This is a genomic window from Rickettsiella endosymbiont of Xylota segnis (assembly GCF_964019545.1).
In the GTDB taxonomy this organism is placed as follows: Bacteria; Pseudomonadota; Gammaproteobacteria; order Diplorickettsiales; family Diplorickettsiaceae; genus Aquirickettsiella.
The window spans coordinates 403,700-519,042 of sequence record NZ_OZ026451.1 but is presented as its reverse complement, the minus strand read 5'-3'; the positions used below and the strand labels follow the sequence as shown (position 1 = coordinate 519,042).

101 protein-coding genes, 4 tRNA genes and 2 other RNA genes are annotated in these 115,343 nt (G+C 35.4%); 49 read left to right on the top strand and 58 right to left on the bottom strand.

The features are described from left to right. Nucleotides 1–212: 212 nt before the first annotated feature. Genes gatC through AACL18_RS02350 form a run of 8 tightly spaced genes read left to right on the top strand, consistent with a single transcriptional unit; the run spans nt 213 to nt 8,531 of the window. Complete coding sequence (gatC, locus tag AACL18_RS02385; protein ID WP_339051156.1) at nt 213–500, top strand: Asp-tRNA(Asn)/Glu-tRNA(Gln) amidotransferase subunit GatC; 288 nt, start codon at nt 213–215, stop codon at nt 498–500. An 18-nt stretch (nt 501–518) separates the two neighbouring features. After that, nucleotides 519–1,976, top strand: a complete 1,458-nt coding sequence (gene gatA / locus AACL18_RS02380) for an Asp-tRNA(Asn)/Glu-tRNA(Gln) amidotransferase subunit GatA (protein ID WP_339051154.1) — start codon at nt 519–521, stop codon at nt 1,974–1,976. Between the two features lie 23 nt (nt 1,977–1,999). Then, nucleotides 2,000–3,472 carry an Asp-tRNA(Asn)/Glu-tRNA(Gln) amidotransferase subunit GatB gene (gene gatB, locus AACL18_RS02375; RefSeq protein ID WP_339051584.1) on the top strand — a complete coding sequence of 491 codons (1,473 nt, stop codon included), beginning with the start codon at nt 2,000–2,002 and terminating at the stop codon, nt 3,470–3,472. Nucleotides 3,473–3,482: 10 nt separating this feature from the next. Then, a complete protein-coding gene (gene miaB / locus AACL18_RS02370) occupies nt 3,483–4,811 on the top strand; it encodes a tRNA (N6-isopentenyl adenosine(37)-C2)-methylthiotransferase MiaB (protein WP_339051152.1) in 1,329 nt (442 codons plus the stop codon). Next, nucleotides 4,808–5,788 (top strand): PhoH family protein, encoded by a 981-nt coding sequence (locus AACL18_RS02365; protein ID WP_339051151.1) that lies wholly within the window; start codon nt 4,808–4,810, stop codon nt 5,786–5,788. The genes miaB and AACL18_RS02365 overlap by 4 nt, the downstream gene beginning before the upstream one ends. Further along, on the top strand, nt 5,754–6,227 hold the full coding sequence (gene ybeY / locus AACL18_RS02360) for an rRNA maturation RNase YbeY (RefSeq protein WP_339051150.1): 474 nt from the start codon (nt 5,754–5,756) through the stop codon (nt 6,225–6,227). The genes AACL18_RS02365 and ybeY overlap by 35 nt, the downstream gene beginning before the upstream one ends. Next, complete coding sequence (locus AACL18_RS02355; protein WP_339051148.1) at nt 6,208–7,068, top strand: HlyC/CorC family transporter; 861 nt, start codon at nt 6,208–6,210, stop codon at nt 7,066–7,068. The genes ybeY and AACL18_RS02355 overlap by 20 nt, the downstream gene beginning before the upstream one ends. A gap of 17 nt (nt 7,069–7,085) precedes the next feature. Next, nucleotides 7,086–8,531, top strand: a complete 1,446-nt coding sequence (locus tag AACL18_RS02350) for an NAD-dependent succinate-semialdehyde dehydrogenase (RefSeq protein ID WP_339051147.1) — start codon at nt 7,086–7,088, stop codon at nt 8,529–8,531. On the opposite strand, the gene AACL18_RS02345 is transcribed toward AACL18_RS02350, so the two are convergent. Next, a complete protein-coding gene (locus tag AACL18_RS02345) occupies nt 8,517–9,128 on the bottom strand; it encodes a hypothetical protein (protein ID WP_339051146.1) in 612 nt (203 codons plus the stop codon). The genes AACL18_RS02350 and AACL18_RS02345 overlap by 15 nt on opposite strands. Nucleotides 9,129–9,342: 214 nt before the next feature. On the opposite strand from AACL18_RS02345, the gene AACL18_RS02340 reads away from it, so the two are divergent. Then, nucleotides 9,343–9,909, top strand: a complete 567-nt coding sequence (locus AACL18_RS02340) for a DJ-1/PfpI/YhbO family deglycase/protease (RefSeq protein ID WP_339051144.1) — start codon at nt 9,343–9,345, stop codon at nt 9,907–9,909. A gap of 168 nt (nt 9,910–10,077) precedes the next feature. Here the strand turns inward: AACL18_RS02340 and AACL18_RS02335 are convergent, their stop codons facing one another. Next, complete coding sequence (locus tag AACL18_RS02335) at nt 10,078–11,430, bottom strand: hypothetical protein (protein ID WP_339051143.1); 1,353 nt, start codon at nt 11,428–11,430, stop codon at nt 10,078–10,080. 400 nt (nt 11,431–11,830) lie between these two features. Here AACL18_RS02335 and AACL18_RS02330 point away from each other — a divergent pair, with 400 nt between their 5' ends. Together AACL18_RS02330 and AACL18_RS02325 are read left to right on the top strand one after the other, a co-directional pair. Then, nucleotides 11,831–15,460 carry a hypothetical protein gene (locus tag AACL18_RS02330; RefSeq protein WP_339051141.1) on the top strand — a complete coding sequence of 1,210 codons (3,630 nt, stop codon included), beginning with the start codon at nt 11,831–11,833 and terminating at the stop codon, nt 15,458–15,460. A gap of 91 nt (nt 15,461–15,551) precedes the next feature. Continuing rightward, a complete protein-coding gene (locus AACL18_RS02325) occupies nt 15,552–17,495 on the top strand; it encodes a hypothetical protein (protein ID WP_339051139.1) in 1,944 nt (647 codons plus the stop codon). A 79-nt stretch (nt 17,496–17,574) separates the two neighbouring features. On the opposite strand, the gene AACL18_RS02320 is transcribed toward AACL18_RS02325, so the two are convergent. Together AACL18_RS02320 and dut are read right to left on the bottom strand one after the other, a co-directional pair. Next, the gene (locus tag AACL18_RS02320) at nt 17,575–18,636 is read right to left on the bottom strand and encodes a hypothetical protein (protein ID WP_339051137.1); all 1,062 of its coding nucleotides are present in this window, start codon (nt 18,634–18,636) and stop codon (nt 17,575–17,577) included. A 455-nt stretch (nt 18,637–19,091) separates the two neighbouring features. After that, on the bottom strand, nt 19,092–19,547 hold the full coding sequence (gene dut, locus AACL18_RS02315) for a dUTP diphosphatase (RefSeq protein WP_339051136.1): 456 nt from the start codon (nt 19,545–19,547) through the stop codon (nt 19,092–19,094). Between the two features lie 167 nt (nt 19,548–19,714). On the opposite strand from dut, the gene AACL18_RS02310 reads away from it, so the two are divergent. The 6 genes from AACL18_RS02310 to AACL18_RS02285 all read left to right on the top strand — a co-directional run bounded on the left by AACL18_RS02310 (nt 19,715) and on the right by AACL18_RS02285 (nt 28,771). After that, nucleotides 19,715–19,954, top strand: a complete 240-nt coding sequence (locus tag AACL18_RS02310; RefSeq protein ID WP_339051135.1) for a glycine zipper 2TM domain-containing protein — start codon at nt 19,715–19,717, stop codon at nt 19,952–19,954. Nucleotides 19,955–20,142: 188 nt separating this feature from the next. Continuing rightward, entirely contained in the window at nt 20,143–23,682 is a 3,540-nt protein-coding gene (gene smc, locus AACL18_RS02305; RefSeq protein ID WP_339051133.1) for a chromosome segregation protein SMC, read from the top strand. Further along, on the top strand, nt 23,682–24,332 hold the full coding sequence (locus AACL18_RS02300; RefSeq protein ID WP_339051132.1) for a cell division protein ZipA C-terminal FtsZ-binding domain-containing protein: 651 nt from the start codon (nt 23,682–23,684) through the stop codon (nt 24,330–24,332). The genes smc and AACL18_RS02300 overlap by 1 nt, the downstream gene beginning before the upstream one ends. Next, the gene (gene ligA, locus AACL18_RS02295; RefSeq protein WP_339051131.1) at nt 24,325–26,358 is read left to right on the top strand and encodes an NAD-dependent DNA ligase LigA; all 2,034 of its coding nucleotides are present in this window, start codon (nt 24,325–24,327) and stop codon (nt 26,356–26,358) included. The genes AACL18_RS02300 and ligA overlap by 8 nt, the downstream gene beginning before the upstream one ends. Before the next feature lie 329 nt (nt 26,359–26,687). Next, on the top strand, nt 26,688–27,359 hold the full coding sequence (locus AACL18_RS02290) for a response regulator transcription factor (protein WP_339051129.1): 672 nt from the start codon (nt 26,688–26,690) through the stop codon (nt 27,357–27,359). After that, nucleotides 27,359–28,771 (top strand): ATP-binding protein, encoded by a 1,413-nt coding sequence (locus tag AACL18_RS02285; protein ID WP_339051128.1) that lies wholly within the window; start codon nt 27,359–27,361, stop codon nt 28,769–28,771. Before AACL18_RS02290 ends, AACL18_RS02285 begins: the two co-directional genes overlap by 1 nt. A gap of 60 nt (nt 28,772–28,831) precedes the next feature. Here the strand turns inward: AACL18_RS02285 and AACL18_RS02280 are convergent, their stop codons facing one another. Next, nucleotides 28,832–30,451, bottom strand: coding sequence for a hypothetical protein (locus AACL18_RS02280; RefSeq protein WP_339051126.1), 1,620 nt, complete (start codon nt 30,449–30,451; stop codon nt 28,832–28,834). A gap of 138 nt (nt 30,452–30,589) precedes the next feature. Next, nucleotides 30,590–32,251: an AMP-binding protein gene (locus AACL18_RS02275; protein ID WP_339051124.1), complete on the bottom strand. Its 1,662-nt coding sequence runs from the start codon at nt 32,249–32,251 to the stop codon at nt 30,590–30,592. 98 nt (nt 32,252–32,349) lie between these two features. Here AACL18_RS02275 and minC point away from each other — a divergent pair, with 98 nt between their 5' ends. Next, nucleotides 32,350–33,066, top strand: coding sequence for a septum site-determining protein MinC (minC, locus tag AACL18_RS02270; RefSeq protein ID WP_339051123.1), 717 nt, complete (start codon nt 32,350–32,352; stop codon nt 33,064–33,066). Here the strand turns inward: minC and AACL18_RS02265 are convergent. Both AACL18_RS02265 and AACL18_RS02260 read right to left on the bottom strand, forming a co-directional pair. Further along, nucleotides 33,063–34,295, bottom strand: coding sequence for a response regulator (locus tag AACL18_RS02265; protein WP_339051121.1), 1,233 nt, complete (start codon nt 34,293–34,295; stop codon nt 33,063–33,065). The two genes, minC and AACL18_RS02265, sit on opposite strands and share 4 nt — an antisense overlap. 173 nt (nt 34,296–34,468) lie before the next feature. Then, nucleotides 34,469–36,055 (bottom strand): peptide chain release factor 3, encoded by a 1,587-nt coding sequence (locus tag AACL18_RS02260; protein WP_339051119.1) that lies wholly within the window; start codon nt 36,053–36,055, stop codon nt 34,469–34,471. Nucleotides 36,056–36,208: 153 nt separating this feature from the next. On the opposite strand from AACL18_RS02260, the gene AACL18_RS02255 reads away from it, so the two are divergent. The 5 genes from AACL18_RS02255 to recR all read left to right on the top strand — a co-directional run bounded on the left by AACL18_RS02255 (nt 36,209) and on the right by recR (nt 39,182). Beyond that, nucleotides 36,209–36,298, top strand: a tRNA-Ser gene (locus AACL18_RS02255). A 10-nt stretch (nt 36,299–36,308) separates the two neighbouring features. Continuing rightward, nucleotides 36,309–36,405, top strand: an RNA gene (gene ffs, locus AACL18_RS02250) — signal recognition particle sRNA small type. A gap of 189 nt (nt 36,406–36,594) precedes the next feature. Further along, nucleotides 36,595–38,160, top strand: a complete 1,566-nt coding sequence (gene dnaX, locus AACL18_RS02245; protein WP_339051118.1) for a DNA polymerase III subunit gamma/tau — start codon at nt 36,595–36,597, stop codon at nt 38,158–38,160. 50 nt (nt 38,161–38,210) lie between these two features. Beyond that, entirely contained in the window at nt 38,211–38,552 is a 342-nt protein-coding gene (locus tag AACL18_RS02240; protein WP_339051117.1) for a YbaB/EbfC family nucleoid-associated protein, read from the top strand. A 33-nt stretch (nt 38,553–38,585) separates the two neighbouring features. Next, a complete protein-coding gene (gene recR, locus AACL18_RS02235) occupies nt 38,586–39,182 on the top strand; it encodes a recombination mediator RecR (RefSeq protein ID WP_339051116.1) in 597 nt (198 codons plus the stop codon). Between the two features lie 12 nt (nt 39,183–39,194). Here recR and AACL18_RS02230 read toward each other — a convergent pair whose 3' ends face one another. From AACL18_RS02230 to uvrB, 9 genes are all read right to left on the bottom strand, one after another. Continuing rightward, entirely contained in the window at nt 39,195–39,881 is a 687-nt protein-coding gene (locus AACL18_RS02230) for a hypothetical protein (RefSeq protein ID WP_339051115.1), read from the bottom strand. Nucleotides 39,882–40,138: 257 nt separating this feature from the next. Then, nucleotides 40,139–40,741 (bottom strand): hypothetical protein, encoded by a 603-nt coding sequence (locus AACL18_RS02225; protein WP_339051113.1) that lies wholly within the window; start codon nt 40,739–40,741, stop codon nt 40,139–40,141. 50 nt (nt 40,742–40,791) lie between these two features. Continuing rightward, the gene (locus tag AACL18_RS02220) at nt 40,792–41,001 is read right to left on the bottom strand and encodes a hypothetical protein (protein WP_339051112.1); all 210 of its coding nucleotides are present in this window, start codon (nt 40,999–41,001) and stop codon (nt 40,792–40,794) included. Nucleotides 41,002–41,182: 181 nt separating this feature from the next. Continuing rightward, nucleotides 41,183–41,539 (bottom strand): 50S ribosomal protein L20, encoded by a 357-nt coding sequence (gene rplT, locus AACL18_RS02215; protein ID WP_339051110.1) that lies wholly within the window; start codon nt 41,537–41,539, stop codon nt 41,183–41,185. A 35-nt stretch (nt 41,540–41,574) separates the two neighbouring features. Continuing rightward, nucleotides 41,575–41,769, bottom strand: coding sequence for a 50S ribosomal protein L35 (gene rpmI / locus AACL18_RS02210; RefSeq protein WP_339051108.1), 195 nt, complete (start codon nt 41,767–41,769; stop codon nt 41,575–41,577). A gap of 165 nt (nt 41,770–41,934) precedes the next feature. After that, the gene (gene infC / locus AACL18_RS02205; protein ID WP_339051583.1) at nt 41,935–42,498 is read right to left on the bottom strand and encodes a translation initiation factor IF-3; all 564 of its coding nucleotides are present in this window, start codon (nt 42,496–42,498) and stop codon (nt 41,935–41,937) included. 20 nt (nt 42,499–42,518) lie between these two features. After that, nucleotides 42,519–44,447, bottom strand: coding sequence for a threonine--tRNA ligase (thrS, locus tag AACL18_RS02200; RefSeq protein WP_339051106.1), 1,929 nt, complete (start codon nt 44,445–44,447; stop codon nt 42,519–42,521). A 21-nt stretch (nt 44,448–44,468) separates the two neighbouring features. Further along, nucleotides 44,469–44,543 (bottom strand) — tRNA-Val (locus AACL18_RS02195). Nucleotides 44,544–44,614: 71 nt separating this feature from the next. Further along, entirely contained in the window at nt 44,615–46,624 is a 2,010-nt protein-coding gene (gene uvrB / locus AACL18_RS02190) for an excinuclease ABC subunit UvrB (RefSeq protein WP_339051105.1), read from the bottom strand. Nucleotides 46,625–46,790: 166 nt separating this feature from the next. On the opposite strand from uvrB, the gene AACL18_RS02185 reads away from it, so the two are divergent. After that, on the top strand, nt 46,791–47,984 hold the full coding sequence (locus AACL18_RS02185) for a pyridoxal phosphate-dependent aminotransferase (protein WP_339051104.1): 1,194 nt from the start codon (nt 46,791–46,793) through the stop codon (nt 47,982–47,984). On the opposite strand, the gene AACL18_RS02180 is transcribed toward AACL18_RS02185, so the two are convergent. Next, nucleotides 47,967–49,280: an MFS transporter gene (locus AACL18_RS02180; RefSeq protein ID WP_339051103.1), complete on the bottom strand. Its 1,314-nt coding sequence runs from the start codon at nt 49,278–49,280 to the stop codon at nt 47,967–47,969. The two genes, AACL18_RS02185 and AACL18_RS02180, sit on opposite strands and share 18 nt — an antisense overlap. Before the next feature lie 95 nt (nt 49,281–49,375). Next, complete coding sequence (rpmE, locus tag AACL18_RS02175; protein ID WP_339051582.1) at nt 49,376–49,621, bottom strand: 50S ribosomal protein L31; 246 nt, start codon at nt 49,619–49,621, stop codon at nt 49,376–49,378. Nucleotides 49,622–49,853: 232 nt separating this feature from the next. On the opposite strand from rpmE, the gene AACL18_RS02170 reads away from it, so the two are divergent. The 5 genes from AACL18_RS02170 to AACL18_RS02150 all read left to right on the top strand — a co-directional run bounded on the left by AACL18_RS02170 (nt 49,854) and on the right by AACL18_RS02150 (nt 56,327). Further along, the gene (locus AACL18_RS02170) at nt 49,854–50,447 is read left to right on the top strand and encodes an acyloxyacyl hydrolase (RefSeq protein ID WP_339051102.1); all 594 of its coding nucleotides are present in this window, start codon (nt 49,854–49,856) and stop codon (nt 50,445–50,447) included. Between the two features lie 163 nt (nt 50,448–50,610). Next, nucleotides 50,611–52,872, top strand: a complete 2,262-nt coding sequence (gene parC / locus AACL18_RS02165; RefSeq protein WP_339051100.1) for a DNA topoisomerase IV subunit A — start codon at nt 50,611–50,613, stop codon at nt 52,870–52,872. 20 nt (nt 52,873–52,892) lie between these two features. Continuing rightward, complete coding sequence (locus tag AACL18_RS02160) at nt 52,893–53,831, top strand: DMT family transporter (RefSeq protein ID WP_339051098.1); 939 nt, start codon at nt 52,893–52,895, stop codon at nt 53,829–53,831. 28 nt (nt 53,832–53,859) lie between these two features. Beyond that, entirely contained in the window at nt 53,860–55,608 is a 1,749-nt protein-coding gene (locus AACL18_RS02155) for a hypothetical protein (protein ID WP_339051096.1), read from the top strand. After that, on the top strand, nt 55,572–56,327 hold the full coding sequence (locus AACL18_RS02150; protein ID WP_339051095.1) for a hypothetical protein: 756 nt from the start codon (nt 55,572–55,574) through the stop codon (nt 56,325–56,327). Before AACL18_RS02155 ends, AACL18_RS02150 begins: the two co-directional genes overlap by 37 nt. A 123-nt stretch (nt 56,328–56,450) precedes the next feature. Here the strand turns inward: AACL18_RS02150 and AACL18_RS02145 are convergent, their stop codons facing one another. Next, the gene (locus AACL18_RS02145) at nt 56,451–56,870 is read right to left on the bottom strand and encodes an ankyrin repeat domain-containing protein (protein WP_339051094.1); all 420 of its coding nucleotides are present in this window, start codon (nt 56,868–56,870) and stop codon (nt 56,451–56,453) included. Between the two features lie 784 nt (nt 56,871–57,654). Here AACL18_RS02145 and AACL18_RS02140 point away from each other — a divergent pair. After that, nucleotides 57,655–57,978 (top strand): hypothetical protein, encoded by a 324-nt coding sequence (locus AACL18_RS02140; protein ID WP_339051093.1) that lies wholly within the window; start codon nt 57,655–57,657, stop codon nt 57,976–57,978. A gap of 49 nt (nt 57,979–58,027) precedes the next feature. On the opposite strand, the gene dsbD is transcribed toward AACL18_RS02140, so the two are convergent. Continuing rightward, entirely contained in the window at nt 58,028–59,719 is a 1,692-nt protein-coding gene (gene dsbD / locus AACL18_RS02135; protein WP_339051092.1) for a protein-disulfide reductase DsbD, read from the bottom strand. Between the two features lie 250 nt (nt 59,720–59,969). Here dsbD and fis point away from each other — a divergent pair, with 250 nt between their 5' ends. The 5 genes from fis to AACL18_RS02110 all read left to right on the top strand — a co-directional run bounded on the left by fis (nt 59,970) and on the right by AACL18_RS02110 (nt 65,273). Further along, nucleotides 59,970–60,257 carry a DNA-binding transcriptional regulator Fis gene (gene fis / locus AACL18_RS02130; RefSeq protein WP_084028721.1) on the top strand — a complete coding sequence of 96 codons (288 nt, stop codon included), beginning with the start codon at nt 59,970–59,972 and terminating at the stop codon, nt 60,255–60,257. Between the two features lie 63 nt (nt 60,258–60,320). Beyond that, nucleotides 60,321–62,192, top strand: coding sequence for a DUF3413 domain-containing protein (locus AACL18_RS02125; RefSeq protein WP_339051090.1), 1,872 nt, complete (start codon nt 60,321–60,323; stop codon nt 62,190–62,192). A 219-nt stretch (nt 62,193–62,411) separates the two neighbouring features. Next, nucleotides 62,412–62,488 (top strand) — tRNA-Met (locus AACL18_RS02120). 80 nt (nt 62,489–62,568) lie between these two features. Next, nucleotides 62,569–64,029, top strand: coding sequence for a glycosyltransferase (locus AACL18_RS02115; RefSeq protein WP_339051089.1), 1,461 nt, complete (start codon nt 62,569–62,571; stop codon nt 64,027–64,029). Nucleotides 64,030–64,049: 20 nt separating this feature from the next. After that, on the top strand, nt 64,050–65,273 hold the full coding sequence (locus AACL18_RS02110; protein WP_339051087.1) for a glycosyltransferase family 4 protein: 1,224 nt from the start codon (nt 64,050–64,052) through the stop codon (nt 65,271–65,273). A 7-nt stretch (nt 65,274–65,280) separates the two neighbouring features. Here AACL18_RS02110 and radA read toward each other — a convergent pair whose 3' ends face one another. Both radA and gmhB read right to left on the bottom strand, forming a co-directional pair. Next, nucleotides 65,281–66,672: a DNA repair protein RadA gene (gene radA, locus AACL18_RS02105; protein ID WP_339051086.1), complete on the bottom strand. Its 1,392-nt coding sequence runs from the start codon at nt 66,670–66,672 to the stop codon at nt 65,281–65,283. Further along, nucleotides 66,665–67,237, bottom strand: a complete 573-nt coding sequence (gmhB, locus tag AACL18_RS02100; RefSeq protein WP_339051084.1) for a D-glycero-beta-D-manno-heptose 1,7-bisphosphate 7-phosphatase — start codon at nt 67,235–67,237, stop codon at nt 66,665–66,667. The genes radA and gmhB overlap by 8 nt, the downstream gene beginning before the upstream one ends. A gap of 82 nt (nt 67,238–67,319) precedes the next feature. Between gmhB and AACL18_RS02095 the strand changes: the two genes are divergently transcribed. Next, entirely contained in the window at nt 67,320–67,724 is a 405-nt protein-coding gene (locus tag AACL18_RS02095) for a hypothetical protein (RefSeq protein WP_339051083.1), read from the top strand. Here AACL18_RS02095 and AACL18_RS02090 read toward each other — a convergent pair. The 5 genes from AACL18_RS02090 to AACL18_RS02070 are packed head-to-tail and all read right to left on the bottom strand — an operon-like array spanning nt 67,721 to nt 73,783. After that, a complete protein-coding gene (locus tag AACL18_RS02090; protein ID WP_339051081.1) occupies nt 67,721–68,926 on the bottom strand; it encodes a UbiH/UbiF/VisC/COQ6 family ubiquinone biosynthesis hydroxylase in 1,206 nt (401 codons plus the stop codon). The two genes, AACL18_RS02095 and AACL18_RS02090, sit on opposite strands and share 4 nt — an antisense overlap. Next, a complete protein-coding gene (locus AACL18_RS02085) occupies nt 68,923–70,626 on the bottom strand; it encodes an NAD-dependent malic enzyme (RefSeq protein WP_339051080.1) in 1,704 nt (567 codons plus the stop codon). The genes AACL18_RS02090 and AACL18_RS02085 overlap by 4 nt, the downstream gene beginning before the upstream one ends. Before the next feature lies 1 nt (nt 70,627). Beyond that, nucleotides 70,628–71,887: an FAD-dependent monooxygenase gene (locus AACL18_RS02080; RefSeq protein ID WP_339051078.1), complete on the bottom strand. Its 1,260-nt coding sequence runs from the start codon at nt 71,885–71,887 to the stop codon at nt 70,628–70,630. After that, the gene (gene pepP, locus AACL18_RS02075) at nt 71,884–73,185 is read right to left on the bottom strand and encodes a Xaa-Pro aminopeptidase (RefSeq protein ID WP_339051076.1); all 1,302 of its coding nucleotides are present in this window, start codon (nt 73,183–73,185) and stop codon (nt 71,884–71,886) included. The genes AACL18_RS02080 and pepP overlap by 4 nt, the downstream gene beginning before the upstream one ends. 19 nt (nt 73,186–73,204) lie before the next feature. After that, nucleotides 73,205–73,783 (bottom strand): UPF0149 family protein, encoded by a 579-nt coding sequence (locus AACL18_RS02070; protein WP_339051074.1) that lies wholly within the window; start codon nt 73,781–73,783, stop codon nt 73,205–73,207. A 201-nt stretch (nt 73,784–73,984) separates the two neighbouring features. On the opposite strand from AACL18_RS02070, the gene ssrS reads away from it, so the two are divergent. Together ssrS and AACL18_RS02060 are read left to right on the top strand one after the other, a co-directional pair. Beyond that, nucleotides 73,985–74,151: non-coding RNA, 6S RNA (gene ssrS / locus AACL18_RS02065), on the top strand. Between the two features lie 19 nt (nt 74,152–74,170). Beyond that, complete coding sequence (locus AACL18_RS02060) at nt 74,171–74,752, top strand: 5-formyltetrahydrofolate cyclo-ligase (protein ID WP_339051073.1); 582 nt, start codon at nt 74,171–74,173, stop codon at nt 74,750–74,752. A gap of 101 nt (nt 74,753–74,853) precedes the next feature. Here AACL18_RS02060 and dacB read toward each other — a convergent pair whose 3' ends face one another. The 8 genes from dacB to rpsF all read right to left on the bottom strand — a co-directional run bounded on the left by dacB (nt 74,854) and on the right by rpsF (nt 81,693). Beyond that, nucleotides 74,854–76,326, bottom strand: coding sequence for a D-alanyl-D-alanine carboxypeptidase/D-alanyl-D-alanine endopeptidase (gene dacB, locus AACL18_RS02055; RefSeq protein WP_339051072.1), 1,473 nt, complete (start codon nt 76,324–76,326; stop codon nt 74,854–74,856). 194 nt (nt 76,327–76,520) lie between these two features. Beyond that, a complete protein-coding gene (locus AACL18_RS02050) occupies nt 76,521–76,931 on the bottom strand; it encodes a hypothetical protein (protein WP_339051071.1) in 411 nt (136 codons plus the stop codon). Continuing rightward, nucleotides 76,918–78,015, bottom strand: a complete 1,098-nt coding sequence (gene alr / locus AACL18_RS02045) for an alanine racemase (RefSeq protein ID WP_339051070.1) — start codon at nt 78,013–78,015, stop codon at nt 76,918–76,920. Before alr ends, AACL18_RS02050 begins: the two co-directional genes overlap by 14 nt. Continuing rightward, nucleotides 78,012–79,376 carry a replicative DNA helicase gene (dnaB, locus tag AACL18_RS02040; protein ID WP_339051068.1) on the bottom strand — a complete coding sequence of 455 codons (1,365 nt, stop codon included), beginning with the start codon at nt 79,374–79,376 and terminating at the stop codon, nt 78,012–78,014. Before dnaB ends, alr begins: the two co-directional genes overlap by 4 nt. Nucleotides 79,377–79,556: 180 nt before the next feature. After that, nucleotides 79,557–80,009 carry a 50S ribosomal protein L9 gene (gene rplI / locus AACL18_RS02035; protein WP_339051066.1) on the bottom strand — a complete coding sequence of 151 codons (453 nt, stop codon included), beginning with the start codon at nt 80,007–80,009 and terminating at the stop codon, nt 79,557–79,559. A gap of 109 nt (nt 80,010–80,118) precedes the next feature. Beyond that, nucleotides 80,119–80,991, bottom strand: coding sequence for a DUF2232 domain-containing protein (locus AACL18_RS02030; RefSeq protein WP_339051064.1), 873 nt, complete (start codon nt 80,989–80,991; stop codon nt 80,119–80,121). A 28-nt stretch (nt 80,992–81,019) separates the two neighbouring features. Beyond that, nucleotides 81,020–81,256, bottom strand: a complete 237-nt coding sequence (gene rpsR, locus AACL18_RS02025) for a 30S ribosomal protein S18 (RefSeq protein ID WP_339051063.1) — start codon at nt 81,254–81,256, stop codon at nt 81,020–81,022. Between the two features lie 50 nt (nt 81,257–81,306). Further along, on the bottom strand, nt 81,307–81,693 hold the full coding sequence (gene rpsF, locus AACL18_RS02020; RefSeq protein ID WP_339051062.1) for a 30S ribosomal protein S6: 387 nt from the start codon (nt 81,691–81,693) through the stop codon (nt 81,307–81,309). A 195-nt stretch (nt 81,694–81,888) separates the two neighbouring features. On the opposite strand from rpsF, the gene AACL18_RS02015 reads away from it, so the two are divergent. After that, nucleotides 81,889–82,857 (top strand): polyprenyl synthetase family protein, encoded by a 969-nt coding sequence (locus tag AACL18_RS02015; RefSeq protein ID WP_339051060.1) that lies wholly within the window; start codon nt 81,889–81,891, stop codon nt 82,855–82,857. A gap of 1,163 nt (nt 82,858–84,020) precedes the next feature. After that, on the top strand, nt 84,021–84,845 hold the full coding sequence (locus AACL18_RS02010) for a PhzF family phenazine biosynthesis protein (RefSeq protein ID WP_339051059.1): 825 nt from the start codon (nt 84,021–84,023) through the stop codon (nt 84,843–84,845). Here the strand turns inward: AACL18_RS02010 and AACL18_RS02005 are convergent. From AACL18_RS02005 to AACL18_RS01995, 3 genes are all read right to left on the bottom strand, one after another. Then, nucleotides 84,817–86,094: a hypothetical protein gene (locus AACL18_RS02005; protein WP_339051058.1), complete on the bottom strand. Its 1,278-nt coding sequence runs from the start codon at nt 86,092–86,094 to the stop codon at nt 84,817–84,819. The two genes, AACL18_RS02010 and AACL18_RS02005, sit on opposite strands and share 29 nt — an antisense overlap. A 39-nt stretch (nt 86,095–86,133) precedes the next feature. Continuing rightward, nucleotides 86,134–87,264, bottom strand: coding sequence for a hypothetical protein (locus AACL18_RS02000; protein WP_339051057.1), 1,131 nt, complete (start codon nt 87,262–87,264; stop codon nt 86,134–86,136). Nucleotides 87,265–87,423: 159 nt separating this feature from the next. Beyond that, entirely contained in the window at nt 87,424–88,569 is a 1,146-nt protein-coding gene (locus AACL18_RS01995) for a hypothetical protein (protein WP_339051056.1), read from the bottom strand. Nucleotides 88,570–89,100: 531 nt separating this feature from the next. Between AACL18_RS01995 and AACL18_RS01990 the strand changes: the two genes are divergently transcribed. Next, nucleotides 89,101–89,177 (top strand) — tRNA-Pro (locus tag AACL18_RS01990). A gap of 554 nt (nt 89,178–89,731) precedes the next feature. On the opposite strand, the gene AACL18_RS01985 is transcribed toward AACL18_RS01990, so the two are convergent. After that, nucleotides 89,732–90,058 (bottom strand): hypothetical protein, encoded by a 327-nt coding sequence (locus tag AACL18_RS01985; RefSeq protein ID WP_339051054.1) that lies wholly within the window; start codon nt 90,056–90,058, stop codon nt 89,732–89,734. 717 nt (nt 90,059–90,775) lie between these two features. Further along, nucleotides 90,776–90,994, bottom strand: coding sequence for a hypothetical protein (locus tag AACL18_RS01980; RefSeq protein WP_339051053.1), 219 nt, complete (start codon nt 90,992–90,994; stop codon nt 90,776–90,778). A gap of 271 nt (nt 90,995–91,265) precedes the next feature. On the opposite strand from AACL18_RS01980, the gene AACL18_RS01975 reads away from it, so the two are divergent. Beyond that, nucleotides 91,266–92,189 (top strand): omptin family outer membrane protease, encoded by a 924-nt coding sequence (locus tag AACL18_RS01975; protein WP_339051052.1) that lies wholly within the window; start codon nt 91,266–91,268, stop codon nt 92,187–92,189. 399 nt (nt 92,190–92,588) lie between these two features. On the opposite strand, the gene AACL18_RS01970 is transcribed toward AACL18_RS01975, so the two are convergent. From AACL18_RS01970 to AACL18_RS01960, 3 genes are all read right to left on the bottom strand, one after another. Next, nucleotides 92,589–93,683 (bottom strand): MFS transporter, encoded by a 1,095-nt coding sequence (locus AACL18_RS01970; RefSeq protein WP_339051051.1) that lies wholly within the window; start codon nt 93,681–93,683, stop codon nt 92,589–92,591. Nucleotides 93,684–93,751: 68 nt separating this feature from the next. Beyond that, nucleotides 93,752–94,198: a hypothetical protein gene (locus AACL18_RS01965; RefSeq protein WP_339051050.1), complete on the bottom strand. Its 447-nt coding sequence runs from the start codon at nt 94,196–94,198 to the stop codon at nt 93,752–93,754. After that, nucleotides 94,195–94,866 carry a LuxR C-terminal-related transcriptional regulator gene (locus AACL18_RS01960; RefSeq protein ID WP_339051049.1) on the bottom strand — a complete coding sequence of 224 codons (672 nt, stop codon included), beginning with the start codon at nt 94,864–94,866 and terminating at the stop codon, nt 94,195–94,197. The genes AACL18_RS01965 and AACL18_RS01960 overlap by 4 nt, the downstream gene beginning before the upstream one ends. 761 nt (nt 94,867–95,627) lie before the next feature. On the opposite strand from AACL18_RS01960, the gene AACL18_RS01955 reads away from it, so the two are divergent. The 5 genes from AACL18_RS01955 (at nt 95,628) to AACL18_RS01940 (ending at nt 100,712) form a co-directional block, all read left to right on the top strand. After that, nucleotides 95,628–97,982 (top strand): hypothetical protein, encoded by a 2,355-nt coding sequence (locus AACL18_RS01955; RefSeq protein ID WP_339051047.1) that lies wholly within the window; start codon nt 95,628–95,630, stop codon nt 97,980–97,982. A gap of 199 nt (nt 97,983–98,181) precedes the next feature. Then, nucleotides 98,182–98,883 (top strand): S24 family peptidase, encoded by a 702-nt coding sequence (locus AACL18_RS01950; protein ID WP_339051045.1) that lies wholly within the window; start codon nt 98,182–98,184, stop codon nt 98,881–98,883. 88 nt (nt 98,884–98,971) lie between these two features. Further along, nucleotides 98,972–99,202: a hypothetical protein gene (locus AACL18_RS01945; protein WP_339051043.1), complete on the top strand. Its 231-nt coding sequence runs from the start codon at nt 98,972–98,974 to the stop codon at nt 99,200–99,202. Nucleotides 99,203–99,260: 58 nt separating this feature from the next. Then, the gene (locus AACL18_RS08115) at nt 99,261–99,917 is read left to right on the top strand and encodes a VUT family protein (protein ID WP_422395900.1); all 657 of its coding nucleotides are present in this window, start codon (nt 99,261–99,263) and stop codon (nt 99,915–99,917) included. A 51-nt stretch (nt 99,918–99,968) separates the two neighbouring features. After that, nucleotides 99,969–100,712, top strand: coding sequence for a queuosine precursor transporter (locus tag AACL18_RS01940; RefSeq protein WP_339051041.1), 744 nt, complete (start codon nt 99,969–99,971; stop codon nt 100,710–100,712). On the opposite strand, the gene AACL18_RS01935 is transcribed toward AACL18_RS01940, so the two are convergent. The 9 genes from AACL18_RS01935 to AACL18_RS01895 all read right to left on the bottom strand — a co-directional run bounded on the left by AACL18_RS01935 (nt 100,709) and on the right by AACL18_RS01895 (nt 109,887). After that, nucleotides 100,709–101,074: an FAD-dependent oxidoreductase gene (locus AACL18_RS01935; RefSeq protein WP_339051039.1), complete on the bottom strand. Its 366-nt coding sequence runs from the start codon at nt 101,072–101,074 to the stop codon at nt 100,709–100,711. The genes AACL18_RS01940 and AACL18_RS01935 overlap by 4 nt on opposite strands. 94 nt (nt 101,075–101,168) lie before the next feature. Continuing rightward, entirely contained in the window at nt 101,169–101,546 is a 378-nt protein-coding gene (locus AACL18_RS01930; RefSeq protein WP_339051037.1) for a hypothetical protein, read from the bottom strand. 246 nt (nt 101,547–101,792) lie between these two features. Continuing rightward, nucleotides 101,793–103,394 (bottom strand): PAS domain-containing hybrid sensor histidine kinase/response regulator, encoded by a 1,602-nt coding sequence (locus AACL18_RS01925; RefSeq protein ID WP_339051035.1) that lies wholly within the window; start codon nt 103,392–103,394, stop codon nt 101,793–101,795. 15 nt (nt 103,395–103,409) lie between these two features. Continuing rightward, nucleotides 103,410–104,822, bottom strand: coding sequence for a hypothetical protein (locus AACL18_RS01920; protein WP_339051033.1), 1,413 nt, complete (start codon nt 104,820–104,822; stop codon nt 103,410–103,412). A gap of 280 nt (nt 104,823–105,102) precedes the next feature. Next, a complete protein-coding gene (locus AACL18_RS01915; RefSeq protein WP_339051031.1) occupies nt 105,103–105,882 on the bottom strand; it encodes a helix-turn-helix transcriptional regulator in 780 nt (259 codons plus the stop codon). Between the two features lie 64 nt (nt 105,883–105,946). Continuing rightward, entirely contained in the window at nt 105,947–107,530 is a 1,584-nt protein-coding gene (locus AACL18_RS01910; protein ID WP_339051029.1) for an ATP-binding protein, read from the bottom strand. A gap of 19 nt (nt 107,531–107,549) precedes the next feature. Beyond that, entirely contained in the window at nt 107,550–108,623 is a 1,074-nt protein-coding gene (locus AACL18_RS01905; protein WP_339051027.1) for an NAD-binding protein, read from the bottom strand. Nucleotides 108,624–108,733: 110 nt separating this feature from the next. Further along, nucleotides 108,734–109,462 carry a hypothetical protein gene (locus AACL18_RS01900; protein ID WP_339051025.1) on the bottom strand — a complete coding sequence of 243 codons (729 nt, stop codon included), beginning with the start codon at nt 109,460–109,462 and terminating at the stop codon, nt 108,734–108,736. Between the two features lie 242 nt (nt 109,463–109,704). After that, nucleotides 109,705–109,887 (bottom strand): hypothetical protein, encoded by a 183-nt coding sequence (locus AACL18_RS01895; protein WP_339051023.1) that lies wholly within the window; start codon nt 109,885–109,887, stop codon nt 109,705–109,707. A gap of 51 nt (nt 109,888–109,938) precedes the next feature. Here AACL18_RS01895 and AACL18_RS01890 point away from each other — a divergent pair, with 51 nt between their 5' ends. After that, entirely contained in the window at nt 109,939–110,130 is a 192-nt protein-coding gene (locus tag AACL18_RS01890) for a hypothetical protein (RefSeq protein WP_339051021.1), read from the top strand. 169 nt (nt 110,131–110,299) lie between these two features. Here the strand turns inward: AACL18_RS01890 and AACL18_RS01885 are convergent, their stop codons facing one another. From AACL18_RS01885 to AACL18_RS01870, 4 genes are all read right to left on the bottom strand, one after another. Then, nucleotides 110,300–110,851, bottom strand: a complete 552-nt coding sequence (locus AACL18_RS01885) for a response regulator (protein WP_339051019.1) — start codon at nt 110,849–110,851, stop codon at nt 110,300–110,302. Nucleotides 110,852–110,963: 112 nt separating this feature from the next. Continuing rightward, nucleotides 110,964–111,401 (bottom strand): cytochrome c-type biogenesis protein, encoded by a 438-nt coding sequence (locus tag AACL18_RS01880; protein WP_339051017.1) that lies wholly within the window; start codon nt 111,399–111,401, stop codon nt 110,964–110,966. A 15-nt stretch (nt 111,402–111,416) separates the two neighbouring features. Then, nucleotides 111,417–111,947 carry a DsbE family thiol:disulfide interchange protein gene (locus AACL18_RS01875; RefSeq protein WP_339051015.1) on the bottom strand — a complete coding sequence of 177 codons (531 nt, stop codon included), beginning with the start codon at nt 111,945–111,947 and terminating at the stop codon, nt 111,417–111,419. Between the two features lie 12 nt (nt 111,948–111,959). Beyond that, complete coding sequence (locus tag AACL18_RS01870) at nt 111,960–113,864, bottom strand: heme lyase CcmF/NrfE family subunit (protein ID WP_339051013.1); 1,905 nt, start codon at nt 113,862–113,864, stop codon at nt 111,960–111,962. Between the two features lie 201 nt (nt 113,865–114,065). Here AACL18_RS01870 and AACL18_RS01865 point away from each other — a divergent pair, with 201 nt between their 5' ends. Then, a complete protein-coding gene (locus AACL18_RS01865; protein WP_339051012.1) occupies nt 114,066–114,260 on the top strand; it encodes a hypothetical protein in 195 nt (64 codons plus the stop codon). 635 nt (nt 114,261–114,895) lie between these two features. Here the strand turns inward: AACL18_RS01865 and AACL18_RS01860 are convergent. Further along, nucleotides 114,896–115,258 carry a hypothetical protein gene (locus AACL18_RS01860; protein WP_339051011.1) on the bottom strand — a complete coding sequence of 121 codons (363 nt, stop codon included), beginning with the start codon at nt 115,256–115,258 and terminating at the stop codon, nt 114,896–114,898. Nucleotides 115,259–115,343 lie beyond the last annotated feature (85 nt).

Here is a 115,343-nt window from a genome sequence, read left to right as displayed (position 1 = left end):
CTACGTATGAACGTTTACCTACATAATATAGTGTGTGCCTACGCACTTTAGCAAATCTAGAAGATTTTATGCAAGCAACCTCATAAGATAGCAAAAATTAAAGCTGCAGGAATACACATCGATACGCGTAATATTTACCGATTCGCAAATCTAAGCGTAATAGGTATAATACCGAGCTTTTTACTGTACTAGATTTGGAGTTTCACTTAATTATGGTAATCACGCTTGAAGACGTTAATAAAATTGCTGATTTAGCTAGAATACAAATCAATCCTGAAGAAGCCGCTCAGTATTTAAAAAGCCTACAAGGCATTTTTAAGCTAGCAACGCAAATGGATGCTGTAGATACCACCTCAGTACAACCTGTCGCTCACCCTTTTGGCATCACACAACGCTTACGTGCTGACAAAATCACAGAAATTGTTCATAGGAAAGATTTTCAGCAGCTCACTGAGTATACTGAGGCAGGCCTTTATTGTGTCCCCCTTGTTTTAGAATAACTTTAGAGATGACTAAATATGCATAACTATACGATCACTGAGTTATCTAACGCGCTTCGAGCAAAAAAAGTATCGAGTACAGAATTAACACAACTTTTTTTAGCGCGTATCGATAAATATGATAAAACCTTAAATAGCTTTATTACTGTCACATCATCCCTAGCGCTAGAACAAGCCAAACGGGCTGATTTACAATACCAAAATGGCAGCGCTGGGTCCTTGACAGGTATTCCTTTCGCACATAAAGATATTTTTTGTACTACGGGTATTAAAACGAGTTGTGCTTCAAAAATGTTAGCTAATTTTGTTGCTCCTTATGATGCAACCTTAGTTAGTCGGCTTAATCAAGCTGGAACTGTGTTATTAGGTAAAACCAACATGGATGAATTTGCCATGGGCTCATCCAATGAAAACAGTTTTTATGGTGCAGTAAAAAACCCTTGGGATATTTCACGTGTACCCGGGGGATCTTCCGGTGGCTCCAGTGCTGCGGTTGCTGCCCGATTAACGCCTGCCGCAACGGGTACAGACACTGGGGGCTCTATAAGACAACCCGCCGCATTGTGTAATCTTACCGGGCTTAAACCCACTTATGGGCGTGTCTCACGCTATGGACTTATTGCTTTTGCCTCTAGTTTAGATCAAGCCGGTCCAATGACACAGACAGCAGAAGATGCTGCCCTTTTAATGAATGTCATGGCAGGTTTTGATGAGAAAGATTCGACAAGTATTGAACGAGCGGTTCCCAACTATATGTTGACATTGAATGATTCAATCGAAGGCCTAAAAATTGGATTACCCAAAGAATATTTTTCTAAAGATCTTGACCCTAAAATAGCAACAACTATCCAAGCAGCTATTAAACTTTATGAAAAGTTAGGTGCAAAAGTTAGCAGTGTTAGTTTACCCAATTGTCATTTAGTTATTCCTCTTTATTATATTATTGCATCGGCCGAATGTTCCTCCAATCTTGCTCGTTATGATGGTGTGCGTTATGGTTATCGTTGTAGTAATCCTATTGATTTAAAAGATTTATATGAAAGAACTCGTGGCGAGGGATTTGGTAATGAAGTAAAACGTCGGCTGTTAATGGGCTCTTATGTTTTATCCGCTGGTTCTTATGATGCTTATTATGCTAAAGCACAAAAAATTCGCGCGCTTTTAATCGAAGAATTTAAACAAGCATTTCAACAGGTTGATATCCTTCTAGGACCTACCACACCGACTACCGCATTCAAACTAGGTGAAAAAATCAATGATCCGGTCAGTATGTATCTATCGGATATTTACACCATTGCTATCAATCTAGCAGGTCTACCCGCCATTTCAATTCCAGCGGGATTTGTTGATGGGCTTCCCTTAGGGATGCAACTTATTGGCAGTCCTTTTACTGAAGCAAAATTATTGAATGCCGCACATCGTTATCAACAAGAAACTGATTGGCATAAAAAAATACCGGAGAATTTCAATCTATGAGCTCGGCTGAACACAAAAAATCCATGTACAATAATGAGCTCAAGTCATCCGAGAAGTCTGCTAGTACCTGGGAATCGGTTATAGGACTTGAAGTTCATGTTCAATTATCAACCCAGTCAAAGCTTTTTTCAGGTGCTGCTACCGCTTATGGCGCTGAACCCAATACACAAGCGTGTGCGGTGGATTTAGCTTTACCCGGTGTGTTACCCGTTTTAAATGCAGAAGCCGTGAATATGGCGATTAAATTTGGTTTAAGTATCCAAGCAAATATTCCTCATTATTCAATCTTCGCGCGTAAAAATTATTTTTATCCTGATTTGCCTAAAGGCTATCAAATAAGTCAACATGAAAATCCTATTATCGGACCAGGACACCTAACGATAGCGCTAGAAAATGGAGAGCAAAGAACTATTCGTATCACACGAGCCCATTTAGAAGAAGATGCTGGAAAATCTTTGCATGAAGGATTCGAAAATATGACCGGTATCGATCTAAATCGCGCTGGAACTCCATTATTAGAAATTGTTTCGGAACCTGATTTAACTTCACCCAAAGAAGCGGTTGTTTATCTTAAAACATTACATACACTGGTTCGTTATTTGGATATCTCGGATGGAAACTTACAAGAAGGCTCATTTCGTTGTGACGCCAATGTCTCTGTACGTAAAACCAATCAAAAACAATTGGGGAAACGTGTAGAAATTAAAAATTTAAACTCTTTTCGTTTTATTGAAAAAGCTATTCAATATGAAATTGATCGTCAAATTGACGTTTTAGAAATGGGCGGGAGTATCGATCAAGAAACTCGTTTATATGATACTGATAAACAAGAAACACGTCCCATGCGTAGTAAAGAAGACGCTAAAGATTATCGCTATTTCACTGATCCAGACTTATGTCCTGTCATCATCAATGCTGACTTTATTGAAAAAATTAAGCAAACCTTGCCTGAATTACCACAAAAAAAACATATTCGTTTTCAAACTGAATATAAACTAAATGCTTATGATGCGAGCTTACTCACATCAGTTCGAGAATTAGCTGACTATTTTGAAGAAGTTGTCAAAGAAAAAATCCCCGCAAAATTAGCAGTTAATTGGATCATGGGAGAACTTGCTGCCGCTCTAAACAAATCCAATTTAAGCATTCTTGAATCTCCTATTAATGCCAAACGACTTGCGGGTCTACTGCAACGCATTGCTGATCATACTATTTCTAGTACCATAGCCAAGGATGTGTTTGAAGAATTATGGCTTAGCAACAAAAACAGTGATGAAATTATTCAAGAGAAAAATCTACAACAAGTTACGGATCAATCTGCCATATTGAAGCTTATTGATGAGATTTTAAAAAAATATCCTGACCAATTAGCTGATTATAGAGCAGGAAAAGATAAACTATTTGGTTTTTTTGTCGGTCAAGTGATGAAAGCTTCAGGTGGTAAAATAAATCCACAACAATTAAATAGTCTATTAAAAGAAAAACTCGATCATTAAAAAGAAATTTATGTTACAAAAGCTCTATATCGAAACGCATGGCTGCCAGATGAATGAATACGATTCGGCGAGTATGCATAATCTTTTATTTCATTCTCATCATTTAGTCTTGACTAAAGATCCCAACGAAGCGGATGTTATTTTATTAAACACCTGTTCGATTCGTGAAAAAGCGCAAGAAAAAGTTTTTTCGCAGCTCGGGCAATGGCGTAAACTTAAAGCATTGCGATCCCACATCATTATCGCTGTAGGTGGCTGCGTCGCAAGTCAAGAAGGTGCAGGCATTATTCAGCGCGCACCTTTTGTGGACATCGTATTTGGTCCTCAAACTTTGCATCGACTTCCGGATATGATCAATCAAGTTTTAGAAAAAAAACGAGCCGTGGTGGACATTTCCTTTCCAGAAATCGAAAAATTTGATCATCTACCCACTCCAAGAGCGGAAGGTCCACGTGCATTTGTATCTATCATGGAGGGATGCAACAAATATTGCAGTTTTTGTGTCGTTCCTTACACACGCGGTGAAGAAATTAGCCGTCCTTTAGATGATGTGCTTGCAGAAATTGTACAACTGAGTGAACAAGGTGTCCGTGAGGTGACCTTGTTAGGTCAAAATGTTAACGACTATCAAGGTCCACGCTATGAAGGTGGCACTGCAGATTTAGCCGATTTAATTCGATATATTTCTGCACTCGATGATATTTTACGTATACGATTTACCACCTCTCACCCTTTAGCGTTTTCAGATCGCCTCATTCAAGCGTATGCTGATGTACCAAAATTAGCCGATCATTTGCATTTACCCGTGCAAAGTGGTTCAGATCGAGTTTTAGCCGCCATGAAGCGTGGTTACACAGGCTTAGAATTTAAATCTAAAATTCGTAAATTGCGCAAAGTTCGACCTGATATTGCGATATCTTCAGATTTTATTATTGGATTCCCTGGGGAAACTGAAGCTGACTTTCAAGCCACACTTAATTTAGTGGAGTCCATAGGCTTTGATAATTCATTTAGTTTTATTTATAGTCGTCGACCCGGAACACCCGCCGCCGAGCTTTCTGATGATGTAACAAGCGCAGAAAAAAAACAACGTTTACAGATCCTGCAAAATCTTCTAGTATTTCAAGGACAAACCCTAAGTAAAAAAATGCTTGGTCAGGTCCATCAAATATTGGTTGAAGGTCCTTCTAAGAAAAATGAAAATGAACTGCAAGGACGCACAGAAAATAACCGCGTGGTTAACTTCAGAGGTCACACGCGCTTAATAGGGCAATTAGTTCCTATTACTATTACTGAGGTATTAAGAAACTCTTTACGAGGAGAATTAATAGTAAATTGAATACACAAGCTTATACTTTTCAACTTATTCCAGAAGACAATCACCGTTTAGCAAATCTTTGTGGTCCATTTGATCAGCATTTACGTCAAATTGAACAAAAACTCAACGTTTGTATCTATAATCGTGGTCATGACTTTCAGATTAATGGTCCTAACACGGCTGTTGAAATTGCTGCCAAAGTATTACATCATCTTTACGCAGAAACCGGCACTAAAAAAACCACATTGACTTCAAATACTATCCATTTAGTGCTACAGACGGCTCAAACTGATCCCACTATGACACTAAAGCCTCCCAAAACTCCCGGTATAATGATTCAAACCAAACGTGGCCCCATCAAACCACATAGCCCGAATCAAAGTTTATATATCGAACGTATTTTAAATCACGATATTAATTTTGGTTTAGGTCCAGCGGGGACAGGAAAAACTTACTTAGCTGTCGCTTGTGCCGTGGCCGCGTTAGAAAAGGAACAAATTAGTCGCGTAGTACTCGTTAGACCTGCTGTTGAAGCCGGGGAGAAATTAGGATTTTTACCAGGTGATTTTTCACAAAAGCTCGACCCCTATTTTCGCCCACTTTATGATGCATTAAATGACATGCTCGGTTTTGAGCTAGTGATGCAACTCGTCGAACAACATATTATTGAAGTGGTTCCATTGGCTTATATGCGCGGACGTACCTTAAATGATGCTTTCATTATTTTAGATGAGGCACAAAATACGACGAAAGAACAAATGAAAATGTTTTTAACGCGTATAGGATTTAACTCTAAAGTAGTTGTGAGTGGTGATACGACACAAACCGATTTGCCACGTGGCCTAGAATCAGGCTTGTGTCACTGTTTAAGTATTTTAAAAAATATAAAGGGTATCAGCTTTACTGAATTTCAAATGCAAGATATTGTTAGGCATACTTTAGTACAAGCAATATTACAAGCCTATGCGCAAAACGAAAATCAAAGAAAAGCGCATTAAAATCACAATACAAATCATTGCTAGTAACACTTTTATTCCTAGCCGTTATTTCCTACAGCGATGGGTAAACAAAGCTTTGGCAAAGCAAGTAGGACCTAACGAAATAAACATACGACTCGTCAATAAAAAGGAAAGTGCTGACCTTAATAACACTTATCGACATAAAAAAGGCCCTACTAATATTTTATCTTTTCCCTTTGAGCCGCCACCTGAAGTTTCCTCTGTTTTTTTAGGCGATTTAGTGATATGTGCCGCCCTTGTTAATCAACAAGCTAAACAACAAGCAAAAAACCGCCTCGCTCATTGGGCACATCTTATTATTCATGGTTGTTTACACTTGAAAGGTTATGATCATATTGATGATAAAGATGCTAGCAAAATGGAAACAGTAGAAATTCAAATATTGAAGGAATTAGGTTATGAAAACCCCTACCTCTGACGATAAAATTAGATTTAAAAAAAATCGTCAGCCCTGGTTAAAACGTGTTCATCAAGTTTTCAAACAAGGACCAAGAAATAGAAAACAACTCATTGAGTTATTGTATTATGCTAAACAACGCAATTTACTCAATGCACAAGCGTTGAAAATGCTAGAAGGTGTATTACAAATCTCTGACATACACGTCCGGGATATTATGGTTCCACATGCCAAAATTACAGTTATTCATGAAAAAGCACATTTGGCAGAACTGTTACCCATGGTCATTGAATCTGGCCACTCGCGTTTCCCGGTTATCAATGATGAACGACGCGTCATTGGTTTATTATTGGCAAAAGATTTACTTAAATACAATCCTTTAGCCCATCAAAGCAGCTTTGATATCCACGACATCTTAAGACCTGTAGTTTTTATACCCGAAAGTAAGCGCTTAGACAGTTTACTCGAAGAATTTCAACATAAACATTATCATATGGCTATCGTTGTTGACGAATATGGCGCTGTTTCTGGTCTGGTCACTATTGAAGATGTTTTAGAAGAAATTGTTGGCGAAATTGAGGATGAATATGATGCTAATGACGAAGTTTTTATCCAGGAACAAAACCCGAATCAATTTATTGTCAAAGCGATGATGCCTATTGAAAATTTTAATGACTTTTTTAATTCTAATTTGGCAACCAATCAATTTGATACGATAGGTGGCGTAATCGCGAATCGTTTTGGTTACTTACCGAAACGTGGCGCCAGCATTACTATTCATCCTTTTCACTTTAAAGTTTTACGTGCGGATAATCGACTTATTCGTTTATTACAAGTTACCATTGAAAAAACCTCACACTGAAAATTGGAATTCTTAAGATGAAATTAAACGATACTTCACTTTTTCAACAAGGCTGTTATATCAGTGGGAAATGGGTGCTGGCAAAAAAAACCATTACAATTAATAATCCCGCTACTGGAGAAATTATTGGAACCGTTCCAGATTTAGAACCAGCAAACATACTCGATGCAATTTCTGCAGCCGATGCAGCTTGGCCGATATGGCGATCCAAAACCGCCGCAGAACGTGGTGAATTGTTATACCGTTGGTATACATTGATTTTAGAGAATATCAATGATTTAGCACTTTTACTCACACTAGAACAAGGCAAACCACTTAAAGAAGCCATGGAAGAAATTCGTTACGGCGCTTCTTTCATTCAATGGTTCGCTGAAGAAGGCAAACGCGTATACGGCGACATTATACCTGCGCCATTAACCAAGCAGCATTTGTTTGTTAGCAAACAATCGGTCGGTGTAGTAGGCGCTATTACCCCCTGGAATTTTCCTAACGCCATGATTACACGTAAATGTGCACCGGCTTTAGCTGCCGGCTGCACTATCATACTTAAACCTTCAGTATTAACGCCTTTTTCCGCAATGGCATTGGCGGTACTCGCGGAAAAAGCCGGAATACCGGCCGGTGTGTTTAACATCGTCACCGGTGATTCTGAATTGATTGGCAATATTTTCACTGACAGCCCTTCGCTACGCAAAATTTCTTTCACGGGTTCTACTGCCATTGGGAAATTATTAATGCAAAGAGCGGCTAACTCAGTAAAAAAAATATCCTTAGAATTAGGTGGTAATGCACCTTTTATTGTCTTTGATGATGCCGATATCGATCAGGCGATCCTTGGCGCCATTGCATCGAAATTTCGTAATAGTGGACAAACGTGTATTTGTACCAACCGTTTTTATGTTCATGAAAAAATCTATGCAATTTTTGCGAAAAAATTAGCTCACACCATTCAACAATTAAAAGTAGGTAATGGTTTAGAAGATAATATTCAGATAGGGCCATTGATCAATGAACCAGCGATCAAGAAAGTAGAAAAACATATTGCAGATGCGCTACAACAAGGCGCGGAATTGGTATGCGGAGGAAAAGTACATGCTTTAGGTGGAAATTTTTTCCAGCCGACACTCTTAAAAAATTGTACAGATAAAATGCTAATCGCTAAAGAAGAAACTTTTGGTCCCATAGCCGCTTTATTTAAATTTTCTGAAGAACAAGAAGTCATTCATTTAGCAAATGCCACTGAATACGGACTTGCAGCATACTTTTATACGCAAAATGTCAATCGTGTTATTCATGTCGCTGAACAACTCGATTATGGTATTGTCGGTGTCAACACCGGGCGCGCTTCATATGCAGTCGCTCCCTTTGGTGGTTTCAAACAATCCGGTATCGGCCGCGAAGGCTCAAAATATGGTATTGAAGACTATTTAGAAATTAAATACGTTTGTTTAAATACTAATTAATACGATTTTTTTTTGAGAAGCTTCACTTGCACTGCTGTACCCTTCATCATCCGAACTGATATTTTGATTATTATAAGGTTCGGGCAAACGATTAAAAAACTGAGGGTTACCTAATAAATCTTCTTGGGTTAGTCGCGAATACTGAATTCTTTTAGCTTGCGCGGTAGAAATATTATTAGGTTCTTTGGGTTGGATTAAAGTATTGAATATACCCCTCACTGAATCTCTCATTCCATTTTCATCGGGAATGTAAGAAATAATATCTTCGCAATCAATGTCGGAAGGTGGAATTTTTCGTAATAGAAATTGTATATAGTCTGATCTAAAAAATTTATAAGCATCTTCTGGCAAGAATAAACCATATAATTCTACAATTTCTTTTTCATTGAAATTATTTAAAATTATCTGTATGTTTGGTAGATTAAAAATTTCATACCGATTTTCGTAGGGTAATCCTATTAAGATCAAGCTTAATTTTAGAATCTTATCGATACAAGTTAATTGATTTTCTTCAATTATACTTTTAACAAAATTATAAAATTGCTGAGCATTCTCCGAGCGTCTTGAATCTTCTATTTCTTCCCAAGTGATTGTCATAATGTTAGTCACTGATTTAAAAAAATCAATACTAATAAATTTTTCTTAAACAAATATTAAATACGCAAATTTTTTTCTGACTATTCCTTAGCATTGAAAAAATTAAAACTTGTTGGTAATAACAAGACAAAATTATTGTTCAAATTCTCTTAAATTTGATTCCTGTAAGAGAAAAGCTATAATTTCAAATTATTTCATTTAACGAGTAGTAAAAATGGATATTAACTTAAGTGGAAAAAAGATTCTTATTATCACATCAAATACGGGTGTTGAAAAATCGGAATTATTAGTTCCTATTGCTTTTCTAAAAAAGCTTAACGCAGAAATTACACACGCTGCTATTCATCGAGGCAAAGTACAAACTTTAGTTAACGATGTCGATAAAGACGAAATAGTTAAAGCGAGTACTGATCTTTCCTCGATTCATTTTTCAGAATATGATGCGCTTATTATACCCGGAGGAACAGTAAATTCAGATAAACTTAGAATCGATCCACAGGCTGTTAAGCTTGTAAGTGAATTTGCAAGGAACCAGAAATTGATTGCTGCCATCTGTCATGCTCCTTGGATCTTAATCGAGGCTAAGCTTGTTGCCGGTCGCGAAATGACTTCTTATTATTCAATCAAGACCGATTTGATTAATGCGGGAGCGAAATGGCTCGATCAAGCCGTTGTAACATCGAATAAAGAAGCTAGCTGCCTAATAACTTCACGTCAACCAAAGGATCTAGATAATTTCTCAAAGGCAATCGCGCATGAATTAAACAAACAAAAGCACTGACATGTTTGATTTTGAAATAAATCTGGTAAATTTTTATAAACACATAAAAATAAATTAGGTAACAGAAAATTTATTTTCAAATTTTCAAGAAAATCTCTTCTCTTTAACTTAATTTATTTTTTTAGAATTTTCCACAGGTGCATATCACTCACACCCTTCTTTACTAAATTAAATACCTCTAGTAATTACCTTTGGTATTAGATCTGGCATAGTTTTGTGATTATTGTTAGGGTTAAAAATTTTCGATGATTGCTTTGGCGTTGTAACAGGACTAATTGAATTTAACAATCTTTTATTGAAATTTTCGGGCAAATAGTTCAATAATTCTTTATAAGCATCTATAGTAAAATAAGCTTTCTGTTGTTGTAAATTTTTTACTTGATCTTGTATATAAGGAAGTTTTAAAAACTTAATGGCATCATGGGGTGGAAAAAGTTTAATAAATTTACAAATCTCTTTCGCATTTTCAAAAACGATATCTAGATTTTGTACATTAACGTATTTTTTAAAAAAATCTAGCTTTTCTCTTGCCAGACGTTGGTTAATTTTAATACTTAATAATTCTAGTGATTCGTTTTTAATCTCTGTTTTTTTTGATAAATTATTCAGTTGAGGTAAATCGTTACGCCTAAAAAGTTCAGTCGTATTTTCTGGAAAACTTGTTTGCGATATAGAATTAACCTTATGTTCTACATTCCCCGCGAATTTACTCAAGAATTTCTTATCGGATTTTATAAGTAATTTATCGAAAGATATATTTCTTTTTTCGCGTGTCACACTAACTTCTCGCTTATAAATTTCTTTCTCTCTTTGTCCTGTCAAGAAAAGTGTGTGGCATCTAGTTGTATTGTTTAGTTTATTGATGCTATTAACTAGTTTTTTGTGATGTATTGTATAGATACCAGAATGCTCTTCATTTTTAACAAAAAAGGTATTCCAAATTTTTTTCCTATCTGAGGATAATAGGTTCTTAAAATCAGAATCTCTTGCTAAACAAGTTTCAAGCTCTTTTATATCTGTTTCAGTTAGATTGATTTTAATATCAAAATTTTCTATTAAAAGCTTTAAAGCTTTTAAACGATCGGAATTAGCAAATAAAAACAGAATGGCTTTTAATTGAGCAGCTTTCAGTTCAAATTTCTTTAATTTTGTTAACTCAGAATTAATAAACAACGGTATTAAAGTTTCAAGAACAATACAACGAGTAACAGTGTGGAATAAAGATAAAACTGATACTAACTGAGTAGACTTCAGTTCAATATTCTTTAATTCATTTGTATTGGAAAGGAAAGGTTTTACTAATTCTAAAGCGATAAACTTATGATGCTCCGAAAATAAAGATAAAAACTCTTTTAGTTGAGCAGGATTAATTTGGAATGGTTTTAAGTTATTTTCCTTAATTAATTTTTTTAATTCTTTAATTCTATTAGAAAATTCAACTTTTTTAAACTCAACTAATAAATTTAAGTTTTGAATTTTTTGGCAGTTTTCATTTTTTGCTGTTTGAATATCTTTAGCCATAATTTTTTATTATTAGAATAGCCGACATAGTCTAACAGAAAAATTTTAAGTTACAATTACAAAAACTATGCTTTACACCTACAACACATTATGTAACTTTAATTAACAATATTTGTAAATTTATAAATTAGTTTTAACAATAGACTAATTGATAACGTTATACACACGATTCATAAAAAGTTTTTAAGGTTTTTTTAATTAACTTCTATTTTATCCTCATAGTCTTAACTACGAACGGTTTGTAAAGCTTTTAAACATATAAGAGTTTTATATTTATTTTTCTTATTACTAATATTCTGTTGTATTCTTAAAATTTATATTTTATATTCTGCGCCTTCAAGATGAATGAATTATTATTCATTTTAGTAGAAGAACAAAAATATTTTATAATAGGGTGTTTATGCCAAATAATAATAATAATAAAATTACTAACAAATATATTGATTGGATTGCACATGGGACTGGACACAATTGTGATGAACATTCTTGTAGTTATGTTGATTATGATCATAATCAGCAAGGATATAAAAAAAATGAACAATTTACCAAAAAATTTGGACATGTAAAAATTACTTTATTTATTCCATCTCATTTAGAAAAGATTTATCAAAGTAAGTCAAAACAATTATCTGACACAGTCATTAATACCTTCGAAAAGTTAGAAAAATTCTTTCCTCGAAACGTGCAAGGATCGATGAATATCGTTCTGAGTCTATGTCAAACAGGGGAGCGCGGTTGTACTTCAGCTTTAGGAGTAACTTCTTCTCAACAGTCTGGAAACACTTATACAACCTTTATTCAAGTAAGACATGTATCCGACTGGCAACAGCTATTAGGAACACTAATACATGAATCGGATCATGCTTGGCGACAACAAAATTACCAAAAAGCAGTCACTGGTACACTCTGTGAAGGTTTAGCCTCTTTTACTGCAGAAGGTCCCTGTAGCTCAGAAAAAATTAATTTCTCCAGAAATCAACGTACGGTTCCTTCTTTTAATTATATTTTCGATGATAATCATGGCGGCGATTTTATAAAACTATATAGGTGGGGATATTTTGTAGCTTGGTATTTTAGCCAAACCTTAAATCAGAATGAATTTAATAAACTCGTTAAATTAAATGCCTATCAGATTGCTAACCAATATGGGAATCATTATTCGGCATTTACAAAATTCTTCAATAATATAGAAGAATTTTGTCAACAAAATCCAAATATTCAATTAAAGGATGCCATTAAATGGGTAGAAAAAAAACCTAGCACACAAATTACGTCTAGAAATGGTTCGGCAAATTCTCAAAATATTATTCCTAATGCAAAAAATACGATAACAATCAATGGCCATACCTTAACAGCCCCTTTCGAAATAATAGTACATGGTATGGATGGATGCGCTGGATGTGGAGCAGCTAAAGATATTCTGAACCGACATGACATTAAATTTAAATATACTACTCAACAAACTACAGAACAATGTAATGGAAAGTATTATCCCTATGTGCCTAAAATATTTATTAACGGTTTGTGCCTTACCAGTGAAGAGCTTGAGAATTTAGAACAGCCCGGCATATTAGCTCAGTTAGTCAAGGCCCAAAAATTCCCCAACATTAATTCCATTCCGGTTAACATAACAAACTTAAGCATAAAAAACAGAACGGTAACAGGTAGAGAAAAAGTAAAAATAATTGGCTCAGCAGGAGGCTGTGGTTTGTGTGCTCAAACTAAAAAAATCCTAGATCAAAAGAATATAAAATATACCTACTATTTACAAACCCAATATGATCCAACACCTGGAAGATGCAATGAGGAATTGGATGTTATTCCGAAAGTATACTTTGGTGAAGACCCTGATTCTCCTTGTGTTAGTTTATCTCAGTTAAAACAATTAGATAAAGATGGTCTTTTAGACTCATTTGCAAAACTACAAACACAAAATAGTCAATCCAATCCAGAAGCTGCTAGCGCACCTCCTCCCAGCTTATCTTTTGGTACACCAGAAGAAAACCCAAACTGGCAAAGAATTTATCTAGAAAAGAATCCTGAACTTAGCGGGCTTATTTCTAATCCCAATTTTCATTTGCATTTAGAGCTAAGTGATGGAAGCAACGACGGCATACCAATGACACACGAACAATTTTTTAGCAATAAGACTCAGTTTGCCATTATTAGATATGCAATAGAAAAAAATCAATTGCAACTTGACATTCCCGAACAAAATTATTTCACCTTAAAGACAATTGACGCCCATGCAGTTGGAGCAAACCAAATCTGTTGGGATAGATCAGGTAATAAACATTATTTGCAAGATAATCAATGGTTTAGTAAACATAATCATGGTGGTCAATCCTGCCAAGAAGGTTTAGAAAAGGCTTTAATAGAAAGTCTTAACCGAGCTCCCTTAAAAGAAACAATAGAACTTTTAAAAAATCCCATCAATAATCAAAACAACCCAATAGAAATAACATCAAGAATTCAGCCTGGCGCTGATCAACCTGTTACTCAGCAAGCAACTACACAAAAACCTGTGTACACACAACGACCGATTATTAAGTCCCCAATACCTCAAGAATCTTTACAAGTCGTATCGGTGCAAACAATGAACAAAATGAAGGATATTTTACAGAGTTCTGATGACCCCTATCTTCAAGACATAGCGAAATTTCAACGTTGGCAAGATTTCAAAACCGTATTAGATCTGCAACCCGCTCCTATCAGTGAACTCATGACACCCGATGGAAAACTTTTCGCAACTCTGGTTATTGATGCTAAATGTCCTCCTCTGTTATTGGAAGAAATGATTCGGCGCGGCCTACCATTAGATACCCTTATGACAAGTTCTCCGCTTACTACGCGCGACTATATATTAAAAACTTGTCCGGATATCACTACTCGTGAACTTTTAGATAGATATCAGTCACATAACAATATCAATTATGATACACCCGCTTTTAATCCCGCAATTGAGGAAGATCGTCTCCAAACCCTAAAAAATTTAAAACAGCAAGAAGCTAACTTGATAACATCAAAGAGTGATGCTCTTGTAGAAACACTTGCCTATCAAAGTGGTGAAGGTGTTGCGCAAGGCTTTGTCTCTTTCCTTACTGCCGAGATCACTCAGTATCTAGAAAAACGTTTCTCACAAAATTCTCTATTAAAATTTTGGTTGCCGCATATAGTCTCAGCTATGCTACAGTCAGCGTTAAGCCTAATGCGTTACCCTATTCTGAACAATACTTTTTGGCAGGATGAGGAAGAATCACAAGATTCCAGGAAAATGCTTGAAGCACTTAGCGTTTACTTTTTTTCTGTTTTAGCCACGGGTATTGCTGTCAATATGGCTATTACCAAGACTAAACACTTTATTGAAAAAAAATATGGAGCCACTGCAGGAACCAGTAAAGCACTTAATTTTATATTACCCTATCTAGCTACACTGGCTAATTTACCTTCTTTACTTTTAAGTCAATCTACTTATACCCATCAAGCTATAGCATTCAGTGGTTTTTTTGTTAATTTAGCGACTCGTGGCACAACTTTTGCCACTTTAAAATGGCTACGAGAAAAATGCTGTCCTTCTTCTCACTCAACTCCTGATGATGCGACGGAAATGCAAACGCTTAACCAAGATTCGATTTATGAGAATACGAAATATCCAATAATCTCTTCTCCTTCAGAGATCAGTCCTTTCTTCGCTGCACAAAAAAATACGCAATCCTTTCCTAATCATCCTGAGCAAAGCTTGACTTACGAGAATATAACTCCTGATAAACCAACAACACAAATAATAGGATCATATATTAATAATAAAAATTCCCTATTTAGTAACCCAATCCGTAAAGAACAAACGCAAGCTTTTGCTAATCATCTAGATAACTTAAGATCTTTTACTGCTATTGATAATAACAGCAAAACTTTTTTTGCAACTCCATTCCCTCCACCATCTGAACATAATTCTCTATTACCAACTCAGAGAAAAGATAAAGGCAAAGCAATGTTTGCTAGAGCCGCGGCTGCAGCAAGCAAAAATTAAAAATTAGATTGTTCTTTGTTACTATCCCACATTGCGTGGGATAGTACTTGTCATAGAATAAAAATAAAACAGCTATTTATGAGTTAATCCGATGATAGTAGAAGTTTATTCATTACCTGATTGCCTTAACTGTGAAACCATTGAAAATCTACTTATAGAAAAAGGAATATTGTATACACTTGTCTACGATATACAAGCTAAGACTAGAGCAATAGAAATCGGCAAATGTAAAAAAGAAACAATTCCATGTCTATTTGTGCCTAATCAAAGAAAAGTAGCTTTACAGAAAAGTAGACAACCCATAAATACTCCATATCCCTTAGTATTTAAAGATAGTATTTACATCCCCAATAACTCTTTACAAAACGATGACTTCTCTTCTTTAGACATCTATGTTCATAGTTTACCTGAGATAATTGTATATGGCAGAGGCTCGTCTTGTTTCAATTGTTATCAAACTAAACAATTACTACAAAGTAAGAATTTAAAATATACCTATATTGACACCCTTTTAAAGCCTAATGCTGATCCTAAACCTCGAAAATGTGGAAAGCAAATTTTCACATCGTTCCCCAAAATAATTATAAACGGTCAATGTATTGGTGGTTACGATGAACTTAAACAAATGAATAAAACAGGAAAATTAGATACTTTAACGCTTAAAACAAACATTAAATCTCCTATATCCAAATCGTCTACTCTTGCAAATTTAATTACAAATAACTTAGCATTCACTGAACCCACAATACCTCAAGAACCTCTGCAAATAGTTTCCGATCAAACAATGGGAAAAATGCATGACATTTTACACAACGCTGAAGATCCTTATCTCAAAGACATGGCAAGATTTCAAAGTTGGCGAAATTTCAAAACCGTATTAGATCTGCAACCCGCTCCTATTAGTGAACTCATGACACCGGATGGAAAACCCTTCGCAACCCTGGTTATCGATGCTAAATGTCCTCCACTGTTATTGGAAGAAATGATTCGGCGCGGCCTACCATTAGATACCCGTATGACGAGTTATTCGCTTACTACTCGCGACTATATACTAAAAACGTGTCCGGATATCACCACTCGTGAACTTTTAGATAGGTATCAGTCACATAACAATATCAATTATGATACACCCGCTTTTAACCCCGCAATTGAGGAAGATCGCTTCCAAACCTTAAAAAGTTTAAAAAAGTTAGAAGCTAACTTGATAACATCAAAGAGTGATGTTCTTATAGAAACGCTTATCTATCAAGGCGGTGAAGGTATTGCACAAGGCTTTGTCTCTTTTTTTACTGCTGAGATCACTCAGTATCTAGAAAAACGTTTCTCAGGAAATTCCCTGTTAAGATTTTGGCTACCTCAGATAACCTCAGCTATGATACAGTCTGCAGTAAGTCTAATGCTTTATCCAATTCTGAAAAATACTTTTTGGCAGGATGAAGAAGAATCACAAGATTCCAGGAAAATGCTTGAAGCACTTAGCGTTTACTTTTTTTCTGTTTTGGCCACGGGTATTGCTGTCAATATGGCTATTACCAAGACTAAACACTTTATTGAAAAAAAATATGGCGCCACTGCACGAACCAGTAAGGTACTTAACTTCATACTACCTTACCTAGCTACACTAGCTAATCTACCTTCTTTACTTTTAAGTCAAGCTACTTATACCAATCAAGCTATAGCATTCGGCGGCTTTTTTGTTAATTTAGCGACTCGTGGCACAACTTTTGCCACTTTAAAATGGCTACGAGAAAAATGCTGTCCTTCTTCTCACTCAACTCCTGATGATGCGACGGAAATGCAAACGCTTAACCAAGATTCGACTTACGATAATATAATTCCTCTTCCAGATAAACCAACCACACAAATTAGTAAACCAATCCGCAAACTACAATCGCAACCTTCTAGGTTCTTTCCCAAACCTGTTACTAAGGCAGGTACATCCTCAACCCAATCTTTTCGTCCCAGTGAGTTAGTGGAAGCATTTGCAAAACGCGCAAACAAACTAAATAATATTAATAATAATTCCCATAAGTGAATTGACATAGATTTCCATTCTAGTAATTTCTTAGCGCACCTAGCAGCCTTCTAGGTTTGTTTATTTTCTATTGCATGTTTTAATGGGTTATGGGAGTCATATATCCTCCGTCAGAACTGGGTGGAATACTTTCATAAATATGATCTATGGGATTTTGTGTTGGTTGATTGGAAAACAAATTGATTCTCTGAGTACTATGCCAACTACTTCTTAATGAACTAAAAAAACTTGATGTGTTACTACTAACTGCCCCCGTTCTATTCATTCGTTCGAACAAACCTTCTAACCTATTTAAACGACTCTCGACTGAAGGCAACTCTATAGAATGATCTCCTGCACTTAAACATTTAAACTTAGATGCACAGAAATATAAAGAACGCAATCCTGTTATTTGACCTAATACATTCATTAAATAACCAATCCCTGCTTTAAAGGGACAACTAAGCCATGTACTATTCAGTGTTAACTTTGTGAATTGAATGGGTATATTGATTCTCCATCTCTGTGTTTCAAATTTATTTTTCCAGTCCCGTATTTGACCGCAGGACATTACTTCATAAATTGAAAGTAACAATGCATTCATCATAAGATGCAATAAAAATGAGCCAGTTAGATAAAGGTGTATATTTTCCCATTCTTCTAGCTCTCCTATTACCATATATCTTGTAGCTAAATGAGCCGGAAAACGCACAAAAGCACCTATCAAAGAATCAGTTAATGCTCGAATAAAGTTGCCTAAAATTATTTGTGAACAATTTTTTTTAAGCCATTTCTTAAGTAGTAAAGGAGTAAGATACTCATCAAAACCATCTAGGAATCCCGCTAAAAACTCACCTGGAAGTAACACTTGTAAACTTTTGAGTTCCAATGGTCTAAAAAAGCAGAATAAATCAGGAATTCCAAGGGATGATGATTCATTCGATGTAAAACTTTCAACTAACAAACTCAAATAATATTTGACGATTAATTTTGATTCCTCTGGACAATAGGTTTCTATTTCTTGATTTAATCTTGAAATAATATTTAGATCTGTAGAAGAACATTGGCCACTTATAAAAGGATTTACTAAATTTCCCAACGCGCTTACATTACAAGCTTCAACCACATTAACTAACTCATTTGTACAATTATTATTAAACATATTATCTCGTTAAATTAGATTAATTATTATTTAATTAATAATAATTTTGCTAGGAACGTAGTTTATAGTTTGAAAATTAAGCTTTTATTAAGACAGACTAGATATTGAAATATAAGAACAAACGCACTTTAACAGGGGTTTCACGACTTGAAATAGTTAACGAAATATCGATAGTGCTAAAATATCTACGAATGAATGACGTTGCAGCGTCTCTTCTTAGATCTTTTAAGCGGGAAAAGTGTTTTTCTATAAATTATTTAACTTTTTTTCATGATTGTTTTTTTCTATAAAAACAACTTAATTTATTTATTCCTTTTTTCTTTCGATAATTTAGAATAAACCAACTTTTACAAATAATTTGCTTCGGTAAAATTATAAACGTAAAATATACAAAATCATATCTACAATATTTATATGCATAGTTAATTCATTGCAAATTTCAAATGACTAAAAAACTATTCCACACCAGAGTGGCCAAAACCACCTGCGCCTCGATCAGTTTGTACAAACTCTGAAACCAATTCAAACTGCGTTCTAACGACCGGTACAAATACCAATTGTGCAATTCTATCCCCAGGATGGATGGCAAACTCGGTATGACCTCGATTCCAACAAGAAATTAACAGCTCACCTTGATAATCTGAATCAATGAGACCGATGAGGTTCCCAAGTACAATGCCATGTTTATGGCCAAGACCCGAGCGGGGCAAAATCACAGCCGCTAAATTTGGCTGAGCAATATAAATAGCTAAACCGGTTGATATTAATTCGGTCTGATTAGGTAATAATTGGATAGCATTCTTGTTGCAAACGCGTAAATCAAGCCCCGCTGACCCATCTGTTGCATAGCTAGGCAAAGGAAATTCTTCTCCTAATCGGGGGTCCAAAATTTTCAACTGGATGTTTTGCATTAGGCTGTCCTACGAAAAATGGACTCTCATTATAACCTAATCTAACTGTTCAATATTTAAACGTTTTTAGTGCTAATAATTGGTATTTAGCCCTTCCGCTGCCTATACTTTTGTTAAGAACGATAGATAATAGTCCAAAAATTATTTCATTTTCCATGGGGTATAATATGAAAAAATTTAATTTATTCGTCTTAATAGGCGTTTTATTAGTAGGCCTTACTGCTTGTGATACGATGTCACCTGATCAAAGACGCGTTGCCGGTGGCTTAGGTGGTGCTGCAGTAGGTGGTCTTTTAGGTAACACAATTGGTGGTGGTTCAGGTAGAACCATAGCTACGATAGCCGGTGCAGGAGTAGGTGCAGTAGCCGGAAGCAGCCTTGCAGGTAGTTCAGGCAACCGATATTAGAAGTTATTTTCTTGCAAAGCCTAAATATACGTTCCCCGTAAATCAGCGTATGTTTAGGCTTTTTTATTAACCCCCCCCTTTTTTTTAGTAGTTAAACTTGCATTTTTAGTTATTATTCAGCTAATTGTTCTTTTATATTTTCTATAAATGCTATACTTTTGCCTATATTAAATCGATATTAATACCTTATGCGTCTAGAAAGTATTAAATTAGCAGGATTCAAATCCTTTGTTGACCCCACTACGGTGGCTTTTCCTAGTAATCTTACCGCTATCGTAGGACCGAACGGCTGTGGAAAATCGAATATTATCGATGCCATTCGCTGGGTTATGGGTGAAAGCTCTGCGAAGCAACTACGTGGCCAATCACTTGATGATGTGATATTCAATGGTTGTCATAGCCGTAAACCTCTAGGCAAAGCAGCAATTGAGCTGAATTTTGATAACTCCGATGCAAGCCTAGGCGGCCAATACAGTAGTTACACACAAATTTCGATCCGACGTGAAATCACACGTGAAGGTCAATCAATCTATTCACTTAATGGGACGCGTTGTCGCAGACGCGATATTCGTGACATTTTCCTAGGCACTGGCTTAGGTCCGCGCAGTTATGCCATCATTGAACAAGGTATGATTTCCCGTATAGTAGAAGCTAAACCCGAAGAGCTTCGTGCCTATATCGAAGAAGCCGCCGGTATCTCAAAATATAAAGAGAGGCGTCGTGAAACTGAGTTACGCTTAGAACATACGCAGGAAAATTTAAATCGTTTAAATGACTTAAGAGAAGAACTTAGCAAGCAGCTTAAGCATTTACAACGACAAGCCAATACTGCCGAACGCTATAAAACACTTAAGCAAGAAGAACGGCTCCTAAAGGCTCAACTACAAACCTTACGTTACCAAGCTTTTCAGAAAAAACTACAGACTCAATTAACTGAAATACAATGTGTTGAAGAACAACTACACACATCTCAACTTGAACAACAGCATTTATCAGCACAAATAGTAGCTGATCGTGCTCAACAAACTCAAACAAGGCTAAATTGTAATAGTTTTCAAACAGAATATTACGAATTAGGCAATAATATAACACGTTTGGAAGAAAACTTACGTACGCAGACAACACAACTTCAGCAAAATCAACAGGAACTAGCCGATTTAAGCAAAAAGAAATTGGTTCTTGAACAGCAATGCCAATCCAGCGAAACTAATCAGATTCAAATCAAGCAAACACTTAGCGAACTTCAGCAAAAACAAAATGAACTCCAAGTAGCTGCTGAGCAAAGCCAATCTTTGCTAAAAGTAGCTGAAAAAAATTATGCAGAATGGCAAACAAAATGGGAAAAAATTCAAACCTCTTTTTCTGAACTAAAACAACAACAACATATTGCTGCAACACAAAACCATTACCATCAACAACAATCACAAACTTTAAACCTGCGTATTGAACGTTTGCAGCAGGATCACGATGCACAATCTAAAATTTTAATCTCACAGAATGAACAACCTGAAAATTTGAACGAAGTTTTAGCGCAAGTTGTAGAAAAACAAACTCAATGTAAAACACAACGCGAACAAATTGCTCAACAAATTCTTGAGCAGCGTTCCCATTTACAACAAGCCACTAAAGAACTCGATCAATTAAAAAGCCGCTTACAGATCACTCAAGGCGAATATGCTTCACTCATGGCCTTGCAACAAGAAGCTTTAGGCAAACGCGAACATACCTTACTGCAATGGTTTAAAAAGCATAATTTAACCGAGCAGCCTCGATTGGCTCAGCTATTGCAAGTTGAATCAGGCTGGGAACGTGCTGTAGAACTTGCTTTAAATCAGCATATTCAAGCGGTATGTTTTACCGACCGAGATTCTTTAGATGATTTTTTAACTAACCCACCGCCGAATACCGTTAGCTTAATGACAAAATCGATGCCATGTGAACATTTTGCATCGACCTTTCAGAATCAATTAGCCTTAGCGCCTATCAGCAGCAAATTTACAGCTCCATGGCCACTCGAACACTTATTAGCGGGTGTCTATGTAGCCGAGACGATGTCTGAAGCCCTGGAACATACCAAACAATTAAAAAGCTATGAGTCCATCATCACGCGCGAAGGGGTTTGTTTAGGTAACCATTGGATTCGTTTAACCGCAGCAGGTGATGATAAAGCAGGCTTATTACAACGTGAACGCGAAATAGTTCAATTACAAAAAATACAACAAGACACTCAAGAACAGCTTGATAAGCAACAAGCACACTCTCTGCACATTCAAAAGCAATTAAAAGAACTGGAAGAAGCTCAAACTCTACAACAAAAACACTATGCAGAATTAATTGCCCAACAAGCAGATTTAAGCGCACGCCAAACTGTACAACATGCGCGGATAAATCAAGCTAAACAACGTATTCAAGTGATACAACAAGAATTGCAAGAAACCAAACAACTTAATGAAACGACACAAGAAAAAGTGCAGCAAACCAGCGAAGAGCAAAAAATAGCAGATACTCAGCTGCAGCAAATGGAAAAACAACGGCTCGCACACTTGGAAGATAAAGAGTCACTACACAGTCAACTCAATGAATCAGTGCGTGTCGCTAAAGCTTATGAAGCAGAACTTCATCAACATGAGTTAAGCCTACAAGCGGCAGGTCATCAACTAAAAGCCGAACTTGCCAGTTTATCCAATGTAAAACAACAACAATTGCAATTAGAACAACGTCTTAGCCAATTACATAAAATCCTCAACGTTGTTGAAAATCCGATAAGCTCACTTGAGCAACAACTCAATCATCATATCGATAAGAAAAATAAACTTGGCTTACAACTTAAGGAAAGCCAAACGCAATTAGAAACCATCGACAATAGAATTAAATGCACTGAAGACCAATTGCAAACATTGGAAAGCAATCTTAACTTAGATCGTGATACCTTAGAGCAACAACGTTTATTTTCACAAGAGTTACGTGTACGCGCTAAAACCTTAGAAGAACAATTACAAGAAGAAGGTTATGAACTGGAAAAACTATTATCAGAAATTCCCTCTGAGCAAATTGATATTACAGAATGTGAAACACAACTCACTAAATTAACCCAGCGTATTGAACAGATAGGTGCGGTTAATCTAGCTGCTTTAGAAGAGCAACAACTTGTTTCAGAGCGTGAAAAATACTTAGAAGACCAATTTAAAGACTTAACAGCCGCCTTAGAAATGTTGCAAACAGCCATTCAAAAAATGGATAAAGAAACGCGTAATCGTTTTAAAGAGACCTTTGACAAGGTCAATCAGAATTTTACTACATTATTTCCAAGACTATTTTCGGGCGGTATTGCGTCATTACAACTGCAAGAATCGGATTTGCTGAATAGTGGTATCTGCATCATGGCGCAACCACCAGGAAAGCGAAATAGCAGCATACATCTTCTTTCAGGAGGAGAAAAAGCGTTGACCGCAACAGCTTTAGTCTTTTCTTTTTTTCAGCTAAATCCTGCTCCTTTTTGCATGTTAGATGAAGTTGACGCCCCCTTAGACGACACGAATGTTCTAAGATTTTGTAAGTTGGTGAAAGAGATGTCGAATGAAGTACAATTTATCTTTATTAGCCATAATAAAGTAGCGATTGAAATGGCACATCACTTAGCAGGTGTAACTATGCATGAACCTGGTGTATCACGGATGGTCGCTGTCGATCTAGAAAAAGCCATCGCTATGGCCGAGGTACCCACGTAATGGACATTGACTACTTACTCATTATTTTACCCAGCATTATTTTCCTGGGAGTGTTTGGCCTAATACTTATTATTTGGCATGGAAATTTTCGTAGTAAAAAAGAAAAAATAAATTTAAATACTGATCATTTAATAACGCAGCCTCCATCTAAAACCGAACCACCCACATCGCGACTCGAACCTACTTTAACTAAATCAAGCCTAAATGGAAAAAACACAAATCACACAAACACTTCGACTCAACATGACATTGATAACTATATTATTTTACAATTAATGGCCCCCACACAAAGACCTTATCGAGGATATGAACTCATTCAAACATTAACGAGCGCGGGATTTCATTATGGCAAAATGAATATTTTTCATTTTTATGCTGATCCGCTTAACAAAACAGAACTTTTGTTTAGTCTAGCTTCGGCTATCGAACCCGGAACGTTTGATTTAGATAATACCGGTGAAATAGTTTGCCCTGGATTATGTCTATTTATGTCAATTCATAAGGTCAAATCCGCACTGACTGCATTTGATGTAATGTGGGATACAGCACAAATTCTCGCACAAGACTTAGGCGGTACCTTATGCGATAGGCAATTGCTACCAATTGACGATCTGACACGTTATCACTCTCAACTTCATGCTTATGCCTAACGATAGCATTATAAAAAAAATAGCTCAACTTAAAAAAAAAATTAACGAACACAACTATCGTTATCATATTCTCGATGAACCATTAATTAGTGACGCAACTTACGACAAGCTTTTTCGTGAATTAGAAGATCTCGAAAAACAACACCCCGAGCTTATTAGCAATGACTCGCCTACTCAACGTGTTGGCAGCACTCCGTTAGCATCCTTCCAACAAGTCCAACATCCTATCCCCATGCTTTCTTTAGAAAATGCTTTTTCTGAAAAAGAAGTATTCGCCTTTAATAAGCGTATACAAGAACGCTTACATACCAAGAAAGAAATAGAATATGCTTGTGAGCCTAAATTAGATGGTATTGCTGTAAGCTTAACCTACTATAAAGGACAATTAACTCGTGCCGCCACTCGAGGCGATGGCAATACTGGGGAAGATATTACTTTAAATATCCGAACAATTTTAAGTATTCCCTTACACCTGCGCGGTTCAGATTACCCCACCTACTTAGAAGTTCGCGGAGAAGTGTACATTCCCAAAAAAGCTTTTCAACAACTTAACAAGCGTCTAAAAGACGCCGGTGAAAAAACTTTTGTTAACCCACGTAATGCAGCAGCAGGAAGTTTGCGTCAATTAAATCCAAAAATTACCGCTCAACGTTCATTAGCCTTTTTTACACATAGTGTCGGACAAATTAAAGATGGCAAATTAGCTTCTACACACACCGCAATTCTAAACCAATTTAAACATTGGGGTTTACCCCGTTGCCCACAAACTCAAACAGCCAAAAATGTGCTCGCATGCTTAGCGTATTATAATAAAATGGAAAAACAACGTGCTACACTTCCCTATGAAATTGATGGAATTGTCTACAAAGTAAACGATATCGCCTTACAACAACAGCTTGGCTTTGTATCGCGTGCCCCACGCTGGGCATTGGCTCATAAATTTCCTGCTCAAGAAGAATTTACGCAAGTACTGGCAATCGAGTTTCAAGTAGGTCGTACAGGGGCATTAACTCCGGTGGCACGATTACAACCTGTATTTGTTGGCGGGGCTACCATTAGCAACGCCACTTTACATAACATGGACGAAGTTAAACGTAAAGACATACGTGTAGGTGATACAGTTATCATCCGTAGAGCAGGAGATGTGATTCCGGAAGTCGTCAGTGTCGTTAAAGAAAAAAGACCCGTTAACACCCATGCGTTAAAACTACCTAAACATTGCCCTATCTGTGGCTCAGATATCGTTAAAATAGAAACAGAATCTGCTGCGCGATGCAGTGGTGCGCTTTATTGCCCAGCACAACGAAAAGAAGCCATTAAACATTTTGCCTCCCGCAAGGCCATGAACATTGAAGGTTTAGGTAATAAACTAGTTGAACAATTAGTCGATAACAATTTGATTAAAGATGTGTCTGATTTATATCATTTAACCCCTGAACAATTAGTCGATCTGGAGCATCTTGGTAAGAAATCTGCTCAAAAATTATGCGACGCTATACGCGCTAGCAAAAAAACTAGCTTAAGCCGATTCTTATATGGATTAGGAATACGCGATGTGGGGATAACAACTGCTTTAAATCTTACCCAACATTTTCAAGAGCTGAAATCCATCATGCAAGCTGATGAAGAATCGCTGCAAGCTATTCCCGACATTGGCCCTATAGTTGCGGCCCATGTTAAAAAATTCTTTAGCGAACCTCACAACCTTGAAGTTATCAAAAATCTATTAGCCGCTGGGATTTCCTGGCCAAAACCTGACGTTAACAATCCACAACATCATCCATCCCTCTTAACTGGAAAAAACTTCGTTTTAACCGGCAGTTTATCCGAATTAAGTCGTGAACAAGCCACCACTTTAATCCAAGAACTCGGGGCAAAAGTCAGTTCTAGCGTGTCTAAAAAAACCGATTACGTAATCGTCGGCAAAGACCCTGGCTCTAAACTTAACCATGCCAAAAAATTAGGTCTCACAATCCTGACTGAAAATAAATTTCTAGAGCTATTAAAGAAAGCAAATTTATCGTAAAATTACCATTTTGGTAATAAATATACATTTAGCTTGTCCTTATGTATAAATTATCAACAAAAACTAGCAACTATAATTGAAATTTATTAGGCTATACCGTTTATTGGCTCAAAATTTGTATGAATCTATGGCATCAGCGTTGATTTTACTGTTCCTATACTAATGCATTATAGCTTCTGATTCCGATGGAGGTTTTAACGATACTGACTATTCTCAACAAGTTATTTTGCACAAAGTGTGCTAGTTAATAATCGGGGATCCCGATAATAAAAAATTTTCGCATATTCCAATGCGAGCTGAATATAAAAATAATAATAATGAGGCAAACTATGCGTATTCTATTAATCGAAGATGATGGAGCACTAGGTGATGGGATTCACAAAGGTCTAAAACAGTATGGCTATACAGTTGATTGGCTCACTGATGGCCGAACCGCCTTAAGTTCCATCAAAACAGAAACATTTGATGTCATCCTACTTGATTTAAATTTACCGGGTCTACCCGGATTAAGTGTTTTACGTGAGATGCGCGCAGCGGGTATCACTATGCCTGTACTCATCTTGACAGCGCGCCATGCCATCGAAGACAGAATAAAGGGTTTAGATAGCGGTGCTGACGATTACTTAACTAAGCCTTTTGACTTGGATGAACTATCTGCCAGAATTCGGGCTTTACAACGACGCTTCTCCAGCAATCGCGCTTCACCTCTATTAACGTATCGCGATATCGAATTAGATCCCAGCTCATTTACCGTCACACTCAAAGGATTGGCTATTAGTTTGTCGCGTCGTGAATTTAGTTTACTGCAAAAATTGTTAGAAAATGCTGGCCATGTTGTCTCGCGCGACTCGCTTAATCAATGCCTCTATGGCTGGGGTGATGAAATTGATAGTAATACATTAGAAGTACATGTCCATAACTTACGAAAAAAACTAGTCGATACCAACTTTATTCGAACAATACGTGGTGTGGGTTATATGGCCGAGAAGGAAAACAATTAATGTTTACTATTTTTTCGATTAGACGTTTTTTATTGTTTAATCTATTAAGTACAGTTATCGCTACTATCATCATTACTGCTTTTGGGAACTATTATATAGACACCCAAGCTATTAATGTGGGTTTAGATAATTTACTAGTAGAAACAGGCTCGCTCCTTAAAACCGTTACTAATAACCCACGCTTCTTAACACCTGAAACACTTAGAGCTATTCAATCACAACTCAATATCCACAATTATATTCCAAAAAAAAACTCCGCTCTTAATTCTCATTTCAATATAACTGACATCACTCAAAAGCAATTACGTTATAAATTTCAATTATGGGATGGCGATGGGAAGTTATTATTAAGTTCAGAAAAAACACCAACAGCGCCACTCATCAGCAAACCAGGGCTCAGCGATAAAATTATCGAGGGCCAAAAATGGCGTACTTTTACCATTTACGATAGCCACCGCGGAATTATTTTAGTTTTAGCGGAACAATACGCAGCACGTCACACCATGATCCATGACATGTTAGTCAGTGATACTTACCTCACACTCTTTATTTATCCTTTATCAGGAATGTTTATTTGGCTCATCATTGGTAGCGGATTAAAAAGTATCCGTTTTTTTGCTAAAGAAATGACTGAGCGTGCTGCTGATCACTTAGATCCCGTTGATTTAAATGAAGTGCCCGTAGAAATAAGCCCTTTGGTGGATGAGTTGAATAAACTTTTTTTACGTTTACAACAGGCTTTTGAACGCGAGCAACGTTTTGCTGCGGATGCCGCTCACGAATTACATACACCTCTCGCTGCTTTAAAAACCCAAGCACAAGTAGCCCTCAAAACTACCGACCCACAAGAATGCTATATGCACTTAAAGCAAGTCATAGCCAGTGTTGATCGTTGTTCACATATCATCCAACAATTACTGACGTTGTGTCGCTTAAGTCCAGAAACCATCATGCCGGAGCACTTTACACAAGTAAATTTGTCACGTATAGCAGCTGAAGTCATTGCTCAATTAGTACCACAAGCTATCCATAAGCAAATAGAAATTGAATTAATCGCAAAAGAATCAGACTATACGATGTTAGGAAATACCACAGGCTTACATGTATTAATCCGCAACCTAGTCGATAATGCTATTCGTTATACCCCGATAGGAGGAATTATTAAGGTACATATTTTTAATAAGTCTGACTCCATTGTCTTACAAGTAATAGATAACGGTTCGGGTATTCCTGATAAATTACGCGCGCGTGTATTTGAACGCTTTTTCAGAGTCTTAGGAACTAATGCACAAGGCAGTGGTTTAGGGCTTGCTATTGTAGAACAAATTGCAAAATTACATAAAGGTTCCATCGCATTAGATACTCCTGAAGAAGGCACCGGACTCCAAGTTGAAGTTCGCTTTCCAAAATAAATGTAATTAATTCACTTAAAGCACTGTCGTTAACAATGCCTTAAGCTTCTTTTTAGTTAGCTAAAAGCCGTTGATAAGCACCCCTGGCATTTCTGAACTATTTTCTTGGCGAAATGGGTTTTGCCTAAATAGCGTGCTTTTAGGTGACAAATAGGAACGTGTGGTTTGAACGGAATTTGATTCGTCTTCACTTGAAACACCACTATCAAACTGTTCTGCTATAAAAATACTCTCTCTAATTAAATTTTCTTCTGGTTCTAATTGTTCCACATTGGAAGTTACAGAAATATCAGATTCATTATCCCATTCACTATCGCAATCATTAGAGTCATAAACAGCAAGCGGAATATTTTCCTTAAATTCTTTTTCTAATGCAGTATACAGAAATAAAATTTCTGCTAAAATAAATTGACTGAGTTGATGCATGTCATTTTCTAGCGGTTTAGGATCCATTGCTTTTGCGCAATTTTCAAGTTCTTTAATAAGGCTTAGCATCGTCTTAAAGCTTGCAGCTAAACTTGCAAAATCTCTACTAGAATGGAAGAACAAATTTTTATCGGTATAAAGAATGGATTCTAATTTATTTAAAATTTCATAAACTTTAGAAATATTTCCATAACAAAATTCAATTTGTATATCTAAATTTTTTCGATGAGCTTCATAGAAAAATCTTATTTTGTCCATTCTTATATTCATCAATTGTTTAAAATTATCCGTCAAGTGGTTCTGATGATTATTCATCAACGCTGCTTCATCATTAACTTCACATATGATTTTAAGGCGCAGTTTAATTCCTTCCAGTAAATGATATATCCCTTGTATTTTAACTGTGTTTTGTTGGCCAGATTTTCTTTTTATAAATTTTTTTATTTCACAAACTTTGCTTTCAAATAAAGAAAATTCTTTTTTAAAAACAAAATCCTGCACTTTTATATATTCATTTAATAACTTAGTTTTTTCTTCTGAGTCTAAGAGCAATTTAATCCTATACTTCAAATATTTAAGTAGCGTATCTATCTCTAAATGCTCTTCTGAATACTCCACTAAAAACTCCTTACAATGACGAGCAATTTTTAATGTATGTATGCACGATATGAGCCAGTCGCTAATCACATGCTGTTCATTTATAGAAATATAAATTAATGGTGATGCTTTAGATTCAATAATTTTTTTTTCTATTAAATTCAGCGATTTATATTGCATTTCTAACTTAACATCTAGCAGCTTATTGTTAATCTCTTGTATCCGATGTCTTATATCTCTCAACGCATCTAAAACTGTTTTAGCTTCTGGGAAATTACTTAATTTAGACTTAGGCTTAATTATCCAAGCAATAAATATTTGTAACCAACGAACAACCCACCAGTTTGATCGAGGCGCAGACTCCAATTCAACAAACTCGGGAAAAAATCTAGCCAAAAAATCAGAGGGACTGATATTTTTAATGGTTAATAAAATAAAGTAGCTAAAAGCATATTCATGAACAAAATTTTTTTTAACATTTTCTTTAGTAAGATTTATAAAATAGTATTCTAAAAAATTTTTATCTAATGCATTTATTTCTTCAAAAAAAATTAATACCGCGCTATTCAATGCGTTGTAGTCAATATAATCTATTGAAATTTCTTTTAATTTATTATTATATTTAACTAATGATTTATCGAAACCTTGCAAGCTCATAAATACCTCTTTTTTTTTATTATTTTTATATGGGTATTATTTTTTAATAAATTGTAGGCTACTTTTATTAAATAAAATTGTCAATTAAATTTAAAATAATAATTTAAAAATTTGATATACCATTTTGTAAAAAAATCTTTAATGTAATTCTTTTTTTAATATTTTTCCCAACATGGATTTTGGTAGATGTTTCAAAAATATAATTTCATGCGGTAACTTATAAGCAGTCAGTGCAGCACGACAATAATTTAATAATTCTTCTGTGGTAAGACTTTCATCTGCTCGCACCACAAAGGCTTTAATCGCTTCACCGGTTTTATCGGACAGAACTCCTATTACGGCAACCTCTTTAACTTTTGGATTTTGTTGAATAACATGCTCAACTTCTTCAGGATAGACATTGAAACCTGAAACTAAAATCAGTTCTTTTTTTCGCCCGACGATAAACACAAATCCCTGATGATCAATACGTGCTAAATCACCGGTTAATAACCATCCATCTGGGGTTAATGCATACTCTATATCTGCCGCTTGCATCCAATAACGTTGTATGACTTGAGGGCCTTTCACGCATAATTCGCCTATTTTACCTATTCCCACTTCATTTTTTTTATCATCATAGAGACGAATATTCGTTGAAGGAAGTGGCAAACCGACATGATCACCGGCTACCACTAAATCCCAAGGTGGAGCGCAGACCACAGGAGATGCTTCAGTCAGACCATAACCTTCTAGTAATAACTTTCCGGTTATTTGTTTCCAGTAAATTTTAACCGAAGATTGAATTGGAGCACCACCTCCTAAAGCGATCTTTAAATTCGTAAAATCTAATTTTATAAATGCTTTATGCCGCAGAAGTGCTTTAAATAAAGCATTAACGCCCAACAATGTACTAAATGGTGTGTTTGAAAGTACCTGAATCAATTGTTTTATATTGCGTGCATCGGGAATTAAACAATTCTTACCGCCTAATCGCAGACACATCAAACCGTTAACCATCAAAGAAAAAATATGATACAACGGTAATGCGGTAATAAATGTTTCTTGGCCTTCACACAAAATGGGTCTAACCCACGCCGTTAACTGCTCTATATTTGCTAACATGTTTCGATGGGTTAACATCGCACCCTTAGGAACTCCCGTCGTACCGCCAGTATATTGTAGAAAAGCAAGATCTTCTCTTTGGATTGCAACCGTTGACAGGGTTAAATTCTGACCGATTTTAATGGCCGCTAAGAAATCGATCGGATGAACAGCCGGATTTTTTTGTTTTTGGTTTTTTATCAACCAATCAGCAGAAACATTAACTATCCAAGACCGCGGCCAACTGAGCATATCACCTAAATGAGTGGTAATAACATATTTTATACGCGTGTTTTTTAATGTATGGATTATATTGGGCAGAAAATTGCGTAATATAATTAATACTTCTGCCTGCGAATGCTCTATTTGTTGAGTAAATTCGGGTAAGGTATAAAAAGGATTTACGTTAGTAACAACCAATCCTGCTTGCAGCACTGCAAAAATCGAGATCATATATTGTGGACAATTCGGTAACATCAGCGCGACTTTTGTCCCTTTATTCAATTTTAATCGCTGCTGTAAATACGCAGCTAAGTCACGGCTTAAATCAGCCCATTGTCCATAGCTAATCGTTTGTTGAAAAAAACTTAATGCGGGTAGCGTACAAAATTTTTTGCAAGCATCTGTAAATAATCGATCGAGTGTTTGATAAATATCAGGATTAATCTCAGCAGGGACTTGTTGCTGGTAACGATTCAACCAAATTTTTTCCATCATTCACCACCTAGAAAATTAAAGGCAAGCATTCCCTATTAAGTTTTAGTATATAATGCCTATTTTGTTTCGACATTTTATAGTGAGCAGGTGGACTATTTATGCACAGTATGATGGGAACATCACAAGAAGCTTTTAAATTAAAGGCGAGTCTATTCACATTAACAACTTTTCATTTGTTAAACGCTGATGCACAATTGGTTCATCAACAATTAAAACCTTTAGTTGAGCAAACTCCTCGTTTTTTCCAACAATTACCCATTATTTTGGATTTATTTTCTCTACCTGCGGCAAGCGGACCTATTGATTTTCCTGCTATTATTAGCTGTTTACGTGGCTACGGTTTAATTCCTGTTGGAATACGCGGTGGCAGTGCTGAGCAACAAACATTTGCGATACAATCAGGGCTTGCTATCCTCGCTAATATAAAAACAGAAGCTAGCGAGACCCTGTCTAAGCCAAATGCACCTACGCCTGCTATTAACTCTAAGCTAATTACCCAGCCAGTGCGCTCAGGCCAACAGATCTATGCAAAAAATAGTGATTTAATTGTAATTGCTTCCGTCAGCCCGGGAGCAGAATTATTAGCCGATGGCAACATCCATATTTATGGTCGATTAAAAGGTCGAGCATTAGCAGGAGTTTCTGGAAATCAGCACGCACATATTTTTTGTCAAAATTTAGAAGCTGAGCTTGTAGCGATTGCCGGTCATTATTGGTTAAGTGAAGATTTGCAGGATTTACAACAAACACTAAATAAAGGCAGTGTACAAATTTTTTTATATCAAGAACGTTTACAAATAAAACAACTTGCTTAAGTTAGCTCCAAACATTCACTACTTTTAAGTAGTATCCATTTTTCCAGTAGATAATCCATTTGTTCTATCTTAATTGGTTTAACCAATACCTCATCGATACCGGCTTGAAGAAATTGCTGTTGATCCGCTGGTTGACCGTATGCCGTTAATGCAATAATAGGAATACGTTCCTTATCTGTTTCCTGTTGTCGAATTATCTGTGCAATAGCGATCCCATCGCTATCCGGCAAAGCAATATCGAGAAGAATAAGATCGTAGTGATTTTGCATATAATAGTTTAAAGCCATTTCAGCATTACTCGCGATATCGTAAAGTATTTCTTTTCGTTCCAACAACAAACGATAAATACACTGAATAATTTTATTATCCTCTACCACCAGGATGCGTAATGTTACATCATTAAAAATAGCCAAGTTATTTTTTTCTGTTCCTCTTGTTTCAACACGCGGCTCTTCTTTAAGCTCATGCAAAGGAATGCGACAAATATAATGGCTTCCTTTTCCAAGCGTACTTTCAACTTTTAACGTCGCTTTTAATACGCGCAGATAACTTAAGATAATAGCTAAACCTAAATTAAATGTCCTATAACGACGGTTTTTCTGAGGATTAAATTGGTTAAAGCAAGTATTTAATTCTAATAATTCAGCTTCATCCATCCCTTTTCCAGTATCTTTAATACTGCATATAATTTCGGTGTGCAGCGAAGCAGATTCTTTTATAAGGCTAACAATTTGTATAATAACCATACCTTGTTCGGTATTAATTAAGGCATGACTGCTTAAATGAAACAAGATATGGTAAATCAAATTCGGATCGCCTATCCAGATTAGTGGAATATCTTTCGGATAATCGAGAATTAACTGTAAACCCCGCATCCCTGCCTGATAGGATAATTGTCTAATCACTTTTTCTAGCAAATTTTTCAAATTAAAAGTGCAGGATTGCAATTCAATATGTTGCGCTTCTAACTCAGAAAGATTCAACATACGGTTCATTACAGGCAAAATAGTTTCACATGCTTCAAGGATATCCGTTACATAACGTTGTTGCGTAGGCAGTAAACAATCCATAGTTAACAATTGCGCAATGCCAATAATGTTAGCTAAGGTGGTACGCAATTCATAACTTAAATTAGAAATAAAATCTGACTTTGCACGGTTAGCATTTTCTGCACGTCTAGCATTTTTGACAATCGTTGCTAATAGATGCTGATAGGCTTCTTCTTTCATATTTTTTTCCTTTATGACATGCGTACTTCAAGCGGCAAAATTCACAACAATTGGTTTTTTTGGGAGTGGAACCGTGTTGTGAAGCAACCAGAATGTATTATTTATATATAAGAATTGCGAATTGAGCGGTAACACAGACAAAAACTTAAGTGCGAAAAATATCTTAGAAAAGTTTAAATCTCCTTCAATTGTGAAAACTGAATATCTGGCCAGCGTTCCATAGTTAGTTTTAAATTAACCTGACTCGGTGCCAAATAAATCAGATTTTCTTTAGCATCATGGGCTAAGTTTAGAGATACTCGATGTTGAAATTCTTTTAATTGCTTATTATCGTCCGCACTTACCCAACGCGCCGCCACGATATTAACTGTTTCATAGGCACACTCTACTCTATATTCATGTTTTAATCGGTAAGCCACCACATCAAATTGCAAAACACCCACTGCCCCTAAAATTAATTCGCTACTGTTCAACGGTTTAAAAATCTGTATTGCTCCTTCTTCAGATAATTGCATTAATCCTTTTAATAATGCTTTAGATTTTAATGGATCTTTTAGACGAACTCGTTGAAATAATTCAGGTGAAAACGAGGGAATGCCAGTGAATTTTAACGTCTCACCCATGGTAAAACTATCACCTATCTGTATCGTGCCATGATTATGTAAACCAATAATATCGCCTGGCCATGCTTCTTCAGCTCTCACTCTGTCACCTGCCATAAAAGTCAGTGCATTATGTACCGTGACCTCACGCTGTGTGCGGACATGAAATATTTTCATACCCGGTGTGTATTTTCCAGAACATAAACGCAAGAAGGCAACGCGATCTCGATGCGCTGGATCCATATTCGCCTGAATTTTAAATATAAACCCGCTGAAGTTAGTTTCTTGTGGATACACAACTCGAACATCAGCTTGTCTTGGCTGTGGACAGGGTGCATATTTCACAAAAGCAGCTAATAGTTCTTGTACTCCAAAATTATTAATCGCTGAGCCAAAAAAAACCGGTGTTAACTTTCCTGCAAGATAATCTTGCTCATTAAAATCTGCACTCGCTCCCCTAATCAGGGCCAATTCATCTTGTAATTCATCAAATAAAACGCCGACTCGTTCTTTTACCTCAGGTTGACTAAGACCTGTAAAACATTCACTCTCTTTACGTTTTAAATTACTTGAAGGTGCATAAAAATAAACTTTGTCCTCTAAGGTATGATAGATACCCTTAAATTGTTTTCCCATACCTATAGGCCAAGTGATCGGCGCACAGGCAATCCCGAGAGTCGATTCAATATCATCTAATAACTCAATGGGCGTACGCGCTTCTCTATCCATTTTATTTATAAAAGTCAAAATGGGGATCTTCCGTAAACGACAAATTTCTAATAATTTTTTTGTACGCGGTTCCACACCTTTAGCCGCATCAATTACCATTAACGCGGAGTCAACTGCCGTTAACGTACGGTAGGTATCTTCAGAGAAATCTGCATGGCCCGGTGTATCTAGTAAATTAAAAATGCACGCTTGATATGGAAATTGCATCACTGAAGTCGTGACAGAAATTCCTCGTTCTTTTTCTAAAGCCATCCAATCGGAAGTAGCATGGTGTGCGGCTTTACGCGCTTTAACCGTTCCTGCAAGTTGTATGACACCTCCCCACAACAAAAGTTTTTCTGTCAATGTCGTCTTACCCGCATCCGGATGAGAGATAATTGCAAATGTTCTTCTAGATAAAATTTCTTCCGGATACGATGCGTCTGACATAAGAACCCATGAATTAAATATTAAAAATAACCATTATTTTAAAGGGGATGTTATTGTATACGAAATTGCGTTACTGTTTTCATCTAATTCACCAATTCCTTGATAATGCTAATTGCCAAATTAAGTATTCTAGTTTAACCTGGCAACTTTCTGGGAGAGGTGTCCGAGCGGCTTAAGGAGCACGCCTGGAAAGTGTGTGTAGGTTTATCCCTACCGCGGGTTCGAATCCCGCTCTCTCCGCCAATGGTGGTTATATCGGTCCCTTCGCAACACAAAGCAGCGAACCCCGTCAGATCCGGAAGGAAGCAGCGGTAGTTGTCAATGTGGGTGCCGAGGTGTGGCTGCTATAACCGCCTCCATTAGACCTCTTGCATAACCCCAGTGATGAGCTTGAGTTCGAGGCAAACCCGATAGTCAAGGACCGAGTTTACATGAGTAAATGAGGACCGTAGACTAGCGTTTAACGATGAAATCAAGTCTAGCACGCAGATTATGCAAGTGGTCTATAAAGATCTGATGATTGGATCAAGGTGGTTCTTATGAGTTATCAAGTCCTTGCGCGAAAATATCGGCCTCAATCATTCGATCAGCTAATTGGTCAAGAATCTACTTGCCGCATCCTAAAAAATGCACTGAATACACAACGAATTCATCATGCTTACCTTTTTACGGGCACGCGCGGGGTTGGGAAAACAACCTTAGCACGTTTACTTGCTAAATGTTTAAATTGTCAAACCAAGATCACGCCTGAACCTTGTAATCAATGTGCAACATGCCTTGCGATTAATACGAATCGTTTTACCGATCTCATTGAAGTAGATGCTGCATCACGCACCAAAGTAGAGGATACACGTGATCTATTGGCTGATGTTCACTATGCCCCCAGCCAAGGCCGCTATAAAATATATCTTATTGACGAAGTGCATATGCTTTCTTCACATAGTTTTAATGCCTTATTAAAAACTCTCGAAGAACCTCCACCCCATGTCGTTTTTTTATTAGCAACGACTGATCCGCAACGTTTACCTGCCACGATACTTTCGCGCTGTCTACAGTTTCATTTGAAAATTATTTCAGCTGCGCAAATCAGCGACCACCTCGCTAACGTACTAAAAAATGAAAATATTCCTTATGAACTCGCTGCACTATCACCACTTGCGCAAGCGGCACGAGGTAGTTTACGTGACGCGTTAAGTTTATTGGATCAAGCAATAGCTTATACCAATCAAAATCTTACCAAACAGGATATCAATACCTTACTCGGCCATGTCGCTAACACCGAAGTGACTAGTTTACTTGAAGCATTGATTTTAGAAGATACTACGCAACTTTGGTCCCTAGTCGAAAGCTTAAACGAGCTCGCTGTAGATTTTTCATGGGTTATTGATGAGCTCATTACTTTTTTACATGATATGGCGCTGAGTCAACGGTTTAAGACCGAAACTAACTATCCCCAGGCTGTTATTAATTTAGCCAAAAAACTTTCACCTGAAGACATTCAACTTTATTACCAAATTGTTTTATTAAGTCAACGTGATCTAACGCTGGCACCCACCCCTCGACTAGGCTTTGAGATGATGTTGCTTAGGCTGCTCGCTTTTAAACCTGGGATTGAGCAGACTGAGCACCGCTTAACAAAATCAATTCAACCGATTGTGACAGAAAAAAAACCCAACGCTGCGCGCAAAATAGAGCAAGCAATAGACCAAAAGCAACAAAAGAACTTGCACTGGCCTACACTCATCAAACAATTGAACTTAACGGGCTTAACCTATGCCCTCGCCCAGCAGTGTGCTTTACAGTCTTATCAAGACAACCACATTTCTTTATGCTTAGACCCTAGACAAGCCGCACTTCGCAGTGTTAAACAAGAAGCCAAGTTAGCGCAAGTGCTTTCAGACTATTTCAAGCAACCCACCACATTAGCGATTATTCTTGGTGCTGCCGATTTAGCGACTCCCGCACGTCTGGAACAACAGTACAAATCACAGCGTTTAGAGCAAACGGCAGCCGCATTACAAGAAGATCCTACTATTCAAGCGCTTATGCAAACATTTGATGCTAAACTACAGCCTGAGTCTATTCAGCTTCTGGATGAAGATTGAATATCTCTGTATATTTACCAATAAAGTGAACCTACAAAGAGGAAAATAAGATGAATATGAAAGTTGACCTAGACACGCTTTTAAAACAAGCCCAAGACATGCAGTCCAAGATGCAATCTGCTCAAGCCGAATTAGCACAAATCGTGGTTACCGGAGAAGCAGGTGGTGGTATGGTTAAAGTTGAAATGGATGGTCGACATACGGTGAAGTCCATTTGGCTAGATCCGGCTTCGTTAAAGGAACCGAAAGAATTTGTCGAAGAATTGCTGGTAGGCGCATTTAATGCCGCACTAAAAGAAATTGAACAAGCATCACGTCAAAAATTAAATGACTTAACCAGTCTTATGCAAACAAAATTTAGCAGTGATATAGCAACGACGACAACTAAATAATTAGTACGCTAAAGAAAATAGGTGTAAATCGATATGGCATTTAGCCCTTTGATCACACAAATGATCGCACAATTTTGTTGCTTGCCAGGAGTAGGACCTAAATCTGCGCAGCGCATGGTCTTTCATTTACTAGAAAGAGCACGCGCGGATGGTTCAGCGTTAGCAAAAATTATTGAGCAAGCGATTCAAGAAGTTGGAAATTGCGAGCAATGTCGAAGCTTAAGCGAAACACCTATTTGTACATTATGTTCAAGCCCAAATCGAGATACTAGTCTACTCTGTGTGGTTGAAACACCGGTTGATGTACTCGCTATCGAGCAAACGGCCAGCTATCGTGGTTATTATTTTGTTCTAATGGGCCGCTTGTCACCACTCGATGGCATAGGACCTGAAGAGTTAGGTATAAAGCATTTTGTTCACCGTATTAATACGCAGCCACCGCAAGAAATTATTTTAGCGACTAATCCCACCGTAGAAGGCGAAGCGACCGCGCACTACCTCACTGAGTTGATTAAACAAAAAGGGATTAAGATCAGTCGCATCGCGCATGGTGTCCCATTAGGTAGCGAGCTAGAGTTTATTGATAATCATACGCTAGCTCGTTCATTGTTTGCACGCGTAACTGTTTAATCTATAGCCTCACTAAGGATGTGGTGACGCTTGTGTTTCCGGAAGTCCAACTTCTGTGTCAGGCCTGTTTTGAAAAAAACTAACGCTTTTACGACTAGAAGATGCAGTGCCTAAACTACTAGCTTGTCGATTACCGAGCTCGTCTGCTTGTAAGTAGCGCTGATAAACTTCACTTAGATAGCTGGGATTTATAGGAAGACGTTCTGGTACTATTAATGAAAATTCTTCTCCAATAATCTGTTTTATTTTTCCACAATTAAAAACTTTTTCATAAGCGGGATTAGTAATAAAACTCTGCTCGGGTATATTTAAAGCAAATGCAACAAATACAGAAGGCATGGCACCAACGATAAGACTAGGATCTATCTTGGACACAATAGCATAAGATCCCTTTTCTTTTGGTACATCTATAGTAGTTATATTTTTTGCTTCTACTAAATAAATATATCCATAAGTTCCGGCTGAAACAAACTCGTTATCTCGACCAATAAAGTCACCGTCGCTACATTTTGTGCTGGATGCGGTAATATAAGTTGCAGGTAAGGGTTTAAATACTTTACTTAAAATTTCTGTATCCAAATCAGTTTGCCTAAATCCATTTTTAAAAACTTCATTAAGACCATCCGCTAAGGTATTTACAAAACTATCTTTTCTAACAATGATTTCTTCACCGCGCCATATAAAATCTTTTTTTGGCATAATTATTATCCTTAATAAAGTTTAAAACACATAAATATATTAACAGAATCAATTAAAAATTAAAAAGATTAAAATAGTTATTTTAATTTGAAAAATAAAATTTTAAAGTTGTATCCTCACTTTATTTAAACGTGGCTAATTAAGTGAAAATACTTAAGATGGGGAAGGCTAAGTTGGCAGCAACCCTACTCTATCAACAAAACTTTTTGACTGTACGTATGCATATGTGTCAGGAAGAGGGCCTATATATTCTGTGACTATTTTGAATAATCTAGGCTACACGTTTTATAAAAAAAACTAACATTTCGAGGAGTTTGAAAAAACGATAGATTAGTCTGTTTATTACCTAGCTCTGCTTGTAAACCAAAGCTTCTGTCTTCATGTTTTACAAGACGCAACAAATCTTCCTCTTCTACTTCAGTAATTTTTTTTATATTCTCAAGTGCTGTTTGTAAACCAAAACTCCCATCTTCATGTTTTACAAGACACAACAAATCTTCCTCTTCTACTTCAGTAATTTTTTTTATATCCTCATCGGAAAAAGATCCCCTATATTTAGGATTTTTAATAAAACTTTTTTCATTAACCCCTAAGAGTTTAACGACGGAAAGGGATGGAATAGCACCTAATATATGCTTTACATTGAACTTAGATATAATCGCATAATCCGGCCCTTCAGTAATTTCACCTAAATAACCCTTACTAAAATTCGGGTTAGATATATTATCTTCGCACAAAGGAACACTCTGTATCTTATTCTCCTCAGTGGAATCAATCATAAAAACATAGCCATACTCTCCCGCTGAAATTTCTTCATTTTCTATACCAAGAGGATCGGAACTTGATGCGCAAATAAACATCGGATCAAGAGATTTTATATAAGGTAATTCAGCTAAAATACTTTGTTCCGCTATCGAGTAAATCCAAAATGAAAAACTTTATTTAAATGAGCCAGCAAGCTAATTTTTGAAAGATTTTGAGAATCAATTATTTCTTGGCCACGCCATAAAATGCCATCTTCTGGACCATAAGAGATTAAAACATCATGGTGATTGGAATAAGCTAATACAAAAGGATATTCATAATCTTTTTGAAGTAATCCGTTATTGTTGTTGTCCATGCTAAAGATCAATATCCTTATTTAATATTTAAAATGTTTATACTAACAAAAAAACTGCTAGGATAAAATAAAAATTTAAATTAATAAAAATATCAATACTAGAAAAATTTATTATGAAAGATCCTCACTTTATTCTTTAATTTATTCACTAATAAAAAACAAAGTGAGAATAAATAGACAATTAAGCTAAAGCTTGTTTAGCTTTTTCTACGAGCTGCGCAAAAGTAGCTTTATCGGTAATAGCTAAATCCGCTAAAATTTTACGATCAACGACGATTTCTGCTTTGCTAAGACCCGCAATAAAACGGCTATAAATCATACCATGTTCACGTACTCCGGCATTAATACGTACTATCCACAGTGCACGAAAGTCACGCTTCTTTTGCTTTCTATCACGATAAGCGTACTGACCTGCTTTTGTAACTGCCTGCTTCGCTGCTCTAATGACGCGACTACGCGCGCCCTTATAACCCTTAGCTGCTTTTAGGATTTTTTTATGTCGGGCTCTTGCAGTTACCCCACGTTTCACTCTTGGCATCGTCTTTAACCTCTTGAATTATCTTTCGTTGTTTTCTATGAACCTTGTAACATACGTTCGACAGCACGTACGTCACTGGGGTTAACTAAATTTGTATGACGCAAGTTACGCTTGCGCTTAGTATCTTTCTTAGTAAGGATATGGTTATGGTGTGATTGCGCACATTTATAACCGTTCGCTGTGGGCTTAAAACGCTTTGCAGCGCCTCGGTGACTTTTTAACTTTGGCATAATAGAGTTTTACTCCGCATTACTTAATTATATTTATACTCTTCGCACTTGAATTTTTGTCTGTGTTGCCGCTCAATTCGCAATCCTCTTGTATATGAATACCCTCCGGTTGCTTCATTATCGCGGCGCCTTGTCAAAAATCCCATTGGTATGAGTATCGTTGAGCTACTTAGTTTTTTTTGGGCTAACCACTAACACCATCTGCCGACCTTCCATTTTAGGTTTATCATCGATCACGGCATAAGCAACCAAATCCTTTTCTAAACGTTCGATAAGCTTAGCGCCTAAGTGCAAATGGGCGATTTCACGACCCCGAAATCGTACCGTAATTTTAGCTTTATCGCCCTGTTGCAGGAAACGTATCAGGTTGCGTAGCTTGACCTGATAATCTCCCTCTTCCGTTACGGGTCGAAACTTAATTTCTTTCAATTGAATGCGCTTTTGCTTTTTCTTTTGTGCTGATTTTTGCTTATTCAATTCAAATACATATTTTCCAAGATTCATAATCCGACAAACGGGAGGAACAGCTGTCGGTACAATTTCTACTAAGTCAAGACCAGCCTCTTCAGCCTCTCGTAATGCCTTATCTAAAGAAACCACGCCTAACTGCTCACGCTCAGGGCCTATTAACCTGACTTGGGGAGCGCGAATCTCGCCATTAATCCTAACCTTCTTTGCATTGTTGGCCCCTGACCTAGGCTGCCCTGCCCCTCCTGGTCGATGCTGAATAACTTTTTCGGTACTAATAACTATTTCTCCGTATCGATTCGACTTTGCGGCACAATAGCCTGCTGAATCATCTGATAAAACGTATGGACCGACATACTACCCAAATCATCCCCTGTTTGTCTACGTATGGTGACTTGTTTTGTATCGACTTCCTTAGCTCCTATCACGAGTTGATAAGGAACCTTCTGCAAACTATGTTCGCGAATCTTAAAGCTGATCTTCTCATTTCTCAAGTCCAACTTGATTCTTAGCCCTAAACGCTCTAATTCCTGAGCTATTTTACTGGCATAATCGTGTTGTTTATCGGTGATAGTCATGATAACCACTTGTATAGGAGCTAACCATAAAGGGAAATGACCCGCATAATGCTCAATGAGTATACCTATAAAACGCTCTATAGAGCCTAAAATAGCTCTATGCAACATAACCGGCGTTTTACGCTCACCTTGCTCGTTTACATATTCAGCACCTAATCGTTCCGGCATAGAAAAATCAACTTGAATGGTGCCGCATTGCCAAATACGACCTAAACAATCTTTTAAAGAAAACTCGATTTTTGGACCATAGAAAGCCCCTTCACCGGGTGAATAAGTCCATGTTACCCCTTCGCGGGCATCTAAGGCTTGCGCCAAAGCTTTTTCAGCTTTATCCCAGCTTTCATCTGAACCGACACGTGCTTCTGGGCGTGTGGCTAATTTAAGAATAACTTCATTAAAGCCAAAATCGGCATAGACGCTATAAAGCAAATCAATAAAAGCCGCTACTTCCGCTTGAATCTGATCTTCTGTGCAGAATATATGTGCATCGTCTTGTACAAAGCCACGTACGCGCATTAAACCATGTAATGCACCCGAAGGCTCATTACGATGACAAGAACCAAATTCCGCAAAACGCAGAGGAAGATCGCGGTAACTTTTTATACCTTGATTAAAAATTTGGATATGTCCCGGACAGTTCATCGGCTTAATTGCAAATTCGGTATTTTCCGTAGCTGTGGTAAACATTTCTTTAAAAAATTTATCCCAATGACCTGATTTTTCCCAAAGTTGGCGCGCAAGTAATTGTGGTGTACGTATTTCTTGATAGCCTACTACTTGCAAACGTGCACGAATGTATTGTTCGATAATTTGATATACAATCCAGCCACGAGGATGCCAAAACACCATACCTGGCGCTTCTTCTTGGATATGAAATAAATCTAATTGTTTTGCCAATTTGCGATGATCACGCTTTTCAGCTTCTTCTAAGCGATATAAGTAATCTTTTAAATCACTTTCTTTTAACCAAGCAGTACCATAGATACGTTGCAGCATTTCATTTTTGGCATCACCGCGCCAATAAGCACCTGCAACATGCGTTAATTTAAAGACTTTAAGCTTACCCGTACTGGGTACATGAGGTCCACGACACAGATCAAGAAAATCTCCTTCTCGATATAGTGACAATACCTCTTTTTCTGGAATTGCATTAATCATCTCTGCTTTATATTCTTCTCCTAAATCACGGAATAACTTGATAGCTTCTTCTCTAGACACCGTAGATCGTTGTATAGGTAAATCCAGTTTAACCAACTCATGCATTCGCTGTTCTATCTTGACCAAATCATCCGGTGTAAAAGTGTGTGATAAAGCGAAATCATGATAAAATCCATTTTCTATAGCAGGTCCAATAACTATCTGCACAGTTGGAAATAATTGTTTAACCGCATAGGCGAGTAGGTGGGCTGTCGAATGTCGAACAATCACTAGTGATTCAGGATCAGACGAAGTAAGTATTTTTAAATTAATATTTTTTCTAATGGAATAAGATAAATCAACAAGTTGCCCATCTACTTCTGCAGCTATAGCAGATTTTGCGAAACTAGGCCCGATTTGTTCAGCTATTTGATAAATTGTATCCCCATTAGCAACAGTACGCTGTGTTCCGTCTAATAAGGTAATAATAGGCATTGCTCTTATCCAAAAATAGTTTGGTAGGCACGAGTGGGATCGAACCACCGACCACCACCATGTCAAGGTGGTGCTCTACCACTGAGCTACGTGCCTACAGGTTACAAAGATTTAATCAAAATTAATGGAGGAAGAAAATAACACTCTTGATTTAGAGACGCAACTGCTTAATCAATTCCCATTATTTTTTCTTTAAGTTTTTTTAATTGGTCGCGCACTTCAGCTGCTTCTTCAAACTGCAAGTTTTTTGCATAATTAAACATTTCGCGTTCTAATTGCTTAATTTTTTTGGCAAGTTCTTCTGGAGATAAAGCCGCATAATAAGCTTGCTCTTCAGCTACTTTTAACAAATGTTGTTTATTCGTTGAAACATCGGATCGCGCGCCCTCAAGAATATCATGCACTGCTTTTGCGATTCCTTTAGGAGTAATGTGATGTTTTTTATTAAAAGCTAGCTGCTTAGTACGACGTCTCTCGGTTTCAGCTATCGCTTTTTGCATCGAGCCAGTTATTTTATCCGCATATAGAATTGCTCGACCGTCGATGTGTCGGGCTGCGCGACCTATCGTTTGAATTAAAGAACGTTCAGAACGTAAAAATCCTTCTTTATCCGCATCCAGGATTGCAACAAGTGCAACCTCTGGCATATCCAGCCCTTCGCGCAGCAAATTAATTCCAACCAAAACATCAAATTTACCTAAGCGCAAATCACGAATAATTTCGACTCGCTCGACCGTATCAATATCTGAATGCAGATAACGTACTTTCACCCCATGTTCGGCAAGGTATTCTGTTAAGTCTTCAGATAAACGTTTTGTTAAGGTTGTAACTAAAACACGTTCGTTTTTTGCAACACAACGATTAATCTCAGAAAGCAAATCATCAACTTGTGTCGCAACAGGTCTTACTTCAAGCAAGGGATCAACTAAACCTGTGGGCCTGATAACTTGCTCTACCACTGCACCCGAGTGTTCAATTTCATAAATACTCGGCGTTGCAGAAACATAAATAGTTTGAAAGGCTAAATCAGAAAACTCTTGGAACTGTAAGGGCCTATTATCTAAAGCAGAAGGCAAACGAAAACCATACTCGACTAAAGTTTCTTTTCGGGAACGATCACCTTTATACATCGCACCCAATTGTGGAACCGTAACGTGAGATTCATCAATCACCAACAATGCATCTTTCGGCAAATAATCCATTAAAGTAGGCGGCGGTTGACCTGCAGCGCGACCGGATAAATATCGGGAATAATTTTCTATTCCATTACAATATCCTAACTCTAAAAGCATCTCGATATCAAAACGCGTACGCTGCTCTAAACGTTGAAATTCTACTAATTTATTAGCCGCATGTAGTTGTGCCAAACGTTCTTTTAGTTCAATTTTAATTGATTCAACGGCGTTTAAAATTTTATCTCGCGGAGTTACATAATGAGTTTTTGGATAAATAGTTAAACGCGGTACTCGTCTAAGTAATTCACCAGTTAACGGATCAAAATAACCAAGATGCTCTATCGTGTCATCCAGTAATTCAATACGTACCGCTTCTTCTGCTGACTCCGCCGGATAAACATCAATCACATCACCACGCACACGGTAAGTAGCACGACGAAAATCCATGTCGTTACGACTATATTGTAGCTCAGTCAAACGTCTTAAAATAAAACGTTGATCGATTTGATCGCCTCGGCGCATATGTAACATCATATCGATGTAAGTATTAGGATCACCTAAACCATAAATAGCAGATACCGTGGCGACAATCACAACATCTCGACGTTCTAACAATGATTTAGTAGCCGATAAACGCATTTGTTCGATATGTTCATTAACCGCCGCATCCTTTTCAATAAAAGTATCTGTCGTTGGAACATAGGCCTCAGGTTGATAATAATCATAATAAGAAACAAAATATTCCACTGCATTATGCGGAAAAAAACTCCGCATCTCACCATACAACTGCGCTGCCAAGGTTTTATTAGGCGCCAAAATCAGAACCGGGCGCTGAATTTTTTGCATGACATGCGCAATACTAAACGTCTTACCCGAACCGGTTACACCCAACAATGTTTGGTAGGCTAAGCCCGCTTCCAATCCATGAATCAACTCTTTGATCGCAATGGGTTGATCGCCTGCGGGTTTAAAGTTTGAAGTTAATTCAAAAGGTTTAGACATATAGCCAAAAATCCAATTGTTGTAAGTAATTTCCTAGATGCCGCGTGCTTCGCGCTCGCAATGAGGAGTAAGCCATTATTTCCAGAAACAGGCTTGCTTTATTATTAAGCTCTCACCGATAATAAAGACCCTATTAGCACCAGTTTAGCTTAAGTAGACGTAATCTATGCATATAAATCTCTCACATCGCGTTTCTCAAATTAACCCTTCACCTACTTTAAGTCTGTCTGCAGCAGCCAATCGACTTAAAGCCAGCGGTAAACCTATCATTAATCTAACCGTAGGTGAACCTGATTTTGATACGCCTGAACATATAAAACAAGCGGCTCGCTTAGCTTTAGATGAGGGATACACGAAATACACTGCTGTCGACGGTATCATGCGTTTAAAACAAGCGGTGGTTGATAAATTTAGATTGCAAAACCAACTAAATTACTCATTGGATCAAGTGATTGTTTCGAGTGGAGCTAAACAATCTATTTATAATTTGATGCAATCTTTATTAAATCCAGGTGACGAAGTTATTATCCCGGCACCCTATTGGGTTTCCTACCCAGATATGGCATTACTCGCAGAGGCAAAGCCGGTTTTTATCTCCAGTTCTATTGAGTCTTGCTTAAAAATTACACCCGAGCAATTGGAAGCAGCGATTAATGAAAAAACTCGGCTTTTTATAATTAATAGTCCTTCTAACCCTACTGGCATGGTCTACACGCATGCAGAACTCAATGCACTGGCTAAAGTTTTATTACGTCACCCATCCGTATTTATACTTACTGATGACATTTATGAGCATATTTACTGGGATAATGCACCCTTCAAAAATATTCTCAATGTATGTCCGGAATTATATGATAGAACATTAGTCTTAAATGGTTGTTCAAAGGCTTATGCGATGACTGGCTGGCGAATTGGTTATGCGGCTGGACCTAAAGAAGTCATGCTCGCCATGTCCAATATACAATCACAAAGTACCTCTAATCCTAATTCTATTGCCCAATTTGCAGCTATCGCTGCTTTAACCGGTAATCAAGATTGCGTGCAGGCTATGAATAAGATTTATCATCAACGCCATACATTTTTTTCAGAAGGGCTTAATCAAATTCCTGGAGTACATTGTTTATTCGCACAAGGAGCCTTTTATTGCTTTCCTTCGTTTCACAACTTTATTGGAAACGATAAAAAGTTTGCTTCTGATCATGAATTAGCTAATTACTTGCTCAACAGTGCGAACCTCGCTACTGTTCCTGGTTCAGCTTTTGGCGCACCGGGTTATTTACGTCTTTCTTTTGCACTTGATAATGCCAGCCTAGAAAAAGCATTAGTCCAATTAAAAACTGCATTAATGCATCTGACTTAAAGGTCTAGCATTATCCACTACATCTAATGGTGCATCAACCACAACACCCCGTGTTTCTTTGACAAAGACGGCCAATATGGCAGCAATAACAAATGCAACAGGAATAATTGTCAACGCATGTTGAAAACTTTCTATCGAGAAAGCCATTAAATTACCTCTAACATGCGTACCTGTGAACACATCTAAAATTTTTCCTACTAAGGGTTGGAATAAAGCACCTCCAGACATAACTAACAAGTTAGTCACTGCAATAGCAGTACCCGCTAAACCTGGAACATTAAGTTCTCGAGCAATAGGAAAAATAACAACTTGTGCAGAACTACAAAGACCAAAAATAAGTAATAAAAGTCCCAAATAATGATGAACCATAAAGGGAAAATAAATGAGTAAAGTAAATGATACCGCGCCTAATAAAGCACCAATAATAATGGGACGACGTCGATTTCCTATTTTATCTGAGATCCAACCTACTAAAGGACAACCGATAGCCCAACCTAAAAAAATAAATGAAATATTAAGCGCTGCGGTTGAGTTAGATAAACCATAGGTTCGAATCAAGTAAGGAATTCCCCAAACTTCAGCAAATGCAGATAGCGATAAATATAAAAGGCTTCCTATGGCCCCTACCAACCACATTTGAGGATTTTTACATAATTTCAACACTGCTTGAAAGAAAGCTTTATAGGTAAGCGCTGGTTTAGCAGATTTCTCTGTGCTTTTCATGCCATTGCTTTCGGGGATGATATACCATAAACATACCGTAAGTAATATGCCTACGGTTGCAGCAATATAGAGTGTTACATTAGATCCTAGAGAAAATACGAGTTTAGATAAAATAATATCACCCGTCATTGCACCTATCATTCCCAGAGAAGTCGCCATGCCGGCAATAAATGCAAAGCGTGAAGGCGGAAACCATATTGCAGCCAACTTTAATACGCCTACAAAAGCAAATGCAGAACCAAATCCCACTAAGAAACGACCCACTTGCGCAGTGGCCAGATAATGATGAGCAAATAAATAAGTACCTATAGCACAAACTAAACATGCAAAAGCTAATAGCTTTCGAGGACCAAACCTATCCATCATCATGCCTACGGGTAATTGCATAGGCGTGTAAGCGTAGTAGTAGAAAGCAACTAAATTTCCAAATGCTACACCACTGATATTGAACATTTTTAGTAAATCTTCCGTCATCACACTCGGCAAGATTCGCAAAAAATATTCATAACAGTAAAAAAAAGCCCCTAAGCCACATACTAACCAGGGAAAAAGGTCAATACGTTTTCTCGGCATAAAATCATACCCCCTCAGAAAAATATAAACGAGGATTGGCCTGCGAATTGAAAATTAAAGGTTAATTCTTAAGCAAGCCACCAAAGTTGGATTAATTAAGCAGCTTCTGGGTCAGCCTTATCGGTGGCCTTAAGGGTACGTTTGCCGTATTTTTGTTTAAATTTATCTACACGACCACTGGTATCAACAATTTTTTGTTTACCCGTGTAAAAAGGGTGACATTTTGAACATACTTCTATAGTAAGAGCGGGCTCACCTAAAGTAGAACGGGTCTTGAAACTATTACCACAACTACATGTAACTGTAACTACGTTATAGGCTGGATGGATATCTTGCTGCATAATAATTTTTATATCCCTTGAATAGAATGAGCCCGGCATTATAACAGAACAAATTATAAAACGAAATTTTTGGCAGCGAAGCTACTCTAAAAACTCTATTTTTATTAGAAAAAATGTAAGTTATTTTAGTACAATACTGGTATTTAGCATACATTGTTGTCCGCTATAAAAGCCTATAAGCTAAAGAAAAATTTATCTCTAACAAAAAATTAATGCAACAAGGAGTGTTTAATTGAAAATCTCACCTATTTTAACTAAAAAAAATTGTCTCTATTTTCTATATGCCAGTTTAATACTGATTAGTTGGATTCCAGCAAACAGCTCTGCTGCAACCCATGGCTTACAAATTTCCTATGGAACAGGGAATCCTGATCATTTAAAAGGATATCGATTTGCTATTCAACAATTTTGGCCATGGGTAGGCTTTCCAAAATCCCGCTTGAACTTAACTGGCTACTGGGATGTTAGCTATGCCAATTGGCATACTAGCCCACCTCTTGATAATCAGCCTCGTTCTATCAGTATTTTGGCTATATCGCCACTCATACGCTTACAGAGTCGCGAAAATTGGCTGTTATCTGCCCAAGCTTATCTCGAGCTAGGAATTGGTGCGAGCTGGCTTTCTAATAATCACTTGGGTCATCGAAATTTGGGCGGTCAATTTGCTTTTCAAGATTTAATGGGCTTGGGTTTACGGTGGCGAAAAAGCACAGCGGAAGCATGGTCGTTCAGTTATCACTATCTACATTATTCGAACGCCAGTCTATCCCCCCCCAATCAAGGCATCGATGTGAAGCATTTATTTACGCTGGGTTATGAGTTTTAGAGCTTATTAAAAACCTGTAAAAGTTTTTTAAAAACTATATTGTAAAATATCATGATCATCTTATACTGCACACAAGCTGTTTTCAACATGCCCACTCAATATCGTCCTTACAAAAAGACGCCGATGAACTAGGGTTCTTTTTTTTTTAAGAGGCTATACAGTAATGGCCAAAAGTAAATTATCATCCGCACATTCACCCATTGAACATCAAGCACTGCGTCTTTTTACAGAAAAAGCCTATCTTGATTACTCCATGTATGTCATTCTTGACCGAGCTTTACCGCATATCGGTGATGGTCTAAAACCTGTACAGCGACGCATTATTTATGCCATGTCTGAATTAGGTTTAACCGCACTCGCAAAATATAAAAAATCAGCGCGTACAGTCGGTGATGTTTTAGGTAAGTTTCATCCTCATGGTGATGGCCCCTGTTATGAAGCCATGGTGTTAATGGCGCAAGATTTTTCGTATCGTTACCCTCTGATTGATGGGCAGGGGAACTGGGGTTCTCAAGATGATCCCAAATCTTTTGCCGCCATGCGTTATACCGAATCACGCTTAACACGTTATGCCCAAGCCCTACTCAACGAACTGTCTGATGGAACGGTTGATTGGGTGCCTAATTTTGACGCTACACTGGAAGAACCTAAACTATTACCAGCTCGCTTACCTAATATCTTATTAAATGGTGGCTCAGGTATTGCAGTCGGCATGGCGACGGATATCCCAGCACACAACCTTAGCGAAGTAGTAAGCGCTTGTATTCGTTTATTAGACGAACCCGATACTACTTTGGCAGAACTTTGTGAACTGGTTATCGGGCCAGACTTCCCTTCTGCAGCAGAAATAATTACTTCTCGTGCTGAGCTTTGTAATATTTATCAACAAGGCCAAGGTGTCATTCGAGCGCGCGCTGTTTACACAGAAGAAAAAAACCAAATTGTTATTACCGATCTACCTTATCAAGTATCTGGCGCGAAAATTATTGAACAGATTGCTGAACAAATTCGCGATAAGAAATTACCGCTGATAGAAGATTTACGTGATGAGTCGGATCATGAAAATCCAACCAGACTTGTGATTGTACCCCGATCGAACCGAGTTGATACCGACACCTTGATGACACATTTATTTGCAACGACAGATTTAGAACGCAGTTATCGTATTAATCTTAATATGATAGGTCTTGATGGACGGCCTAAGGTAAAAAATCTGCTCGTCATATTACAAGAATGGCTAGAATACCGACAAGCTACCGTAAGAAAACGTTTAGAGTTTCACTTAAATAAAATTTTGCATCGACTTCATCTTCTTGAAGGCTTTTTGATTGTCTATTTGCATATCGATGAAGTCATAAAAATTATACGACAATACGATAATCCAAAAATTCGCTTGATGAAACGTTTCAAATTAAGTGAAACTCAAGCCGATGCCATTTTGGAAATCCGTTTACGCCAACTCGCCAAACTAGAAGAAATTAAATTACAAACAGAACAAGGAAACTTGATCGCTGAACGTGACAAAATTCAGAAAATTTTATCTTCTAAAGCACAGTTGAAACGGCTGATTCGAACAGAATTACAAGAAGACGCCAAACTGTATGGTGACCCTCGCAAATCACCATTGGTTGAACGTAGCGCTGCACAAGCTTTACAAAAAACCGAAATAATTCCTTCCGAGCCCATGACAGTCATTTTATCGACTAGAGGTTGGATCCGCGCAGCAAAAGGTCATGATTTTGATGTCAGTGGTTTAGCTTTTAAAGCGGGTGATTCTTTAAAAACAACTATACTTGGGCGCAGTAATCACTTAATTGCTTTCATTGATTCAACCGGACGTAGTTATTCAACATCGATACATACACTTCCTTCGGCTCGTAGTTCCGGAGAACCATTAACAAGTCGCTTTAATCCTCCCCCAGGAGCAAATTTTGAAGGGATGATAACCGGAGATCCTGAACAGTCTGTGTTAGTCAGTGCTGATGCTGGCTATGGATTTATTACACAATTATCCGAACTGTATTCTAAAAATCGTAATGGCAAAGCATTGTTAAAATTGTCTCCTCATGCGCATGTTCTGCCTCTATTGTTGGTTAGTCACATTGACTCCAGTTATATTGCCTTGGCTACGAATACCGGATACTTATTAATTATTTCCGCAAAAGAATTACCGATATTGGCCCGTGGTAAAGGCAATAAAATGATACAAATTCCTCCAAAAAAACTCGAGCTACGTGAAGAATTTATAAGTAAAATAGTAATTTTACCGACAAAAAATAGTAAGTTGATGTTAATTTCAGGAAAAAAACAATTTACTTTGAAAGGTTCGGATTTAGCAAATTATATTGGAAAAAGAGGTCAACGCGGCCATAAATTACCACGCGGTTTGCAAAAATTAGACGCACTAACAGTCGACTTAACTTGATTTAATGGTTAATTATAATAATGAATAAAAATATAAATTATTGTTGGTTTTTTTTACTGGCTGCTTTTTGGAGTGGTTCATTTGCTGGTATTAAAGCCGTGGTATTACACGTTCCTCCTTTCTTTGGGGCAATGCTACGCGTAGGTTTAGCATTAATATTCTTAAGTCTTATTTTTTGTTTCTTAAAAAAAAGCGTAACCGTTCCTTTTAATCTGCGTTGGCGTATTTGGATCATGGGACTTTTTGCTCAAGGACTTCCCTTCTTCTTCTTATTTTACGGTGAACAATACATCTCTTCAGGTTTAGCGGGAATTTTAAACGGAACTGTACCGATTTGGACTTTACTATTTAGTTTAATTTCTACCAAAACCAGAAATTTTTCTTTTTTAAAACTCATCGGTTTATTCACAGGTTTATTAGGTATTTGTATTATTTTTTGGCCTTTACTGAAATTTAATTCTGCACATTCTGCCTTGTTAGGCACCGTTTCGTTATTATTGATGGCTATCAGTTATGCTATCGGCAATTTACTGAATCAACATATGTTATCTGGTCAAACTAAATTAGATTTTTATGCCAATATTTATCATCAGCATTGGTCGAGCCTTATTTTTCTAACGCTAGTATCACTGCTATTCGAACATTGGCCAAGTAGTAGTTTATTATTGCATACCCCTATTATTTGGGTGGCAAGTGTTTATATGGGTTTATTTTCAACTGCAATTGCCTGGATTATTTATTATTATTTAATTCGTGAATGGGATGCGGTACGAGCGAGTACAGTGTTGTATATAGTTCCTATCTTGGCTATATTTTGGGATTTTATTTTTTTTCACAATCGCCCGCAATGGACAGAAGGCTTGGGTGTTATCGCCATCTTACTGGGCGTCGTGTTAATACAATTTCCTAATAAAAACTTATTACAATTGCTTCGCCAGGCATACAGCAAACGCTTATAATATTTTGTAACCCTTTACCTTTAGCTATATGAATGATTCCTACATTACATCTAATGAAACGAGTTTAAACGGCTCTACTCAAGTAACAATAGTTTCTGAAGAAGAAAAAACGCAACTGGTCGATGCGAATAAAAAAAATGTTCCTTTTTTGTCTTTAAATGAAATGGATTATCTTATCAGGGCGAAAGAACGACGTAGGAAACAGAATTTAAATATTTTTATTTTTCCTATAACAGAAAAGAAACATAATAACGGGCTGAAAATTTTTTTTAAATTACTAGCTGAAAATATTGCAAAAGATATTCCGGTGCACTTTCACTTGGGAGTAAAAGATAGGGGTCATTGGTTTGCTATTGATTGTTATGTAAAGAAGGGACTTTTGTATCTTTTAGTCATCGATCCAGCTCAATGTCGTGACATTAATGTATTATTAAATTTATTTTCTGCACCTTTTAGTCCTAAAAAGGTATTCGTTTATAAAGGTACGAAAATCCAGCGAGATGGAAGACATTGTTCTTTTTTTGCATTAGATATACTTTTTCGCTTATCCAACCATCATAATCATTGGAATGATTTACTAAAAAAATCTTTGGAAAAAAATATTCTTTACTTTAATGAACAAGAATGTCCTGAATCGTTAGCTTTTATTTTTAAAAATATACAATCTTTAACTGAATTTAAGAAATTACCTGATAATTTAAAAAAAACTGTTATTAATAAAAAAGGAATGAATCTTGAAAATAAGATAGAAAAATACACACGATTAATCAATGTAAATAATCAATCTAAAAATAGGAATTTAGGGATCGTATCTAAAAGAGTAAAATATTTGTATTCATTAAAAGGTCTTTTAAATCAAAAAGAATTTAGGTTGATTACACGTAGCTTCGAGGTCATAGGCGGCGTTGAATGGGCAACCACGCTAATTCCATATCTTTCCTCTCTTATTCAAGACAAACTTGACTTCCAAACTATTCTTCAATACTTAACGCCGCGTTATTGTAGAAAAGTCTGTGAAAGGCTCGAAAGCAAGATATGTTCAATTATACAAAATCCTTCAGATATTACTGTCCTAACAAAGCTAATGCCTGAACAACGCACGGCCGTATACGAAGTGATTAAGACTCCACTTCATTCTGTTATCAAAGACTCCATTGATTTTATTAAATGTGTTTTTAGTGTTTCAACGCTTGATCAGCGCGCGATTATTAATAAAATGCTTAAAAAACAATTTCCCACGATTATAAAAAATGTCGATGATTTTGATAGTGATTCCTTTTCTGACTTAAACTATTTGATTATTTATGAAGGAGTTGCAGAAAAAGTTGGCTCATCCCTAGTTGCTTTTAATAAATTCCTTAAAAACCTTGAAACTTTTGAGCAATGCACTATTGTATGTAAAGCGCTTAAAAAAAAGCTATTCACACTCATAAACAATCCTTCTGATTTTCAAACTATCCTATATGGCTTAACTGAACAACCTTTAGCTCTATCTAAAGGAATATGTGGAGTATTTAAAGAAAAGCTATTTTCGCTCATAACTAACCCATTTAGTTTGGGTATTATCTTAGAAAATTTAAATTTTGAACAATGCCTAATGATTTTTAATATGGTTAAAGCGGAATCGTCACTTATAATAGAATCCCCCTTAGACTTTGGTAATACACTTCAATGTTTCATTCCTGAATACAGTATGATCGTGATTGAACTAATAAGTGAACAATTATCCAATGCAGAGTTTTGTGTAAACTCATTAAAGAAAAGCCACTTTTCATAAAAAATATTAGTGATCTCCAAAATATTCTACATGAGCTAGCTGGTGAGCTGCATGCCGAAATATTTAAAGAATTTAAAGAGCATCTTCCTTCAGTCATACACTGTACCTCTGATTTGCACATTATTCTTGAATCATCACCAGAGTCTTGCTATACAATTGTCTTAGCGGCCTTGAAGGAAAAGTTGTCTTCTATCAAAGTAAAAAATGCCTCAGACTTTAAGAAATTACTTAAATTCCTAGATTTAAAACAACGCACTGTTATATTTAACTCATTTAAAATACAGCTATATTCTATTATTGAAAGCGTTTCTGATTTGAATAATATCCTAATTAATTTATCTCCTGAGGAATGCGGTATTGTGTGTGAAATGGTTAAAGAAAAATTTATCGCTATGACAGAAGATGACAAGTTCTTAAGCGGGCTTTTAATCTATCTAAACCCAGAACAATGTGCCGTTATATGTGCAGTTTTTAAAGAAAAGATTCTTTCAAGCAAAAATTCTCCTAGTTTTGAAAAAAATCTTAAACTTCTAGATCCTGACCAACGGATTCTAGTAAATACTATTATTTCGGAAAAAAATTCGCAGTTAGAAGAAGAGACTCAAAATCTTAATACTATTATTGGCTTGATGACTATGGGAATTTTTCCAGATAAAAATAATTATCACAATGCAAAGATTGACCATGCATTACCGTCTTATTTAGATAGAAAATTATAAGTTAACGACGAGCCCTTTTTTATACTGCTACCATTTTAATTAAAATTCAATTATATAGAGTCCCGTAACTTACTTTAAAAGCGCTTTATAATTTCAATAAAGGTTGAACGTCTCGCTACCAGTTTAATTTAACATAGGATATTCCCTATCAGGGTTAAGATTTTCGTTACCTTGTAAATTCACAGATTTACTTGGTAATGTTTTCTTAGCCTCGAAAAATAACGTTTGTTGCTTCTTTATTTTTAACTTACATGTTGCTGCATCGCTACCTGTGCCTAGTTTATTGAACAGTTTAGTAATCTCAGTATGGCCATTCTGTAAGGCTATGAAAAGAGGAGTAGCGCCATTAAAGGCAGTTTTATTAATATTGGCACCTGCTTCAACCAATAATTTGACAGTTTTGATATGGCCGTTTTGTGCTGCAATAAAAAGTGGCGTACAAACCTCACCTACTGTTTCATCAATCTTAGGGCTTGCATCAAGTTTAACGTATAAATCAAGTAGTATCTTAATGACATCTGTATGGCCATTTTGTACAGCCATGAAAAGGGGAGTAGCGGTACTAAAAGAGTTGTCGAACTTAACGCCTGCTTTGACCGGTACTTTAACAACTTTAGCATGGCCATTTTGCGCTGCGACAAAAGCGGAGTATCGCCATTATTGGAAGTGAAAAGATTTTCCGTAATTTGATTTAAAAAAATAATCGCTGCACATAAAGTGCCGTGACAACATAGGGAAAGCTTTCTTTGGTAGCAAAAAATCTAAGCAAATATTGATTTTTATCTAGAGTAATAAAAACTGTTTGAGGAAGCTTGAACTCTGTAGCCATTGCTTGCATTTCAGCCCCATCTAAGAATCGAAGAATAACGTTTTTAGGTAGATCAAATTTTTCAAGTTTGGAAGAATTTTCTTTGAAGTGACAAGCTAAATTTCAGTCTTTTTTTTTGCCATTTTCGATATTAATATTTCATTGAAATTATGAAAAACAAGTTCAATATCTAAACAAATGATCTGATATTTTTCAAAATATGATTGGATAAGAAATGAATCTAAATTTTTTACAGAATAAACTGAATTGCAAGCTGCTTATTGAAAATGTAAGTAAATCTTTTTATAAATTCCTCACTGAAAGAAAAGATTAATATATTTTCTTTTATGTTCCATAAAAATCCGATTCAAGCTGTTTAAATTCATGGACGGGATTTAATTATTTTTAGAAAGCAAAAAACCAAGCATATTACTTTAAGCAACGTAAAAGCCGTTATATGCTCGCGATTAGAAGGGAGAATCGTAACGCCAATTCCACAATTCAAACATAAGTTACTTGATGAAAGCAAAATTAGCAACAAAAGTTATTGATTCATTAACTATAGATAACAATATATCTTTTATAAAAGATGAAGAAAAAGCTAAATCATTGAAAAATACTATTTATTTTTGTGAACCTTTTAAATCCTACCAAAAAGCAGCTATAGAAAATGCTAATCGTTTGCTACCAACAAAGTTGGCCAAACAAACTGATTTAAATAAATTAGAACAATCCGAGATAGATAAATGTATTCATGTATTTAATACCAGGCCAATGAAATGTTTGGGCTATCAAACACCGAAGGAAGTATTTTATCAACACTTTGGATTAAGGCATACTTGAAAATCGGGTCGCACTTATTGCCTGAAATTGCGCTACAAAAAATTCGCACTTACATTCTGAATGTACCATTTATAGCTAACACACTTTGTAAATGACTAGCAAAGGTTTGACTTTCTTCTTGTCCAATTATTCTAGAATCCGTTAATTCTTGTCCATTCGGCGCAAAAAATAAAAAAGTCGGTGGTGCAATCACATGGAATTGACGTTCTAAAGCCTTATCTTTGTCATCATTGGCCGTAACATCCGCTCTTAATAAAATAAAACGCGACATCAGGGACTTAACTTGTGGAGCAGTAAACACTAACCGTTCCATTTCCTTACAAGATATACACCAATTAGCATAAAAATCGACTAGTACGGGTTTATTTTGTTGTTTTGCTTGTTTTAAGGCTAAATTTAAATCAGAAATACTTTTAATTGTCTGAAAGTTACTTGTTTCTGAGCTGACTACTTGATCGGGATGAAGCAGACGAAAAGGTCGGGAATTGCTAGGCATGATTCGTGCCAACAACCACACCGCCATAGCCAGCATCATTATGCCTAAGACAATTTTAATTCCATTCATCCAAGGACCTGATTTAGGCAACCATTTACCTGCTGAAGTCCCAATAATTAACAAAGGAACGCCAGAACCCAAACCTAAAACAAATAACGCAATACCTCCTAGTATGGCATTACCGGTATTACCAATATAAGTTAACACACCGACTAAAGGGGCTGTTATACAAGGCGATATAACTAACGTAGACAAACAGCCCATCAAGGCCACACCAACATAATTTCCACCCTGCTGACGATTGGTAATATGGATCAGTTTTTCATGCCAACTCGCTGGTAAACGTAACTCATAGAAACCAAATAACGAAAAAGCTAAGCCTACAAACAAAGCACAAACAATGATAATTACCCAGGGACTTTGTAAGAATGCTTGTAAATAACTACCTGCTAAACCAGCAAAAACTCCTGCCACGGCGTAGGTAAATGCCATAGCTAGAACATAAGTTATTGATAAACTAAACGCTTTAACCGTCGTTAATTGCTTTTGCCCTAAAATGATAGCCGATAACACAGGAATCAACGGCAACACACAAGGGGTCAACGATAATAATAAACCAAATCCAAAAAAACTAATCAGTGTCCAAAAAATATTATGACTTGCTAATAAGCTTAAGATTTTACTTTGTTCGCTAGTCGTTTTTATGGCTTGTCCTTGATTGTTTACTAATGAATTCTGGCCTACATCTGTAGAATTTTGATTAATTCCGCTAACAGACATTCCAGAATGGGTTAGTATTAAGTGTTTAACTACAGGCGGATAACAAAAACCTGCTATAGCGCAACCTTGATAGTGGATTTCTATGTCAAGATTTTGATCAGGAAGAGGGTGTATATATTTTAATAACGTCACCACATGTCCCTGATAGACTTCGTATTTTCCAATAAATTGATTATGTTTAATAATCCCTTTAGGAAAAACCACTGAATTTATACGTAGGGGTGTACTTTGGAAGTGTATTTTATCTCGGTAAAGATAATAACCGGGCTTGATAGTCCAACGTGCAGTCAATGTTTTATTATTTAAACGCTGTACTGAGACTTGAAAAACCTGATCCACAGGTAAAGCTTGTTGACTAGCATAAGCAGGCAACATTCCTGTCCCGAAGCTTAGCTCAAATACCAAAACTATTAAAAACTTAGTAAAATTTAACAAAATATATCTTCCTTTAAGATAGATATGCATATCAAACCCCATATATTAAATAGACCTATCCAGGCAATTTTTCTAGGCTACATCGTCATTTTGCATAATGTTCATCCTAAATACGCGGTTTTTCTGCATTAATGTGCGAAATATTTAAGAATAATTAGGGCTTGGCTTACTTAGTGGCTAAGAAATTCAAAAAATCCGCCAAAAGACGCTTGTCGCAACCTCTTAGCTACTATATCATGGAAACTCCTCTGACCTAGTCAAGTCTCAAAGGATAATGTATATGCAAAATGCACTCGATCAACTTCCTGTTCTACCTATGGTTGCTAGCGCTGGCGCACCTCAGCAGCCGCTAAAAACTTATGTTGAACAGGCTTTAGAAAATTACTTTTCGCAATTAGATGGAAACTCACCTTCTAATCTTTATGGTCTTGTTTTAGCCGAGGTGGAATCACCGATGTTAGAAGTGGTATTACGCCAAACTCGCGGAAACCAAACCAAAGCAGCGAAAATGTTAGGTATCAGTCGCGGTACTTTACGTAAAAAACTAAAACAATGCGACCTTTGCTAGATCAAAAAACCACTAAATAAACCTCTCGTGCATTTATAAAAAAAAATAACAACAATAAAAAAAATGTCCTTAACAACAAAAAAAATTTATTTTAATTGGATATTTTGGTTTTTTATTGGGAATACCTTATTATTTTGGGGGATTGGCTTACATTATCTTGCCATTATTATCCCCTTTCATTTATCGGTTTCGTCCCTGGCTAATCAGCTACTGGCGTGCTTGTTTTTATTCAGTGCTTTTTTGGGTCAACTCAGTTTATTTGCTTGTGTTGCTGCTATTATCCCCATTCTTCTCGTCATTCTTTATCCTAGAAAAAAACTCATACTTGCTGTTTCGGTCATTATAGGTTTCTTAATCGCTTATCTACTTAGTGTAGACACGTTTGTGTTTGGACAATACCACTTTCATTTAAATGGCGTTATTTGGAAATTATTGACGGGCGGGGAAGCCAACGAAGTATTTGATCTTTCTTGGCTAGAGTGGTTATCGATAGGAATATTATCTGGCCTTTTATTTGTTTTAGAAATAGGCCTAGCCCTACTCATATGGAAAAAATTACGTCATAAAACTTACGTCTTACATTACCCTGTTGCAATGCTAGCTTGTCTTTTATTTTCTTACTATATGCTAGCCATCTTAATCAAAAGTTCCACGGCATTAGCACTTAATCAGCAAGCTTATACCCTACCCCTTTACTATGAAGTTTTAGCCAAATTATTACCTGGCAAGCAAGCATTGCCAGAATTAGAGAGTCTTTATCGTTCAGATTTTGTAGAAATTAATCACGCTAATCAAAAGCTTAACTATCCTCTGCATCCTTTAGTTTACACGTCACATAAAAAACCGATTAATATCGTTTTTATTCTGATAGATAGCTGGCGTTTTGATATGTTGAGCGCTGCCAATACACCGAATATTTATCGCTTTGCTCAACAAAGTTGGCAGTTTCAACAGCATTTCAGCGGCGGAAATGGAACTCAGCCCGGCCTATTTTCTTTGTTTTATAGTTTACCGGCTACTTATTGGTCAGCCACTATTAACCAACATAAAAGTCCATTATTTATGGATAAGTTGCTCGCTGCAAATTACCATATGGGCATTTTCGCTAGCGCTTCGCTACGCGCGCCCCCTTTTAATTTGAATGTATTTGCGAGAGTAAAAAATTTAAAAACCTCAACAATTGGGTATACCCCTTACGATAGAGACAAACAAATTACAAAAGAATTTAAGCAATTTATAACAGAAACCCCTTCGCCATTTTTTAGTTTTGTATTTTACGATGCCGCTCATAGTTTCTGCATTGGTGAAAGTCCAATACATATTTTTCAACCCAGCATAGCGGTCTGTGATCGCTTAACTTATACTAACCATACTAATCCAACCCCCACCTTTAACCGTTATAAAAATGCCTTATATTACATCGATAAACTAGTGGGTAAAGATCTAACCTTACTTAAAAAACGACATTTATTAGATAATACTTTAGTTCTTATTACTGCCGACCATGGTAATGAGTTCAATGATAATCATCAAGGTTATTGGGGACATGCCAGTAATTTTACTCGTTACCAAACTCAAGTCCCTTTGATTATTCATTGGCCAGACCAAAAACCGCAGTTAGTTAAACATATGACTAGTCATTACGACGTAATACCCACTTTAATCAGCCGAATATTTGGTTTGCAAAATCCCACAACTGACTACAGTATTGGCCAATCATTGTTTAATAAAAAAGCGCCTGCTTTTTTATTAATTCATAGTTATACCAATTTAGGTCTGGTGAATGGTAAAGAAATTATCACCATTTTCCCTTCAGGTTATTATCAAATCCAAAACCTCCAAGCTAAGATGTTGCCTAATGAAGCATTACCAAAGAAAAATGCCTTAGCCGCCTTAGGCTTAACTCAACGGTATTACTCTAAAGATAAAAAATAAGTTTTTTCTAGGTTTATTGCTTGACAGATTCAGTGCTGCTTTAGCACAATAGGCCACCTTTGACTATGTTGCTCAGTTAAGTGAGCAAGAAAAGAAAAAGCAACGCTTTTTCCTTGCGAACGCCCGAAGCAGGATGCGCAGAGCCGGCTTTCAAGCGAAGCAGGATTACGTAGTGCAGAAAGGAGCATAAACAAAGTCGATACAGGTTGAAGAAGTTTAGGCTATGTAGCTCAGTTGGTTAGAGCACAGCATTCATAATGCTGGGGTCGGTGGTTCGAGCCCACCCATAGCCACCAAAAAATTACCTAGTCAATGGGAATATTTCCATTCACATAAAGCATTCAATTAGAAAATAAGCTTTAAAATAATAACTAAAATGAAAAGACGCATTTTAATCGTCAGTCAAAACTTTATAGTGGGCGGTATAGAAACAAGATTACAAGGTCATTGTAATCAAATGATCGCTGCAGGCATGGAAGTTTTTCTTCTTACAGGCCTAAACTACAAAAAAAAATTCCTTCCTAAAGGATTAAAAAAAATCTTTCACCAAGATTACTTTCATCCCTATGTACGTGGCAATGATCTTGAAAATGAAATTAATGGTATAGCTTCAATAATACGTGACAATCAAATAGATCTCGTCATTGTTCATCCTCATCTATCTATACCTTCTACAACTTTAGCGGCGAAAAAATGCGGGGTTCGTTGTGGAATAGTTCTGCATGGAGCTCTAAATCTAGAAAATTATTATGGATGGACGCATAGATTACTTTTTCAAATTGCATTGAATGTTGCTGATTTTATAGAATTAGTGTCTGAAGAGATATTAGAATTAACTAAACCTTTTATTTACCATAATCGCTATTTTATCGAAAGAAATAGAATATGTTATTTCACTTTTTCAGAAAATCAGTCCTGTAAAGATCCCTATTCAATAGCAATTGTTTCTAGATTAGCTATTGATAAATACGATTCTATTACGTACTTATTAAAAAAAATGAGTGGGTCCAAATTTAAAATTGCTATATTTGGAGAGGGGCCTTATAAATCTAAATTAAAAAAATTTATTAAAAAAGAAAATATAGATAACGTTCAATTAAAGGGAGTTTCCACCTGTATACCTAATGCTGTAAAAGATTTTTATTTCATCGCCGGTGTATATCGAGTCGTTTTAGAGGGTCTCAGTCAAAACAAACCCACTATTTTAGCTGGCTATGATGGCGTAAAAGGTCTTATTGATATCCCTCTTTTCAATAAAGCGTCTTTTTCCAATTATGGCGGAAAGGGAGGGATACCTAATATTGAAAAAAATCAATTTTTAATGCAACTAGAATCTTGCATTAAACAACCTGAACCTTATCAACTCAGAAAAGAATTACAACCTAAAATAGCATTAAATAATAATTTTCAATCTTATGTAGATTCTCTTTTTAATATAAAAGATTTTGCAGTTAGCGATAATATTTCTTTTATTAACGATATTATTGCTGAAATTTCTGTTCACTTTATGAAAATAAAATATAGTTGTTGGGTTAATGACAACAGTTTATTAGTTAGTATTAGTAAAATTTTTAATGATCCACGCTACCAGCAAGAAAGAATACCTCGATATTTAGCTTCGATTCTTCATAATTACCCCATTGAAATAATACAAAAAAATTTTCAGCAAGCAATTCAACCCACTAAAAAACTAATCTATATAAAAAACTTCGTTTTATTTTATTCTTACCGATTTTATTTAAAGCTACCTATCAAGTTACAAACTATCGCTCGTAGTCTATTAAAAAATAAACTAAGCTCTGCCAAAAATATACCTGAAAATTCCATACAAAATTAATAAATACCATGCGTCTCTTAATGCTTACGGACAATTATCCCCCGGAAATGAATGCGAACGCTCGAATTTTTTCTGAGCTTGCCGAGATATGGGCCGATCATGGTGATGATGTTTCTATCATTACCTGTCATCCCAATTTTCCCAGAGGTAAAGTCTTTGATGGTTATAAAAATAGATGGTATACAAAAGAAATTTTTAACAAAGTTAAGCTTATTCGTATTAAGACATATATGTCTGCTAATTGTGGAGTCATTAAAAGAACTTTAGATTTTATTTCGTTTGCTTTATCTTCTTTCTTTTGTGGCTTATTCCAACCAAAACCTGATGTCATTATTGGTGTTACGCCACAATTTTTTTGCGCCCTTTCCGCTTGTTTGCTATCCATTAAAAAAAAATCAGCTTTTGTAATGATCGTATGTGATCTTTGGCCAGATGCTGTTGTGGCAAGTGGACTCATTAATAAAAATTGGATTTACAAATTACTTAAGAAAATTGAATATTGGATGTACCAGCAAGCAAACTCCATTATTATTTTATCCGAGAATTATAGGAGCTATTTAAATAATTTAGGCATACCAGATAAAAAAATTGTAACTTCTATTTCTGGAGCTAGTAAACAGTTTTATCCGCGAAAAAAAAATTCCATTTTGCTTGACGAATATAATTTATCAGGCAAATTTGTAATAGGTTATATTGGAACTTTTGGAATTTTTTATAATTACCAAAATATTTTTGCTCTAGCTAAATCATTTAAGAAAAATGCTTATTCTCACATACATTTTCTCATGGTGGGAGATGGTCCAAAACGTAAAACATTAGAACAGCAAATTTTAAATCAACATTTAAATAATATTAATATCTGCGGCCCCTTCGCTGGCGAGATCATTCCAGAATATTGGTCCTTGGTTGATTTAGCCATCATTCCACTCGCATCTATTGAAATCAACAAAATGGTTTTACCTTCAAAAATAATTGAAGCGATGGCTATGGGTATACCCATATTGTTGTATGGGCCTGATGGTGAAGCTCGAAAATTTTTATCGCAATCCGATAGTGGTTGGTATATGAATAGTAGTGATAAAAAAAACCTAGAACATCTTCTTTTAAGCTTATCCACTAATAAACAGGAGCTTCTAGATCATGGTGCTAAAGCTTTCAAATTTGCAAAAAATTTTAGTCGCGAAAAACAAGCTGAAGAATTATTAACTCATCTCAAATCAATAAATAATAATAAAAGTATTTAAAAAATCATTAATCTTTTATCGTTTCTACTCTAGCGATTTGTCGCGCTATATCCAGAGCTTCTGTTAATTGTGCAACCGGAAAAACCGTCATACCATTAATAGTTTGTTTACTCATATTAGCTTTGGGAATAATTGCCGATTTAAAGCCATGTTTAGCGGCATCGCGTAAACGTTCTTGACCATTCGGCACCGGACGGATTTCACCGGATAAACCCACCTCGCCAAATACTAAACAATCTTCTGGAAAAGGTTTATCACGTAAACTCGATAGCACAGCTAATAAAACCGGTAAATCCGCGCTGGTTTCTAATAAACGCACACCACCCACCACATTAATAAAAACATCTTGATCATAAGTCATAATCCCGGCATGTCGATGCAATACCGCTAATAACATGGCTAAACGATTACTTTCTAAACCAACAGTTACTCGGCGGGGATTACCTAAGTGACTATTATCCACTAAAGCTTGTACTTCGACCAATAAAGGACGACTACCCTGCCAGGTGGCTGTCACTAAACTACCTGAAACCGCTAAGCCGGATCGCGACAATAACATCGCTGATGGATTGCTAACTTCACGCAAACCTTTCTCGGTCATAGCAAAAACGCCTAATTCATTCACCGCACCAAAACGATTTTTAACTGATCGTATCAATCGATGTCGACTATCTGCTTCGCCTTCAAAATACAAAACAGTATCCACCATATGCTCTAAAACCCTAGGGCCTGCGAGTGCACCATCCTTAGTCACATGTCCCACTAAAAACAAAGCAATTCCTGTTTGCTTAGCCAAACGAGTCAATTGCATAGCGCTTTCTCGCACTTGGCCTACTGCACCCGGAGCAGATTGAATTAAATCGGTATGCATGGTTTGTATCGAATCAATGACTAAAACTTGCGGTTTCTCTTGTAAGGCATGCGTTAAAATACTTTCAACTCGAGTTTCAGTCAGCAGACGAATTTTCTTTTGAGGTAATTCTAAACGTTGCGCACGTAAAGCCACCTGCTGAAGTGATTCTTCACCCGTAATGTAAAGCACGGAATGGTGCTCACTCAATTGACAAAGACTTTGTAACAATAAGGTAGACTTTCCGATACCTGGGTCACCACCCATCAGTATCACCGAACCTGGGACTATCCCTCCGCCTAGCACCCTATCCAATTCTTTAATCCTGGAAGAAAATCGCTCTATTTCACTAAATCGTATGCTATTTAAATCGGTGATTTTGGCATCGACGGCTGCATAACCATTCACACGTGGAAGCGTATGCGATGAACGCGATGCATTATCTTCTACTAAACTATTCCAAGCCTGGCACTCACCACATTGGCCAGACCATTGGAGAAACTGTCCACCGCAGGACTGACAGGTATAAATGCGTTTTGGTTTAGCCATGCTGCTCTTCCTGTAATAATTTTTGCACAGCGCTTAACAAATCTGGAAAAACCGGGATCTCATCGGTTAATTCGCGGTTATTTAGTAGCGTTTGTTCACCATTGCCCGTTAACACCAAGATAGGCTCGCAACCCACTTTCAGTGCTGCTTTGATATCACGTAGAGAATCGCCAATAGCTATAATCCCTCTTAAATCCAGTTGATAATAGTCGGCAATTTGTTCGAATAAGCCGATACCGGGTTTACGGCAGCTACAATGATCGTCAGGGAGATGGGGGCAATAAAAAACCTTATCCACCGTACCCCCTTTTGCTTTTATACTATTCAGCATTTTTTGATGGATAAGGGCTAAATCTGCCTCGGTATAAAAGCCACGACCGACACCTGATTGATTAGTCGCCACGGCGATGGTATAGCCCGCCTTGGTGAGTAAGGCGATGGCCTGTAAACTACCAGGTATAGGTAACCACTCTTCAGGAGTCTTAATATAATCCTTGGATTCAAAATTAATCACACCATCTCGATCCAAAATGATGAATGCAGGGTTTTTAGCATTTTTAGCCATTTTTTGCTTCCTTTTAAGTCTCTCTTAATATTAAAGGCCTATACTTTGCAGATATTTCACAGAAGTTTGCAGTATATTTTCCATGACCATATCACAATCAGAAAAAGAATTAGCTGCCGCATTCGAAACCGCTCGGCAACTAAAAGAAAAAATTAACGAGAACTATATCTTAAAAACCGGCAATAATAAAAATTTACCGGAAGAAATCATGCAGTTTATAAAATCAAATCGAGAAATAATTAGTAGATATATTGAAAATAAAACAACTACTACGGATATCATACTTGCTCAAATTATGAAGCAATTTCTCTCTGTATATAAGATCCTTAATTCTAAGAAACAACCCGGAAAATTTTTTCGGCATAATCAAGATACTGCGCAGCTAGAAAACCATCTCAAAATTATTAAAGAAGAATTAAACAAACTTCCTTCTAAAAGTGAAGTTAAACCGGAATATCAAACTAAATCGTTTACACTTGGTGCTTAAATACTAGGATTACCCATCGCATAACGGGCGATAACATTTTTCAGACATGCTGTTTTATTAATAAGACCCAATCCGAACTGGCGTGTTTTTCGTATCATAGGATTGGAGGTAGCAAATAGATATTTAATTCCATCCACCCCTCCCATCATGACACGATTATAAAAACGACGTTCACGCTCATAGCGACGTAAAGTATGGTAAGCGCCTATGGATCGATGTTTTTTATTTGCTTCTAAGATTACCTTTGCTAAACATTGCGCATCAGCCATACCCAAGTTTGCTCCTTGGCCAGCTAAAGGATGTAGGGTGTGTGCTGCGTCTCCAATTAATGCTACACCCGATTTAACATAGTGCTCCGCCTCTTGCGTTTTTAAGGGATAACTTAAACGTGCACTGGTCGATATCACTTGGCCCAAACGTTGCTCAAAAACCCGTGTTAATTCTTCACAGAAAGAGGCATCATCTAAGCTTTCTAAGCGTTGTACTTCTTCGAATGTATTCGACCAAACAATGGAACAATGATAGGCATCCTTCAAGGGTAAAAAAGCTAAAGGACCATTCGCTAAAAAAATCTGTCTTGCAGTCTCATCGTGCACCCTTTCAGTTTGCACCGTCGCAATCAGTGCGCGCTGCGCATAGTCAGTCGCTTTAATGTGTAAATCAGCCAATTGGCGAACTTTAGAATGCTCTCCATCGGCACCGATTAACAAACATGTACTTATTTCAACCCCAGATGCTAATGTTACTACTACTTGCTGTTCTTCCACCTGCATATCGACTAAAGCATCGGGCGCAAACCAAGTCAATTCATTATCAGTTTTTGCTTGTGCGTATAAAGCTTGTTCTAAATCAAAATTATTGACGATATAACCTAAACAAACTTCACCGATATCTGCACTATCAAAAAAAAGCTGCGCGCTTTGCCCAGATTCCCCTACTTGCATACTACGGAATGGCGCGCACTGTTTTTTGTTAAGTCGCTGCCAAACATTCAATCCTTGCAAAGAATGCTGTGAAGTTAATGTAACCGCGATAAAACGTAGCTGAGTTGTAAGACTCGAAGCAGTATTAGAAGTTCCCTTATCTATTATGGCGATTCTTAAACCCTGATCCTGCAAATAACAAGCCAAAATCAAGCCAATGATCCCTGCGCCAACTATAACGAGATCATAATCCGTGCTTGTTTCTTCTGGTAAAGTCATATTGACGTTGAATAATGAAAGTTAACATATTCCGGATACCAAAATTGATGATCGATTTCCTCAGCTAAATCGATAGACTTTTTAACTTCTGCTAATCCTTCTTCGCGTGCTTGTGTTGCTACTGCCAACGCAATACAGCGACTAATAGCCTGAACGTCTTCAAAATTTGGTAATAATGCATTTTTAGCATCGGTGGTTTTACTCGCAAAACTACTTAGCGCTTTACATGCTTCCCAAAGCATACCTTCACTCAAGCGTGTCGCTTTGGCGACAAGGACACCTAAACCTATTCCTGGATAAATAAGTGCATTGTTACATTGCGCAATCGTTATTTTTTCACCTTTAAAATCGACTTGACCAAAAGGGCTGCCGGTTGCAATCAGTGCACGTCCTTCTGTCCAATTCAATAAATCATCGGGTGTTGCTTCCGATTTTTCTGTAGGATTTGATAAAGGAAAAATTATCGGATATTTCACCTGTGCGGCCATGGTTTTAACAATCGCTTCAGTGAAAATTCCACCTTGTCCAGAACAACCAATTAAAACAGTAGGTTTAAATTTTTGCACTACATCATACAATTGTAATGTAGTGACTAATTCACCCTTTAAACGTTGTGCGTAAGGTTTTTGAAAAGCAGTCAGATTTGACATCGCATCATGTATTAAACCGTGTCTGCCCACCAAATAAAACCGCGATAAAGCTTCTTCTTTAGATAAACCTTCTCGTATCATTCCCGCGCAAAGTTGATCAGCTATTCCAGTACCTGCTGTCCCGGCACCGACAATAACCACGCGCTGTTCTGTTAAAGAGGTTTTGGTTCGTTTAATAGCTGATAAGAGTGCGACTAAAGTCACAGCACCCGTTCCTTGCATATCATCATTAAACGTGCACATTTGATTATGATAACGTTCTAAATTACGCCGTGCATTTTCTCGGCCAAAATCTTCCCAATGCAAATAGGCACGAGGCAATTTTCGTCGTATAGCAGAAACAACCGTTTCTATCATATCATCATATTTTTGATCGGCTAAGCGTGGATGACGCCAGCCTAAATACATCGGATCATTCAATAACTGTTCATTGTTAGTTCCAACATCGATTTGTATCGGTAATACACGATTCGGATTAACCCCAGCACACAAAACATAAACCATCAATTTTGCAATACAGATATCCATTCCACCAATACCTTGATCACCAATACCTAATACACCTTCGCCATCCGTCATGACGATAATGTCCACTTCAGGATTCAAACGATTTTCCAGGATTTCATCAATATGTTCTTTATCTGGATAACTAAGATACAGACCGCGAGGTTGTTGGAATTCCTGACTAAATTGTTCAACCGCTTTTCCAACGGTAGGTGTATACAAAATAGGTAACATTTCAGTTAAATGTTGACTGACCAATTTATAAAACAATACCTCATTCGTATTATGCAAACTACGTAGATAAAGATGTTTTTCTAAATTATTTTCTTTTTTTAAAAATTGTTGGTAAACACGCCTTTCTTGTTGCTGCAAACTTTCGATACTATAAGGTAATTTGCCGCGTAACCTGAATTGTTGGCGTTCCGATTCAGTAAATGCTGTACCTTTATTTAATTTAGGGGTAGTCAATAAAGCGGAACCCAAGGCATTAGTTTCCAGATAGAGAACCTTAGCATTTTTATCGGTGATGGATCTAAATTTTGGCATACTAATATTCTTCTTGTTGTAAAGTTAAGCCGCGAATCAAACGGGGAAGTCGGCCATGAATTCCCATTAAGCGGCGCGATAAATTTCTTTTGCAGGGTGAGAGTAAATCCAGTGCTAATAGACCATTATTGTAAATGAAAGTCAACGGTCCGAATCGGGTTTGCAAGCGTGTCAAATGCTCGGTAAAACCGATGATTTGTCGCTGTGCAGCTAAACGTAACTTAAGGTATGATTGAGCTAGACTTGCATCGGCGAGATCTTTATGTTGTTTCAAAGCGTTTGCAATCAAATCCACACATTCTGCCATATCTTGCAAACCTAAATTTAAACCTTGAGCGGCGATAGGAAGTAAAGTATGCCCAGCATTTCCTAGTAGAATCAAACCTGCTTGCGCTTGGATTTCGGAAATACAACTTTTTAAAACATAAATTTGTCGTTTAGTACAATGTAATAACCTGCCAAAACGATAAGAAAAATGCCCTTGTAAATTCTCCAAAAACTCAGATTCAGTTAGATTTTGTAAGGCTTCAACAGTTTGTTGCTCTGCAGTCCAAACTAAACCTATTTTATTTGTGGGTAAAGGTAAGCTAGCAATAATTCCTTGTTTAGTAAATCGTTGATAAGCGATGTGTTGATGATGACCACTAATATCGATGAATGTTGTCAAAGCAGCTTCAGAAGTAGGTCTAGTTTTTAAACCAATATTTAATAATTTACGTACCGTAGAATATGTACCATCTGCAGCAATGATTAAACGTGGATAAATAATTTTTTTTTCTTCTTGTAGATGTCTCATAACGACCTGCCAAGCACCTTCAAGTTGGTTAATTGACTCGCAGGTAGCTGGAGTATAAAGATCGAAAGTTCCATGGACAGGCTTGTTAGCAACAACCTGAAGTAAGGCCTTGATTAATTCATGTCCCAAACGTGCAGCAGGAATAACAGCACCTAATTGTGGAACCCCCAACTCTTTTGCATTAATTCTCAATTGAGCGAAACAAGCCTGTTGCGAAATATGTACCGATTTAATTGGATTGGCATAAACTTCTAAAGCAGGCCATATATTGAGTGTCTGTAAAATATGTAGGCTAGCGAGATTCAAAGCAATAGGTTTGCTTTCTGCAGGTAGAGGAGCATCGAGTGTTTTAAAAGAGGATTGTTCGATCAGTGCGATCCGCAATGGTAACTGTGATAAAGCTAATGCCAAACTAGTTCCTATAATTCCGGCACCGACGATAAGAATATCGTAATCTTGCTTCATGAGGGCGTTCGCATTAAGTTTTCAATGTCAGTTAGATCTTTAGGTGTTTGTGCTGTCAAAACTTCACAGGCTGCAGATGTGACTCGCACATCATCTTCAATACGGATACCAATATTCCACCATTTTTTATCGATATCCGCTGCCGGCCTGATATAAATACCAGGTTCTACAGTGAAAACCATTTCAGGTTCTAAATTTCGCCATTTTTTTTCTAGTTTATAAGTCCCTACATCATGAACATCTAAGCCTAACCAATGACTACAGCCATGCATATAAAATTTATGATAACTCTTCTGCTGAATTAGATCGTTAAGATTTCCTTTTAATAAGCCTAAATCCATTAAACCTTGCGTCACAAAGTCCACACAGGTTTTCTGTAATTGGTTCCATGCAATACCGGGCTTTATCAGTGCTAGGATGGCTTGCTGTGCTTTTAATACAATATGATAGATGGCCTTTTGTTCTGGATTAAACCGACCATTGACTGGAAAAGTACGCGTAATATCTGAAGCATAGTTTTGATATTCACATCCCGCATCAATTAACACTAAATCACCCGATTTTAACTGTGCGCGATTATCTGTGTAATGCAAAATACAACTATTCGCCCCACTCGCAACAATATTGGGATAAGCTAATGCTTGACTACCTTGCCTATAAAATTCATACATTAATTCAGCTTCTAACTGATATTCATACAAACCAGGTCGGCAAGCGCGCATCGCGCGCAGATGGGCCTGACCAGAAATATGTGCAGCTTGACGTAAGCAATCTAATTCTGTTGGGCTTTTTTTCAACCGCATTTCATGGACACTATCGACTAATTTTTTAGCGTATTCAACAGGTGTTTTTTTTAAATGCGTTAATATCTTATTAATTCGTGCTAAAACTTGATGGTTAATTGTTTCATCGCCTAGATGGTAACAAACTCGCGTATTAGTGATATATTCACTTAACTTAACCTCCAGTTGATTGATAGGATAAGCTTCGTCTACACCGTATTCTTTTCTAGCCCTTATTTGACCAATACGCTCACCATTCCAAATAGCAGCTGCCGAATCCTCAGCACGATTAAATAATATAAATTTACCCTTTTTGCTATCAGGTATAAGTAAAGCGATCGCGTCGGGTTCAGGAAAACCCGTCAAATAGTAAAAATCACTGTTTTGACGATAAGGATAGAGTACATCGCCATTACGTAGATACTCCGGAGCTGCCATTAAGACAATTAACTCATCACTTTTTATATGAGACAATAATTGCTGGCGCCGCTGTTGCAATTCTGAAAGCATAAACATAAGTAATTCAGTAGCTAGACTAATGAAGGTACATGAAACCTGCACTTCCTTCTACTGAATAACGAATCAATTCTTCGTAAATCAAGGGAATGGCATGTGTAATAAACTCGATTGCCTCGTCATAAGCCAGTTTATCAAGTTCAGTTACTTCTAAATGGATAATTTCAAGTTTGGCAATCTCGGCAATGCAATACAAAGCTTCGTGTATAACATCAGGTGTCTCATCTTCAATAGAGCTTCCCCCTAAGCCTAAGCCATATAAAAACCCTTCACACCACAAACTTAAGGCTTCAGCACGTTCTTCCAACTCATGTTGTTCATCAGGCAACAATAATTGAAAAGTTTGTAATCCGCTCAATTGACGACAAGCAGCATCATACAAACCAACGATGGCACCTTGGGATCCCAACATAAAGGGCGGTCTAGTCCGAAGACGCTTTAATAAAATATCGATCAAAAAACCACCGTTAAGTTTTGGACCTACACAGACAAAACCACACAACATCCCATGTATTTCAGCTGGAGAAGTAGCTACTTCTGCTTGTGTAAGTAAATGGTAAAAATCATCGAAAGCCGGAGATTTAGCCTGAGTTTGCATGGGCGTACTCTATAAAGGAAGTCTTAAGTATTTTACCATTCTACGCCAGGTTAATACAGTCAAGCTAATCTGAATAAAATAAACTTTGCGTAAACACCTGATAAAATAGGTTATTTTCTATTCATCTGTGGTTTTGGTTTTAAAAAAATTTTCTAAATTTTCTTAAGATAAACATAGGCCTCAAAATAGATTATACTGGTCGAGTATCTGACTCAGTCGATAGTTTTTCGATCGATACTTTTATTAAGTTAGGGATACTTGATTTATTTACGGTGCGCATGCTTGCAATCTAGTAAGAAGCCTAAAGTAGATGAACTTAATCCCACCTGCATCCCAGGATCAGGAAACGTAGCTGAGTCAGATATTCTTAATATAGTATGATAAGTTATGGATACTCGCCAATTAACTCGCAAGAAATTACAACAACAACGAGCCAAAATTAGTTTAAGCGAACAAAAAAAAACTTCCTCTATAATTACCGAACAACTTAGCCAACATCCACTATTTTTACAAAGCCGATCAATTGCCAGCTATAAACCTATTCAACATGAAATTGATCCATCAGCACTCATCCATAAAGCTTGGCAAAATAAGCAAACTTGCTATTTACCGATTTTACAAGGACGACAATTAATATTCTGTGCTTATCAACCGCATACCTTGTTAAAAAAAAACCGGTTTAATATTCCAGAACCACCATTCTCTTTAGATTCATGCATTGCACAAGAAGCTATTGATTTAGTATTAGTTCCTCTCGTAGGTTTTACCGAAAAAGGACAACGTTTAGGCATGGGTGCTGGTTTTTATGATCGAAGCTTTGCTTTTTTACTCCATTCGCCGAGGCCTGCTCGCCCTTTTTTACTCGGCCTTGCTTATGAATGGCAAAAATTAGCAACTCTTAAAGAAAAAAACTGGGATGTCCCCTTAAATGCAGTCATAACTGAAAAAAAAATTTACTATGCTTACTAAATAAACTCACAGCAATTAGATTTTTGACAAATGCCAAGAAAGTGAGCAACGAATGTATTCAAGATATGAGGATTATAAGTGGAGTGGCAACACAGTCAATATCAAGTACGTAGCGTTTGGAATTCATGATCTAAATGTTGGATAAGTTTTTTAAATAAGCTTCCATTTATATCCATTGCGGGCGGGGCATTGAATAATATTGCGAACGCACCTATATCTCCATTTTGCATGCTGAAATAACCTGCCATGGTATAAACAGATTTTGGCACACTAATATGGCCAGTTTTAAAACTTGAATATTCCATCCAAGGATGTTGAGCAGTAATCAGCCCCCGCCAAATTTTTTGTTGTCCTGGCATAAGCAAACATCCATAATAGATAGGAAAATCGCGTTTATTTTTATACATTCCATCTAAAAGGATAATAAGATCCCTCGCCGATACTCGATTTAAAGGGCTTAATCCGCTCGCATTTTTGAAGGTGGGTAAACCATCGGTATTCTTAATACTAAACTGTGTGTTTGCCAGCACGAGCTTATAGTTATTAAAAAGTAATTGTGTTGCATCAGATAAATTTATCGCTGTTGAATCTAACGTCGTCTGACTGTCGCGCCATAAATCCAGCATCAACATATCTGCTATATAATTATTCGAGTAAAATAACATATCCTGCAACGAGTGAATGAGCGGATCACTTTCCAATTGTGTTAACAATTTATCTGTTTGTAACAGGGGTGTTGACTCAAGTTGAATTTTCCCATTCAAACTGATGCTCGCTTCTTGCAAAAAAGCGCTTAATAAATTTGCCGTTGTTAAATTAGAATCCCCTACTGAACGATAAATCGTTAGCGGCTTACTTTCCACTCCCAATTTTCCGGAAACGGTTAAAATTTCTTGTTTATTCTGAGTGACACGACTAATTTGAATAGCATTGTTTTTTCCGGAAATAGTTTGCACAACCCCTTTAAGTAATAGGTTATCTAACCTATAAGGTGAAATTTTTATTATCGCTGCATCACCTACTTTGCGTCCGGGTGCTATAAAAACAGATATGTTTCCAAAGTTAGTCCCTGTTGAAGAAGGCAAACCATCGTACGCGACTTTACTATGTGATTTTGCTTGTATTCGATCAGGAGCATCTAAAATGATTTTTCCAAAATAAGATGTATTAACGACTAAGTTTCCGTTAATTTTTTTTAAACCCAGTTGTTGTAGATTATTAATCAAGCTCCAAATTTTTTCATTGGTTAACTCAGGGTCACCCAAACCATAAAAAACCAAATCTCCATTCAGCACACCCGCTTTAATGTTTCCTCTTGTATAAATTCGCGTTGAAAAAGTATGCCTAGCACCCCAGTGCGTTAACGCGCTGGCAGCAATAAAAAGTTTCGTCACCGATGCAGGAATTAAACGTAATTGATCTTTTTTAGCATAAAGAATTTTAGGATGAGTCAAATCAACCCATAGTTCTGAACTTTGAATTGAAGTATTGTTTTTATTAGCAAGTGTTGGTGCACAGACTAGATAAAAAATAATAAACAAAAATTTTAACAAAAAATATTTTTTCTTTTTCATATAGAATTCACGTTTATTGAGCAGAAAAACTCAACTGCGAAGAGTATAAGGTGTATTGACAATTGTGCTAGGATGAGCGAAAAAAAACTTGCTTTTTGAGTATCGTAACGGAACATACATAGAGTATGTGAATAACGAAACGCAGAAAAGCAACTCTTTTTAGCCATCATCGTGCAATTGTCAACACACCTTTATTAATGACTGATAACTTGCCACACTCCCTGATTATTTCGACAAGCTGTGTAATTAAAAGATGGATGCTCAAAGAAACCACGAATTAATTTTATTTCGTAGTCTCTGCAGCCTTGTCCTTCAGGATTAACAAAAATTTCTTTACTAGTAAATACAAAGCGAGTGCCGGTAGTATCGCTGCTCCAACTAATAAATTCTTTAGCTTGCGCAGTTGCCACTAAATTTTGCAACTTAACATGATCGGCATTCCCCATAAAATGAGTAATTGAAGGATCAATGAAAATATCCTGATTAATATCTGCCTGTGGTTCTATGTGTGTTTGAGGTGTTTGAAAATGATGGCTCGCACAAGCGCTTAAATTTAAAATACACATCCAAATGAATAAACACTTAATCATTTTATTTTGCATCATTTATTTCCTCAATGCGCGTACGGACTAACTGTCCTCGATTAATGCCACATAATAATTCAAAACGAAAGGATGACGTACTTTCTGCTACTTGCTCGATAGGAAGACCGGTTCCCCATAACACAACCGGGTCGCCCATCTTAGCATCCAGCTGGTTCGACAAATTGACTGCTAACATATCCATAGAAACTCGTCCTATCAATTCACTGAGCTTGTTATTCACTAAAATAGGTGTGCCACTTTCAGCTCGATGCGGATAACCATCTCCATATCCTATTGCCACAATACCAACACGCAGTGCTTTAGGCGCTATCCACGTTCCTCCATACCCTACTCTATCCCCAGATTCCAATTGCTGAATAGAAATAATTTCAGATTTTAAAGTCATTACCGGCTTTAGCGAATGCTGTGCGCCTGAAGAGTCTGCAAAAGGTGAAACACCATATAACATTAATCCCGGGCGTACCCAATCGCCATGGACTTTAGAATAAGCTAAAATCGCAGCAGAATTAGCTAAACTAGTTGGAAAGCTATACTTTTTGATAGTTTGTTCAAATAGTTTTATCTGACACTGAGTCGTTATATCTTCTGATTTATCCGCACTGGAAAAATGTGTCATAACACACATGATATTAATCCAAGGACAGTAATCTAATTTTTGCAAAATCGCCGTAAAATCATTCGGCGAAAAACCCAAACGATTCATTCCGGTATTTATTTTCAACCATACATTAATACGATGCGGTAACGGATGCTCAGTTAATAAATTTAATTGATTACGATCATGGATAACCGTGTCGAGTTCATAATCCTTTAATAAAGGAATTTCATCTTTGGAAAATAAACCTTCCATTAAAACTATCCGTTGTTTTAATCCTGCCTGACGTAAATACAAAGCTTCTTCTGAACATGAAACTCCAAATCCTTCGACATCGGTTAATGCCTTTGCGATAGAAATTAAACCATGTCCATAAGCATTTGCCTTAACCATGGCCAATATTTTGGATCGGGCAGCAATATCACGTACACGTTTAACATTATGACGTAGCGCAGCTAAATCAAGTTCTACAGTAAACGGTCTACTCATGCATAATTCTCAGCATGATAACGTTGTGGAGCAAAATTCTCAAAACGCGTATATTTTCCTAAGAAGGTCAGTCTTACTTTACCGGTAGGTCCATTACGTTGTTTCGCAATAATAATTTCTGCACTCCCTTTATCCGGACTACCTTCATTGTAAACTTCGTCACGATAAATAAAAACAATCAAATCTGCATCTTGTTCAATCGCTCCCGAATCCCGTAAATCCGACATGACGGGTCTTTTATCGGCACGTTGTTCCAAACTACGGTTTAATTGTGACAATGCGATGATAGGAACATCGAGTTCTTTAGCTAAAGCTTTTAATCCACGTGAAATTTCAGATATTTCTGTCGTACGATTTTCCTTAGAGCCGGGTACTTGCATTAATTGTATATAATCGATAACAATTAAACCTAATGTACCTTGCTCTTTCGCTACCCTGCGCGCTCGCGCGCGTACTTCTCCAGGGCTTAACGCCGGCGTATCGTCAATAAACATTTTTGCTTCAGATAACATGCTAACTGCAGAAGTAACTCGTGGCCAATCTTCGTCACTTAATTTCCCTGTACGAATTTTATGCTGATCAATGCGTCCTAAGGACGACATCATGCGCATCGCTAATGCTTGACCTGGCATTTCCATACTAAAAATCAATACCGGTTTGTCACCTTGTATTGCAGCATGTTCAGCAATATTCATGGCGAAGGTAGTTTTCCCCATGGAAGGCCGACCAGCAACTATCACAAGATCAGCCGGTTGTAAACCTGAGGTCATTTCGTCTAAATCTTTATAAGCTGTTGAAAGCCCGGTAATAACTTGATCGGAATGAAACAAGATATCGATTCTATCGACAGCTTTCGCCAAAAAGTCGCTAATTCTAAGTGGTCCACTACCACGTGCCCCTTGATCAGATATCTGAAATACTTTCCGCTCAGCTTCATCCACCAGTTCAGTAATCGAACGACCTTCTGGCATGAAAGCATTTTCAGTAATTTCAGAAGCAATACCTATCAATTGCCGCAAAACTGAGCGTTCGCGTACAATATCAGCGTAAGCGGCGATATTGGCAGCACTCGGTGTATTACGCACCAATTCAAATAAATAAAGATCACCACCAATTTCAATTAATTCATTCGTGCTTTTTAAAGCATCAGTGAGCGTAACAACATCAAAAGGTTTAGCATGATTGGCAAAACTGACGATAGTACGAAATAAGATACGATGTGATAAGAGATAAAAATCCTTTTCTTTTAATTTATCCGCAACCCTATCCCATGCTTGATTATCCAGCATCAAACCACCTAAAACGGATTGTTCGGCTTCAAGTGAATGTGGAGGTAATTTAAGATGATCGGTTTTTTGCATAGCAAGAATTGCCTAAACCATAAACTAACAAAAACATTCTCGTGTTAGTTTGTATTTTACAGAAATCATTAAAGCGCTTATTTATTCCTATAGATAATAGGACTTAACACTCAAAATACAACATCCTTGTTATATTAGCCAGCGATAATCAATAACAAAACAATATGTTAAAATAAATAATTATTCTTCTGCAACAATATTTACCTTCAGCACAGCAGTAACATCACTGTGTAATTGTACAGATACTTCATGTTCGCCCAATTGACGTAAAGGGCCATTAGGTAAGTGAATCTCACTCTTTTCAAGTGTGACACCCGCGGCATCAGCTGCACGAACTAATTCAGACACACCAATGGAACCATATAAACGACCTTCTTCTGCTGATTTAACGGGTATGGTTAATATTAAATCATTAATAGCTTTTGCACGTGTTTCCGCGGTTTGTAATTTTTCTTGTTCAATTTTTTCAAATTCGACGCGTTTTTTTTCAAATATAGCAATATTTTCCGGAGTAGCTGGGGCTGCTTTTCCAGTAGGATCTAAATGATTTCGATAAAAACCATCCTTTACCGTAACCACGGTTCCTACTTTACCTAAAGAATGTATATTTTCTAATAAAATTACTTTTGCCATGAAAAATAAACCTCAAAATTCACTTGTTAACATTTTATCAAACACTCTAGAACTCAGTTTAAATCTTCGTTCTAAGTTTTTCCTACGCTAGTTTTTTCTCCTAGCTTTATTAAGTATTTCTTTTTAATCGATAGCGTAAATTAAACATACTATCGATGACTGCAAATATTACCAACGCAGCAGCTACATAAGGAAAAAAAACGACCAATAATACATAAAATAAAAAAATCCATTTATTAGCCACGTTTCTTAAATCTGCCAACGCATGCACAACACTCAAACCTGCCAATATAAAAATTAATCCCACCACAGATATAGCATCTTGCGCCATGACTATACCCAGAAAACTCAATAGTCCTATCAATAGAAGAATCAATACTTCCCATAGGCTAAGTCGAACAGTTTTTAACTCTGGACGAAGTTGACCCGGATTGTATAGCATTGACTGGAACCCTCGTGCAAGTATTAAATTAATAAGCCCCGACAAGGTAATAAATGCCACTTGAAAACCCGTAGCAAACTTGGCAAAAAATTGTAGACGTGCTGTATCAACCACCACATTAAATTGATTTTTAACCATTAGTGCATAATGACCAAACTGATTTACCCATACTTCAGTGATATTGGGTATCCAAGCATGCGCCAGTAGCACAGCTAATAAACCTAGCAACAGACTTGCTGTTAATACCGCTTTCCAACTCTGTGTTTGGCGTAACACTAAAGCTAACACATACGTAAATAAACTGCCGCCAATAATTCCGTACAAAATAATTAAACGATTACCTAAACTCGCAACAACCACCGCCGGTAAAATAATCCACAATAATACGATAGCCCCTTCTTTAGCACCTTTACGTAAGGTAACCAAAGAAACGATTACATTACTAACCCAACCAAATAAAGGAAGAATAGTAAATAATAATCCTACGATGACTGCCTGGCGGCGGCCACGCATGACATAGCTTGCAAAACGATGCAGCATTCCCATCACTTTAGTTTACCTCAAAACATTAACCCATGTTTTGATGTTTATCACAATAAGGAAGTAAACCTAAAAAACGTGCGCGCTTAATCGCCTGCGTTATCTTACGCTGAACAGACGCTGAGGTTCCTGTCGTACGACTGGGAACTATTTTAGCTGTCTCCGTCAGATGATTTTTTAAAAGTGGGATATCTTTATAATCGACCTCTGTACCTTCGGCAGAAATTCGGCAATGCTTGCGGCGTCTATTTTGGTAATTGTTCATAAAATCTACTCATTCTAATAATTAAAAAAGCTTGCAACATACAAGGTAAGTTAAACTGATCTTCCTTCCACTTCAGTTTCTCTAAAATACTCACGTCTATTTTCTTGACCTTGCATCTCTTTTGCTTTTGCTAAAGGAGACATTTCAGTAATTGCTCGATCTACTTTTATAGTAAGTTGACGTAACACAGCATCATTAAAGCGAAAATTATCGCTGAGTTCAGCCATCGCTTCTTTTCCGGACTCAATATTCATTAGAATATAATGTGCTTTGAGAAGCTTATTAATAGGATAGGAAAGCTGTCTACGGCCCCAATCTTCAAGACGGTGAACCTGTCCACCACTGTTTTTCACGATAGCCGTATAACGCTGAACCATAGCAGAAACCTGATCACTTTGATCAGGATGAATTAAAAGCACGATTTCATAATGACGCATATCATATCTCTCGGTTAAAGCTCCCCAACCAACGTGGTAGAGCGAGTGTACTTAGTCGATGCTCCAGGACTACCCTTAAAAGCGGGCCTATTATACGGTCGAGCCTCTCAAGATGCAATAAATCCCTGCCGCTTGACAGGCCTTTCCACGCCGCCTAGCATTCGGCTTTAAATAAATCATTATCTAATCAAACCTATGGATTTAGCGCCCATTACAGCCTTGGTCAAGAATGAGCTTTACCAAGTAGATGTCCTAATCGATACTTGCCTTTATTCTGAAATCCCATTGATCCCAGAATTGGCGAAGCATCTTATTGAGAGTGGTGGTAAACGTTTACGTCCTTTAATTGCCCTGCTCAGTGCTAAAGCATTTGGCTACCAGGGAGAAGGCCATATTCAGCTAGCCGCCAGCCTAGAGCTCATTCACACCGCTACCTTATTGCATGATGATGTGATTGATGGATCTGAGTTACGTCGCGGTAAAAAAACAGCGAATAGTTTATGGGGTAATCCAGCCAGCGTTTTAGTCGGCGATTTTCTTTATTCACGCGCCTTTCAATTGATCAGTCAAATCAACAATTCGCGTGTCCTCACATCACTCGCTGATGCTACCAACACACTATCCCAAGCAGAAATTTTACAATTACTTAGTTGTCACAATACCCATGTTAATGAAGAATATTGCTTAAAGATTATCCAAGGTAAAACAGGCGTACTCTTTTCTATTGCCGCAGAACAACCTGCTATTTTAACAAAACGCTCTGAACCTGAAATTTTAGCGATGGCCCATTATGGGACACATCTAGGTATTGCCTTTCAATTAACTGATGACGCACTCGATTATTCCGGAGCCAGTCTACAACTTGGCAAAAGTCTCGGTGACGACCTGGCCGAAGGTAAACCAACATTACCTTTAATCTATGCTTTACAACATGCTGATGCAGAGCAAGCACAGTTAATACGCGATGCCATCGCACAAGGTAATTTAGAACATTTAACTGCCATTATAGCCATTCTGAAATCTACACTGGCTATCGATTATACGCGCAATCTTGCAGAGAATCATATCCAGCAAGCGTTGCTGCACTTAGATAGCATTCCTGATTCTGAATACCGTCAAGCATTGGCGCGATTAGCAAAATTTGCCTGCGCACGCACTTATTGATTAAGTATTTATCTAAATCAAGCCTAATTTATCATATAAATTATTAATTTACATTCGCTTCTTTTATTTAAAAAAGAAATTATATCGACAATTTAAAGTTCTGCTAATAAAGTTTAGCTAAAATTCAAAAAAGTATAAAAAACTATTATATGCCACGTATTCCTCAAAAGTTTTCTCAAAAAAATAAAAAAACCACTAATTTTTCACACGCAGCATTTTGCGTATTATTTCATTGCCTGACGAACTTATTGAATTTTTTACGCAAAATTACATCACCAATCTCTACGCTATTACGATAGTGTCGGAGTTTATTATTACCAGAAAAAAGCAACTACAAGAGGCAGCTGAACAAATCCCAGCTTTTGCGGAATATCGTCAAAGGCTCAAGCGCGAAAAGACATGCTCGAATTTTTAAAATACTTGAAAACTTTTAAAACCATAGGTAAATCTTTCTTAATCAGTGAGTTTGAGGATGAATATAAAATTAATTTTGAAGCAACCCTATTTGGGAATACGATTAAAGAATATACGCAAATAGTCAAATTTGTTATAAATCTTGATGATCTGACTAAAGAACTTTCTCAAAACATACTTCTTTTTTCAATACAGAAAAATTTAACTATACATCGAATCTTTAAACAAAATTACCAATGAATATTTTATTTTTCCAACGATTTTAACAAAAGAGATATTAAATGAAACATTAAAGCAGTTTAAAAAAGATCTTGAAAAAGAAAATCTATTAGAAAGTCCAATTATTTCAGACTTCATTTCACTGATTAATAATATATTGTCCGCTAATAATAACTTAAAGCAAGAAAAAAATGTCATGCTAGCATTGCCACCTTATAAGCACTCTTTTTAAAGGAAATCATCAAAAAGTATTAGCCGCTTATCATCAACATGACATGGATATCCCAACATCTAATTTTGCCTTATAAAAATTGTATTTTAGTTTAGTGCGCCGACTCTTATTAATTAAAAAAGGAGTTATAGAAATAAAAGATAATATAAGGTAATATTAATGCTAATACTTTTATTCAATAATTTTTCTTTGCAATTTTTATAGAACACTAATTCAAAGTAAATAAAACACTTGGATCGTTTTAGAAATAACTAAAGTTAAAAGACTTTATTGGCGATGAAAGGAAGCAACTAATTTCATGGATGTTAATACTATTAATGTATTCTCAATAAATAATCAGGGCGGAAACCCCTGTGTCATAGTAGATAATGCCAATAATCTCAGTGTCGAAAAAATGCAGATTATGGCAACACATTTTAATTTTCCTGAAACTGTCTACATCATTCGGAATAAAAATCGATATATTATTCGTTATTTCGCTACAAAAGGTGAACTTCCTCTATGCTGTCATGGCACTCTTGCAGCAGCATTTTATTTATTTAAGTCAAATAGCCCGAAACCAATTAATATACAATCTTACCAAGATCGCCATAAGATTAACGTTAGATATGCTAACAATCTAATATCAATGTCGATACCCAATCATGGGAAAATATTAACAACAAATATAGATTTTTCACTCATAAGTAAACTTTTGGATATAGACCAAGTTTATCTAGATAAAAATTTACCTTGCGCAATCGCATCGATAGGAAGCCCAAAATTATTAATCCCTATTATTAATAGAGAAATTTTATTTGACCTACTACCCAAACTAGATCTAATTATTCAATGGTGCAAAAATCATTGTGTCAATGGGATTTATGCATACTCAAAAGATACAGAAAACACAAACTCTAGCTTTGTTGGTCGTAGCTTTAACCCATTATTTAGCCATCAAGAAGATATTGCTACGGGTGTTGCAGCTGCAGGCTTGAGCGTATTGATAAGTCAAAGCAAAAGAGAATTAGAATCAAATTATATTATAGAACAAGGATCTAATTTACAGAAAGCAAGTAAAATTTATATTTCCATAAAGAAAAAAAACATCGAAATTAAGGGTGAAGCCTACTTCTCAAACTAGCTTGAGATGAAAGACTCTCCAGATCCCCTTCTATACTTCCATAAGAAGCTTGAGCATCATTATTAATACTGGTTTGAGCAGCAGGAAGGCTTGTAGATCTAAAAAAACTATGATTTGAAATATTTAAGGATGCTTCTTTGCCTAAACCCCACATGAATTTACAATATTGAAAAGAAGCAAATGCGCCAAATAACAAACCAAAACATCCCAAAACGGTATCCTTAATGTCATAATTATTTTCTGGGTTTTCTATAGGCCCTGTAAATAATACGGGGGTAGAAAATGTTCTTAATAAAAAGGTCATTCCAATTAAACCAGCCAATAACACTAACAATAGCCCTTTACACTTATTTATAGTTTCAACCGGCGTAAGTGCTAATTCATTATTAGGTAATATTGGATGTTGAATCTCATTGCTTTCTTTAAACGTGTCTCTATAATCTTTAAGTGCTTGTGCCGTTAATACTCGATAAACTACTGAAACTGGCGCAATAACTGAATAAAAAAATCTGAATTCACTATCACCAAATAAAAATTTATTAGTAAATAAACTAATACCATGAAAGCGTAAACCCATTGTTATTGCGTTTGCTGCGCTTCGAAAAGAAAGTCCAAATCCTTTTTTAGAGCAAAAAATATTGTGAAGTATATTTTTCTTATCATCTCGCGACGAATTTAAAAAATCTACTATACCTTTTGGTGTTGAAAAAATATAGCCAGCGTATTGTAATAAAAGTATAGTAATTTGACCTAAAAACATGCTAATCCCTGCAGGTAATGAAAAATTATTATTGAAATTTTTCATTCTAAGGCCAGTCCATGGAGAAAGAGATATAATGATAAAAGAAATAGAAAATATTAATAAATTAAACGAAAAGGCAAGTTTTTTAATTTCCCCATTCTGTATTTGATTAAAGCCCTTTTTTATTTCTTTCAGAAATTTTCGTCTTTTTGTTCTTATATCAAGTATCGTTGCAATCGTTAAACTTGCATCTGTAAAGCTAAATATTTCTGATGCTACATTCAAATATTGAGAAATATTGCTAGAGGTTTCAGGTGATAAAGAAGGATATAAATATCGTTTAAGTGGATCTAAAATAGATTCTGAAACGGAAGAATTAGTAAAAACTGCATATCCGAGCTCGGACCATGAGGCCAGCAAAAATAAAAAGATATCTAATATTATTTCAGATTTAAAGTATACCTCTGCATTATTATCATTCCTAACAATTAATCTATCGTTTTCCATATTAACATCCTTAATTTTTTTATTATTCAATTGTCTAAATTATAGCCTAGGCCCCTTGCTTCTAAATAGAAGTCGGGGTGTAGAGTTCATATCCAATGAACACAATTCTTTTACTGCATTTATTACCTCTCGAGCATGTAAAACTTTAGTGTTTGATAAAATTACAAAATTACCTATTTCCGACTCGGCTCTTAAGGCATTATCTGAACTTAGACAGGATTTAATTTTTCTTAATAGAGCTAAATCCTGTTCGTCTTCAACTCGCATACGATCTCCCCTCTTTTCATCTACTCTATAATCGAGTGCCATAAAAAAACTATTATTTTTACATAATAAAACGGGACGTTTTTTTTCTATAACTTTATCACTGACATTTTTTCCAGAAGAAAACAAAGCAACCATCTTTATTAATCTATCCATTTCATTATCTGATAAATTTTTAAATATTTGATTAGCCATAAAAAATAACGTTGAAACTTTTAATTTATCTCTGCAAGTAGTTAACGATAATAAATCTGTGTCTGTTTCTTCATATAAATCATCACAATGTGGACTAATAGCACCTGCTCCATTTCCCCAATCCCCTACTGCAAAACCATCTGGTTTGATAAATATTGTTTTATGATCTTCGTAGGCATACTTTATATCATTGATTTGGGCTAAATCAGATAAAGTCTCATGAACTATGTAAGCAAGATCCGGATCATCCTTAGAAAATAATCCAATCATAAGTATTACAGATATATAATGTTCTCTTATACCAACTCTGCTCAACTTAAGTTGTTCTTCATTTTGGAATTTGTCTGTCAATAAATATTTTAACTGTTCTTTGTTTTCCATTCGTTTAATATCACGATCAGATTTATCCCACCATTCTTCTATGAACGGTTTCAAATAAGAACAATCTAATATTATTACTTTTTCTTTTTCGGCTTCTTCACGAATCATTTTTATAAGCGAATAATCTGTCTTCTCTTCTTTTAATGATTTAATTTCAAAACTTTTGCTAACCTGATCACATAAATCCTTCAGTAAATTTTTTAATCTATTAGGATCCCTATGTCGGGCAATTATATAACCTAAAAATCCAGCATTATCTCTAGGATCAGCATAAACAGTCTCATTTATTTTTTTTGAAATATTTATTTCCGAGTGAGTCGCTATGCTCACGAAAAATTTCGGCCGTCGTAACCCCAAAATTTGTTCGCATGACGCGACTATCATTAGGCCGCGACCGTCCTGCGTCCGACGCGCACTCATCCCTAACGGGATTCATGCCCGCGTCTCCCACAATGACTTTACGGCGCGATGCGTTTCCTGCTTTGCCCGTCAACGCGCGCCTACCGCGGGCTCCTCGACTCCGAACTTCGTTCTCTCCTTGTCTCGTCGAATGATTTCATTAAAAGAGTTTTTAATTTTATTAATATTTTCATTATCGAGCTCTATAATATTTCCATCCAAAGAAGCTTGTATCATTCTAATACCAACATACTGCTGTGCTTCTAAAACTTCGGAACCCATAGATTGATTTCCGATGGCCCAATTTATCCAAATTTCAAACGGTTTAAAATTAGCGAAAGCATGTTCAGCCATATCCCATATATGCATACCAGCAGGGCGTCTATTAGGCTTTACCGTCATGATGGTAGAATCAGGGAATAAAAATAATTCGTTATGAGCCGCACCGCCTTTTGAACCACTTATTTCTGCTACTAACCTACCTGCTTCAATTAACGTATTATATTTTTTTTGGGGCAAGGGAGCGGGTAAAATCTGTTGTATTTCTGCCCTATAATGCCCGGTTGTTGTTTCTTTTTCTGTTACCCAACATTTTCCTGCAACCGTATCGAAACTATACTCACGTGCATCTATAGCACATTCTTCTGCAATCGCGCCATCACTTACATAGGGTTTTACATTTTGAAATGCATTCCATATATCCTCAGTTGATTTAACTAAAAATCCACCTCGGCTATTTCCTTCTTGAGTGGGCTTAACGTAGACGGGTGCATTAATTTGATTATAAAATTTTATAATGTCAGTAATTTGTTTTACTTCTTGAAATTTTGGCTTTTTATACCAAACTGGCGTAGATGCAGTAACCTCTATTGTTCTAAATTTAAATTTGTCTAAACCTGTAACCGCTGTAATATAATTATCAGAAATTAAATCTAGCTTTTCTGCAACGTACGATGCTAATAATACCCCTTTGTCAGAGAATGGTAATATTCCAATTATTTGAATGTCTTGTGAAGCAAGCCAATTTTTAAAATAAATGTATGCTTGCTCAATTTCCTGATGGGTTCCATGTAATTTAGTATCGAAACAGTATTGAGAAACTGCTTTATCTTCAGTCGTAATTCCTTCTTTACAAAGCAGAACATCAATTTGTTGCTTTTCAAGAATATTTTTTATCTTTTTTACATCATATAATCTAGTGTTATTATAACCGAAAATTGCTACAACCTTATCCATATTTTATTCTCCTTGTTTTATAATATGATGGGCTATTGAATTTTATGAAAATTTTTATTGTTTAAATAGGAATAACATATTTATCTAATTAGTTAGAGCTATAAAGAATTTATCAGATTTTATCGGAAAAGACTTGGGGATAAAAACTCCTTTTATTTTTATAATTTATTTTATTCGTTTGAGTATAATTTATTTTTAAAGAAAAATATACATAATAAAATATTATAATTTGATCATTAAATGTTAAAAATTTAAATTTTTTACCATCTCGCACTCAATTAAAAAAATAATTTATACTCTAATGATTTGCATTTTATTTATTTTGTTGATGCGGTCGGTTATTGGTTTTTTTTCTAATTTTTTAAAAAAAAATCTAAATATAATTTTTTTTATAATTAATAATACGTTTCTAAAAAAAGATTGCAGAGGATGGTTACTCCAAATTTATTGTAGGTTCGGTATACTTAATGGACCTAGCTGAAACTTAGTAAAGCTGTTAAAATTCCGGCATATTTTGGTAGTTACAAAGTACGGGGTGTAGCTCAGCTTGGTAGAGCACTAACTTCGGGAGTTAGGGGCCGGAGGTTCGAATCCTCTCATCCCGACCAACTTATCCCACAAAAAATACTAAAAATCAGCCCCCATTTCGTCGTTCGATTCCCTTTAATTATTTTCCAATTTTGATCTATATAAGCCTCATGTACCAAATTTGTACCCGTTGCTAAATGATCAGCAGTTTTCTTGAGAGAATCACTCTTATATAACTGCTTTTGATAATCATAGGATAGGAGAAGTAATGACTTCAAACTGTTATTACGCTCTAAACCCAAGAACTTCTTATGTTGATTTGCATGGAGGTAACGAAACCAGATCTTTCAATAGTGCGGTTAATTTTGTTATTAAATATTAAATAAAACTTTTATGATTAAAAAAATAAAATTACTCTTAACTCTAGGAATAATGATCGGCTGGGATAGCCAGTTGTGCCTGGAAAGCACCATTACAAGAAATTAATATACCCATTTGCGCTCACCCTTTCAAGCTGAGCAATTGGATATAGCAAAGTAATTTAGCTTTTCTTTTGTGATTTCTTTTGACAATTAAGAAGCAATTACTTTTTGAAGTGTATAACTCGACATCAATTTTATGCTTATTAATATGGCTAAAAAGCACAGTTGCACCCAATAAATAGACTATCTGATAATTTTAACTTTGCATCATTATCCCGGCTAATGGCACCGCTTATACAAAAAGATAAATCGAAGAACGCCAAAAAGAATCCCATTGCTCTTCCTCGATTTTGTGTAGGAATTTGTTTGAGTGCTTCAATTCCAAGCGCAGGCACTGCTAATGAGAATCCGAAGCCACTCAACGCAGAACCCAAAAACACAAGATCTTGAGCGCCTGCCATAAACATCAATCCTTGACGTATACACTCAACAATTAGAGACAAAATGACAACTCTTACACCGCCAAATCGATCAGGCATTCCTGAAAAAAAAAAATTCTTGCTAATACGAAGCTGATTCCAAAAAAAGTAATAACAATTTCTGCTCCTATCCAATGTTTTGCTCGGAAAAAAAGTCCTGAAAAGGAAGCGGAGGTCTTCGTAATAAAATATCCTCTTTTTGGCGATCCTCTGCAAGAATCTTGGTTTTAAATGATTTCGGCAATTGAATCAACAAATCACTTTTCTCCCAGATACTGCCCCAAAGACTATTTTGATGTTTTTCAAGAAGTTCATCTAAATCTTGATCCGGAAATAAGCTATTAAGTTTGGTCTGCGCAGACTCTAAATTGCAATTGCTGAAAAGACAGGGAGAAACTAAAATCTCTGTGAACAACTCGATCGGATTTTATTCTCTTCTTTTTATTTTAAGTCATGCTAACAACCCATCCATATCTTCCGGTAATGGATGCCTTCACTCCAGTGTTATAAGAAGACTAATCAGTTCTTTACATTTTGTAATTTGCCAATTGCGTAAACTGCACGAAAGTTCAAGCCAGCTCATCAATTTCCATTTGCTTCACCCAGTGATTAGAAACAGGTTTACGTAAGAAGATTTGAGCGAGCAGTAATTTTTCATCCCTGAAGTTTCTTCAACGTTCAGTGCATGTAGAAAAATACGCTGTCCGACATCTATCTGTTCAGTTTCAGTCAGTAAGCGAAACCAATTTGGATTGTTCTCCAATGGGTTGGTCCGTTCTAATTTGAGAAAATCCGCGTTTCTCGTTTTAATTCCCGAATTGGATTTTTTTGATCTAGCCATTTTTGATATTTTTTTTCTAAAGCAAGTATAAAAGAATTCCCCTTATTATAAGTGGCCTTACCTGTTAGATGCCCAACATCTAGCAAATGTAGAATCTCAAGAATATCCTTTCCAGTTTTAACTACCTCCATTGCTGTTACCGTTTCAATAACCATTCCTGTCTCCTTTTATTGAATTTATTTTTAGGTCACTTTTTGAGTATAGAGAATAAAAAATTATTTCCTAGATCATTTTCATTAATGAATTTTTTAAAAAAAATTTGACTTTTTCAGTCGATTGTCTAATCTTTTTTTCCTGCGCATAATAAAAAAAAATATAAAATTATTTGATTAAGAAGTAAGATATTATCTGTTACTATTACTTAGATTAGTAAAAATATAATACTATAAAAATTTATTCGTTAGGCTAATAAAAATAATAAACTATATGAAACCAATAATATTACTTTTAATAATAATGATTGTTACATTTTTAACTCCTGTTTCTAATGCATCGCAATCTAATCAAAATAAAAATTTATTTTCTGATAATTTATCAATAAATATATCGTCTGGTCGGTTGACGGGCCAAGCTAAGGAATATGTTTATGGTGAAAATAATAGCAAACTTAGTGAACTTGATTGGGAAATTGAAAGTACACCCATAATTAGAGGCGATATTTCTTGGAATACTACCCCTTGGTTAACATTAGAAGCAAATGGATGGATAACTTTGAGGCCAAGCCATTCAACTATGCATGATTTTGACTGGATGATTCCGAATCAAACACATTGGTCGGATCTTAGCTATAGCCCAAACACTCGTCTCAATTATGCTAATGAGTTTAATATTAATTCTAATATTTGGTTGATGAAAAAAAATAATTTTAAGCTAGCTGGTGTTATAGGGTATCAACAAACGCAATTTGATTGGACAGCCATTGGCGGATATTATGATTATAATAATGGCCAGGAAAAAGGTGAGTTTCCACCGATACCTGGTATAGCATATAAACAAAAACTAAGTGTCCCTTATATTGGTAGTGAAATTCAATATAAATATAAAAATTGGGAATTTAATGTTTTATTAAAATATAGTCCATGGGTTTTAGCTATGGATAATGATAAGCATTATCTACGTCAATTAAACTTTATCGAAAAAACACATAGTTCTGAATATTATTCAGCAAGAGCAAATCTTGGTTACTATATAACACCGCAGATGAAATTTTTTAGTGAATGGATATGGAATAAATATACCCTGGGGAAAGGCAGAACTACCGTAAATGGGATATCCCTGAATTGTTCTAGTTGTGCAGGAATTGAAAATAGGAATTACCAAATTGTATTCGGCATTGCTTATCAGTTTTAATTAATGCTGCTATTTTAAAATGCGATGTTGGAATAGTCCAAAAGTCTACTCTCGTCCTGCTCTATCTATGTTCCTCATCAAACGAGAACATGGCGAGGATAATCCCAACACAATTTGATCTTTTACTTATAACAAATTTATTTTTTGTTGATGTAATTTTTTTGAACACTGAAATTTTTTATTTTTTTAATTAATAGTTATTGTCAAATAAAACAGATTAAAATATTATATATATCTAAATACTATTTTTTATTTATATAAAATTAATGATGATTTGAATATATTTTTTAGTAATTGGCTTATGATGTATACCATCAATACCATTTCTTTACAATTTTTCTTATCTAGCCTACTGCATGAGCTATTAAGACAGCAATTAAATATAGTAAAGAATTTTAATCAAAAAGATAAGCTTCTAGCGGCTAAACTTCCTAAAAATCCAAATAAATTCATCGTGATAGAAAATACCGCTATAATTTTGCCCTTAGGTGCTTTAGGGATCTCAATTGCTTTACGATGCAATGCATTGAAAATAAGTCCGGTGCTCATGCAAAACAACAAAACACTCCCTACCACCCAAAATAAATGTGAAGGTGAATGTATTAAGGTAAACAAACTTAAAATAAAATAGATTATCGTCAAAAAAAATCCGCCCTTAAGAATTTCCTCTATCGGGTATATTAATAGCCGTTTTAAATAAATACCGACAATAAAAGAACCATAAACCAATAGCTGCACAAAGCCAAACTGAATGAAATTAAGTTTTAAATAATCCATCAAATAAAAAGGACTTAAGGTATTCCAGGCTATCAAACTAGCAAATAAGAAACAAAAAAATAAAGTATAGGTCCAAAATTGAAAATTAGTAAAAATCGTTCGATAACTAAAAAAAATTTTTTTTAGTACAAATCTTTCTGAACTAGCTCTACTTTCAGGCATAAACACATACAATAAATATAAACTCAGGACTGTAAAAGCGCTTAAAGCAATAAATAATTCTCTCCAATTCATCCGTTGTAATAACAAACTTCCTAATAAGGGTCCTAAGGCAGGTGCCATGACAGCGATCCTAGACATCCAGGATATAATATTTACCGCTTGATCTCTTTCCATGTCCTCATGAATAGTAACGTATCCTGTTATTAAAATACTACTGACAACGCATCCTTGAAAAAATCTACCGATAAGAAACCAAATAATATGATGGGTTAAGCTACAGAGTAAGGTAGCGAACACAAAGAAAACACCGCCGCCCAATAATATAGTTCTCCGTCCATAACGATCAGCGAGGGGATCTAAAAAGAGTTGAAATAATGAAGCGCCTAGAAACCAGTAAGCAATACTCAATTGACCTATAGCATTAGTTACTTGGAAGTTTTTTGTTATTTCTGGTAAAACCGGCAAAAAAAAGTTATTAGAAAAGCACAGTGGTAATTCGTAAAGAATAAGACTAATCGGGAATAACAGGGTTATTTTATTATTGTTCTGTTGCATTTTATTATTATTTATAAGTAAAACATACCTTGATATGCTATTATCAAGGTATGTTAAATGCTATTTGATTAAATAGTATTATTGCAGGCATTTATTTCTGAAGAGAAGTTTATTATTAGATTTATAAATTCTTCCTTCTCTGAATTCTTAAATTTCTTAAATATTTCCATTTCATTTATTTTATTAAATAATTGATTTTTAAGATTATTTTCAAGTTCTATGGATTCAATAAGGTAATTAACAATTTTGAAATTCTTTAGCTTTTCTTCTTCTTCAATATTTAAATCTTCCTTTAAGAAAAGTAGGCAGTTATCAAAAAAATTGGCACTAAACTCCTTTAAGTTGAAGTTTTTGATATATTTTTCAAAAATTTTCTGTTTAGATGTGTTTTTTTTCGTAAATAATAGTGGTTTCTTTCTAGAGTGACTTTCAAAAAAATTGATTATTTCCTTTTTATCCTCTAAATGTAACGGCTTTCCATGAAATAATTTTTCTAAAGAGTGAGTTTGCATCATGATGTGGCTCCTAAATTTTTAGGTAGACATACTTTTTCATTAATAAGAAAAGTCCATCCATTCTTAATAGCTATTAACACTATTTCAGCTTTAGATCGGCACTGAAGTTTATTTTTCAAATCCCTGATGATGGAACGAACGGTAGCCGTTGATATTTTTAAATAAAGCGCTATCTCAGGAGTAGTAAAAGCATGCAGAATACATTTAAACACATCCAGTTGTCTTCTGGTCAGATTTTGATCTCCAAACGCCTTTCCTAAATATAAACGTTGTTCTTCCAAGTTAAAATAACCTTCTTTCTTGGCTAGGGTAAATCCACTTACACAGATATTGCATCCAATAATCCCCACAACCTTGTCGTTATCATCCAGAAGGCTTGTTTTGGTAATGAGAAAGTCCTTTATTCCACTGGCTACTTGTATTGACTCTAAATGATTAATTTGAGGTTTTCCAGATATGACTTCTTGATCGGTTGTTCGAAAGGATTCAGCTGAAGAATCTTTCCAAATTAAATCATAATCCGATTTGTGGATGATTTGCTGAGGAGAATCAAGACCTGCATATTCAGCAGTAGAATCATTACATCCGGTATATTTTAATCGAATATCCTTTTCAAAGTAATTTATGTTGAGATTATTTAAATTATTTAAAACACTTTCTTTTAGCATTTTATACTCCTTAATTTGTCTTGATTTTTTTTAATATCCATTAATTTTTAATGGATAGGTGTAAAAAAACAATCTATTCATTAATAGTATAATTATAGATATAATGCTTCGTTCTAAAAATCTTTTATATATATTTATATACATTTGCCAAGCAACTTTATGCTTTATGCAAGGATATTGATATAAAAGACTATAATCTATCTTGATGCTCCATTTTACTCCTTTCTTGAGTGAGTATAAATGAATTATTCTTAAAAAAATCCATACAAATGTATGATAAAAATGATAAATTTTAGGCTAAAATATTAATATTAATAGTTTAATAGCTTGGATAGTTATTATTTCATTGGTTAAGATAAAATGATCCGTTTCTATAAAGCCATCAAAAATGACATCAAGACGAGTTTAGTTTATCTTGACGATTATTTTTTTGGAATTTCAAGTCTCCTTAGGCAGTCGCTCCTTTTATTGTAGTTGTTCGCAAATATTTTCTTGGCTTTTAAGGTCTAAGTTATATATTTTTTTAATTAAATATTTATATAATTGTTTTTTTGATAAAATTTATTTATTTTTTGGTATTAAAAGCTCAAGAAAACTTACATAAATGTAATCTTTAGTCCAAAAAAAGATCTTCCGTTACATAAAAAAAATTGTTACACTGCATCAAATTAAAAACACGTGAATTAAGAAGGCGATAATATAGAAAAGATTCAGTAAAAGACCTTTTAGATAAAAACCGATAAATGAACTAGGGGGCCACATTGAAATCAACTGCTACATCAAGCACACAAAGCACTACATCTTCTTCAAACTTCTTGCATGATAAAGAGCCCGGTCTGGGGACTTCTCAACAAACTGTAACTCCACAGCAAGAGCTTCAAAAAGCTCTTCACACTTGGCTTACTAAACTACATAGCCGATTACGTTTTTTGTCTCAAATCGAAGATTCGAATTCCTTTGCAAATTTAATTTCATCACTTGAGAAATTGCAGCCACAAGCAAGTGAGCAACTAAAAGTAAACAAAAAAAATAGCATAGAGCTTTTATTAGCATTAGACGATTTTATCACAAAAGAAAAAAATCTTTCATTAACCATTCAATTTTTTATTGAAAAAATTCTCAAAAATTGTCGTTTTTTAATCGATAACTACCGTGATACTTATGCAAAATATATTTCATTAGAAGAAACAATTAATCAATCGAACTTAACCGCAGATCCAAAGCATTTGCAAATTAAACTATTAGAATTAAACAAAGAAAAAAAACAATTGCAAAAATCATCTGATTTTGAACTAACTCGTATAACAGAACTAACTAATGATCTCGAGAAATTTAAGCTTGAGCAGGATAGAAATTTTGCACATGAAATTGCTATGCATGAAGCGAAATTAAAATCATTTATACAGGAATTTGACGAAATCAATGAACAGGCAGTTATAATTGAAGAAGAACTGACATTTCCCATCGATCAGCTTGAAGCAAATTTAAGAATAAAACAACGAAAAATTTTACGTTTGAAAGTTGATTTATATACTTTGAAACAGATACACCTAGACGACATTATAAAAAAACTTTCATCGCATTTGGAGTTAGAAAATACAAGGCTTAAGTTGCTATCGGAGCTAGAAGGATGCGACCCAATAAAAATTCTTAAAACTCAAATCGAACACCCAAAAATTAAACAAGAAGATTTACGCACCGAAAGCAAAATTAAAATAGATCTAATACAGAATGAAGAGAATTTAAATGTAATAACGGAATTTTTGAAAGATATAATACAACTTGTTCCTATTAAAAATAATAATATTTTTAATAGGTTTTTAGAAAAAATATCATCTATTCTAGATTTAAACTCAAATAAAAACGGTCTAGAAGTAAAACAAGTAAAAACCAACGAAGAAAGCACTACTCCTCAAGAAGAATTAATAGCTTTTTTGCAGCTAAACGATGCAGAATTAATTGAACACCTTAACGAATTGGCTGAAGAAAAACAAGCAGAAATCGCAAAATTACAGTTTGAAAAGCAAAAACTAGAAATAGTGTCTAAGAAAAATATACTTAATTATCAAATAAATGAATTGGAAGAAAAAATACAAACCACAAAAACTGATCAGCATATATTCAGTATTCTTGAAGATAATAATTTCCTAAAACCCTTGATTCATCTAGAAAGATTGCAAAAAATTGCTGATAACACTATTCATGAGACTGTTGAATTACAAAAACAAATCACTGAAGTGGAAAAGCAGATAACCGATTTAAAAAGAGAGGGTGATAAAAAAGATGTTGCTATAGTGGACTCGAAATTGAATAAGGAAAAAATAAAGTCCCGCGAGAAAATAAAAAATCTTGAAAAGAAAAAAAATAAATATATTCTTAATTTAAATGCACAGTTTAAAGACCACAATGTTCAACTCCAAGTTGAAAAGGCCTATAGAGACCAAATTCAAAAAGAAATAAAGCTACTCAGTGAGATAAAAAATAGAGAGTACCTAAGTAAGTTAACACAAAATAGAAGAGCATTGCGATTTAATGCAATTGATAGAAGACTACTAATCGAAGAAATAGAAAACCGAGAAATAAATGCTACGCGGGAAAAAGAATGGAAAAAAATTAAGCGTATACTAAACCGAACAGAAGTACAACTTTTAGAAAATATAATTGAAACATCACAAAATAATAATGCACAGGAAAATATTTTTTTTGACTCATTGAAACTTCAATTGATAAACTTAAAAGATCAGGTTGAAGACACAGTTTGGAATAAATCAGGTTGGGGATTTTTTTTCAAAAAAGTTCCTGATGGTATTCAAAAAATTCGCAAGATTTTCAATACAATACCTTTTAACATTTCAGACTTAGAAACAACTGTTGAACCAAATAATCTTATTATGCTGAGCCTTTTTTCTGAAATATATTCTTTAATCAATCAAAAAAATTCCTCTACTAAATATTTGCGCAGTTCAGCTGTTAAGAATTTTTATCAATCGTTGCAGCAACCTTTAACCCAACTTAATGTTCAATTTTCTGCTTTGAACAAACCCGTTGTAGAAATGGATAAAACGACTCAACCCACCTGCTCCACTTTTCCGTATAGCGCCTTAATTATTAATTAATTGCTAAGTATTGATAAGTTATATACTTATTTAACCTAAATTATTTACTTGCTATTTAAAAATTAAATTATTTTAATAATTTTTTTAATATTATTACATAATAATTGAATTAATTTTAAATTTACGGTAGTTTGTAATGAAGAATATATGTACACGCTAACTCATTGAATAAACTGTGCTTTAAGAGACAGCGTCCACTATGAATAACTATTCAATATTAATAAAAGTGCAATCAACGATGAATGCTAATAAAATATATCTTACTTTAAGAACCTTGATGCAAATGAAATCAACTCGTGATGGCGTCAAATTCACGCTGTATCGACTGGCAAAAAATTTAAACATGCCGCATTCTGTCTTGTTAAGATTAATCCATCTCGAACCAACTAAACGTGTCAATAATCCAAGAATTGATACCTTAAATAAAATTGTTGAATTTTTTAAATTAGATGGTTTCAATATCACAGTAAATGATTTATTAATGGGATTTAATGACGAATCAGAACTGACAATTCAAGATCAGCAAGCCGTTTCTTTTAATATCGAGATCGAATTACCACTTTATTCTTTTAATGCGACTATACTCGAAAAAATTGGCCAAATATGCATTAAGTTAAGCACCCCAGCACAAAATTTAATTGCCTTGCAATCCGAAGAAGAAATTAAACCTATTTTTAAAAAAGGTTCTATTTTTATCGTTGATCCCAATGCAGCACTTGAAAAAGATAGTTTAGTAGCTGTTAAGATAGAAAATAATCCTCAAATTCTGATTAGGAAGCTTCAGATTGAATTTGATAAAATTTTGTTAACGACTTACGATAATAGCACTATTCCTCTTATTTTGAATCCAAGATTGCATTCTATTCTAGGTGTAGTTGTGCAAGTCAATGCTAAAACTTAATCAACGCGCGGAGGTCTAGGTTATTAAAACTGTTTGCGAAAAAATTGATAGCTTGTTTTGTCGCTATCTAGGTATCCATAAAGAAAAAATGCGACTTTTAAGCCTACGCATGAAAAATAATTATCTCATTGTAACTTGTGCGCTTCCCTTTAAGCGTCATGTCTTTAAAAAATCTTGGAATGATCTTAATGTCAATGATTTAATAAAATCACATCCCCATATGAATGGAAAAGTAGGTTTAGCGGTCGGAAAAACCATTGCTAAAGACTTAGTCATCTCTTTCGAGGAAGTTGAAATTGATACGCCAAAATCTGAATAACCCTCATTCGCTTAGTTTAGATGCTAAATGTTTATGGTTCTTATCACTAAGCTATGCCATGTTAAGCTTACTCAGTAGCTGGTTTATTATGTGTAGCATCTCTTTGAAAAATATAACGCTTAATGCGGGAATACTGCTTTGCCCGATAAACTTTCTACTTGCTAACTTTATTACTGAAGTTTATGGCTATAAAAATTCAAGGCGCGCGATTTGGTGTGGATTTTTTTTCAATATACTCTCGGTGTTCTATACATTATTCATCATCAATCTATCCAGTCCCCTTTATGCAGTACATAACACGCTGTTTAATTTGATCTTAGTTGACTATTTGAAAACTAGCATTATGTATATGTTAAGCTATTTGATGACTGCACCCTTCAATATATTTCTTCTCGCTACCTTAAAGCTAAAATTAAATGGTAAGCATCTAAAATTTAGATTGCTAGTCTGTGTCATGCTTACAGCATTCATCAATGGCTTGATTTTACATCTGAGTGAATATCATGGCAGCATAATTAACGCTCACTTCATTTCATCCCTGTTTATCAGTGCACTCCTAACACTGATTTGTTTACCAGTTATTACTTTTTGCATAGAAAAAGTTAAGAAAGTAGAAAAATTAGACATATATGACCAAAATACACAGTTTAATTTTTTCAAATTTGAAGTAAAGTATATCCTCAACAATAATAGATTTGATCAATTTCCACGCTAAATTAATGCATCCATTGAAAAATAAGATCAATTAAAAGACAACAGGATAACTTTGGAAACGGCCAGCCGTCATCACTCAGAACTAAACCCTATTCGACAAACCTATTTATGGGTATTTATCTCAGGATATACCTTAGCTTTTTTCCTTTCTAATTGGCTTGATCCGCGTTTAATAAATGTATTTGGTTTAAATGCTGGCGCAGGTTCCTTCATATTTCCTTTAACCTATCTCATTTCTGATATTATTACCGAGGTGTATGGCTATAAGCATGCCCGAGTAGCGGTCTGGGTTGCCTTGTTATTTTTTTTAATCTTTATCCTGTATGACCAATTGATAGTTGCTACACTTGTGCCTGGCTCGATATCTAAAGTCGCTTTAAGCACTTTTTTAGTGACTAATAACCGGATTCTTTTAGCATCAATTTTAAGTTATTTAGTCACTGAAAGTATTAATTCTTATATCGTGGCGAAATTAAAAATTAGTTTAAAAGGTAAATACATGGGCATACGTTTCATAGGCTCGACCTTAACTGCTTACACAATTAATGAACTGATCTATGCTCCAATTGCTTTTTATGGCTTTATTCCAAATTTTAAACATTTCCTACACCATATGTTAGCCTCATGGGTATTCATGGTTTCTATCGAATTATTGCTGCTACCCTTTTCAATCCGGCTGGCAAAACGCTTAAAAAATATTGAAGACTTAGATATCTATGATACGCAAACTAATTTTAATCCGTTTAGCCTCAATACCGATTATCAGAAGCAAAATAATAAATCGAAAAAAAATTAAATGCGGTGTCTAAGGATTGCTTTGGATTCAGATACAAAGTTATTACAATGTTCTAAAACTTTATTGGCACTTCCCCAAGAAGCACTATACCGGCTACCGCCATGCCCATAACAGTGCACAATCATTGATTGGTCCTTTCGTTCTGCCTCGATGCCCATTTCAGATCGGCCACAGCGAATACCGACTTTAGGCGTAGTCGTCACATTTTTTACGGCCGGGAAAAAAGATACGACCTTATTAATAATACTCTGAGTATCGCTAGGTCTAATTTCTCTATCCGAGTCACCGATCTGAAAAGTGCTGCCATTGACGCAATCTCCATCCCCTTTGTCTGTAGGATGAAAAACGACATACGCCGTCAATCCTTCAACATTCAGTGAACGATCATTTTTAAAGTCAGGTGCAAAGCAAATGTTTCGGTTTGACCGCGTATCGGATAAACTACATTATCATCCGTTAAAAATTTGGATTAATCAGCGGTATTTTGATCAGTACACTAAACGGAAAGCCACCTACCTTTAATTCAGCATCGGTGTTTTCATGCAGTTCAACTGCTTTTCGTACCGATTCCTTTGCCCAAACACTGTTTTTAAAATCTGTTTCCGATGTGAAATAAAGAACTTCTGAAATTATATTCACACCTGGTGTTTGGTTTTTTATTAATTCAGCAAATTTAGGCAAACTTTGTAGACAACATTGCTTATCGTCATTAGGTGTAAACCAGGTCGCTACTGCTGCATCTGAATTGGTAACCAATGTTTCCTCTTTACTAAAAACCGTTAGATCAAATTTATCTTCCCCTATTTTTATTATTTTCCAAAATAAAAATCGCATTGGTCATACCAAAATACCCGCACCTACAATAGCAACTTTATATGTCAAGAAAACTCCAGAAGATATAAATAGATTTAATTTATAAGCATAAAATATTTATGCTTACTTTAAATAAATATTGTAACCAAAAATAGTTCTTTAATATAATTTTTGAAAATTATATTTTTTAAAGCACATTAAAATTTATTAAAGATAGTAAGATTAAATTATTGAGTAAATGATTATTGTGTAAATAGAAAAGTTAATTTATTGCAAAAATTTCTTGATAGTTTTGACATCTTTCTCGGTGAAAGGTTTAATTAACACTTGGTCACAACCTGCTTCTTGACATTGCTGCTTAACTTGCTCTTCAGCGTGTGCTGTCACGGCAAAAATTGGCAAATAAGGTTTATTATTAAGAAGCTCCCATTCACGATAACGTCTTGTCACCTCTATGCCATCTAAACCTGGTAAACCAATGTCCAATAATCCACAATTAAAGGTTTGTGTTTGTAGAATTTGCAATGCAGCTTCACCCGTCGACGCGATTTCCACCTGACAACCAAAACCGGTTAATAATTTTTTAACAACATACGCAACTAAGGTATTATCCTCGGCGACTAGCACTGAACCTTTTAGGTTAATAGTAGCTAGGGATTGCAAATCTCCATTAGAGTTTGGCTCTAAATTATTTGGGGATAACATGCTGGCCGGTTCGGCCAAAGCAAAGTTAAACTTCAAACTAAAACAACTCCCCTCTCCTTCGATGCTAGAAACGTTTATAGTGCCTCCTAATGCTTCAGTCGATTTTTTAACCAAATATAAGCCAAGACCATAGCCACTATATTCAGCAAGATATGAGGGATGGACACGATAAAAACGATCAAATATCTTTTCCTGTTTATCTTTACTAATACCAATGCCGGTATCGGAAATCTTCATGCTTATTTTAGCTTGATTATCTTTTATCGATAATAGATTAATTTCTAAACTGATCGTTCCCTTTTTAGTAAACTTAACGGCATTAGAAAGGAGATTGAGTAATATTCTTTTTAATTTAATTCGATCGCTGATTATAAGCGGTAGAGCATCTAATTTTAATTGAAACGTTAATTTTTTACTTAATATTGAAGCTTGCATCAATGCATGCAACTCCTTTGCTATCTGAATTAAATCAAATCTATCCTTTTTTATTAGCTCTAATGGATCTTCAATAACCGCTGACTCTACCACCGAATTAAGCAATTCCAATAACTGTTGCGCAGCATCATAAATCCACTGACCATACTCTTTCTCTTGAATACTTGCCCCTTCTTTAGCTTGTAGCTGAGAAAGGCCAATAATACCGGATAAGGGAGTGCGTAAATCATGACTGATATTTCTGATAAATTCAGTTTTTGTATTGTTGGCCGCTTCAGCCTTTTCCTTGGTAAATTTAAGCTTTTCTTCTAATCTTTTACGTTCTGTAATATCGACAGATATTCCAATCATACTAACCACATTTCTGTTGTTATCTATGATAGGCACTCTATTTGTTAAAAAATAGATTAATTGACCCTCTCGATTTGGGATAGGTGGTTCTTCAATATTAAGCTTTGGTTGCCCTGTATGTAAAACCTCTAAACTATCTTTCTTAAATGATTGAATTGTTTCAAGACTCCAATTGCAAATTTCTCCCATTTTTTCAAAGGATAGTCCTTTAAACTCATTGACTGATTTAAATCCAAACATATTTAATACATTTTGATTGCAACCAAGCGCCAGTCCATGCCTATCTAACCAATAAACATGGCCTGGCATCTTAGTGATTATGGTTTCATAATATTGGATTGTTTCTTTAATACGCTGTTCAATTATTAGTTTTTTCATACATTTTATTTTTAGTTACAAATTTAGTTTTGTTTCAGTTTTTAAACCGTCAGATTGTGAAGTATTCAAATTTTTGTGAGCATTGAAAAATTGATTTCTACGTGAAGAATGGATCATGTCTCCAATGCTTTTAATTTCAACATCACAAGAAAACAAGCCAATATTTTCTTCATTCGTATAAGCAACAGCAGGATCAAATATAGTCAAATTAATCACATCTGATAAAGGTTTGGAGGAAGATTTTATCAACTTAGAATATCCTATTTGAATTTGCTTTTCTGAATGAGGAAGTAATGAACAAGTGGTGTATTGTTCTTTTCCCCAAGATGCACGAGCTATCATCATGGTATTAGCACGTTCAAGCAATTGTTTGAAAGAATTAGGGGGGGAGTTATATAGTTTTGAAAAAAATTCCCATATTGGTTTATGATTTGAATCTAATGAATTTAGACTGAGCTTATTCCAACAATTTTGAATTAGTTTTCTTTCTTCTTCAATAGGATCTCCTGAAGATTTGCTAATTTTATCCAAAACAATATCCAACTGTGTCAATATAGCATCAGTCGTATAACGCAATCGAAAATCTAAACTTCCAAAAATATTTTGATAAGGTGATTCAATTTTAACATTAATATCATAAGCTTGAAAAATATCAGTGATTCTTGCTATGTACAAATTACTCAACGTTAAAATAATCTGGTAAAAAGAATCAAACGCCTCATAGCTAAGAATATCGCGAACAAATAATATGGAAGCAAAAATGATATAATCATAATATGGAAAATGATATATAAGATTTTTTTTAAAAGCTTTTGAAGATAATGAATAAATCAACTTAGCTAGTCTCTCTAGTTCATTAAATAAGAAAAGTTCATAAGTCGATAGGGGGAAATTTTCTAAATTTAAACTTTTAATTTTTTTATCGGAAAAAAAGTCCATATCCATACGAATAAATGTAAATAAATTTTTAGTAATTTCATCCCTTGCTTTTAGACGAGATCCAAAAATGCAACCCACAGTGATAAAATTATCTACTGTATCAAATGAAATGGATTTATCTTTGATAGATTTAGAAACCCATGCATATATGTAAATACTAATTTCTTCTTTTTTAAATGAAAAAGGCAAAAAAATTTCGGTTCGACGTTGGCTATTAAATAAAACAATGTCAGAAGAGATATCAACATCGGATTGAATATTTAAACAATTTGGAACTAGATTTCTAAAAAAAACTTTTTGTTTATTAACATACTTTAAATTTTTATCAAATTTTTCAATTGGTAAAATTAAAAAGCGATCGTTATGACTTATTATTTCATTAGTCGTTAAACTTCCCTTTGAAATATGTGTTTTAATAACTACAATTCCATGATTATAGAAAAATTGATTAATAAATATTTTATCATGAGGAAGCCAAGTTATTGTCATTTTTTATCACTCGATTGGTTTTATTATTATTGTTATTCAAACTAGAATAGTTAATTTTGTATTATTTTTAAATTTTATACAATCATTAGATTTTCAACATGAATGAGTATAAATGTTATACGATTGTTTTATATGCAGCTATTTGAGAAATATCGATCATCAAGTATTTACAATTTTTCTATAAAAATTATAAAGGAATGAATGTTAAATTGCTTTAGTCCTAGTCTAATTAATAAGGATTTTAATTTCAGAATATTAATTAATCTTGTAAAATATTTACTTAAAGTTCAACAGGTAACATGGATGTTTTTATATGCGTAACCTCAATCGACAATCCCATAACACCATTAAATTCTTTTTTAAAATAGGGTGCCTTTATTGTCAAGTATTTTTTATTTGCAAACTTTTCTATAAGAATTTTAGCTGTTCTTGTTTTAATAACCATCTTAGTATTAATCCAAGGTTTATCGCCAAAAATACTGACATGCTTCCCTTGAATGAGATGTAATTCCGGAATAAAAATAGACTTAAGCATATGATCATTCGCCCAATAAATTTTACCATTCTGACTAATTAAAAAAACATTTATATTAAAAACTTTACCTAAAGCCTGGGCTATGATCTGAAATTTTTCTGTAAACCTTTGAAAATGTTGATCTGTATTTAGACTTAAAATCAGATCATCTACATTTCGATGGGCATTGTATTGAAAACCGGAAGCAACGGCAGCAGTTATATTAGGAACTTGCAGTTTTTTTATAATATTCGCTCGATGATATTTAATAGTTCGTTGTGATAAACCTAAGATACTTGCTGCCTCTTTAATCTCTTTTCCTTGACCAGCCAAATACAAACATCGCTTTTCTTGTAGCGTTAAACCTCGATCTAAAATAGGTAAATTCTGGCCATAGAGTAATGAATATATTTGTTCAATACGCTTATGCGACGGCATGCTATCGAGATATTCAAGAAAAGTTTTGGATAGTTCTTTTTTGAAAATATGTTCTTGATTGTGTAATTTGTCGAGGGGGGACAAAGTCTTTAGTTTATTCTTTACCATACACAAATTAAATTTATTCAGTGAACTATTTTAAAATAATATAGCAAAATGTTTTAAGTTTGATCTATTTTAAAATTTTTTCGATACGCCTAAGATCTTTTTCGGTAAAAGGGTTTTCAAGTACATGATCAAAACCTACTTTCTTACATTGTTCCTTAATCTTTTTTTCAGCATGCGCGGTTAAAGCAAAAATAGGTAGATGTGGTTTATTGTTTAGCTTCTCCCATTCACGAAAATGTCTCGTCACTTCCATTCCATCCAAATCCGGTAGACCAATATCTAATAAAGCCCAATCGCAGACCTTAGTTTGTAAAGCATGCAATGCTGCCTCTCCAGAGGAAACGGTTATCGCACGATAAGCTAAACTCAACAACATTTTATTCACCGCATACAGAACTAAGCTATTATCTTCAGCCACTAATACGGTGCCTTTATGTTGATCGGTTAACACTTCGGATTCAACTATTAATTCCGAAGGATTCGGAGCAATAAGTTTTGAATCGGGTTCTGCTAATGCAAAATTAAACTCTAAGATAAAGCAACTGCCCTTTTCTTCCTCACTGGAAACTTTTATCTTCCCACCTAAGGCTTTGGTAGTTTCTTTAACGAGGTATAAACCTATGCCATAGCCGCTATATTCAGCCCGATAAGAAGGATGTACACGATAAAAACGATCAAATATTTTATCTTGTTTATCTTTGGGAATACCAATTCCAGTATCAGTAATTTTTATTTTAATTGATGCCTGTTGGCTTTTAATACCGATTAAATTAATTTCTAAACTAATCTTACCTTGTTTAGTAAATTTAAGTGCATTAGATAAAATATTAAGAAATATTCTTTTTAATTTAATTCTATCGCTGATAATGATGGGCAGCTTGGGATCAATTTTTATTTGGAAAGTTAAATTTTTGCTTTGAACTGTCGGTTGCATTAAATTATGTAGTTCTTCAGCTAATTTTATTAAATCAATCCTTTCTTGTTTAACTCGATCGACGATATGTTCCGCAGCAGTGAGTTCGATTACGGAGTTAAGTAGTTCTAAAAGCTGTTCTGCAGCATCATGGACCCACATCCATAGATTTTTATCTTGTGCATCTGATTCTTCTTTGGCTTGAATGTTAGCTAAGCCTATAATACCTGCTAAGGGAGTGCGCAAATCATGACTCATATTCAGGATGAATTCAGTTTTAGCTTTGTTAGCTACTTCGGCTTTTTCCTTGGAAAGCTTCAAATTTTCTTCTAATTTTTTTCGTTCAGTAATATCTATAGATGTACCTAAGATTCCAATACAATTGCCACCTTTATCGAGCATGGGTAATTTATTAACCAACATGACGATTCGAGAACCATCAGGTCTAATAAGTATTTCTTCCACATTTACTTTAGAATTTCCATTCATCACCTCCTGGTCTCCGTGCCTGAATAATTCAGATTCACCTTTCCCCCAACCTAAAGTAAAGTCAGTCTCACCAATAACTTCTTGTGGTGATTTTTTATTAATAAGATTTGCAAATTTTTGATTACAACCAAGATACACCGAGTCTGTATTTTTCCAAAAAATAAAATATGGAATCTGTTCCACAATATTATCTAAATAATATTTAGCATTAGTATTTATATCATTTTTTGAATTCTTATAGTTCATTAATATTCTCTATTAAAATTTAATAAAAAAATTCTTCTATTTTAGAAAATTCTTCATGATAAATAATAGACCATTTTTTTAATATCCCTCTCGCTATATCATCTGGAAAAGCATTGTACCCGAGGCCTATTCTTTTAGCTAGAATCAGTTCAATTCCTAGATTATGTGCATAAAAAATTGGATCTAAATACTTCATGGCTGTTGGTTCTGAGATAGAAAAATTGAAAGGTTTTTTGTCAAATAAAACCTCTTTTTTATCAAAATTATCTCCATATTCATCATATGCACCCATATTAATTAAAATTGCTTTTTTAAAATTAAACTTATTAAAAGAATAAAAATTTGTCATTAAGTTTTTTACGCCAGTTGCACAAACTACAAAAGAACTATCTCTTAGCTCCTCAGCAATTAGTTTCTTATTTGTGCCATGAATATATTTAATTCCACACTTCAAAGCCATTTCTTTAGCCTTTTTATTTATATCAATTGCTACAATTCTGTTAGTAAACTTCATCAGTGAATGTGCTATGCCTCTACCCACCTTTCCAAATCCAAACAATATAAATTTTTTATCGTAAATATCATGACTAGATTTATAAGTTATAGCTCTAAGAAATCCATCTCCTGTTCCTAACATTGTTTCCAATAATTTGAGTAAGGAATCATCAACAGAAACAATAGGATAAAGACAGTTTGCTTTTTTATACAATGTACTTCCAGTTTGAGTCAACTCTATTGCACCAATCATAGGTGGGTCGATATTAAGCAGTTCTCCACAGCAATCCAGGTGAAAATCATACATTTTTTTGAATCCATGTTCTATTTGAACTTCAACACCTGCACTTTTTAATATCTCTATCGCCTCTAAGCTTGGAGGCAAACTACTAATACAGCTTGCTGTAACTTCTGCACCCCCTAGTAAAAGAATTTCTATCTTAAGTACAGCTTCAATAGTTAACGGGGTATTATGAAGTATTTTTAATCCGTGATATATTTTATTATCTTGGACAAAATTACGTAATTCATACAAAAATGGTATGCAATTTTTAGTGTATCTCTTACGTACGGATTCAAAAGCACTAAAATTAATCATATTATATTAGTTGTTCTCCCCCAATGACTTGAAGTTTTGTTTTTTACTGGCCATAGGTTAATTAATTTGATAGCTTTCTATTTTATTTACACTCTCTCTGAAGTCTTAGCTTAATTTTTAAACTTAAAAAAATTATCATTTTCCAGGTAGAAATTAATTTTAGTCAGAATATTATTTAAGTTTCTATTTTTTATGAAATAAACTTCAACTGGATTTGGGTCTGTCTCTGCATATCTAAACTGACAATCAAATAATTTTATAAGGGGTAAAGAATTATAGAGTGTTAACCATTCTGGTATATTAGTAGTAGTTAAAACAGAATAGTTATGTGTTAGGCAGTAGTTAAAAATAAACTTTAACAATACTAAACTAGCAACTTTATAGTCAGGGTTATCTGGTAAAATTGCTTCTCTATTTAATTCAATTAAATTAAGTTGTTTTTTTGAATTTAATATAGGACGAAGCAGTTGTTTTGCTTCGGTATAACGTTCAATTTCTAATAATCCTCTGGCATCCTCTTTGCAAAGTCTAGCACACGCAAGCACATTGTTATTTTCGTTAGTAACCGAAAACCAAATAGAATAATCATCATAATCATCAACAAACTTTTTTTGTTGGAATGTTTTTTTAATTTTAATTCCTGAGTAATTATCAGTATGTATATCCCACTTTAGTTTTTCTATGTAATATTCATAAAGTAATGTCTTTGCTTTTTCAAGAGTGCATGGATCTTCTATAATGCTAGTAAACAATCGCATATTATTATTTTTTAAAAGTAAAAAGGATATAGTCAATGTCGGTAGATTTCTCTGCTCTGTCTCATACAATAGCGATTCCATTTGTTCGATACGCTTATTCGATGACAAATTATCCAAATATTCTAAAAATGTTTTAGATAATTCTCTTTTAAACTACTTTTCTTGTTTATATGATTTTATTTAAAATATTTGTCGTAAAAAATATTATACCTAAAATTACAAAATATGATCTTAAAAATTTTTTATTATCTAATTTTTTTATTATAAAGTTGTTCGAAATTTAAAAAAACTATCTAAAGATTATTGTATATCTTTTAAGACAATCATTGGTTAAAATCCTTGCTGTTAGTAGACAATAAAGGAAAGAATAACAATCTCTGAACAACCGGTACACGCTCAGCAGATTCTGCATCTGGATTGGAAAAAGTTCGTGAAAAAGGAATTTTATTAATTGCCAAAAAATTAATTAAACATAATGCTCCATTGTCTTTGATTAAATCAGGCATAAGACTATCCGAGCAAGAATTAAACTTAGGAAAAGAAATAGAAGAACAACTATGAACAATAACAATCGTTTTGAACAGCTAGCTTACTTAGAAGGTTACAAAAGAGGTTTTCACATTGGTTTTGAAGAAGGTCAACGAAATAAAACCTTATATCTTGTCAAAAATTTTTTAAAAAATAAACTTCATTTATCTTGCTTAAAATTTGTCCTTGGCTTTCTGAACAAAAACTTTAGAAGACAATGACAAAAAAATGTAGGTATTTTTTTTGAAGTATCTGTTACCTTGAGAAACTTAACTTTAAGCACAAGGAATCTAAAAATTTGCCTAACTTATTAGAACCTTAAAAAATTCCATTTTCTATATCTTTCTTACTTTTAATTCCTGCTCAGATTCAACCAATGTTGATGTTCTTCTATAGTAAGTAGTGCTTCATATAATGTAAATTTAAATTTATTAATACATTCACTATCTTTGAATGTGTTTCAGATTCACTTAAAAAATGTTCCAATTTCTTTTTAAAATTTTGCAACTGATAATAAAATTTTCTATGATAGCGAGTTTTTAAAAAACATCTTTCTATGGCTTTTTTTAACTCTTTGACTTGGCAAACCTTGATCAATACCCCATCAGCTCCCCAAGCCAGGTATTTTTCTTCGTCATTTCTATTTATATAAGCACTCCACACCAATAAGGGCGTACCGACATTCAGCGTGCTGCTACGGACATTTTGTATCACTTCCTTACCAGATGCACCACTTAAACCTAAATCTTCGACAATCAAATCGTAGACTTTGTTATGCACACGTTGTATCGCGGTAATACCATCTGCAGCCAGCTCTACTTCATAACCCAGTTGCTGTAAATAATTAGTCATTATTTTCTGGCAAGGGACATAGTCTTCGACTAACAAGGCGCGTTTGCTAATAGTGACGGTTGTTATGGTTTGTTTTTGTTCAGATTCCATGTATCTCCCTTAAAATACCAATTAATTTTAAAAATAATAATTTGTTATTAAAAATAATTATGCAGAAATTTTAAATAAAATGGTAGCTGTCTAAAAGTACAGTCAAATCAATTTAAACACTCGTAATTTGTGGAACAAATTTCCTTAATTTGCATAAAAGAATAAACATAATAACTAAAAATAAAATAAATGGGCTTAACCATAAGCAATAGGTTAACTGTGAAAAAACGGGTCTAAATGCAATAAAATCGCCATAGCGACTAACCAAATATTTTTTTATTTGCGCTGGTGATTCGCCATTTTGGACACGTCGGTAAATGATTAAACGCAAGTCTTGAGCGAGGGGCGCGTTTGAATCGGCTAAATTTTGATTTTGACATACTAGGCAGCGCATTTCATGAATGATTTCTGCAAATTGTGCTTTTTTCTGTGCGGAAGTAAATACATACATATCAGATGATACAGCAACCGCCAACGGAGAAAAAAATATGGCCAGGAAAAATAGCTTGCTTAAGAAGTTTTTTAAAAATTTTTTCACAAATTGCAACATAGTCTACGGCTTAATCTAATGAGGATTTTTATTGACTTGTTTGATGAGGGTTGCCATGTTCTCTAGCCAAATCGAGGCCGTTAATGGACCGACCTGCTTATAACGAATTATGCCTTGTGGATCAATTAAATAACTTTCCGGCACGCCGTAAACTCCCAAATCAATAGCGAACAAACCTTGCGGATCAAAGATAATTTTTTGGAACGGGTTGCCTTGTTTTTTTAACCATAATTTTGCTTGGTTGAATTTATCGCGGTAACTTAAACCATAAATTGGAATGAAATGGCTTTTCTGCAACTTTAACAAAAAAGATTGTTCTTCGGTACAGGTCAAACACCAGCTTGACCATACAATTAATAGTGTCCAATGCTGTAAAAATATTTTTTTCCGTAGTGTTGCATGATTTTCTAATAAATCACGCGCTGAAAATTCTGGAATAGCTTGATTGATTAAGGGTGATGGCAATAGATTCGGATCTTTTTCTAAGCCCCGCCATAAGAAAAAGACCATGATAAGCAAAACCAGTAATGGAATAAGATAACGCATCGGATCAACGCTTCACTTTGCGTAACGTCGAGACAGAATGGCCCATACACCACCGAGCATCATGCAAAGTCCACCTATCCAAATCCAACGCACAAAAGGTTTGTAATAAAATCGCAAGGCCCAGGTTTGTTTCCCCACGGGTTCGGCTAAAGACACATATAAATCTCGCCAAACACCTACTGCAATAGCGGGTTTGCTGATCATGACATCGGTTATGGGATAATAACGTAATTGTGGGCGTAGAAATTGATTGCTCTGATGTTTCACTTGGATATTGGCCACTGCGCCAGTGTAGTTAGGTCCTTGTAAAGCATAGACCTGTTGTAACTTGAAGTGATAACCGCCTAAGGACAAATTATCTCCGACACTCATTCGCACATTACGTTCCAGACTATAGTAGCTACTTAAAATGATGCCTATCGCTAGCATAGCAACACCTGCATGCGCGATTAACATGGCGCCTTGAGTTTTAAAAATATTTTTTAAGCTTAATTTTTTTTTAAATGATGTTCTAAGCAACTGTAGAGTATTTAATAAGATCCATAAGGCTAAGCTCAAACCTATCAGCACTTGCCAGTGCAATTCTTTACTAAACAAAATAATCAAACTAAAACTTAAACTGAAGGAAATAAGTAGGATACTGACTATTTTTCTTAAAACATCGGCGCGAACTTCTTGCTTCCATGGAATTAAATAGGATAAACCCATAAAAAATAATAATAAAATAGCAAACGGCGCAAACACCAGATTGAAATACGGTGCACCAACTGAAAGTTTACCCAAATCTAATACTTCAATGATTAAGGGATATAATGTGCCAAGTAACACGGTAAAAATCACCACACTGAGTAAAACATTATTCACAATTAACAACAGAGTGCGCGAGAGTAAGCTAATCTGTGCAAGCGGTTGTTTAAAAGTGTGGATCTTATAAGCATAAATGCACAATGCCGCGCCTATTAATAGCACTAATAAACCTAACATGAATACACCTCGCCAAGGATCAACGGCGAAAGCATGCACCGAAATTAAAATACCAGAACGTACGATAAACGTACCGATTAAACTCAAAGCAAAGCTTAATATGGCAAGCAATATCACCCAAGTTTTTAATATTTCTTGTTTTTCGACCACTAATAAGGAATGAATTAATGCGGTGCCTGCAAGCCAAGGTAATAGCGAAGCGTTTTCTACCGGATCCCAAAACCACCAACCTCCCCACCCTAATACACGGTACGCCCACCAACTACCCGATACAATTCCCCAGGTCAAAAAACACCAAGCCGCTAAAGTCCAAGGTCGCATGCGTTTTGCCCATTCCTTATCAAAACGACCACTTAATAAGGCGGCTACCGCAAAAGCAAAACTGACTGAAAAACCTACATAGCCCATGTAAAGTAAAGGTGGATGAATAATTAAACCTGGATCTTGTAGCAAGGGATTTAGATCGCGTCCATCCAGCACACGTTCTGCGGCTAAACTAAATGGATTTGAAAGTGTTAACAAAAATAATAGAAAACCCGCACTAATAAATCCCAGTACCGCTACGACTCGTGCTAATAATGCCAGTTCTATGGATTGATCTAAAATAAGGACGGCCATTGTCCATAGATTTAAAATAAATACCCATAACAATATCGAACCTTCGTGCCCACCCCAAACCGCACACACACGATAAAACCACGGTAAATGTGAATTTGAATTCTGCGCAACATAGGCAAAAGTAAAATCATTCACTAAAAACGCATACGCTAAACTTAGAATGGCCAACGCAACCAACATAAATTGCGACCAAGTAAGCGGCTTAACCCATTTAAGCCATTGCAGACGTTGGTAATAAAAACTTGCTAAAGGGACGCCGCATTGCAAGAGTGCTAGAAAAAAAGCAGCTAACAATAGCGCATAGGGAAATGTCACAGAAAACTTCCTTTGTTTTATTAATTTAGATTAAATTTTTTTAATTTTACGTAGCTCTATTTACTATAAAAAAATTAGATATACAAAAAAAAATAACTCATGATTTTTTTTATAACACAAATTAATGGGAAAAAAGCTTATTGATTAATAATAATTAAGATACTAATATAGTATCGTCTTTAGTTGTATAAGGAAATAATTATGATGGATAAAATTGAAATGACATGGTCTCAGTATAATGCACCCTGCTGGCAAAAAAACCAAGAAACACAATGGGTTCAAGGGAAAGACTCATGTTGGATGGCTAGTTCAGAAACCACTTGGGTACAGAGTGAAGCAATTATTATGGACAATAATTTTTATAATTCGCTCCTATTTTACCCTGCCGGACGTTAAAATTAGATTGGGGTGGGATCGTTCTACCCTACCAGAATGAAATTAAGGAATTTACTAAAAACCCACGATTTATTTTTTTATTTCTGTAAATAAGTATCCTCTGAGTTTTTTTCTAAATCAAATGACCTACGACTAGCGCTTATCGTACAGACATCAAAGCCCATTATATTTTTACCCGATGTAGATAAATAACAGTTAATAAAAGCATTAAGAAATGAATCGCGAGCAAAATCTGGAATAGGATCTAAATAAGGGAGCCATGGACGAGTAAACTTTATTAATGATTCTCGGTCAGAAAATTCTTTAGTAATTTTTTTAGATATATAACTTGCCTTAATAAATCCATATTTTCAATTAAAGTTTTATATAACTTTGGACAAAAATTATTTTTAGGTGCCTGATAGTTTATAAAATAATTTCTCCATCTTTTTTTCTTTCGCAACTCCAAAATAGACAAAGTATTCTGATGACTCAGAAATACTTGTTGATTACCTAAGCATAAAAGGTTAAACACATACCCAATAGCATAATAATGCGTATGTGAGAAAGCAATACTTGACTCTGACCTAATTTAGATAGAATAGAATCCATAGTTAAAAAAAGAGGTATCACTACAAGGTCGTAAGTAAAGGTGATTAATTGAGTTTGGCGCCACAAAATACCATACTTCTTGGATCTGAGTCTCTTCGGTTCAATGCTTCTGTCATTAACACGCTAGCGCCAAACAAACTGCTACCAAAAGAAGCAACAAATAGATTTTGTGTTGCAATAAGTCCTGCAGATGTAAGTGAATCAGCACTTAATCTTGAAAAAAGATATACATTTCCAAATCCGCCTAACATATTGGTTAACTGTGAAAGCATCAATGGAGCTGACATACCTAATATTTTTCTAAATGGTGCTTTTGAAAAAAGGCAGGATTGTTCCGAAAAGTTTATCTGTTGGCTAAGCTGCTGGATTTCTTCTTCTCTATCTTCACTAATCTCTTCTATGTCCATTTTTTTATCCTTTTTAAATATTCCTTTACTATATTTTCACATATAAATGTTTTTTAGTGTAATAAAATTATTCAAAAAATTTTAC

Bases quoted from the DNA above. Each gene is read 5' to 3' on its own strand.
- rplI (WP_339051066.1), bottom strand. From the start codon at position 80,009: ATGGCAAAAGTAATTTTATTAGAAAATATACATTCTTTAGGTAAAGTA.
- AACL18_RS01985 (WP_339051054.1), bottom strand. From the start codon at position 90,058: ATGCCTGATCGATTTGGCGGTGTAAGAGTTGTCATTTTGTCTCTAATT.
- AACL18_RS02125 (WP_339051090.1), top strand. From the start codon at position 60,321: ATGTCCTTAACAACAAAAAAAATTTATTTTAATTGGATATTTTGGTTT.
- pepP (WP_339051076.1), bottom strand. From the start codon at position 73,185: ATGTTTATGCTTTCAGAATTGCAACAGCGGCGCCAGCAATTATTGTCT.
- AACL18_RS01905 (WP_339051027.1), bottom strand. From the start codon at position 108,623: ATGATTAATTTTAGTGCTTTTGAATCCGTACGTAAGAGATACACTAAA.
- AACL18_RS01915 (WP_339051031.1), bottom strand. From the start codon at position 105,882: ATGGTAAAGAATAAACTAAAGACTTTGTCCCCCCTCGACAAATTACAC.
- AACL18_RS01975 (WP_339051052.1), top strand. From the start codon at position 91,266: ATGAAACCAATAATATTACTTTTAATAATAATGATTGTTACATTTTTA.
- AACL18_RS02085 (WP_339051080.1), bottom strand. From the start codon at position 70,626: ATGCCAAAATTTAGATCCATCACCGATAAAAATGCTAAGGTTCTCTAT.
- rpsF (WP_339051062.1), bottom strand. From the start codon at position 81,693: ATGCGTCATTATGAAATCGTGCTTTTAATTCATCCTGATCAAAGTGAT.
- AACL18_RS02080 (WP_339051078.1), bottom strand. From the start codon at position 71,887: ATGAAGCAAGATTACGATATTCTTATCGTCGGTGCCGGAATTATAGGA.
- fis (WP_084028721.1), top strand. From the start codon at position 59,970: ATGCAAAATGCACTCGATCAACTTCCTGTTCTACCTATGGTTGCTAGC.
- rpmE (WP_339051582.1), bottom strand. From the start codon at position 49,621: ATGCAGCAAGATATCCATCCAGCCTATAACGTAGTTACAGTTACATGT.
- AACL18_RS01920 (WP_339051033.1), bottom strand. From the start codon at position 104,822: ATGACAATAACTTGGCTTCCTCATGATAAAATATTTATTAATCAATTT.
- AACL18_RS02060 (WP_339051073.1), top strand. From the start codon at position 74,171: ATGGATACTCGCCAATTAACTCGCAAGAAATTACAACAACAACGAGCC.
- AACL18_RS01960 (WP_339051049.1), bottom strand. From the start codon at position 94,866: ATGCTAAAAGAAAGTGTTTTAAATAATTTAAATAATCTCAACATAAAT.
- AACL18_RS01995 (WP_339051056.1), bottom strand. From the start codon at position 88,569: ATGGATAAGGTTGTAGCAATTTTCGGTTATAATAACACTAGATTATAT.
- AACL18_RS02155 (WP_339051096.1), top strand. From the start codon at position 53,860: ATGAATGATTCCTACATTACATCTAATGAAACGAGTTTAAACGGCTCT.
- AACL18_RS02275 (WP_339051124.1), bottom strand. From the start codon at position 32,251: ATGATGGAAAAAATTTGGTTGAATCGTTACCAGCAACAAGTCCCTGCT.
- ligA (WP_339051131.1), top strand. From the start codon at position 24,325: ATGCCTAACGATAGCATTATAAAAAAAATAGCTCAACTTAAAAAAAAA.
- dacB (WP_339051072.1), bottom strand. From the start codon at position 76,326: ATGAAAAAGAAAAAATATTTTTTGTTAAAATTTTTGTTTATTATTTTT.
- gatA (WP_339051154.1), top strand. From the start codon at position 519: ATGCATAACTATACGATCACTGAGTTATCTAACGCGCTTCGAGCAAAA.
- AACL18_RS01890 (WP_339051021.1), top strand. From the start codon at position 109,939: ATGAACAATAACAATCGTTTTGAACAGCTAGCTTACTTAGAAGGTTAC.
- AACL18_RS02180 (WP_339051103.1), bottom strand. From the start codon at position 49,280: ATGCCGAGAAAACGTATTGACCTTTTTCCCTGGTTAGTATGTGGCTTA.
- AACL18_RS02285 (WP_339051128.1), top strand. From the start codon at position 27,359: ATGTTTACTATTTTTTCGATTAGACGTTTTTTATTGTTTAATCTATTA.
- AACL18_RS02310 (WP_339051135.1), top strand. From the start codon at position 19,715: ATGAAAAAATTTAATTTATTCGTCTTAATAGGCGTTTTATTAGTAGGC.
- AACL18_RS02265 (WP_339051121.1), bottom strand. From the start codon at position 34,295: ATGAAAGAAGAAGCCTATCAGCATCTATTAGCAACGATTGTCAAAAAT.
- miaB (WP_339051152.1), top strand. From the start codon at position 3,483: ATGTTACAAAAGCTCTATATCGAAACGCATGGCTGCCAGATGAATGAA.
- rpsR (WP_339051063.1), bottom strand. From the start codon at position 81,256: ATGAACAATTACCAAAATAGACGCCGCAAGCATTGCCGAATTTCTGCC.
- AACL18_RS01965 (WP_339051050.1), bottom strand. From the start codon at position 94,198: ATGATGCAAACTCACTCTTTAGAAAAATTATTTCATGGAAAGCCGTTA.
- AACL18_RS02290 (WP_339051129.1), top strand. From the start codon at position 26,688: ATGCGTATTCTATTAATCGAAGATGATGGAGCACTAGGTGATGGGATT.
- AACL18_RS02340 (WP_339051144.1), top strand. From the start codon at position 9,343: ATGGATATTAACTTAAGTGGAAAAAAGATTCTTATTATCACATCAAAT.
- minC (WP_339051123.1), top strand. From the start codon at position 32,350: ATGCACAGTATGATGGGAACATCACAAGAAGCTTTTAAATTAAAGGCG.
- AACL18_RS02185 (WP_339051104.1), top strand. From the start codon at position 46,791: ATGCATATAAATCTCTCACATCGCGTTTCTCAAATTAACCCTTCACCT.
- AACL18_RS02095 (WP_339051083.1), top strand. From the start codon at position 67,320: ATGACCATATCACAATCAGAAAAAGAATTAGCTGCCGCATTCGAAACC.
- AACL18_RS08115 (WP_422395900.1), top strand. From the start codon at position 99,261: ATGTTAAGCTTACTCAGTAGCTGGTTTATTATGTGTAGCATCTCTTTG.
- AACL18_RS02325 (WP_339051139.1), top strand. From the start codon at position 15,552: ATGATAGTAGAAGTTTATTCATTACCTGATTGCCTTAACTGTGAAACC.
- parC (WP_339051100.1), top strand. From the start codon at position 50,611: ATGGCCAAAAGTAAATTATCATCCGCACATTCACCCATTGAACATCAA.
- radA (WP_339051086.1), bottom strand. From the start codon at position 66,672: ATGGCTAAACCAAAACGCATTTATACCTGTCAGTCCTGCGGTGGACAG.
- AACL18_RS02280 (WP_339051126.1), bottom strand. From the start codon at position 30,451: ATGAGCTTGCAAGGTTTCGATAAATCATTAGTTAAATATAATAATAAA.
- AACL18_RS01865 (WP_339051012.1), top strand. From the start codon at position 114,066: ATGATGGATAAAATTGAAATGACATGGTCTCAGTATAATGCACCCTGC.
- AACL18_RS01875 (WP_339051015.1), bottom strand. From the start codon at position 111,947: ATGCGTTATCTTATTCCATTACTGGTTTTGCTTATCATGGTCTTTTTC.
- smc (WP_339051133.1), top strand. From the start codon at position 20,143: ATGCGTCTAGAAAGTATTAAATTAGCAGGATTCAAATCCTTTGTTGAC.
- thrS (WP_339051106.1), bottom strand. From the start codon at position 44,447: ATGCCTATTATTACCTTATTAGACGGAACACAGCGTACTGTTGCTAAT.
- AACL18_RS02320 (WP_339051137.1), bottom strand. From the start codon at position 18,636: ATGTTTAATAATAATTGTACAAATGAGTTAGTTAATGTGGTTGAAGCT.
- gmhB (WP_339051084.1), bottom strand. From the start codon at position 67,237: ATGGCTAAAAATGCTAAAAACCCTGCATTCATCATTTTGGATCGAGAT.
- AACL18_RS01930 (WP_339051037.1), bottom strand. From the start codon at position 101,546: ATGCGATTTTTATTTTGGAAAATAATAAAAATAGGGGAAGATAAATTT.
- AACL18_RS02355 (WP_339051148.1), top strand. From the start codon at position 6,208: ATGAAAACCCCTACCTCTGACGATAAAATTAGATTTAAAAAAAATCGT.
- dnaX (WP_339051118.1), top strand. From the start codon at position 36,595: ATGAGTTATCAAGTCCTTGCGCGAAAATATCGGCCTCAATCATTCGAT.
- rplT (WP_339051110.1), bottom strand. From the start codon at position 41,539: ATGCCAAGAGTGAAACGTGGGGTAACTGCAAGAGCCCGACATAAAAAA.
- AACL18_RS01895 (WP_339051023.1), bottom strand. From the start codon at position 109,887: ATGCCTGATTTAATCAAAGACAATGGAGCATTATGTTTAATTAATTTT.
- AACL18_RS01980 (WP_339051053.1), bottom strand. From the start codon at position 90,994: ATGGTTATTGAAACGGTAACAGCAATGGAGGTAGTTAAAACTGGAAAG.
- AACL18_RS01885 (WP_339051019.1), bottom strand. From the start codon at position 110,851: ATGGAATCTGAACAAAAACAAACCATAACAACCGTCACTATTAGCAAA.
- AACL18_RS02090 (WP_339051081.1), bottom strand. From the start codon at position 68,926: ATGACTTTACCAGAAGAAACAAGCACGGATTATGATCTCGTTATAGTT.
- AACL18_RS02160 (WP_339051098.1), top strand. From the start codon at position 52,893: ATGAATAAAAATATAAATTATTGTTGGTTTTTTTTACTGGCTGCTTTT.
- AACL18_RS02260 (WP_339051119.1), bottom strand. From the start codon at position 36,055: ATGTCAGACGCATCGTATCCGGAAGAAATTTTATCTAGAAGAACATTT.
- AACL18_RS02050 (WP_339051071.1), bottom strand. From the start codon at position 76,931: ATGATGCAAAATAAAATGATTAAGTGTTTATTCATTTGGATGTGTATT.
- AACL18_RS02010 (WP_339051059.1), top strand. From the start codon at position 84,021: ATGGATGTTAATACTATTAATGTATTCTCAATAAATAATCAGGGCGGA.
- AACL18_RS02015 (WP_339051060.1), top strand. From the start codon at position 81,889: ATGGATTTAGCGCCCATTACAGCCTTGGTCAAGAATGAGCTTTACCAA.
- AACL18_RS02005 (WP_339051058.1), bottom strand. From the start codon at position 86,094: ATGGAAAACGATAGATTAATTGTTAGGAATGATAATAATGCAGAGGTA.
- dnaB (WP_339051068.1), bottom strand. From the start codon at position 79,376: ATGCAAAAAACCGATCATCTTAAATTACCTCCACATTCACTTGAAGCC.
- AACL18_RS01900 (WP_339051025.1), bottom strand. From the start codon at position 109,462: ATGGAATCGCTATTGTATGAGACAGAGCAGAGAAATCTACCGACATTG.
- AACL18_RS01970 (WP_339051051.1), bottom strand. From the start codon at position 93,683: ATGCAACAGAACAATAATAAAATAACCCTGTTATTCCCGATTAGTCTT.
- recR (WP_339051116.1), top strand. From the start codon at position 38,586: ATGGCATTTAGCCCTTTGATCACACAAATGATCGCACAATTTTGTTGC.
- AACL18_RS01950 (WP_339051045.1), top strand. From the start codon at position 98,182: ATGAATAACTATTCAATATTAATAAAAGTGCAATCAACGATGAATGCT.
- rpmI (WP_339051108.1), bottom strand. From the start codon at position 41,769: ATGCCAAAGTTAAAAAGTCACCGAGGCGCTGCAAAGCGTTTTAAGCCC.
- AACL18_RS02300 (WP_339051132.1), top strand. From the start codon at position 23,682: ATGGACATTGACTACTTACTCATTATTTTACCCAGCATTATTTTCCTG.
- ybeY (WP_339051150.1), top strand. From the start codon at position 5,754: ATGCGCAAAACGAAAATCAAAGAAAAGCGCATTAAAATCACAATACAA.
- AACL18_RS02335 (WP_339051143.1), bottom strand. From the start codon at position 11,430: ATGGCTAAAGATATTCAAACAGCAAAAAATGAAAACTGCCAAAAAATT.
- gatB (WP_339051584.1), top strand. From the start codon at position 2,000: ATGTACAATAATGAGCTCAAGTCATCCGAGAAGTCTGCTAGTACCTGG.
- AACL18_RS02345 (WP_339051146.1), bottom strand. From the start codon at position 9,128: ATGACAATCACTTGGGAAGAAATAGAAGATTCAAGACGCTCGGAGAAT.
- alr (WP_339051070.1), bottom strand. From the start codon at position 78,015: ATGAGTAGACCGTTTACTGTAGAACTTGATTTAGCTGCGCTACGTCAT.
- AACL18_RS02240 (WP_339051117.1), top strand. From the start codon at position 38,211: ATGAATATGAAAGTTGACCTAGACACGCTTTTAAAACAAGCCCAAGAC.
- AACL18_RS02145 (WP_339051094.1), bottom strand. From the start codon at position 56,870: ATGGCTGTACAAAATGGCCATACAGATGTCATTAAGATACTACTTGAT.
- AACL18_RS01945 (WP_339051043.1), top strand. From the start codon at position 98,972: ATGCGACTTTTAAGCCTACGCATGAAAAATAATTATCTCATTGTAACT.
- AACL18_RS02230 (WP_339051115.1), bottom strand. From the start codon at position 39,881: ATGCCAAAAAAAGATTTTATATGGCGCGGTGAAGAAATCATTGTTAGA.
- dsbD (WP_339051092.1), bottom strand. From the start codon at position 59,719: ATGCATATCTATCTTAAAGGAAGATATATTTTGTTAAATTTTACTAAG.
- AACL18_RS01860 (WP_339051011.1), bottom strand. From the start codon at position 115,258: ATGGACATAGAAGAGATTAGTGAAGATAGAGAAGAAGAAATCCAGCAG.
- AACL18_RS02110 (WP_339051087.1), top strand. From the start codon at position 64,050: ATGCTTACGGACAATTATCCCCCGGAAATGAATGCGAACGCTCGAATT.
- AACL18_RS02140 (WP_339051093.1), top strand. From the start codon at position 57,655: ATGAAAGCAAAATTAGCAACAAAAGTTATTGATTCATTAACTATAGAT.
- AACL18_RS02070 (WP_339051074.1), bottom strand. From the start codon at position 73,783: ATGCAAACTCAGGCTAAATCTCCGGCTTTCGATGATTTTTACCATTTA.
- uvrB (WP_339051105.1), bottom strand. From the start codon at position 46,624: ATGTCTAAACCTTTTGAATTAACTTCAAACTTTAAACCCGCAGGCGAT.
- AACL18_RS01925 (WP_339051035.1), bottom strand. From the start codon at position 103,394: ATGAAAAAACTAATAATTGAACAGCGTATTAAAGAAACAATCCAATAT.
- AACL18_RS02030 (WP_339051064.1), bottom strand. From the start codon at position 80,991: ATGCTGCATCGTTTTGCAAGCTATGTCATGCGTGGCCGCCGCCAGGCA.
- gatC (WP_339051156.1), top strand. From the start codon at position 213: ATGGTAATCACGCTTGAAGACGTTAATAAAATTGCTGATTTAGCTAGA.
- dut (WP_339051136.1), bottom strand. From the start codon at position 19,547: ATGCAAAACATCCAGTTGAAAATTTTGGACCCCCGATTAGGAGAAGAA.
- AACL18_RS02115 (WP_339051089.1), top strand. From the start codon at position 62,569: ATGAAAAGACGCATTTTAATCGTCAGTCAAAACTTTATAGTGGGCGGT.
- AACL18_RS02330 (WP_339051141.1), top strand. From the start codon at position 11,831: ATGCCAAATAATAATAATAATAAAATTACTAACAAATATATTGATTGG.
- AACL18_RS01880 (WP_339051017.1), bottom strand. From the start codon at position 111,401: ATGTTGCAATTTGTGAAAAAATTTTTAAAAAACTTCTTAAGCAAGCTA.
- AACL18_RS02350 (WP_339051147.1), top strand. From the start codon at position 7,086: ATGAAATTAAACGATACTTCACTTTTTCAACAAGGCTGTTATATCAGT.
- AACL18_RS01910 (WP_339051029.1), bottom strand. From the start codon at position 107,530: ATGAACTATAAGAATTCAAAAAATGATATAAATACTAATGCTAAATAT.
- AACL18_RS02220 (WP_339051112.1), bottom strand. From the start codon at position 41,001: ATGGACAACAACAATAACGGATTACTTCAAAAAGATTATGAATATCCT.
- AACL18_RS02225 (WP_339051113.1), bottom strand. From the start codon at position 40,741: ATGTTTATTTGCGCATCAAGTTCCGATCCTCTTGGTATAGAAAATGAA.